The organism is Faecalibacterium sp. BIOML-A1, assembly GCF_009679715.1.
In the GTDB taxonomy this organism is placed as follows: domain Bacteria; phylum Bacillota; class Clostridia; order Oscillospirales; family Ruminococcaceae; genus Faecalibacterium; species Faecalibacterium taiwanense.
This window is the reverse complement of sequence record NZ_WKZJ01000010.1, coordinates 1-115,343: the sequence shown is the minus strand read 5'-3', so window position 1 is coordinate 115,343 and position 115,343 is coordinate 1. Positions and strand designations below refer to the sequence as shown.

General features: G+C 54.8%; 105 protein-coding genes and 4 pseudogenes (1 of these 109 running past the window's edge). 64 read left to right on the top strand and 45 right to left on the bottom strand.

All coding sequences use genetic code 11. The features are described 5' to 3' along the window. Window positions 1-955, top strand: partial view of a hemolysin family protein gene (locus GKG36_RS11240; protein ID WP_118528767.1) — the 3' portion only. Its footprint begins 350 nt before the window's first position; 955 of the gene's 1,305 nt are visible here — the last part of the coding sequence; its start codon lies off the left edge, out of view; it ends in the stop codon at window positions 953-955. A 135-nt stretch (window positions 956-1,090) separates the two neighbouring features. Here the strand turns inward: GKG36_RS11240 and GKG36_RS11235 are convergent, their stop codons facing one another. From GKG36_RS11235 to GKG36_RS11195, 9 genes are all read right to left on the bottom strand, one after another. Further along, window positions 1,091-2,011, bottom strand: coding sequence for an ROK family protein (locus GKG36_RS11235; protein ID WP_097774302.1), 921 nt, complete (start codon window positions 2,009-2,011; stop codon window positions 1,091-1,093). A gap of 100 nt (window positions 2,012-2,111) precedes the next feature. Next, window positions 2,112-3,509 (bottom strand): cysteine--tRNA ligase, encoded by a 1,398-nt coding sequence (gene cysS, locus GKG36_RS11230; RefSeq protein ID WP_097781325.1) that lies wholly within the window; start codon window positions 3,507-3,509, stop codon window positions 2,112-2,114. Between the two features lie 119 nt (window positions 3,510-3,628). Next, complete coding sequence (gene pflA, locus GKG36_RS11225) at window positions 3,629-4,384, bottom strand: pyruvate formate-lyase-activating protein (protein ID WP_005943928.1); 756 nt, start codon at window positions 4,382-4,384, stop codon at window positions 3,629-3,631. Beyond that, window positions 4,371-6,623 carry a formate C-acetyltransferase gene (pflB, locus tag GKG36_RS11220; RefSeq protein ID WP_154260756.1) on the bottom strand — a complete coding sequence of 751 codons (2,253 nt, stop codon included), beginning with the start codon at window positions 6,621-6,623 and terminating at the stop codon, window positions 4,371-4,373. Before pflB ends, pflA begins: the two co-directional genes overlap by 14 nt. Before the next feature lie 868 nt (window positions 6,624-7,491). Further along, entirely contained in the window at window positions 7,492-7,950 is a 459-nt protein-coding gene (locus GKG36_RS11215; protein WP_154260754.1) for a hypothetical protein, read from the bottom strand. A gap of 5 nt (window positions 7,951-7,955) precedes the next feature. Next, entirely contained in the window at window positions 7,956-8,999 is a 1,044-nt protein-coding gene (locus GKG36_RS11210) for a lysylphosphatidylglycerol synthase transmembrane domain-containing protein (protein WP_154260752.1), read from the bottom strand. Between the two features lie 160 nt (window positions 9,000-9,159). Beyond that, the gene (locus GKG36_RS11205; protein WP_097774307.1) at window positions 9,160-10,755 is read right to left on the bottom strand and encodes a glycosyltransferase family 4 protein; all 1,596 of its coding nucleotides are present in this window, start codon (window positions 10,753-10,755) and stop codon (window positions 9,160-9,162) included. Between the two features lie 26 nt (window positions 10,756-10,781). After that, window positions 10,782-11,573 (bottom strand): hypothetical protein, encoded by a 792-nt coding sequence (locus tag GKG36_RS11200; protein WP_154260750.1) that lies wholly within the window; start codon window positions 11,571-11,573, stop codon window positions 10,782-10,784. Window positions 11,574-11,630: 57 nt separating this feature from the next. Beyond that, window positions 11,631-12,746 carry an acyltransferase gene (locus tag GKG36_RS11195; protein WP_154260748.1) on the bottom strand — a complete coding sequence of 372 codons (1,116 nt, stop codon included), beginning with the start codon at window positions 12,744-12,746 and terminating at the stop codon, window positions 11,631-11,633. Window positions 12,747-13,146: 400 nt separating this feature from the next. On the opposite strand from GKG36_RS11195, the gene GKG36_RS11190 reads away from it, so the two are divergent. From GKG36_RS11190 to GKG36_RS11175, 4 genes are all read left to right on the top strand, one after another. Next, a complete protein-coding gene (locus tag GKG36_RS11190; protein ID WP_243139076.1) occupies window positions 13,147-14,595 on the top strand; it encodes a class I adenylate-forming enzyme family protein in 1,449 nt (482 codons plus the stop codon). A gap of 20 nt (window positions 14,596-14,615) precedes the next feature. Beyond that, window positions 14,616-16,088 carry a class I adenylate-forming enzyme family protein gene (locus tag GKG36_RS11185; protein ID WP_154260746.1) on the top strand — a complete coding sequence of 491 codons (1,473 nt, stop codon included), beginning with the start codon at window positions 14,616-14,618 and terminating at the stop codon, window positions 16,086-16,088. 187 nt (window positions 16,089-16,275) lie between these two features. Then, a complete protein-coding gene (locus GKG36_RS11180) occupies window positions 16,276-16,518 on the top strand; it encodes an acyl carrier protein (RefSeq protein ID WP_044953961.1) in 243 nt (80 codons plus the stop codon). 6 nt (window positions 16,519-16,524) lie between these two features. After that, window positions 16,525-17,736: a hypothetical protein gene (locus GKG36_RS11175; RefSeq protein ID WP_154260744.1), complete on the top strand. Its 1,212-nt coding sequence runs from the start codon at window positions 16,525-16,527 to the stop codon at window positions 17,734-17,736. A gap of 54 nt (window positions 17,737-17,790) precedes the next feature. Here the strand turns inward: GKG36_RS11175 and GKG36_RS11170 are convergent, their stop codons facing one another. Further along, the gene (locus GKG36_RS11170) at window positions 17,791-18,753 is read right to left on the bottom strand and encodes a biotin--[acetyl-CoA-carboxylase] ligase (RefSeq protein WP_154260742.1); all 963 of its coding nucleotides are present in this window, start codon (window positions 18,751-18,753) and stop codon (window positions 17,791-17,793) included. A 161-nt stretch (window positions 18,754-18,914) separates the two neighbouring features. Between GKG36_RS11170 and GKG36_RS11165 the strand changes: the two genes are divergently transcribed. Genes GKG36_RS11165 through GKG36_RS11150 form a run of 4 tightly spaced genes read left to right on the top strand, consistent with a single transcriptional unit; the run spans window position 18,915 to window position 21,537 of the window. After that, a complete protein-coding gene (locus GKG36_RS11165) occupies window positions 18,915-19,454 on the top strand; it encodes an RNA polymerase sigma factor (RefSeq protein WP_223388239.1) in 540 nt (179 codons plus the stop codon). Then, the gene (locus GKG36_RS11160; RefSeq protein ID WP_154260740.1) at window positions 19,441-20,007 is read left to right on the top strand and encodes a hypothetical protein; all 567 of its coding nucleotides are present in this window, start codon (window positions 19,441-19,443) and stop codon (window positions 20,005-20,007) included. The genes GKG36_RS11165 and GKG36_RS11160 overlap by 14 nt, the downstream gene beginning before the upstream one ends. 11 nt (window positions 20,008-20,018) lie before the next feature. Next, entirely contained in the window at window positions 20,019-20,708 is a 690-nt protein-coding gene (locus GKG36_RS11155; protein WP_154260738.1) for a hypothetical protein, read from the top strand. Beyond that, entirely contained in the window at window positions 20,689-21,537 is an 849-nt protein-coding gene (locus tag GKG36_RS11150; protein WP_154260736.1) for a hypothetical protein, read from the top strand. The genes GKG36_RS11155 and GKG36_RS11150 overlap by 20 nt, the downstream gene beginning before the upstream one ends. A 362-nt stretch (window positions 21,538-21,899) precedes the next feature. On the opposite strand, the gene GKG36_RS11145 is transcribed toward GKG36_RS11150, so the two are convergent. Then, entirely contained in the window at window positions 21,900-22,769 is an 870-nt protein-coding gene (locus tag GKG36_RS11145) for a phosphoribosylaminoimidazolesuccinocarboxamide synthase (protein ID WP_154260734.1), read from the bottom strand. A gap of 288 nt (window positions 22,770-23,057) precedes the next feature. Between GKG36_RS11145 and GKG36_RS11140 the strand changes: the two genes are divergently transcribed. Further along, complete coding sequence (locus GKG36_RS11140) at window positions 23,058-24,497, top strand: 6-phospho-beta-glucosidase (protein WP_120020722.1); 1,440 nt, start codon at window positions 23,058-23,060, stop codon at window positions 24,495-24,497. 41 nt (window positions 24,498-24,538) lie between these two features. Then, the gene (locus GKG36_RS11135) at window positions 24,539-25,513 is read left to right on the top strand and encodes a glycerophosphodiester phosphodiesterase family protein (RefSeq protein ID WP_154260732.1); all 975 of its coding nucleotides are present in this window, start codon (window positions 24,539-24,541) and stop codon (window positions 25,511-25,513) included. 108 nt (window positions 25,514-25,621) lie between these two features. Here the strand turns inward: GKG36_RS11135 and GKG36_RS11130 are convergent, their stop codons facing one another. The 10 genes from GKG36_RS11130 to GKG36_RS11085 form a co-directional block, all read right to left on the bottom strand. After that, the gene (locus GKG36_RS11130; protein ID WP_154260730.1) at window positions 25,622-26,584 is read right to left on the bottom strand and encodes an AEC family transporter; all 963 of its coding nucleotides are present in this window, start codon (window positions 26,582-26,584) and stop codon (window positions 25,622-25,624) included. Between the two features lie 3 nt (window positions 26,585-26,587). Then, window positions 26,588-28,126: an AAA family ATPase gene (locus GKG36_RS11125; protein WP_154260728.1), complete on the bottom strand. Its 1,539-nt coding sequence runs from the start codon at window positions 28,124-28,126 to the stop codon at window positions 26,588-26,590. Between the two features lie 11 nt (window positions 28,127-28,137). After that, on the bottom strand, window positions 28,138-29,580 hold the full coding sequence (locus GKG36_RS11120) for a VWA-like domain-containing protein (RefSeq protein ID WP_044953965.1): 1,443 nt from the start codon (window positions 29,578-29,580) through the stop codon (window positions 28,138-28,140). A 181-nt stretch (window positions 29,581-29,761) separates the two neighbouring features. Continuing rightward, the gene (locus GKG36_RS11115; RefSeq protein ID WP_173012961.1) at window positions 29,762-30,862 is read right to left on the bottom strand and encodes a leucine-rich repeat protein; all 1,101 of its coding nucleotides are present in this window, start codon (window positions 30,860-30,862) and stop codon (window positions 29,762-29,764) included. A gap of 466 nt (window positions 30,863-31,328) precedes the next feature. Further along, the gene (locus GKG36_RS11110) at window positions 31,329-33,248 is read right to left on the bottom strand and encodes an ABC transporter ATP-binding protein (protein ID WP_154260726.1); all 1,920 of its coding nucleotides are present in this window, start codon (window positions 33,246-33,248) and stop codon (window positions 31,329-31,331) included. After that, window positions 33,248-34,999: an ABC transporter ATP-binding protein gene (locus tag GKG36_RS11105; RefSeq protein ID WP_154260724.1), complete on the bottom strand. Its 1,752-nt coding sequence runs from the start codon at window positions 34,997-34,999 to the stop codon at window positions 33,248-33,250. The genes GKG36_RS11110 and GKG36_RS11105 overlap by 1 nt, the downstream gene beginning before the upstream one ends. Window positions 35,000-35,298: 299 nt before the next feature. After that, window positions 35,299-35,784: a MarR family transcriptional regulator gene (locus GKG36_RS11100; RefSeq protein ID WP_243139075.1), complete on the bottom strand. Its 486-nt coding sequence runs from the start codon at window positions 35,782-35,784 to the stop codon at window positions 35,299-35,301. A 417-nt stretch (window positions 35,785-36,201) separates the two neighbouring features. Then, entirely contained in the window at window positions 36,202-36,792 is a 591-nt protein-coding gene (locus GKG36_RS11095) for a VTT domain-containing protein (protein ID WP_243139073.1), read from the bottom strand. A 156-nt stretch (window positions 36,793-36,948) separates the two neighbouring features. Beyond that, window positions 36,949-37,938, bottom strand: a complete 990-nt coding sequence (locus GKG36_RS11090; RefSeq protein ID WP_154260719.1) for a 3'-5' exonuclease — start codon at window positions 37,936-37,938, stop codon at window positions 36,949-36,951. Window positions 37,939-37,956: 18 nt separating this feature from the next. Further along, on the bottom strand, window positions 37,957-38,772 hold the full coding sequence (locus GKG36_RS11085) for a Cof-type HAD-IIB family hydrolase (RefSeq protein WP_005944024.1): 816 nt from the start codon (window positions 38,770-38,772) through the stop codon (window positions 37,957-37,959). A 95-nt stretch (window positions 38,773-38,867) separates the two neighbouring features. Between GKG36_RS11085 and GKG36_RS11080 the strand changes: the two genes are divergently transcribed. Next, the gene (locus tag GKG36_RS11080) at window positions 38,868-39,005 is read left to right on the top strand and encodes a hypothetical protein (RefSeq protein ID WP_154255525.1); all 138 of its coding nucleotides are present in this window, start codon (window positions 38,868-38,870) and stop codon (window positions 39,003-39,005) included. Between the two features lie 78 nt (window positions 39,006-39,083). Beyond that, window positions 39,084-40,631, top strand: coding sequence for an alkaline phosphatase (locus tag GKG36_RS11075; RefSeq protein ID WP_243139072.1), 1,548 nt, complete (start codon window positions 39,084-39,086; stop codon window positions 40,629-40,631). A gap of 231 nt (window positions 40,632-40,862) precedes the next feature. Here the strand turns inward: GKG36_RS11075 and mscL are convergent, their stop codons facing one another. From mscL to GKG36_RS11040, 7 genes are all read right to left on the bottom strand, one after another. Beyond that, window positions 40,863-41,315, bottom strand: coding sequence for a large conductance mechanosensitive channel protein MscL (gene mscL / locus GKG36_RS11070; RefSeq protein ID WP_154260715.1), 453 nt, complete (start codon window positions 41,313-41,315; stop codon window positions 40,863-40,865). Between the two features lie 171 nt (window positions 41,316-41,486). Then, complete coding sequence (locus GKG36_RS11065) at window positions 41,487-41,978, bottom strand: cytochrome C (RefSeq protein WP_154260714.1); 492 nt, start codon at window positions 41,976-41,978, stop codon at window positions 41,487-41,489. Between the two features lie 303 nt (window positions 41,979-42,281). After that, entirely contained in the window at window positions 42,282-43,082 is an 801-nt protein-coding gene (locus GKG36_RS11060) for a gluconate 5-dehydrogenase (RefSeq protein ID WP_154260712.1), read from the bottom strand. A gap of 217 nt (window positions 43,083-43,299) precedes the next feature. After that, complete coding sequence (kduI, locus tag GKG36_RS11055; protein WP_005944042.1) at window positions 43,300-44,148, bottom strand: 5-dehydro-4-deoxy-D-glucuronate isomerase; 849 nt, start codon at window positions 44,146-44,148, stop codon at window positions 43,300-43,302. A 19-nt stretch (window positions 44,149-44,167) separates the two neighbouring features. Then, on the bottom strand, window positions 44,168-45,193 hold the full coding sequence (locus GKG36_RS11050; protein ID WP_154260710.1) for a sugar kinase: 1,026 nt from the start codon (window positions 45,191-45,193) through the stop codon (window positions 44,168-44,170). Between the two features lie 93 nt (window positions 45,194-45,286). Next, window positions 45,287-46,249 (bottom strand): bifunctional 4-hydroxy-2-oxoglutarate aldolase/2-dehydro-3-deoxy-phosphogluconate aldolase, encoded by a 963-nt coding sequence (eda, locus tag GKG36_RS11045; protein ID WP_154260708.1) that lies wholly within the window; start codon window positions 46,247-46,249, stop codon window positions 45,287-45,289. 212 nt (window positions 46,250-46,461) lie between these two features. After that, window positions 46,462-47,373: an HAD-IIB family hydrolase gene (locus GKG36_RS11040; protein ID WP_097774331.1), complete on the bottom strand. Its 912-nt coding sequence runs from the start codon at window positions 47,371-47,373 to the stop codon at window positions 46,462-46,464. A 147-nt stretch (window positions 47,374-47,520) separates the two neighbouring features. Between GKG36_RS11040 and GKG36_RS11035 the strand changes: the two genes are divergently transcribed. The 3 genes from GKG36_RS11035 (at window position 47,521) to GKG36_RS11025 (ending at window position 50,170) form a co-directional block, all read left to right on the top strand. Further along, on the top strand, window positions 47,521-48,156 hold the full coding sequence (locus GKG36_RS11035) for a phosphatase PAP2 family protein (RefSeq protein WP_005944050.1): 636 nt from the start codon (window positions 47,521-47,523) through the stop codon (window positions 48,154-48,156). Between the two features lie 199 nt (window positions 48,157-48,355). Then, window positions 48,356-49,030, top strand: a complete 675-nt coding sequence (locus GKG36_RS11030; RefSeq protein WP_154260706.1) for a GntR family transcriptional regulator — start codon at window positions 48,356-48,358, stop codon at window positions 49,028-49,030. A gap of 210 nt (window positions 49,031-49,240) precedes the next feature. Next, on the top strand, window positions 49,241-50,170 hold the full coding sequence (locus GKG36_RS11025) for a hypothetical protein (RefSeq protein WP_154255516.1): 930 nt from the start codon (window positions 49,241-49,243) through the stop codon (window positions 50,168-50,170). A gap of 72 nt (window positions 50,171-50,242) precedes the next feature. Here GKG36_RS11025 and GKG36_RS11020 read toward each other — a convergent pair whose 3' ends face one another. From GKG36_RS11020 to GKG36_RS11000, 5 genes are all read right to left on the bottom strand, one after another. Beyond that, window positions 50,243-50,989, bottom strand: coding sequence for a J domain-containing protein (locus GKG36_RS11020; protein WP_154255515.1), 747 nt, complete (start codon window positions 50,987-50,989; stop codon window positions 50,243-50,245). Between the two features lie 98 nt (window positions 50,990-51,087). Beyond that, window positions 51,088-51,927 (bottom strand): DUF5685 family protein, encoded by an 840-nt coding sequence (locus tag GKG36_RS11015; protein ID WP_154260704.1) that lies wholly within the window; start codon window positions 51,925-51,927, stop codon window positions 51,088-51,090. Window positions 51,928-51,933: 6 nt separating this feature from the next. After that, the gene (locus GKG36_RS11010) at window positions 51,934-52,329 is read right to left on the bottom strand and encodes a hypothetical protein (RefSeq protein ID WP_005944061.1); all 396 of its coding nucleotides are present in this window, start codon (window positions 52,327-52,329) and stop codon (window positions 51,934-51,936) included. A gap of 126 nt (window positions 52,330-52,455) precedes the next feature. Beyond that, window positions 52,456-54,843, bottom strand: a complete 2,388-nt coding sequence (locus GKG36_RS11005; RefSeq protein WP_154260702.1) for a glycoside hydrolase family 2 TIM barrel-domain containing protein — start codon at window positions 54,841-54,843, stop codon at window positions 52,456-52,458. A 197-nt stretch (window positions 54,844-55,040) separates the two neighbouring features. After that, window positions 55,041-55,661, bottom strand: a complete 621-nt coding sequence (locus GKG36_RS11000; protein ID WP_005944067.1) for a flavodoxin family protein — start codon at window positions 55,659-55,661, stop codon at window positions 55,041-55,043. A 188-nt stretch (window positions 55,662-55,849) separates the two neighbouring features. Between GKG36_RS11000 and rsmD the strand changes: the two genes are divergently transcribed. From rsmD to GKG36_RS10945, 11 genes are all read left to right on the top strand, one after another. Continuing rightward, window positions 55,850-56,437: a 16S rRNA (guanine(966)-N(2))-methyltransferase RsmD gene (rsmD, locus tag GKG36_RS10995; RefSeq protein WP_044953972.1), complete on the top strand. Its 588-nt coding sequence runs from the start codon at window positions 55,850-55,852 to the stop codon at window positions 56,435-56,437. After that, window positions 56,434-56,895 carry a hypothetical protein gene (locus GKG36_RS10990; protein WP_005944071.1) on the top strand — a complete coding sequence of 154 codons (462 nt, stop codon included), beginning with the start codon at window positions 56,434-56,436 and terminating at the stop codon, window positions 56,893-56,895. Before rsmD ends, GKG36_RS10990 begins: the two co-directional genes overlap by 4 nt. A 239-nt stretch (window positions 56,896-57,134) precedes the next feature. Further along, window positions 57,135-58,100, top strand: a complete 966-nt coding sequence (rsmH, locus tag GKG36_RS10985) for a 16S rRNA (cytosine(1402)-N(4))-methyltransferase RsmH (protein WP_097777433.1) — start codon at window positions 57,135-57,137, stop codon at window positions 58,098-58,100. Window positions 58,101-58,136: 36 nt separating this feature from the next. Then, the gene (locus GKG36_RS10980) at window positions 58,137-58,616 is read left to right on the top strand and encodes a hypothetical protein (protein WP_005944079.1); all 480 of its coding nucleotides are present in this window, start codon (window positions 58,137-58,139) and stop codon (window positions 58,614-58,616) included. 127 nt (window positions 58,617-58,743) lie between these two features. Further along, a complete protein-coding gene (locus GKG36_RS10975; protein WP_154260700.1) occupies window positions 58,744-61,227 on the top strand; it encodes a penicillin-binding protein 2 in 2,484 nt (827 codons plus the stop codon). Window positions 61,228-61,421: 194 nt separating this feature from the next. Further along, entirely contained in the window at window positions 61,422-62,804 is a 1,383-nt protein-coding gene (gene murF / locus GKG36_RS10970; RefSeq protein ID WP_118528655.1) for a UDP-N-acetylmuramoyl-tripeptide--D-alanyl-D-alanine ligase, read from the top strand. Between the two features lie 29 nt (window positions 62,805-62,833). Then, window positions 62,834-63,844: a glycosyl transferase family 4 gene (locus GKG36_RS10965; RefSeq protein WP_154260698.1), complete on the top strand. Its 1,011-nt coding sequence runs from the start codon at window positions 62,834-62,836 to the stop codon at window positions 63,842-63,844. A 32-nt stretch (window positions 63,845-63,876) separates the two neighbouring features. Continuing rightward, a complete protein-coding gene (locus GKG36_RS10960) occupies window positions 63,877-65,205 on the top strand; it encodes an FtsW/RodA/SpoVE family cell cycle protein (RefSeq protein ID WP_120120852.1) in 1,329 nt (442 codons plus the stop codon). Between the two features lie 80 nt (window positions 65,206-65,285). Next, window positions 65,286-66,410 carry an undecaprenyldiphospho-muramoylpentapeptide beta-N-acetylglucosaminyltransferase gene (murG, locus tag GKG36_RS10955; RefSeq protein WP_097774340.1) on the top strand — a complete coding sequence of 375 codons (1,125 nt, stop codon included), beginning with the start codon at window positions 65,286-65,288 and terminating at the stop codon, window positions 66,408-66,410. Window positions 66,411-66,443: 33 nt separating this feature from the next. Continuing rightward, window positions 66,444-67,985 carry an FtsQ-type POTRA domain-containing protein gene (locus GKG36_RS10950; protein WP_154260696.1) on the top strand — a complete coding sequence of 514 codons (1,542 nt, stop codon included), beginning with the start codon at window positions 66,444-66,446 and terminating at the stop codon, window positions 67,983-67,985. 27 nt (window positions 67,986-68,012) lie between these two features. Further along, window positions 68,013-69,491 (top strand): UDP-N-acetylmuramoyl-L-alanyl-D-glutamate--2,6-diaminopimelate ligase, encoded by a 1,479-nt coding sequence (locus GKG36_RS10945; protein ID WP_154260694.1) that lies wholly within the window; start codon window positions 68,013-68,015, stop codon window positions 69,489-69,491. Window positions 69,492-69,548: 57 nt separating this feature from the next. On the opposite strand, the gene GKG36_RS10940 is transcribed toward GKG36_RS10945, so the two are convergent. The 4 genes from GKG36_RS10940 to serC form a co-directional block, all read right to left on the bottom strand. Continuing rightward, window positions 69,549-71,651: a heavy metal translocating P-type ATPase gene (locus GKG36_RS10940; RefSeq protein WP_173012959.1), complete on the bottom strand. Its 2,103-nt coding sequence runs from the start codon at window positions 71,649-71,651 to the stop codon at window positions 69,549-69,551. A gap of 144 nt (window positions 71,652-71,795) precedes the next feature. After that, window positions 71,796-72,077, bottom strand: a complete 282-nt coding sequence (locus GKG36_RS10935; RefSeq protein ID WP_154260692.1) for a DUF6110 family protein — start codon at window positions 72,075-72,077, stop codon at window positions 71,796-71,798. A gap of 448 nt (window positions 72,078-72,525) precedes the next feature. Beyond that, window positions 72,526-73,686 carry a phosphoglycerate dehydrogenase gene (locus tag GKG36_RS10930; RefSeq protein ID WP_154260690.1) on the bottom strand — a complete coding sequence of 387 codons (1,161 nt, stop codon included), beginning with the start codon at window positions 73,684-73,686 and terminating at the stop codon, window positions 72,526-72,528. 15 nt (window positions 73,687-73,701) lie between these two features. Then, window positions 73,702-74,784 carry a 3-phosphoserine/phosphohydroxythreonine transaminase gene (gene serC / locus GKG36_RS10925; RefSeq protein ID WP_154260688.1) on the bottom strand — a complete coding sequence of 361 codons (1,083 nt, stop codon included), beginning with the start codon at window positions 74,782-74,784 and terminating at the stop codon, window positions 73,702-73,704. Window positions 74,785-75,115: 331 nt separating this feature from the next. Between serC and GKG36_RS10920 the strand changes: the two genes are divergently transcribed. The 3 genes from GKG36_RS10920 (at window position 75,116) to GKG36_RS10910 (ending at window position 77,916) form a co-directional block, all read left to right on the top strand. After that, window positions 75,116-75,538, top strand: coding sequence for a BlaI/MecI/CopY family transcriptional regulator (locus tag GKG36_RS10920; RefSeq protein ID WP_097774344.1), 423 nt, complete (start codon window positions 75,116-75,118; stop codon window positions 75,536-75,538). A gap of 15 nt (window positions 75,539-75,553) precedes the next feature. Next, window positions 75,554-77,020, top strand: coding sequence for a 23S rRNA (uracil(1939)-C(5))-methyltransferase RlmD (gene rlmD / locus GKG36_RS10915; protein WP_154260686.1), 1,467 nt, complete (start codon window positions 75,554-75,556; stop codon window positions 77,018-77,020). 119 nt (window positions 77,021-77,139) lie between these two features. Beyond that, on the top strand, window positions 77,140-77,916 hold the full coding sequence (locus GKG36_RS10910) for a ParA family protein (protein ID WP_154260684.1): 777 nt from the start codon (window positions 77,140-77,142) through the stop codon (window positions 77,914-77,916). Window positions 77,917-78,135: 219 nt separating this feature from the next. Here GKG36_RS10910 and GKG36_RS10905 read toward each other — a convergent pair whose 3' ends face one another. After that, complete coding sequence (locus GKG36_RS10905; RefSeq protein ID WP_005928045.1) at window positions 78,136-79,311, bottom strand: IS110 family transposase; 1,176 nt, start codon at window positions 79,309-79,311, stop codon at window positions 78,136-78,138. Window positions 79,312-79,567: 256 nt separating this feature from the next. Here GKG36_RS10905 and GKG36_RS10900 point away from each other — a divergent pair, with 256 nt between their 5' ends. The 27 genes and pseudogenes from GKG36_RS10900 to GKG36_RS10775 all read left to right on the top strand — a co-directional run bounded on the left by GKG36_RS10900 (window position 79,568) and on the right by GKG36_RS10775 (window position 104,269). After that, window positions 79,568-80,497: a ParB/RepB/Spo0J family partition protein gene (locus tag GKG36_RS10900; RefSeq protein WP_154260682.1), complete on the top strand. Its 930-nt coding sequence runs from the start codon at window positions 79,568-79,570 to the stop codon at window positions 80,495-80,497. A gap of 66 nt (window positions 80,498-80,563) precedes the next feature. Further along, window positions 80,564-81,034, top strand: a complete 471-nt coding sequence (locus tag GKG36_RS10895) for a hypothetical protein (RefSeq protein WP_117527646.1) — start codon at window positions 80,564-80,566, stop codon at window positions 81,032-81,034. Between the two features lie 10 nt (window positions 81,035-81,044). Then, on the top strand, window positions 81,045-81,284 hold the full coding sequence (locus GKG36_RS10890) for a hypothetical protein (protein ID WP_117553877.1): 240 nt from the start codon (window positions 81,045-81,047) through the stop codon (window positions 81,282-81,284). 41 nt (window positions 81,285-81,325) lie between these two features. Further along, window positions 81,326-81,526 carry a hypothetical protein gene (locus tag GKG36_RS14610; protein WP_173012955.1) on the top strand — a complete coding sequence of 67 codons (201 nt, stop codon included), beginning with the start codon at window positions 81,326-81,328 and terminating at the stop codon, window positions 81,524-81,526. Continuing rightward, window positions 81,450-81,896, top strand: coding sequence for a DUF3846 domain-containing protein (locus GKG36_RS10885; protein ID WP_154260680.1), 447 nt, complete (start codon window positions 81,450-81,452; stop codon window positions 81,894-81,896). Before GKG36_RS14610 ends, GKG36_RS10885 begins: the two co-directional genes overlap by 77 nt. A gap of 29 nt (window positions 81,897-81,925) precedes the next feature. Further along, window positions 81,926-82,384 carry a PcfB family protein gene (locus GKG36_RS10880; protein WP_015536851.1) on the top strand — a complete coding sequence of 153 codons (459 nt, stop codon included), beginning with the start codon at window positions 81,926-81,928 and terminating at the stop codon, window positions 82,382-82,384. Next, entirely contained in the window at window positions 82,381-85,323 is a 2,943-nt protein-coding gene (locus tag GKG36_RS10875; RefSeq protein ID WP_154260678.1) for a DUF4368 domain-containing protein, read from the top strand. Before GKG36_RS10880 ends, GKG36_RS10875 begins: the two co-directional genes overlap by 4 nt. Continuing rightward, window positions 85,320-85,664: a TnpV protein gene (locus tag GKG36_RS10870; RefSeq protein ID WP_117624609.1), complete on the top strand. Its 345-nt coding sequence runs from the start codon at window positions 85,320-85,322 to the stop codon at window positions 85,662-85,664. The genes GKG36_RS10875 and GKG36_RS10870 overlap by 4 nt, the downstream gene beginning before the upstream one ends. Window positions 85,665-85,879: 215 nt before the next feature. Beyond that, a complete protein-coding gene (locus tag GKG36_RS10860; RefSeq protein ID WP_118401293.1) occupies window positions 85,880-87,844 on the top strand; it encodes a DUF1430 domain-containing protein in 1,965 nt (654 codons plus the stop codon). Further along, window positions 87,841-88,449 carry an ATP-binding cassette domain-containing protein gene (locus GKG36_RS10855; RefSeq protein WP_002593328.1) on the top strand — a complete coding sequence of 203 codons (609 nt, stop codon included), beginning with the start codon at window positions 87,841-87,843 and terminating at the stop codon, window positions 88,447-88,449. Before GKG36_RS10860 ends, GKG36_RS10855 begins: the two co-directional genes overlap by 4 nt. 343 nt (window positions 88,450-88,792) lie before the next feature. Then, on the top strand, window positions 88,793-88,957 hold the full coding sequence (locus GKG36_RS14605) for a hypothetical protein (RefSeq protein ID WP_167535107.1): 165 nt from the start codon (window positions 88,793-88,795) through the stop codon (window positions 88,955-88,957). 36 nt (window positions 88,958-88,993) lie between these two features. After that, a complete protein-coding gene (locus GKG36_RS10850) occupies window positions 88,994-89,446 on the top strand; it encodes a VOC family protein (RefSeq protein ID WP_154260674.1) in 453 nt (150 codons plus the stop codon). Between the two features lie 36 nt (window positions 89,447-89,482). Then, the gene (locus GKG36_RS10845; RefSeq protein WP_020989788.1) at window positions 89,483-90,073 is read left to right on the top strand and encodes a hypothetical protein; all 591 of its coding nucleotides are present in this window, start codon (window positions 89,483-89,485) and stop codon (window positions 90,071-90,073) included. A gap of 127 nt (window positions 90,074-90,200) precedes the next feature. Further along, a complete protein-coding gene (locus GKG36_RS10840) occupies window positions 90,201-90,560 on the top strand; it encodes a DUF3847 domain-containing protein (RefSeq protein WP_154260671.1) in 360 nt (119 codons plus the stop codon). Next, window positions 90,526-92,022: a MobQ family relaxase gene (gene mobQ / locus GKG36_RS10835; RefSeq protein ID WP_154260669.1), complete on the top strand. Its 1,497-nt coding sequence runs from the start codon at window positions 90,526-90,528 to the stop codon at window positions 92,020-92,022. The genes GKG36_RS10840 and mobQ (GKG36_RS10835) overlap by 35 nt, the downstream gene beginning before the upstream one ends. Next, complete coding sequence (locus GKG36_RS10830) at window positions 92,019-93,890, top strand: AAA family ATPase (protein WP_154260667.1); 1,872 nt, start codon at window positions 92,019-92,021, stop codon at window positions 93,888-93,890. The genes mobQ (GKG36_RS10835) and GKG36_RS10830 overlap by 4 nt, the downstream gene beginning before the upstream one ends. Window positions 93,891-94,032: 142 nt before the next feature. Beyond that, complete coding sequence (locus GKG36_RS10825) at window positions 94,033-94,194, top strand: transposon-encoded TnpW family protein (RefSeq protein ID WP_148336321.1); 162 nt, start codon at window positions 94,033-94,035, stop codon at window positions 94,192-94,194. Window positions 94,195-94,235: 41 nt separating this feature from the next. After that, window positions 94,236-95,054, top strand: a pseudogene (locus GKG36_RS10820) (TraG/TraD/VirD4 family protein); the annotation flags it as partial. 137 nt (window positions 95,055-95,191) lie between these two features. Then, window positions 95,192-95,407 carry a Maff2 family mobile element protein gene (locus GKG36_RS10815; RefSeq protein WP_015565185.1) on the top strand — a complete coding sequence of 72 codons (216 nt, stop codon included), beginning with the start codon at window positions 95,192-95,194 and terminating at the stop codon, window positions 95,405-95,407. Between the two features lie 227 nt (window positions 95,408-95,634). Further along, window positions 95,635-96,501 (top strand): VirB6/TrbL-like conjugal transfer protein, CD1112 family, encoded by an 867-nt coding sequence (locus GKG36_RS10810; RefSeq protein WP_173012958.1) that lies wholly within the window; start codon window positions 95,635-95,637, stop codon window positions 96,499-96,501. Between the two features lie 12 nt (window positions 96,502-96,513). Continuing rightward, on the top strand, window positions 96,514-96,876 hold the full coding sequence (locus GKG36_RS10805) for a PrgI family protein (protein WP_154260663.1): 363 nt from the start codon (window positions 96,514-96,516) through the stop codon (window positions 96,874-96,876). Continuing rightward, window positions 96,851-98,290: pseudogene (locus GKG36_RS10800) on the top strand (conjugal transfer protein TraE); the annotation flags it as partial. The gene GKG36_RS10805 and the pseudogene GKG36_RS10800, both read left to right, overlap by 26 nt. Window positions 98,291-98,844: 554 nt before the next feature. Next, window positions 98,845-100,527: a group II intron reverse transcriptase/maturase gene (gene ltrA / locus GKG36_RS10795; protein WP_173012957.1), complete on the top strand. Its 1,683-nt coding sequence runs from the start codon at window positions 98,845-98,847 to the stop codon at window positions 100,525-100,527. Between the two features lie 73 nt (window positions 100,528-100,600). After that, window positions 100,601-101,536: pseudogene (locus GKG36_RS10790) on the top strand (conjugal transfer protein TraE); the annotation flags it as partial. After that, on the top strand, window positions 101,533-103,266 hold the full coding sequence (locus GKG36_RS10785; RefSeq protein ID WP_154260661.1) for a C40 family peptidase: 1,734 nt from the start codon (window positions 101,533-101,535) through the stop codon (window positions 103,264-103,266). The pseudogene GKG36_RS10790 and the gene GKG36_RS10785, both read left to right, overlap by 4 nt. 12 nt (window positions 103,267-103,278) lie before the next feature. Further along, complete coding sequence (locus GKG36_RS10780; protein ID WP_154260659.1) at window positions 103,279-103,551, top strand: DUF4315 family protein; 273 nt, start codon at window positions 103,279-103,281, stop codon at window positions 103,549-103,551. Beyond that, the gene (locus GKG36_RS10775; protein WP_154260656.1) at window positions 103,535-104,269 is read left to right on the top strand and encodes a DUF4366 domain-containing protein; all 735 of its coding nucleotides are present in this window, start codon (window positions 103,535-103,537) and stop codon (window positions 104,267-104,269) included. Before GKG36_RS10780 ends, GKG36_RS10775 begins: the two co-directional genes overlap by 17 nt. A 60-nt stretch (window positions 104,270-104,329) precedes the next feature. Here GKG36_RS10775 and GKG36_RS10770 read toward each other — a convergent pair whose 3' ends face one another. From GKG36_RS10770 to GKG36_RS10760, 3 genes are all read right to left on the bottom strand, one after another. Further along, window positions 104,330-104,662, bottom strand: a complete 333-nt coding sequence (locus GKG36_RS10770) for a hypothetical protein (protein WP_156075035.1) — start codon at window positions 104,660-104,662, stop codon at window positions 104,330-104,332. A 150-nt stretch (window positions 104,663-104,812) separates the two neighbouring features. Then, entirely contained in the window at window positions 104,813-105,526 is a 714-nt protein-coding gene (locus GKG36_RS10765) for a DUF4367 domain-containing protein (RefSeq protein WP_154260652.1), read from the bottom strand. Then, window positions 105,519-106,052, bottom strand: coding sequence for a sigma-70 family RNA polymerase sigma factor (locus GKG36_RS10760; RefSeq protein ID WP_243145086.1), 534 nt, complete (start codon window positions 106,050-106,052; stop codon window positions 105,519-105,521). Before GKG36_RS10760 ends, GKG36_RS10765 begins: the two co-directional genes overlap by 8 nt. 382 nt (window positions 106,053-106,434) lie before the next feature. Here GKG36_RS10760 and GKG36_RS10755 point away from each other — a divergent pair. Further along, window positions 106,435-106,713, top strand: a pseudogene (locus tag GKG36_RS10755) (DNA topoisomerase); the annotation flags it as partial. A 208-nt stretch (window positions 106,714-106,921) separates the two neighbouring features. Here GKG36_RS10755 and GKG36_RS10750 read toward each other — a convergent pair. The 4 genes from GKG36_RS10750 to GKG36_RS10735 form a co-directional block, all read right to left on the bottom strand. Next, complete coding sequence (locus GKG36_RS10750) at window positions 106,922-107,899, bottom strand: hypothetical protein (protein WP_015537336.1); 978 nt, start codon at window positions 107,897-107,899, stop codon at window positions 106,922-106,924. Window positions 107,900-108,018: 119 nt separating this feature from the next. Then, window positions 108,019-108,450: a hypothetical protein gene (locus tag GKG36_RS10745; protein WP_243138375.1), complete on the bottom strand. Its 432-nt coding sequence runs from the start codon at window positions 108,448-108,450 to the stop codon at window positions 108,019-108,021. 93 nt (window positions 108,451-108,543) lie between these two features. Further along, the gene (locus GKG36_RS10740; protein ID WP_097783021.1) at window positions 108,544-108,861 is read right to left on the bottom strand and encodes a zinc-ribbon domain-containing protein; all 318 of its coding nucleotides are present in this window, start codon (window positions 108,859-108,861) and stop codon (window positions 108,544-108,546) included. A gap of 43 nt (window positions 108,862-108,904) precedes the next feature. Next, on the bottom strand, window positions 108,905-109,183 hold the full coding sequence (locus GKG36_RS10735; protein WP_154244686.1) for a hypothetical protein: 279 nt from the start codon (window positions 109,181-109,183) through the stop codon (window positions 108,905-108,907). Between the two features lie 583 nt (window positions 109,184-109,766). Here GKG36_RS10735 and GKG36_RS10730 point away from each other — a divergent pair. The 6 genes from GKG36_RS10730 to mobQ (GKG36_RS10705) all read left to right on the top strand — a co-directional run. After that, window positions 109,767-110,483, top strand: coding sequence for a LytTR family DNA-binding domain-containing protein (locus GKG36_RS10730; RefSeq protein ID WP_113998237.1), 717 nt, complete (start codon window positions 109,767-109,769; stop codon window positions 110,481-110,483). Next, complete coding sequence (locus tag GKG36_RS10725; protein ID WP_154244687.1) at window positions 110,471-111,793, top strand: GHKL domain-containing protein; 1,323 nt, start codon at window positions 110,471-110,473, stop codon at window positions 111,791-111,793. Before GKG36_RS10730 ends, GKG36_RS10725 begins: the two co-directional genes overlap by 13 nt. Window positions 111,794-111,924: 131 nt before the next feature. Further along, window positions 111,925-112,398, top strand: a complete 474-nt coding sequence (locus tag GKG36_RS10720) for a hypothetical protein (protein ID WP_154244688.1) — start codon at window positions 111,925-111,927, stop codon at window positions 112,396-112,398. A gap of 321 nt (window positions 112,399-112,719) precedes the next feature. Next, window positions 112,720-113,025 carry a hypothetical protein gene (locus GKG36_RS10715; protein ID WP_015537341.1) on the top strand — a complete coding sequence of 102 codons (306 nt, stop codon included), beginning with the start codon at window positions 112,720-112,722 and terminating at the stop codon, window positions 113,023-113,025. Window positions 113,026-113,188: 163 nt separating this feature from the next. Continuing rightward, complete coding sequence (locus GKG36_RS10710; protein WP_154244689.1) at window positions 113,189-113,503, top strand: DUF3847 domain-containing protein; 315 nt, start codon at window positions 113,189-113,191, stop codon at window positions 113,501-113,503. Between the two features lie 266 nt (window positions 113,504-113,769). Continuing rightward, window positions 113,770-115,343 (top strand): MobQ family relaxase (gene mobQ, locus GKG36_RS10705; RefSeq protein WP_154260790.1); only part of this gene is annotated, 1,574 nt, incomplete at its 3' end.

The following is a 115,343-nucleotide window of genomic DNA, read 5'->3' as shown; positions in this document are numbered from 1 at the left end:
AAAGGAGATGCCGGAGACGGTTGCCACGGCGGTTTCGCCCTTTTTGAACCTGCTCATGATCCTGTTCACCCCGCTGACCTGGCTGTTCAGCCAGTGGAAGCGCCTGTTGGGGCATTTCATCCGCAGCACCGAGGAGGACACCATCACTGAGGGCGAGCTGATGACCATGGTCAGCGAGGCCGAGAACGACGGCGAGCTGACCGACCGGGAAAGCCAGCTCATCCGCAGCGCCATTGAGTTCGACGATGTGGAGGTGGAGGAGATCCTCACGCCCCGCGTGGATGTGATCGCGGTGGAGGACGATCTCTCGCTGGATGAGGTGGCCGATACCTTTGCGGAATCGGGATATTCCCGTCTGCCCGTCTACCACGGCACCATTGACAACATCATCGGTGTGGTACATGAAAAGGACTTTTACCTTGGCCGTCTGCGCAAGGATACCACGCTGGAAGACCTTGTGAAGCCCACCCTTTATACTACCGGCTCCACCCAGATCTCCCAGTTGCTGCGCACCCTGCGCGAGCAGCACCATCACATGGCGGTGGTGGTGGACGAGTACGGCGGTACCGAGGGCATCATCACGCTGGAAGACATTCTGGAAGAGCTGGTAGGCGAGATCTGGGATGAGCACGACGAAGCGACCGAGGACTTCCGCAAACAGTCGGACGGCAGCTGGATCGTACTGGGCAGTGCCGGTGTGGACGACCTGTATGAGAGGCTGGGCCTGCCGGAGGATGAAGATATCGATTCCAATACGGTGAACGGTCTGGTGCAGGAAAAAACCTGCCATCTGCCCAAGGTGGGCGACCGGTTCACGCTGGGCGAGTACGACGGTGTCGTTACCCGCACGGCCAAGCGCCGCGTGACCGAGGTGCGCCTGACCCCGGCGGAAAAGCCGGAACCGAAGAAGGAAGAAGACGAAAAGCCGCACTTCAACCGGCTGACCAATAAGTAAATCTAAGGGAGGATGCCGTTTTCCAATACGGCCCTATCCTGTGAAAAAGCAAACTCCGGCAGACCGCAGTCTGCCGGAGTTTGCTCTATAAAAATAATTGTTCCGCTGAATATGACTAGAGCGAAGCGGAAGCCATTAAATGGTTTTGCTTTCCGCCTGCAGATAGGTATACAATGCTCCCACCTGATTGGCTTCACTGCTGAAATGGCAGGGCACGATCTCGCAGCGGGGCAGACCGATCATGTAAGGTGATTCCCCACGGGAAGCAAACAGCCCGGCATATACCCGGCGCAGATCGTCCAGCAGCAGCGGCTGCTTGCTGATGCCGCCGCCGATGGCTACCTTTTCCACATCCAGCAATACGGTCAGGTTGTAGATCTGCACGGCCACCATCTTGCAGAACCGTTCCAGCACTTCCAGCGCGTCCGGCTCGGCGGCATTGGCGGCATCAAAAAAGAGTTTACCGTTCATGGGGGCATCGGCGGGCAGGCCCTTGCGGGCGCGGTACCACTTGAGCAGGTATTTGGTGCTGCACTGGCAGGCCATGGTTTTTTCGGTATTCTCCCACTCGTCGGCGTTGGTGTTCACAAAGCTGTACTCTCCGGCGGTAAAGTGCACGCCGCGCACCAGCTGGCCATTGGCAATGATGCCGCCGCCCACGCCGGTGCCGATGATAAACACTGCCGCATTGCAGCAGCCCTGCAAGGCACCGGCCCGCAGCTCTGCAATGGCTGCAGCCTTGCCGTCGTTTTCCAGCGTGACACGGCAGCCGCATCTTTCGCGCACCAGCTGCCCCACCTGCGTGCCGGTGTTGTACAGAAGTGCCCCGCCGTTGGAGACATAGCCGGTGTTGGCATCCACAAAGCCGGGCAGCGCCATGGCGATACCGTCCACTTCATCCTTATGCGGTGCATACAGAGCGTATATTGTGTCGAGAAAATGCTCCTGCGTATCCTGCGGCGTGGGCACGGAACCGGCATCGAAACGGTTCATCTGCTCGTCCATGACCGAATATTTGATCTCGGTGCCTCCTACGTCAAAAACCATGACCTTCATTGCTGTTCCCTCCGCAAAGCTGATCTTCTTCCTTATTATGGCAAATGCGTGCAAAAAAGTAAAGCCATCCGCAACATGCTGCGAATAGCTTTACTTTAATTTAGAGCTTGCTCAGCTGCGGGCCCTGTGCGGTGTCCTTGACCGCCCAGCCCAGTTCGGTCAGCTGTGCACGGATGGCATCGGCAGTGGCCCAGTCCTTGGCCTTCTTGGCGGCGGCACGCTTCTCTACCAGCTCAGTCACCTCGGCGGGCACCTCGTCCTTCTTGCGGTTGTACAGCAGGCCCAGTACGCCGGTGATCTCGTCGAACGCAGCGGCGGCGGTCTGCAGGGCATCCTTGGAGGAAACAGCCGACAGCGTGTTGATCTCCTTGACCAGATCGAACACGGCAGCCAGTGCATCCGGGGTGTTCAGGTCATCGTCCATGGCAGTACAGAACTTGGTGCGGGCCTCGGCAGCCTTTTCCTTCAGGGTCTCGTCGGTGCCAAAGGTGTCCTTGGTCAGGGCAAAATCCAGATTCTCGCGGCAGGTGTACAGGCGCTCCAGGCTGTTCTTGCAGCTTTCAATGAGGTCCACGGTGTAGTTCAGGGGCATCCGGTAGCCTGCGGTCAGCATGAAGTAGCGGATGGGCTCGTAGCCGTAGACATCCGCCACGTCCCGCACGGTGAAGAAGTTGTGCAGGCTCTTGGACATCTTCTGATTGTCCACGTTGATGAAGCCATTGTGCATCCAGTAGCGGGCAAAGGTGCAGCCGTTGGCGCACTCGCTCTGTGCGATCTCATTCTCGTGGTGGGGAAAGATCAGGTCCTGACCGCCGCAGTGCAGATCAATGGTCTTGCCCAGATGGGTGCGGCTCATGGCGCTGCACTCGATATGCCAGCCCGGACGGCCCATGCCGTAGGGGCTTTCCCATGCAGGTTCACCGGGCTTTGCGGCCTTCCACACGGCAAAGTCTGCGGGGTCCTCCTTCAGGTCGTCGTCCATCTGGCTGCGCAGCTCACGGTTGCCGCTCTCCAGATCGTCCAGCTTCAGGTGGCTCAGCTTGCCGTACTCGGGGTCGCTCTTCACCCGGAAGTACACATCGCCGTTCTTGGCAACATAAGCGTGGCCGGAGTCGATCAGATCCTTCACGATATCCAGGATCTGCTGGATGTGCTCGGTAGCCCGGGGCTGGACGGTGGGCTTTTTGCAGTTGAGGCCGGCGGCATCCTTGAGGTACTCGGCCTCAAAGCGCTGAGCGACCTCCTTCATGGAGGTGCCCTCTTCCTGTCCCTTCTTAATGAGCTTATCGTCGATATCGGTGATGTTGGAAACATAGAACACCTTGTTGCCGCGGTACTCAAGGTAGCGGCGCAGGGTATCGAACACGATCAGCGGGCGGGCGTTGCCGATGTGGATATAGTTATAAACGGTAGGGCCGCAGACATAGATGCGGTATTCACCGGGCACCTGCGGCACGAATTCTTCTTTCTGGCGGGTCAGCGTATTGAAAATCTGCATGGCTGTTTCTCCTTTTTTACTTTTTTCATTATAACGGTGTACAGAAGGGAAGTCAAGAAAAAACGACCGCTCCCGGCGCATTCTGCACACCGGAAACGGTCGTTTTTCAAATCAGGAGCTTAGCCGGGATACCTGCTCACTTCCAGCAGTTCTTCTGCACGCTTCACCTGCTCCGCGGTGGGCGGCACGGCGTCCGGCAGTGGATAAGGGATGCCCAGCTTCTGCCACTTGAACAGGCCCAGCGTGTGGTAGGGCAGTACCTCCACCCGCTGCACCGTTTTCAGGCTGCGGATAAAGTCTGCGGTCCTGCGCAGGCCCTCCTCGTCGTCGGTCAGGCCGGGCACCAGCACATGCCGGATCCACAGCGGGATGCCGAGGTCAGAAATATGCCGCGCCATCGCAAGGATGTTGGCATTGTCTTTGCCGGTGAGCTGCCGGTGGCGTTCCGGGTCGATCTCCTTCAGGTCGAGAATGACCAGACTGGTGGACTTCATCAGCCGGTCGAAACCGGCCAGATAATCCGGGTCATCGGGCCGGAAGGGCTGCCCGGCGGTATCCAGAGCCGTGTGCACGCCTTTGGAGCGGGCCAGCTCGAAGAATGCCGTCAGAAACTCCATCTGGCGCAGCGGTTCACCGCCGCTGACCGTGATGCCGCCCTTCTTGCCCCAGTAGTTGCGGTAGCGGTAGACCCGCTGGAACAGCTTTTCTGCCGTCCATTCCTCGCCGCCCTCCGCAGCCCACGTTTCCGGGTTGTGGCAGTATTTGCACCGTAGGGCACACCCCTGCAAAAACACCACAAAGCGCACACCGGGGCCGTCCACAGAGCCGAAGGATTCCAGCGAGTGGACATAGCCGATGGGGTTACAGGGCTGCATGGCAGGTGCGGGAGATAACGTCCATCTGCTGCTCACGGGTCAGGTCGATGAACTTGACGGCGTAGCCGGAGACGCGGATGGTGAAGTTGGCGTACTCCTCCTTCTCGGGGTGCTCCATGGCATCCAGCAGCTTCTCCTTGCCAAAGACGTTCACGTTCAGGTGGTGTGCGCCCTGATCGAAGTAGCCGTCCATGACCTGTACCAGATTCTCCACCCGCTCGCCTTCGCTGTGGCCCAGAGCGTCCGGGTTGATGGTCTGGGTGTTGGAAATGCCGTCCAGTGCCCAGTGGTAGGGCAGCTTTGCCACCGAGTTCAGGGAAGCCAGCAGGCCGTTCTGCTCTGCGCCGTAGCTGGGGTTTGCACCGGGAGCAAACGGGGTGAATGCGGCACGGCCATCGGGCAGAGCGCCGGTGTACTTGCCGTATACCACGTTGGAGGTGATGGTCAGGATAGAGGTGGTAGCCTCAGAGTTGCGGTAGGTGTGGCGCTTCTTGATCATTTCCAGGAAGGTGCGCAGCAGCCACACGCCGATCTCGTCGGCGCGGTCGTCGTCGTTGCCGTACTTGGGGAAGTCGCCCTCGGTCTCAAAGCCGGTGGCAAGGCCGCTCTCGTCACGCACTACCTTCACCTTGGCGTACTTGATGGCGCTCAGGGAGTCGATGACGTGGGAGAAGCCTGCAATGCCGGTGGCAAAGGTGCGGCGCACGTCGGTGTCGATGAGGGCCATCTCGGCTTCCTCGTAGTAGTATTTGTCGTGCATATACTGGATCAGGTTCAGCACATTGACGTACAGGCCAGCCAGCCAGTCCAGCATCTGGACATACTTGGGCAGCACCTCGTCGTAGTTCAGGTACTCGCTGGTGATGGGGGCATAGTTGGGGCCGCACTGCTCGTGGCTCTTCTCGTCCACGCCGCCGTTGATGGCGTACAGCAGGCACTTGGCAAGGTTGGCGCGGGCACCGAAGAACTGCATCTCCTTGCCGGTCTGGGTGGCAGACACGCAGCAGCAGATGGAGTAATCATCGCCCCATACGGGCTTCATCACGTCGTCGTTCTCGTACTGGACAGAGCTGGTATCGATGGACACCTTGGCGGCATATTTCTTGAAGCTCTCCGGCAGGGCGGAGGAGTACAGAACGGTCAGGTTCGGCTCCGGTGCGGGGCCCATGTTTTCCAGCGTGTGCAGGAAGCGGTAGCAGTTCTTGGTGACCATGCTGCGGCCATCCATGCCGATGCCGCCCACTTCCAGCGTTGCCCACACGGGGTCGCCGGAGAACAGCTGGTTGTAGCTGGGGATGCGGGCAAACTTGACCATGCGGAACTTCATGACCATGTGGTCGATCAGCTCCTGAGCCTGGGTCTCGGTCAGGATGCCGTTGTCCAGATCGCGCTGGATGTAGATATCCAGGAAGGTGGAGATGCGGCCCACGCTCATGGCAGCGCCGTTCTGGGTCTTGATGGCGGCCAGATACCCGAAATACAGCCACTGGCAGGCCTCCTTGGCGTTCTTTGCAGGCTGAGAGATATCATAGCCGTAGGCCTCGGCCATCTTCTTCATGCCCTTCAGGGCACTGATCTGGCGGGCGATCTCCTCGCGCAGGCGGATCACGTCGTCGGTCATGGTGCCGTCACCGCAGTTGGCAAAGTCCTCCTGCTTGAACTTGATCAGTGCATCGATGCCGTACAGGGCCACGCGGCGGTAGTCGCCCACGATGCGGCCGCGGCCGTAGGTGTCCGGCAGGCCGGTGATGATGTGGGTGTGGCGGGCCGCCTTCATCTCAGGGGTGTAGGCATCAAACACAGCCTGATTGTGGGTGCGGGTATAATCGGTAAAGATCTTGTGCAGCTCGGCGCTGGGCTGGTAGCCGTAGGTGGTGCAGGCCTGCTCTGCCATCTTGATGCCGCCGTAGGGCATGAAGGCGCGCTTGAGGGGCTTGTCGGTCTGCAGACCCACGATCTGCTCCAGATCCTTCAGGCTTTCGTCGATATAGCCGGGGCCGTAAGCAGTCAGGCTGCTGACCACTTCGGTCTCCATATCCAGCACGCCGCCCTTGGCGCGCTCGGCCTTCTGCAGCTTCTGCAGGGCACCCCACAGCTTGTCGGTCGCCTCGGTGGGGCCGGCCAGAAAGCTTTCGTCGCCGTCATACGGGGTGTAGTTCTTCTGGATGAAGTCGCGCACATTGACTTCTTCTTTCCAGATGCGGCCCTCAAAGCCTTCCCACTGTTCAAAATTGATCATTGGAACCTCCTTGCTCCATTACGCAGTTAGCGATTTCTAACTAATGAGCCTTTGAAAAACCGCTCTGTATTGGCGGCTTTCTGGGGGCAAAACGGTCTTGAACTGCCGACTGCGGCAGCCCCAACTACAAGGTGTAGACAAAAATGAAAACCTGCCCACAAAATCTTGCGTTATTATAATAGCAAGAACCACTTTAAAATGCAATAGAAAACAAGTGGGTTTTCTTCCAAAGCAAAGGGCTTTCTTTGGGCAGAATGTAGAAAAAGCGCCGAAATCCCGGCGGTGCACCTATTTTGCGAAAAAAATCGCAAAATAAGGGTTGACAAGACTAACCGGCTGTGGTATTCTGTTCTCGCAACGAGGTTAGACAAATCTAACCACGTTGCACCAGAAAAGCGGAAGCCTCTGCAAGGGCTTCTGCGAAAACCGGATCCGCCATGGCAGAGCTGCGGAGCTGTGTCAGGTGATCCCCAAGTTTGTCGTGGCGAGGCCACTCCATCTTGCTTACGCAAGACCGCTTTGTGGCTTAAAAGCCCCACTGGGGCTTTCATTGCTGCGCAAACGCCAATTCCTCCATTCCATTCTCTTTTTCAAGTGAGCTGTGGTTTTAGTTTGCTCCCACGGCTCGATGCGCGGCATTCGGTGTGATTGGTACCGCACCAAGTGCAAAAGAAAAACAAAAACGGGACATGCAGCTTGACCACCTGCGTGCCCCGTTTTTTGTTTTTAACTCCTTCAGTCATGGCTGACACCATGCCAGCTCCCTCAAAGAGGGAGCCCTTGGCAGTGCGGAAAACTTTACGGTTTTGCCAAAGCCTCTCTCATTGAGGGAGGTGGATGCGAGTGCAGCGAGCAGACGGAAGGAGTTTTACTTCACGATCTCCGCCAGCTCCCGGTACACCTCTTCGGCTCCGCCTTTGGGCGCTTTGATCTTTACGAACTGGCTGTTCACGATGGCGGTGCCATCGGAGTAGACGGTGAACAGGAGGTTATTGTTCTCGGCATCATCGTAGTAGCTCACAGTGACGGAATCCACCGGGTATTCGTGGCTGTAGGAGGAATACTGCTGGTTGAACCGCTTGACGCAGGTAAGGCCGGAGAGCACGTTTGCGATCTGCTGATAGGCAGGGTCGTCGGCAGAAAGCAGCTGAACATCCATCTCTGCGGAGCGGGCAAAGTTCTGAATGCGCTCCACCCGGATACTGGCCTGTGTGCTGGCCTTGATCCCGGATGCAAGATCGATCTTTGCGGAAGGAAAGATCAGCACCAGTGCAAGCAGCACTAAAATGACAATGCCGAACCGGGACAGAATGCCTTTTTCCTTCATAAGAGTCATGCCTCCTTTGGCAGCTCCGCTCCCATTTGGCCCAGATGCCGCTGGGCAAAGAAGAAGCCCACGGCGCTGGCGGCGAACACCACATAATAGCTGGCGATGCGGTAGAGCATCATCACGCTCATCACCTCGCCGCGCTTCAGAAAGCTGCCGAACACCAGCAGGAATGCCGTCTCGATGGAGCCCATGCCGGCCACATTGGGCAGGGCGTTGGACAAAAACAGCATCAGGCTGGTGAGCAGCTGCACCTGCAAAAAGCTCAGAGGGGAAAGCCCCATGAACCGGATACACAGGTAGGGCAGGCAGAACAGCCCGAACAGCTTGACCGCCTGCAATGCCAGAATTTCAGCGCAGCGGGGCTTATCTGCCAGCAGGCGGCGGCTCTCCTCGCCCAGAACATCCAGCTGCTGCTGCCAGTCGGCGCGGCGCTGCTGCCATTTTTCCGTTTTGGGCAGCAGACGCATCAGCCAGCGGGCAAGGTTCTGCACCAGCGGCGATACGCACACCAGCACCAGCACCACAATGATGGCCGCCACTACAGCGTATGCCATGGGCAGATAATTCATCACACCGGTGGTGTTGGCGGCAAGCCATCTGTGCTGAAACAGCAGCATCACCGTGGCATACAGCAGCACGGTGGTTTTGTGGAACACGTACTGCAGGGTCATCAGGCCCACGCCCGGGCCAACCGGCAGGCCGCAGCGGTGCAGATACCATGTCTGCACCGGCACTGCACCTGCGCCCAGCGTGACCACATTGCCAAAGGTGCCGCACCACGCGGTATCGATGCCCTGCCAGAGCCTGAAGCCCGGGATGCGGCTGCGCACGATGACCCACGCCACGCACCCCTCCAGCAGCGGGTAGCTGAGGCCGATGGCCAGCACCACCAGCACCTGCCATGCGGACAGCTGCGAAAGCGCTGCGGTGATCTCGGCCCAGTTGTCCTTGAACAGCAGCACGATGATGCCGGTAAGTGCGGCGAGCACCAGCAGCGAGATCACTGTCTTTTTGCGGGAAGGTGCGGCAGAGGCGGGTTGGCTCATAGAGAGAACAGGCTCCTTTCAGGCGGAATGATTTGATAAAAGTATAACACACGCGGCCTGTGTCTTTGTGAACGGAACTGGAATTTTCTTGTGCAATTTTGATGGAATGATAAAAAGGCAAGGGCAGATGCACGCATCGACCCTTGCCTTTATCTTGTTTTTAGTCTGTTGATTCGTTCACCAGCCGTGTCAGGGTGGCAACATAGGCTTCGTTGGAATAATATTTCTCGTACATTTTCCGGCAGTCAGCTTTCATGGCGGCCAGCTGTTCCGGATGCAGAATAGCATGCTCCAGCACCTTTGCCAGCTGATCCGGGTCGTCGTCTTTGTACACAAAGCCGTCCACGCCCTCGGTGATCAGCCCGGCGGTGCCGGTGTGCTCCGACACGATGGAAGGTTTGCCGAAGATCAGACCCTCGGTGACGAAGGTTGGCATGGGATCATCGCGGGAAGCGCATACCACGCAGGTGCACTGATCCATCAGGGATTTGATCTCGGGCCGTTCCAGACGCTTGCGGTAGAAAACGGTGTCCGGGTAGTCCTCCACCAGTGCATCCACGGCGTTCTTCAGGCTCTTGTCCGCCGCCTTGCCCACGAACAGGAAAGCAGCCTTCTGGCGCACCTCGGGCTTTAGCAGGCGGATGGCGTTGCAGAAAATATCCTGACCCTTGCGCGGCTCAAAGGAACCTACGGTCACGAACAGCGGCCTGCCGCCGGCATAGCTGATATCGTAGGGCGGGAAGCTTTCCTGCGCATAGTCCGGCAGACCGTAGATCAGCTGTTCAATGCTGAAGTCCGGCCGCACCGAGTGCATGGCGGCAGTGGCGTGGGAGCCTACGGCGCACACATGCACATTGGAGCCCAGTGTTTTGGGAATCTTGTGCGCAATGAATGGGTAGCCTGCAAAGGCATCGTGCAGCCACCACAGCACCGGCACGAAGGAGCCGTTCAGGGTGCTCACGGCGGCAGCCTCTACCACGGTGTTGGCCAGCACAAAATCGGCACTGGTGGCAAGGCCCCACAGCGACGAGTTCATCACGCAGTCGCTGCGGGTCACCACGGCGGCACCGGCATCCAGAAACAGCGGCAGCGAGCCGTCGTCCGCAGGGCCAAGCACCACCACTTCAAAGCCCATGCTGCGCAGCACCGGCACGGCACTTGTCAGCACGATGGGCGCACCGGTCATGGTCAGCTCGTGGCTCAGGATCAAAGCACGCTTTCCGTCTGCAGAGAACACATCGTCGGCACACAGCTCCCGCCGGAAGTGCAGCAAAGACTGCGGGATGCGGTGGCAGTTTTCCGCCATGGCGGTGGCAAGGCGCAGCAGCTCGGTCACGCTGTCCCTGCCGCGCGCAGCGGCGCGCACCCGGTCCAGAAGCTTCCGCGATACCATGGCGCAGCGGCTGCACGGGATGTGCTGGGTGCTCAGATAAAGGGCGGTGGAGCCATCGAAGCCAAAGGCGGCATCACACACCACAAAATCGGCACCGGTGCGCAGGGCGGCGGCAAAATAGGTCAGGGCGGTGGAGGTGCACTCCAGATCTTCGCTGACCAGCAGCACGCCCTCCACCGAGTCGGTCAGGGCGGGGGCCAGCTCCGTCACCAGCCGGAACTTGCGGTGCAGCTGGTTTTCCAGTGCGTGCTCCAGCGCCTGATGACGGCCCGGTGCATACACCAGCAGATAGGTGCTCTGGGTATCGGTATAAACCTGCTTCGTCAGCTGCTTACGCTGCAGGGTGCTGTAACTGCTGTACATGTTGACAACTCCTTTAGCGATCCGATTCAGCCGCGCAGCAGGCGGCGCAAAGCACGCAGCGGTGCGGTAAGCCGCCAGCTGCTGCTCTCGTACAGGTTTTCCAGCGAATCTTCATAGGCAGCACGGCTGTTCTGCAGTTCCGTCAGCTGATTGTTCAGCCGGGTGTTCTCGGCAAGGGCGGCCTGCAGCTGTTCCAGAACATCGTTCTTTTCGGCCTCAGCCTGCAGCTTGATGGTATTCAACGCACTGAGCAGGGCCTTGCCGGGCTGCTCGTGCTGGAAGCGGCCCAGCGGATAGTAATGATAGGTCACGGCAAACTTCATCCCGGCCGCAAAGGGCACGGTGCTGCGCACGGTCAGGTTGGGGTCCACATCCAAAAACAGCAGGCAGTCTTCCTGCAGCCGGATGCCGTTCATGGCGCGGCATTCCAGCCGCTCGTCCGAGATGCTCAGGTCAGTCACGCAGCAGGCCAGCTCACCGGGGTCCAGCCGCAGCGCACGGGCATCCGTGGGCAGGGTGAACACCGCAGAGACCTCGTGGGTCAGTTCGTCGTAGGCATCCTCGGCAACGGTCAGGCATTCCCGCGGGGAATAGCCGGAGCCGGAATCGTAGAACAGCTGCGGCAGGGTCAGGGCAGCAGGTTCGTTATCGCTGCCGTGCCTTGCCAGTGCGGCCTGATAGTTCAGCACCTGTTGTTCCAGCTCCAGACACCGCTGTGCCAGCCGGGATACACCTTCGTCAGAGAGCTTGAGCTGCTGTTCCAAGTCAGCAGCGCGGCTGCGGGCCGCAGCAAGGGTCTCGGGGACATCGTTGTTCATAACCGGATTCTCCTCTTACTTTTATGATGGCTGCACCGCAGCAGCCGGAAAAACATGTCAGTGCCGGGAGGTATAGCGCACGGCGGGCGTTCTGCGCTGTGCCGGGAAAAATCGGATGATGAGTGCGCGGCGTACACGCAGCAGCTCACACACCAGCCAGATAGAGCCCAGAGCGATGGCATATTGCAGCCACATGCCCAGCACCGGCTGCGCAGAGAACTTTGCTACCATCAGATACCACGGAATAGCGATGATCTCCACGGTATGTACGCAGAAAATGTTCAGCGAACGGCGGCCCACCGCTTCCAGAAAGTGCACGATGGGGCCATGGCCGCGGCTGAGCCGCATGAACAGCCGGATGAAAAGCAGGCCTGCAGCACCGTCCAGAAAGATGCTCAGCGGCCCCAGTGACCACTCGGCCAGCGAGATGCAGTCGGTGGTGCGGGTAGCAAGAGCGCCTACGGCAATGAGTGCTGTGGCGGCCAGCAGCCCGGCAAAGACTTTGGGCGGCAGGGGCTCGTCCAGCAGATGCTTCTTTTTGGCAAGGAAGCCGATATAGAGGTAGGGCACCACCACGGCACCCTGGATCAGGCAGAAGGGCAGCTCCCACACAAGGCTCGCGCCCCAGCCCAGCAGGACGCAGCCTGCCACAGCCCATGGAACATAGCGCTCCGGGAAGATGTTCAGGATCACATCCAGCAGCACCCAGCCTACCATCAGCGCCAGCAGATACCACATCGGCCCGCAGGAGAAGAACTCCTGCCCGAAATACTTGGCCGTGTGGGGCAGGCCCAGCAGAAAGCCGCCGGTGACCTTGATAGACTCGCCGATGGTGCCGGGTAGGTACTGGAACGTCTTATAATGAATGATAAAGTGCAGCACGCAGGTGAACAGCGCCGTGTAAGCATAGGGTTTGAGCAGGCTTTTGAGCTGCTGGTGGATGCACTTGTGGATAGAGCGCTTGCGGAAGCCGTAGCCGCTGGCAATAAAAAAGGCGGCCATCAGCGCTTCGCGGTAGATGAACGGGAAAAACGCGGTCAGGGACAGGCCGCTGACCGCCTGCATGGGATAAAGCTCGGCGGTATGCGCAAAAACGATGGTCAGCATACCGGCACCCTTGAGCATGTCGAACATGCCGATGGAGCTGGCGGTGCGGGGCTTGGTTCCTTCCATGGAGGTTCCTTCCTTGCGCGGGACATTCCATCAGAGCCGGATGCCGCACAATGCGTAGATTTTGAATGAAAAAGATAAAATTTTGTATGGATATGAACCCAGTATAATGCTTTTTGCACAGACTGTCAATTTTGAATTGCGGTCCGGCGGGCGGGGACACATTGCAGCCTGTAATAAAAGCATAGCACAGGCAGGGCGGCTTCGCAACGAAAGGCAGAATTTACATCTGGAAACGACATGATATGCAAGATTTTATTGTCAATGTTTGGAATTAAATGTTGCAAAACTCTTGCATTGACACGGGCCTTATTGTATACTGGGCACAGTTGGAAATGACTGGAAGGATCTGTGTTGGCCTACACAGGAGCGCCGGATCGGATGATAAAAATGGAGGAAAAAAATGATTACATCGCTGTATCAGTCACTTTGCAATATGGAAACCAACATTGCAGACCGTGTGGCTCTGCGCTGGTATGATGAAGAAAAGCAGGGCGTGGCCGAGGTGCACTACGCACAGTATGCCCAGGATCTGCGCCGGTTCGTGGCGTTCCTGCGTGCAGAGTATGGCGATGTGCGCGGCAAGCGTGTGGCGATCCTGGCCCGCAACAGCTACCAGTATGTCATCTGCATGTACGGCACGGTCATTGCCGGAGCCGTGGCTGTGCCGCTGAACCTTGGCAAGGACTGGGATGCCATCTCCTATGAGCTGGGCCTCACCGAGCCGGTGTGCATCCTGCAGGATGGCGAGTTCGCGGAGCGGGAGCCTGCCCTCGCTGAGACCTACGGCAGCATCCTGAAGCCCATGGATGTCTTTGCGGCCTATGAGCCTGCCGAGGACGTGACCGAGGTGGAGGACCTCTCTGCTCTGGCCTTTATCATGTTCACCTCCGGCACCACCGGCCGCAGCAAGGGCGTTATGCTGAGCCAGAAGAACCTGTTCAGCGCCATGCCGGCTTTTCTGGACCCCTTTGACGATGTGAAGAAGTACACGGGCTGGAATACCGACGAGTTCTCGTCCCTGTCCGCCCTGCCCATGTTCCACATCTCCGCCATGACCAGCCTTGTTTCGTGGAGCATCACCGGCCACTCCATCAACCTGTGCAACAACCTGAAGTATTTCTACCGTGATCTGGGCGCCATGCACAGCGAGGTGATGGCGGTGGTGCCGGTGCTGCTGAAGAGCATCTACAGCGATGTGATGAAGGGCCGCCGCGACCGCCTGAACGGCCTGTGCGTGCTGACCTGCGGCGCTGCCATGTTCGACCCCAAGATTCTGAGTGATATGATGGAGAAGGGCTTCTTTGTGGCCCAGATGTACGGCCTGACCGAGACCTGCGGCGACGGTGCATGGAACTCCTCACAGGAGGCAAAGTACCTGACCAGCGTGGGCCATGTGGACCTCAGCTGTGAATACAAGCTGGACGACGGCGAGCTGTGCATGCGGGGCAACCCCATCATGCTGGGCTACTACAAGGACCCGGAAGGCACTGCAGAAGTCATCGATGCAGACGGCTGGTTCCATACCGGCGACATTGCCCGGGTGGAAGAGGACGGCTACATGTACCTGACCGGCCGCAAGAAGAACGTGATCATTCTGGACAGCGGCGAGAACGTGAGCCCCGAGGAGCTGGAAAAGCTGCTGGTTCCCTGTGCGGACATTCAGGAGTGCATCGTGAAGGAAAAGGACAAAAAGATCTGTGCCCTCATCTACTGTGACCCTGCAAAGCAGGATGCGGTGAAGGAGTTCGTCACTGGGGTCAACCGCGGCCTGCCGCTGTACAAGCGCATGGTGACGGAGTTCAGCGCACAGCCGCTGCCCCGCAACGCCATGGGAAAACTGCTGCGCTGAACACAGGAGGAAACAGAACAATGCGTAAGATCAGAGTGCTGGATAATGTCTACGACCTTATCACCATCAACATGGAAGACCGCTTCAAGGATAATGTGGCCTTCCGCTTCTACGACACCGCAAACGATGCCGTGACCACCATCCTCTATAAGGATTATGTGCAGGATATCCGCAAGGCGGTGAATTACTTCCAGTCCACCATCCCGGAGATCAAGGGCAAAAAGATCTGCCTGCTCACCAAGAACAGCTACGAGTATGCCGTGAACACCTTTGGCGTGGTGGCGGCCGGTGCGGTGCTGGTGCTGCTGAACCAGCGCAAGAGCTGGGACGAGCTGAGCTACGAGCTGGGCCTTGTGGAGCCGGATGCCATCCTGACCGATGGCGACGACTACGGCTTCAACGACCAGCTCAAGGCTGCCTACGGCGATATCCTCCGCCCCATGGATGGCTTCCGGAGCTATGAGCCTGCGCAGCTGACCCGCTGCATCGACCACGAAGCCCTGATGGTCCTGATGTTCACCTCCGGTACCACGGGCCGCAGCAAGGGCGTGATGCTGAGCGAGAAGAATTTCTTCTCGGTGATGCGTGCCCACACCCAGATCGGTGAGCACATGATGGCGTATAAGCACGAACCGGACCTCGTCATGAGCCAGTACACTGTGCTGCCCATGTTCCATCTGGGCGCTTTCATCTGCCTGTTCTCCTGGGCCCACGCAGGCTGGGCGCTGAACGTCAGCAGCGACATCCGCAACTTCTATAAAGAGGTAAAGCGGATGCCCAGTCAGGCCATGGCGGTGGTGCCGGTCATTATGAACTCGCTCCACCACGATGTGATGCGCGGCCGCAAGGAACGTCTGGGAGAGCTGTGGGTGCCCATCTGCTCCTCTGCCATGTTCGACCCGCAGGTGATGCTGGATATGGCGGAACACGGCATGTTCGTGGTGCAGACCTACGGCAGCACCGAGACCTGCGGCGACGGCATCATCAACTACGCACAGGACGCAAAGCACATCGGCGCTGTGGGTCAGGGCAACGATTATCTGGACTACAAGATCGCCGAGGACGGCGAGCTGTGCATGCACGGCGACAGCATCATGCTGGGCTACTACAAGGACCCGGAGGCCACCGCCGAGGTCATTGACGCGGACGGCTGGTTCCACACTGGCGATCTGGCCCGCAAGGACGAGGACGGCTACTATTTCCTGACCGGCCGCAAGAAGAACCTCATCATTCTGGACAGCGGCGAGAACATCAGCCCCGAAGAGCTGGAAGGCATCGTGGGCAAGTGCGAAGCCGTGAAGGAATGTGTTGTAAAAGAAATGGGCAAGAAGATCGGCGTGGTGGTCTATTGCGACGAGGACAAACAGCAGCAGGTGCGGGACTTTATCACCGAGGCAAACCGCACCCTGCCGCTGTACAAGCGTATGAGCGCAGTGGAGTTCAGCACCGAGCCGCTGCCGCGCAACGGTGCAGGCAAGCTGCTGCGCCAGTGATACGGATGCGATCGAATGCCCGGATGCATAAATGGGCCGGCAGACCGGCAGACTGAAAACAGGAGTTCCGACAAAAAACAAAGCTTTGTTGCCGGAACCCTTGCGCACAGGAGAGAATCAGGGTATTATTATGGAAAGGCATAGGAGATTGTGCCTATTATCCGTCACGGAAAGGAAGAAAATTTCTATGGAACGAGCAGAGATCATTTCCCAGATCCTGGCCATCCTGGAGGATGTTGCCGAGGTTTCTCCCGAAGATGTGAATGAGAACAGCGTCCTGATGGACGATCTGGATCTGTCCTCAATGGAGATCCTGACCATTGTGGCAGACCTCGAGGAGACCTTCGGCCTGCGCATCCCTGAAAAGGAGCTGCGCAACTTTGTGACCATAGGGGATCTGGTGGATTATCTGGCGGCAAACGCGGGGTAACAGTTCATGAATGAGTCGCAGCGCTCGACGGAGTACATCTTTCAGGGAACGATGTACTTCTTCCGTCGGGAGAAGATCCTGTGTCGGTACCAGTTTGCGCTGCAGGATGCGGTGGAACCCGCTCTTTTGCAGCGCGCACTGGACGCGGCGCTTTCGGCCGCACCGTACTATCGGGTACAGCTGGTGCAGGAAAAGCGGAGCTTTTTTCTGGAGCCGAACCCGAACCCCTGCCTTGTGTATCAGGGCAGTGCACAGCGCGATATCCCGGAGGAAACGAACGGCTATCTTTTCAGCGTGAGCTGTGAGGGGGATACCGTCTATTTTGACTGGTATCATTTCCTCATGGACGGCCACGGGGTGTCGCCCTTCCTCACCCGCATTCTGGAACAGTACTGCAACCTGCGCTATGGCACGGCGTTTGCAAACACGCCCATCGTGTGCAGCCCGGCCTATGACATCGAGGCCATGATGGCAAAATACCCGCCCCCCACAGCCACCGAAAGCACGATGCAGAGGGATGTGGTGCAGACATGGGAGGGCAGGATGCGCCGCACTCGGGTGCGGCTGACCAAGCAGAGCCTTGTGGACCGGGCAGTGGAGAACGGTGTCAAGCCCTTTACAGCGCTGGCCGGTCTGCTGAGCCTTGCGCTGCGCAACTATCTGGGCAAAGACGAGATCCAGTATTCCTACTCGGCAGATACCCGCAGGGAAGCGGGCGTGCCGGATGCCCTTTACAACTGCGTGTGCTCCTTCCAGAGCGGCGTGAAGCTGAACGATGACACCCGCCTTGCGGACATCGTGCCGAAAATGGATGCCGAGGTGCTCCGCACCCTGCAGCCGGAGGCAAAGCTGCGCCAGATGGTCCAGCAAATGAGCTGGGTGTACAAGGTAGACCAGCAGAAAGCGCCCCTGCGCATCAAGCAGAGGGTGTTCCAGATGGGTGAGTACATCAGCGGTGTCCCGGCGGATTTCTGGCTCAGCTATCTGGGCAATCCGCTGCTGCCGGCCACGCAGGAGCTTCAGAAGTACACCAAAGACTTCAACGTCTGGGTCCCGCCGGATGGCGGCTCCATGGGTGTGGAAGCCTCCAGCCTGAATGGCATCATCACCCTGTGCATCGAGAACAAGGCCGAAATGCCCGGCCTTGCCGGGATGATCCGCACCGCCTTTGAAAAAGAGGACATCACGGTGCTGGAAGCCGTGGATCTGGATACATAAGTGCAGAACATAAAAAGCACTCTTTCCGGGCAGGAAAGGGTGCTTTTTTGCGTCTTATTCGGTCCGTGCAGGCCGTGTGGTCACCTCGCCGCAGCGCAGAGCTTCCTGTCGGCCGTTCTCCCGCTGGATGACCAGCCGCCCTTCCTCGTCGATGGCAAGGGCCTTTGCGGCGTAGGTCTCGGTCTCGGCACACACCGTCACCCAGTGGCCGGGCACAAAGCACCGGGCGCGGTACTCATCCAGACAGTCAAACGCCGGGCAGAGGGCCAGCAGCTCCCGGGCAATGGCCCCGGCCAGTGCGGCCCGGCTCACCGGGGCAGGCCCGCCGGGGTACAGGCTCCCGGCCTTGCGGGCCAGTTCATCCGGCCAGTCGGCGGCGGTGGAGGTAAGGTTCAGCCCGATGCCGACCACCAGCCATTCCAGCTGTCCGCTCTCGAGGTCGGTCCCCGCCTCGGTCAGGATGCCGCAGACCTTTCTGCCCTGATAGTACAGGTCGTTGACCCACTTGACGGCAAGCTCCAGCCCGCAGAGCTTTTTCACGGCACGGCAGACCGCCACCGCGGCGCTGATAGTAGCGGTCTGGGCATTGGCGGCGGGAATCTCCGGGCGCAGCAGCACCGAGCAGTAAACGCCCTTGCCTGCCGGGCTTTCAAATCTCCGGCCCAGCCTGCCGCGTCCGGCGCTCTGGTGGGCGGTGAGCACCAGCGTGCCATGGGGTGCACCATCCAGCGCCAGCAGCTTTGCCGTGCGGTTGGAGCTTTCCAGCGTGTCATATAAATAGATGGGTGCAGGGTAGTCCCCGATGGCTTCGGCGCAGAACGGGTCGCCGCCTGCCAGCCGGTAGCCCCGGCGGGGCGCAGCTTCCAGCGCATACCCTTGGGCCGTGAGGGCCGCAGCGGCCTTGTGCACGGCAGCGCGGCTCACGCCGAGGGTCTCGGCCAGCTGCTGGCCGGAAACGTAGCTGCCCCCGGCAGCGGAAAGTGCCTGCAAAAGTGCCTGACGGGTACTGACAGCCATGGCCGAATGCCTCCTTTTGTGCTATACTACTTCTATTGTATCATAAAAATAAAAGTTTTTGCAGGATTTTGAACGGCTGTTTCGTATGAATGTGCAGAAGGGCAGCGCAGGGGCTGCACTTCGTCGGACCGGGACGAAACTGAAAGGAGGTGGGCAGGCCGTTGACGACCTTGGAATTCAGCGCGATGGTGCAGAAATACCAGTCGCTCGTATATACGGTCTGCCACCAGCTGGTGCCGGATGCCGGCGATGCGCAGGACCTGACGCAGGAGACCTTTCTGGCGGCATGGCGGGCCATTGACCGCTGCCCGTCCGGGTTTGAAAAACAGTGGCTGGCACGCATTGCTGCCAACAAGGCAAAGGACTATCTGCGCAGCGCATGGGTGCGCAGGGTGAACATTCCCGGCGACGATGTGCTGGCGCTGGAAGGCGCGCCGCCCGGCACCCAGCCGGAACAGCAGGTGCTGGATGCTCTGGGCGAGGAAGAGCTCACCGCCATGATCCTGGACCTGCGGGAGCCCTACAGAACGCCTTGCCGTCTGGTGCTGCTGGAACAGCACACCATGGCCGAGGCGGCACAGCTGTGCGGCCGCCCGCCCAAGACGGTGGAAGCACAGATCTACCGGGCAAAAAAGATGCTGGCACAGCAGATACTACAGCGTGAAAACGATGGAAAGGAGTGCGTACATGGAACTGTTTGACAAAAACGGCTGCCTGACCGACGAAGGCCTACAGGCCCTGCAGGCAGGCGGGCTGGATGAGCTGGGCCGGCTGGAAACCGCCGAGCATTTATCCTACTGCGATAAATGCATGGACCGCTACACCGCTCTGCTGACGGCAGATGCGCTGGAAATGCCGCCGCACTCCGCGCACAAGGCTGTGATGACCGCCATCTGGGTGCGGCTGATGCAGAACACATGGGGTCGTGCCGCAGTGGCCGGTGTGGCGGCGGTGCTGGCCTTTACCATGTGGCGCTCCGGCACTATAGACCAGCTGCTGAATTTCCGGCAGGAGCTGCACACATGGACACCGGAGACCAGCCAGAGCCAGACCGAAGAAGCCTTGCAGCTGGGCAAGCCGGTGGAAGATGACCGCCCGTCCGCCCAGCCGGAAATACTGGGAAAGCCAATGGACGACGACAAGCCGAAGCAGCAGGCTTCGCTAGCAAAAGCACTCAATGACCTGCTGTTCGGAGCCGGCGGCCCTGCAGCAGAAAAATACAAAAATTCGCCACTTGCAGATCAAACGAAATAAGGAGATCGATTATGATGAAAAACGGAATCCTGACCTTCCTCTTCGCCTTTTGCCCGGGCGCAGGCCAGATGTATCAGGGCTACATGAAGCGCGGCCTTTCGCTCATTACGATGTTCTGCGTGGCCTTTGGTGCGGGCACTCTGCTGGAAGTTTTGTATGTGGCCATGCCCATTGTGTGGATGTACAGCTTCTTTGACACCTTCAATCTCCGGGCGCAGATCGGCGCAGGCACCGCCCCGCAGGACGATTATCTGGTGCACATCAACTGGCACGACCAGCGCATGGAACAGTTCATGCTGGACAGCCACAAGCTGCTGGGCTGGGGCCTGATCGCGCTGGGCGCGCTGGTGGCCTACCAGAACATCCTTATGAACACGCTGGGGGATATCGTGTGGCGCTGGGGCCAGAGCAGCCCTTTCTTCCGCGCACTTTACCTGATGATGGATCAGCTGCCGGAGGTGGTGGTGTGCGTGGCCCTAATCATCTGCGGTGCGTGGCTGGTGCGCGGCCCCAAGGGCAGAAAGCAGAAGCCGCAGAACGATGCCGAAGATGAAGATTTTACCGAGTATACTGCACAGGATGCGCAGGCGGAGCCGGAAGCAAAGGGCTTTGCCATGCCCAAGCTCTCGGCTCTGCTGGGCAAGCCCGTGACCCCGGACGATGAGACGGAGGATGCCGACGATGGACGAGACGAGAAATGATGCGCCGCTGACCGGTGAAGCACCGCAGACTGCAAAACCGCAGCCGCTGCGCCGGGTGGGCAGCTTTACGCTGGGCGTATGCCTGATCGCAGCGGGCATCTTCTTTCTGCTTGCCTATTTTGTGCCGGGCTTTGACTGGCAGCTGGCGCTGAAGATCGCCCCGGCGGCAGGGCTGATCCTGCTGGGCGGCGAGGTGCTCTTTTTTGCCGCCCGCCCGGGGCGCTGGAAGTACGATTTCTGGTCGGTGCTGATCTGCCTTGTGCTCATGGCCGGGTGCTTTGGCCTTTCGCTGCTGCCGGTGGTGTGGGATGAACTCGGCCCGGAGCGGAATCAGGCAAGCATGAAGTTGGGGCAGGAATATACGACAGAAGCCTATGACAAGATCAAACAAACAGCCCCGGATATCCGTGTGAAGAATATCAGCGGAAACGCCTACCTGTACAGCAGTGAGGCGAAAACGCTGCGGGATGTGAATGCCGGAAACGGCTATCTGAGCCTGACTGTGGAGCTGTTTGGCGGCTATGACAGCGTACAGGCCTTTGCGCAGGACTGCCGCAGCGTGACCGATGCCGTGCAGCAGTGCAGCGCACAGCCGGATGAGCTGCGCATTACATGGTCGCCGGAGAACGACCCGGGCCAGAGTCTTGCCTCCGGCAGCCTGCAGAATGTGGAGCAGTACACGCTGGAACTGGAAGGCATCGCACAGCTGGACTGGACGGCTGACCAGATGGCAAAGCAGACCGAGGTGCAGTACCTGCTGGACGAAGAAAACGAAAAACCGGCGGAGTCCGAAGCTTTTTCCGAGGAAAGTTCGGAGCTGAGTGAGTGAAACAAAAAATGCTTCCGTGCGGCGCACGGAAGCATTTTTTTGTTGAAATCAGCCGAAAACTATGTTATGCTATCTCTGCTGCTGAAAGGCGGCGGGGCACTGCAAACAACGGCAGGCGGTTCGGCCCTCACTTCCGAAAGGAGGTGAGTACATGCCAATTACTTTGACATTCCACTTGTTTGGATTGACATTCACCATTCGCGTGAAAAAGTAAGAACCGCCACCCGGCACGGTGACGGTTCTCAAAAACTGTAAACCTTGAACTGGGGCCAACCGCTTGTCGCAGTGCCCTTTCTATAGACATTATAGCGAATCCCGGCAGAGCTGTCAAGCATCTGCCGGGATTCGTTTTATCGTAAAATTTACAGCTTTTTGCCGGTGAGCAGCTCGTAAGCCTCCAGATACTTGGCAATGGTCTTGTCAATCACGTCCTGCGGCAGGTCGTAGTTGCTGTCGGGGTTGGCCTTGAGCCAGTCGCGAACGAACTGCTTATCAAAAGAGGGCTGGCTGTGGCCCGGCTCGTAGCCCTCCAGCGGCCAGAAGCGGGAGGAATCCGGGGTGAGCATCTCGTCGCCCAGCACCACGTTGCCGTTCTCATCCAGACCAAACTCAAACTTGGTGTCGGCAATGATGATGCCGCGGGAGAGCGCATACTCAGCACACTTCTTGTACAGGGCAATGGTGTAGTCGCGCAGCTTGGTGGCATACTCCTCGCCGTGGCCGGGGAACTGCTTTTCCAGCACCTCGATGCTCTTTTCGTAGGAGATGTTCTCGTCGTGGTCGCCGATCTCGGCCTTGGTGGAGGGAGTGTAGATAGGCTCGGGCAGCTTGTCGGACTCCTTCAGGCCTTCCGGCAGCTGGATGCCGCACACCTTGCCGGTCTTCTGGTAGCTGGCCCAGCCGCTGCCGGTGATGTAGCCGCGCACGATGCACTCAATGGGCAGCATGGTCAGCTTACGGCACATCATGCTGTTGCCGTCGAACTGGGGCTGCTGGAAGAACTCCGGCATATCCTTCACGTCCACGCTCAGCATATGGTTGGGCAGCAGATCGCGGGTGTAATCGAACCAGAACTTGCTCATCTGGGTCAGAACGGTGCCCTTTTTGGTGACCTTGTTTTTCAGGATGACATCAAACGCGGAAATGCGGTCGGTAGCAACCATGATGAGGCTGTTACCGTTATCATAGATCTCACGAACCTTGCCTTCTTTAATGGGCTTGAACTCAGTCATAATCAAACACTCCATTTTCCAATGCCGAAAAAGCGGCGGTGTATCTTACCTGATTATTGTACCATGTCTGCGGACAGTTTGAAAGAAACAGAATGAAAGGAAAATCAGGCCGTTTTTGCATTTTTCTCGTGAAAAATGTACGAAAAATAGAATCAAAATTCGGCGATTTGACGATAAAAGTCGTACTTTCACAACAATGAAGCACCTTTTTGTAAAATGTAGGCATGGACATTCCGGCGATTGTGCGGTATCTTATAATCAACAAATTAAAATAGGGAGGGTTTACTTATGGGCAGTTTTCCCAAAGATTTTCTGTGGGGCGGTGCCACCGCTGCCAACCAGTGCGAGGGCGCATGGCAGGCAGGCGGCAAGGGCCTTGCCACCGTGGATGTGACCCCGTTTGGCCCGGACCGCTTCCCGGTGGCGCTGGGTCGGCTGGAAATGCTGGAGTGCGACGACAAGCACTATTATCCCAGCCATGAAGCCATTGACCTGTATCACCATTATAAAGAGGACATCGCCCTCTTTGCCGAGATGGGTTTCAAGTGCTTCCGGCTGTCCATCGCATGGACCCGCATCCTGCCGAACGGCGACGATGCCCAGCCCAATGAAGAGGGCTTGAAGTTCTATGAGGATGTGTTTGATGAGTGCCACAAATACGGCATTGAACCGCTTGTGACCATCTGCCACTTCGATACCCCCATTGCCCTCATAAAAAAGTATGGCGGCTGGAAAGACCGCCGCATGGTGGATGCCTATGTGCACTACTGTGAAGTGCTGTTTGACCGCTACAAAGGGAAGGTGAAATACTGGCTCACCTTCAACGAGATCAACATGCTGCTGCATCTGCCCTTTACCGGCGCGGGGCTAGTGTTCTATCCGGGAGAGAATGTGCAGCAGGTGGAGTATCAGGCGGCACATCATGAACTGGTGGCCAGCGCAAAGGCGGTCAAGCTGGCCCATGAAAAGATGCCCGGTGCCATGGTGGGCTGTATGCTGGCGGCAGGCCAGTATTACCCGCGCACCTGTGCACCGGAGGATATCCGTGCCGCGCAGGAAGCGGACCGCGACAACTACTTCTTTACCGATGTGCAGGCCCGGGGAGCCTACCCGGTGTGGGCAAAAAAGCGGATGGAGAAGGCCGGCATCACCCTACACACCGAGCCGGGCGATGAGCAGGTTCTGAAAGAAGGCACCGTGGATTTTGTCTCCTTCAGCTACTATTCCAGCCGCTGCATCACCACGGATCAGGAGATCCTGGCAGAAGAAAAGGCCGACGGCAATGCGGTGCTGGATGCCGTGAAGAATCCGTACCTCAAGGCCAGCGAGTGGGGCTGGGCCATCGACCCGGTGGGCCTGCGCGTGACCCTGAACACCATCTACGACCGGTACGAAAAGCCCATGTTCATTGTGGAGAACGGCCTTGGCGCGGTGGATACCGTGGAAGCGGACGGCTCCATCCACGACAGCTACCGCATCGATTATCTGCGCGCCCACATCGAGCAGATGGAAAAGGCCGTCAACGAGGACGGCCTGCCGCTGATGGGCTACACCACATGGGGCCCTATCGACCTTGTGAGCGCATCCACCGGTGAGATGAAAAAGCGCTACGGCTTTATCTATGTGGATAAGGACAACGACGGCAACGGCACACTGGCCCGCAGCCGCAAGGACAGCTTCTACTGGTACAAAAAGGTCATTGCTTCAAACGGCACTGACCTTGCCTGAAATTTGCGAAAAAATAAATTTGTGAGAAAGAATTGGAATTTATGACACCTGAGATCATTGCACACCGCGGCGCGTCCTATCTTGCGCCGGAAAATACCCTTTCTGCGTTCCGCAAGGCGATGGAGATCGGCGCGGACGGCGTGGAAATGGACGTACAGCAGACCAGAGATAAAAAGCTGGTGATCCACCACGATTTTGTCATTGACTGGCACACCGATATGCGTGGCCAGATCTACGACATGACCGAGGGCGAGCTGAAGGCGCTGGACTTTGGCAGCTGGAAGGATGTGAACTATCAGAACGAGAGGATCGCTACCCTGCAGGAGGCACTGGCTCTATGCAGGGAAATGGAAGGTACCATCGTTCAGCTGGAAATGAAGGCCACCATCGATGACGACCCGGATTTTGTCCCCCGCGTGATCGAGGAGGTGCGTGCAGCAAACATTACTGACCGGCTGGTGGTGATCTCGTTCAACCACGACCTGCTGCGGCAGGCAAAGCAGCTGATGCCGGAGCTGAAGGTGGGCGTGCTGGTCTACGGTGCGTTGGAGACCATGGCGCTGCCCACTAGCACATGGGAAATGCTTGGCCTGCAGAACGGGCTGGAAGAGGATGATTTTCCACAGCTGCCGCCGCTGTCGGTGGAAAATGTGGATGACGAAAACTGCAGCTGGGCCCTGCGCTGGATGGGCAACCAGATCAGTATGCTGCAGGCGAACTTTCCGGGCAAGAGTCTGGTAGAGGTAGCCCAGCGCCTGCTGGAACAGCGGGACCCGGTAAAGTATGTGCAGACGCTGGACTTCAAGCCGGACTGGGTGAGCTGCGAATATCACACCGCTTACCAGCAGCCCAGCATGGTGCAGAAGCTGCATGATCTGGGCATCAAGGCGGCATACTGGACGGTGGACGGGGAACAGGCCGTGAAAGACCTTTGGCCCCTGCAGCCGGATGCCATCGTCACAAACCGCCCGGACCGCGTGCGGGAATGGATCTCTGAACTGGAAATGACAGAATAAAGGGCAGAAGCTGCATCCCTTCGATGCGGCCTGATTCCCCAAGCAACATCTGAAAAGCAAACAGCGGACAGCCTGCAGGCCGTCCGCTGTTGTGCTATGCAAAAGATGTTATAAAATATATCCGAGGCTCCGCAGCACGAACAGCCAGAAGGTCAGGCTGAATGCGCTGAACAGGGTGGTGGTAACGCACACGCTGCCGGTAAGCACACCTTCGTGGCCCATCTGCTTTGCCATAACGTAGCACGCCGGGGTGGTGATGCTGCCCAGCATCACCAGCAGGGCCACCAGCTTTTCGTCGGTAAAGCCAAAGCGCACAGCCAGCGGCAGGAACAGCGCAGGCAGCACCATCAACTTGACCACAGTAGCCACAGCAGTATGCTTGAGGTATCCCAGAGCTTTTTGGCCCTTGAAGCCTGCACCAATGGCAAGCAGGGCCAGAGGGCTGGTCAGACCGGCCACATTGGAAAGGGCCTTATCCAGCATGGCAGGCACGGAAATGTGCAGCATGCTCCACGCAAAGCCCGCTGCAATGCCCAGAAGGATGGGGTTCGTCAGGATGCCTTTCACACTCTTTTTGAGCTTTTCAGCCATATTGCCGGTCTGAGCCTGCGCAGTGGGCGCTTCCAGCATCAAAATGACCACTGCCATGATGTTATACAGCGGCACACTGCCAAGGATCATCAGGCTGGACATGCTGGCATCGCCGTAGATGCTCTGCAGAAAAGCCGAGCCGAGGATGGCAGCCGACGAGCGGTAACACACCTGAACGAACTCGCCCACAAGGCCGGTGCCCTTTAAAAACAGCTTTGCCAGCGCCCAGATCACAAGGATGCACGCCAGTGTGACCGCAAAGCAGAACAGCACATACCGGCCATCGAAGGTGGCGCGGACATCATTTTTGCCAAGGTCGCGGAACAGCTGCACCGGCAGTGCCACATAAAACACGAACTTGTTGGCCCCGGCCACGAACGCATCGCTCAGAAAACCGGTGCGGTGCAGCACATAGCCCAGCAGCATGATAAAGAACAGCGGCATGGTGCTGTTCATGCTGAACAGAAGATTTTCCAGCATGGCTCACACCCCGCCGTGGCGGCGCTGCTCTGCCGCCAGCTCCTGCTGCAGGGCAGCTTTGCGGTGGTCCAGCAGCAGGTCTTTGTTGTACTTGAAGTAGCGTTCGCAGCCGTTCTCGGTGAGGAAGGCGTGGGACACCGGGTCCACCGTCAGCTCGGTGACGAACACCACCATCTCCTGGCTTTCGGCAAAGGCCTGTTCCATAAAGTCGAAAGCGGCTTCCAGCGCGGCGCTGGCGGTCTGCTGGGCCTTTTCGCGCTCATCGGCAAGGGACTGGAACTGCCCGCGCAGCAGGTCGAAGGCTTCCTGTGTGCCGGCGGCGTTGGCACGGCGCAGTTCGCCCTCCCAGCCGCGCAGCACGGCCAGCACCTGCAGGCGGGTGGTCAGAGCATCTTTGCTCAGCAGCCCGGCGGCACGCTTTTGCTGTGTTTCGGTGTCGTAATCCATGATCTGCTGGTGGAACATTTCTGCCGAGCCGTCCGGGATATCCTCCGGAACGGTGGCAAGGGCTTTTTTGGTCTCCCGCAGAAAGGCATAGCAGCTGTCGGCCACTGCATCTGCCTGACGGGAGGCCGTGAACCGGGTGCCGAGGCCTGCAAGGATCAGGCTGACCAGCGAAAGCCGCTCGTCGAAGGGGGCCTGCAGCAGCCGTGCGAACACGGCGGGCTTTGCCTGTCCGGCCAAGATCTCCTCTACGCCGTAGTCGTCGCGGTACTTATAGTAAAGGTCGAGGTAGGCGGAGAAGTCCTCTGCGATCTTCGGGTGCTGGATGTACTCGCGGATCAGGTCTTCATCAGCCTGCAGACCCAGTGTTTCGTAGGTATCCAGCAGATTGGAAAGATCCTCCCAGCCGCGGGCGGTCACGAACTGGGTGCCGTCCACATCGGCGTTGATCTGGTAGAAGTTCTGCGGGTGCAGCTCCAGATAGCTCAAAATGGCGCTGTGGATGTGGGCAGCGCGGGCATAGTCCTTCCACACGGGCAGGTCCGGCTCAATGTCCATGCGGCGCACGCGGTCCAGCGTAACGATATCAAAGTTGCGCACAGATTTGTTATATTCCGGTGGGTTGCCTGCCGCCACGATCACCCAGCCCGCAGGCACGGCCTGATTGCCAAAGGTCTTGCATTGCAAAAATTGCAGCATGGTGGGGGCCAGCGTTTCCGACACACAGTTGATCTCGTCGATGAACAGAATGCCCTCGGAGAGGCCGGTGGCCTCCATCTTGGCATAGATGCTGGCAATGATCTCGCTCATGGTGTATTCGGTCACGGAGACATCTTTGCCGCCATAATTGCGCTGGCGGATGAAGGGCAGACCCACGGCGCTCTGGCGGGTGTGGTGGGTGATGGTGTAGGCCACCAGCGCCACGCCGCACTCCCGGGCTACCTGCTCCATCACCTGCGTCTTGCCAATGCCCGGAGGCCCCATGAGCAGAATGGGACGCTGCCGGATGGCCGGGATGGCGTATTCGCCCAGAGCATCCTTGGCAAGGTAGGCTTTTACGGTGTGTTCAATTTCTTCTTTGGCTCGTTTGATATTCATAACAAATTCCCTCACGAATTGTTCAGGTCACGGTACAGGTCGTCCTCTTCGGCCAGCGCGTCGGCAAGGGTGCTTTGCGGGCGGGCTGCTGCACCGGTAAATTCTTCTTCATCCAGAACCACCTTCATGGCCCACGGCGGCACGTTGGCGTCATCGAACCGCTCCCCCAAAAACAGAAAGGCGGTGTCGTAGGCCGGGCGCTTGGCGGGGTAGGTGCCCATGCCGTCGGTGAAGTACAAAAGGCCCCGCAGGTTCGAGAACTTCTTCTCGGCGCACAGCTGGTTCACGTATTCAAAGGCCGGGCGGAAGTCCGTTCCGCCGCCGCCCCTCAGCTCAAAATGGTTCATGGCGTGGATCAGCTCGTCCTCATTGTGGATCAGGATATCCTGCCGGATGGCGTTATCGGCCTGGATCAGGTGCAGGTTCATCCGGTGGAAAAAGTTCTCCTGTCCTTTCAGCAGAGTGTAGGTCTCCGCAAGGAACGCCCGCACCAGTTCACCGGAGGTGGAGTAGCTGGTGTCGATGACAAGGGCCAGCTCCTCGATCTTTTTGCTCTCCCGGCTTTCCAGAGGCTCGATGAGGGGCAGGTTTCCGTACACCGAAAGGCCGTAGGTGTAGAAGTTCAGGTCGAACTCGTCCGGGTCCAGCTTTACTTCCTCCCGCAGCACGCAGAACCGGCGCAGAAAATCCCGGTAGCTGCGGCGGCTGCGGTTGGCGGCTTTTACCTGCTGCTTCAGGGCATCGGCACCGTCCCCGGCTTCCTTATCCCGCAGGTCCAGCTCTGTCTGCATCCGCTCCCCGATCTTCTGCCACGTTTTCTGGGGCAGCGGCGTGGGCATCTGCTGGGGCTGGTCAGGCGCATCCTTGGGCCACAGACGGTGGTCGTCGGTCACGAACTCCCGCTCCAGCTGGCGCAGCACGCCGGGGGTCTGCCGGGTGAGCCACCGATACACCGGCGCGGCTGCCACCACGGTTTCCTCGGCGGTGATCTGCTGGTAGGCGTTCTGGCGCACATAGGTCAGCGGGCGCTTGACGCTGGTGCGGTTCAGGCTGTCGATAACGTTTTCCACTGCGATATCACAGGCAAGGCTCCACAGCTGCGGCTCCCGGCGGCCTTTCAGCCACAAATGCCGGAATACGCAGTGGAATATGGTGTGCAGATACAACCGGTTGAGATATTTTGGATTGTCCTGATAGAGCCGCAGCAGGTGGCTGGGCTGATAAAACAGGACCTGACCGTCCGTAGCCAGCACCCGGCACCGCTCGTCCGGGGCGGGGGACAAGGCACTGAGCGCCATATCCAGAAAGCGGAAGTCCAGATACAGCCCGCTGCGCACCACCGCCAGCACCTCGCCGCCCATGCGTGCCTGCCACTCCTCGTGGGTCTCCGGCCGCTGGGACTGGAACGGCTTGCGCGGGTCAAAAAATTTTTCTTTTTGGATCGTTTGGGGCAAAAGTGTCACCTCACTTAGAACCCTCTCAGCCTCGCTGCAAACTCCCCCAGTCATCGCTGCGCGATGCCAGCCCTCTCATGGATGGGGCCTCTGGCGAAACCGGAAGCTTACCCTTACTGCCAAAGGCTTCCTCTTAGAGGGAGCTGGCGCACGAAGTGCGACGGAAGGAGTTTTCTGCTGTTTAAAAATCAAAATCGTACCGCTGCTTTTTGGGCTGAGGAACATACTTTTTGTGCTCCGCATCCGCCAGCAGAGCGGCGGCAGCGGCGTTCCCGGCCTTGGCGGCAAGGGCTGAAGCTTCGGCAAAGCCGTCTTTGTCCAGCACATCCAGCGCAATGAGTGCACGCACGGCATCATTGTCCTGCGCCTTCAGCAGGCGGGCCAGCACCCGGCCTGTGTTGGCTGCCAGAAATGCCCGGTAGTGCCCGGCGGCGGCTTCGGTCAGCTGCCACGGATACCGCAGCCGGTCAAAGCAGAGCATTGCCATCACATTGGCATCGTCGGCATCGTGGCCCTGCGGGAAGATCGCGTCGTATTCTGCGGGGAGGAATTTGTTCTCTAAAAAACACTGCCGGTAATGATATCCTTGGCCGGAAAAGGTGTGCAGAAGGATGTGGGCGGGGGTCTCCTCGATATCCTCCCAGTAGGCGGGATACCAGAGCGCCGCCAGCGGGGCTGCTGTACCGGCAGGGCAAAACTCAGCCCGCACCGCTTCGGTGATGTTGTTCACAAGGGCAAACAGGCCGGTAGGTTCTTCAGGGCCTGTCTGCACCCGGATGGTCTCCAGCGCGAAGCAGTTCAAAAACACATCGCTGCCCATGGTCAGGCTGCCCGTGCCCACGGTGAGCAGACGCAGCTTGCGGCAGTTGTAGAATGCGCAGCTGCCGACGACCTGTAAGCTGTCCGGCAGGGTCAGCTCTTCGAGAAAGTTCCCACACACCGGGTGCAGGTCGTCTGCATCCGAACCGGCAGCGGGCGCGTCAAAGTCGAAGTCATACCGGCGGCAGGTGCCGCCCACCGTCTGCCCAAAGGCCCGAATCAGCCGCGCCGTGCCGTCCGGGGCCGCCTCGTAGCGGCAGGTCTTGTCTGCCGCAGGCAGGCTGCGCGGCTTTTCGGAAAAGCAGTAGTCGCCCAGTTCGGTAACAGCAAAGCTGCCGCCCTCCGGTGCTGGCAGTGTGCCGGGCAGCGCGATACACGGCTCTGTGCCGTACACCCGCACCAGCCGGGCGGTGTCTGCCGAAAGGGGCAGGATGTCCAAGGTGAGTGTGCTCTCCGAAACCACGATGCAAAACTCCTCAATTTGATAGAATCATTCAGCTTTCAGTATAAACCAACGGCAAAGCCTTGTAAAGTATAAAAAATTCTGACGTAACATAGTAGAAAAATGAATCAGAAACCTCTTGACTTTTGCATGAAAGTGCGTATAATAAGGGTAGGCAACGCGATAAGGCCGAACGTGTTTACCACGTAAAAAATCGAAGCACCCCGGTAGAACCAGTACCGGGGTGCTTCTTTTCATTAGTGCTTGCTGCCCTTGAAGAACAGGCTGTCAAGCCACTTGCATAAATAGTAGGCTACTACCTCTGCTGCGACAGTCTGAAAAAACGCGATAAAGCTAGGCATGTTTACCACCTCCTTTCCGCGACAGGGGGATCGGAGAAGGGCCGCAGAGCCAGTATAACACAAAAAGCGGCAGCGCGCAATTTGATGCACGCTGCCGCTTTTTCATTGAGAAGGTAGAAAAAAGCTTAGTCCTCGGCCAGATTGCCGGTGTACAGCTGGTAATACTTGCCTTTTTTGGCGATCAGCTCGTCGTGGCTGCCGCGCTCGATGATGCGGCCCTGCTCCAGCACCACGATGCAGTCTGCATTGCGGACGGTGGACAGGCGGTGCGCAATGACAAAGCTGGTGCGGCCGTACATCAGGCCGTCCATGCCGCGCTGCACCAGCGCTTCGGTGCGGGTATCGATGGAGGAGGTGGCCTCGTCCAGGATCAGCACCGGGGGATCTGCCACGGCGGCGCGGGCGATGGCCAGCAGCTGGCGCTGGCCCTGCGAGAGGTTGGCACCATCGCCGGTGAGCATGGTGTTGTAGCCTTCCGGCAGGCGCTTGATGAAGCCATCCGCGTTGGCAAGGCGGGCGGCGGCGATGCACTCTTCATCGGTGGCATCCAGCCGGCCGTAGCGGATGTTCTCCATCACCGTGCCGGTGAACAGATGGGTGTCCTGCAGAACGATGCCCAGAGAACGGCGCAGATCGGCCTTTTTGATCTTGTGGATGTTGATGCCGTCGTAGCGGATCTTGCCGTCCTGAATGTCGTAGAACCGGTTGATGAGGTTGGTGATGGTGGTCTTACCGGCACCGGTAGAGCCGACAAAGGCGATCTTCTGGCCCGGACGGCCATACAGGTTGATATCGTGCAGGACGGTTTTTTCCGGCACATAGCCAAAGTCTACATCGGTAAAGGTGATGTTGCCTTCCAGCTTGTGGTAGGTGGTAGTGCCGTCGTGGTGCGGGTGCTTCCATGCCCACAGGCCGGTGCGCTCGTCCGTCTCCACCAGCTGGTCGTTGCGGTCGTACTTTGCGTTGACAAGGGTCACATAGCCCTCGTCGGTCTCGCTCTCTTCGTCCATCATCTTGAAGATACGCTCGGCACCGGCCAGAGCCATGATGATGCTGTTGGCCTGCATGGACACCTGACTGATGGGCATGTTGAAGCCCTTGTTCAGGCTCAGGAAAGCCACCACCGTGCCAAGGGTCGTGCCGCCCATGCCGCTCACGGCCATGGCTGCGCCTGCCAGCGCACAGACGGCATAGCTGATGTTGCCCAGCTGGGCGTTGACCGGCATCATGATGTTGGCAAAGCTGTTGGCTTTGTTGGCGCTGTCCTTCAGCTGGTCGTTCAGCTGGCGGAAGCCGGCCAGCGCCTTCTGTTCGTGGGTGAACACCTTGACGACCTTCTGGCCTTCCATCATTTCTTCGATGTAGCCGTTCAACTTGCCCAGATCCCGCTGCTGCTGGATGAAGTATTTGCCGGACTGCTGGGTGATCTTTTTGGAGCAGAACATCATCAGCGCCACCATCAGCATGGTGACGATCGTCAGCTGCCAGCTGAGCATGCACATGCTGAAGAACACCGAAACAATGGTAATGGCGCTGGACACCAGCTGCGGGATGCTCTGGCTGAGCATCTGGCGCAGGGTATCCACGTCGTTGGTGTACACGGACATGATGTCGCCATGGGGATGCTGGTCAAAATACTTGATGGGCAGGCTCTCCATGTGGGTGAACAGCTGGGTGCGCAGGTTGCGCAGGGTGCCCTGCGTCACGTTGACCATGATGCGGGCGTTGAGCCATGCGGCCAGAATGCCGATGACGTAGATGATGCCTACCCGCAGCAGAGCTGCTGCCAGCGGGGCAAAATCCGGGTCCTGCTGCTGGGTCATGGGCACGATGTAATCGTCCATCAGGGTCTTTAAGAACAGACTTGCCTGTACGTTTGCCAGCGCGCTGACCACGATGCAGACAAGCACAAGGATGCAATGGGGCAGATAGTGCCGGAATACCTCATCCATAATGCGCTTCAGCAGCTTGCCCGGGTTTTCCACTTTGGGCCGGGGGCCGCCCATGCGGGGGCCGGGGCCGCGAACTTCTTTTGCCTGAGCCATTACTGTTCACCTCCCTGTTTGTCAAAGTCGCCGCTGCCCTGGGTCTGGCTGTTGTAAACTTCCTGATAGATGGCGTTGGTCTTGAGCAGCTCTTCGTGGGTGCCCAGACCATCGATCTTACCATTATCCAGCACAAGGATGCGGTCGGCGTCCTGCACCGAGGAAATGCGCTGTGCAATGATGATCTTGGTGGTGCCGGGGATCTCCTCCCGGAATGCCTTGCGGATCTTGGCATCGGTAGCGGTATCCACGGCGCTGGTGGAGTCGTCCAAAATCAGAACCTTGGGCTTGCGCAGCAGGGCGCGGGCGATGGTCAGGCGCTGCTTCTGGCCGCCGGACACATTGGAGCCGCCCTGCTCGATCCATGTATTGTATTTGTCCGGGAAGCGCTCGATGAACTCATCGGCGCAGGCAAGCTTTGCCACACGGATGCACTCTTCCTCGCTGGCGTTCTCGTCGCCCCAGCGCAGGTTATCGAGAATAGTGCCGCTGAACAGCACGTTCTTCTGCAGCACCATGGACACCTCGCGGCGCAGCACGTCGAGGTTGTAGTCGCGCACATCCACGCCACCCACCTTCACGGTGCCGGTCTCGGCATCATACAGGCGGGGGATCAGCTGCACAAGGCTGGATTTTGCGCTGCCAGTGCCGCCGATGATACCTAAGGTCTCACCGGGCTTGATGCTGAAGGTGATATCATTCAGCACCGGCTGGCCGCTGCCGTGCTTATACTTGAAGGTGACATGCTCGAACTCGATGCCGCCGTCCTTCACCTGCTGCACCGGCTGCTTTGCGGGGGGCAGGTCGGTGGTCTCGTCCAGCACTTCCACAATACGCTTTGCGGAAGCGGCAGACATGGAGATCATGACAAAGGCCATGCTCAGCATCATCAGGGCCATGAGGATGTTCATGATGTAGCCGAACAGAGCGTTCAGCTGGCCGGTGGTGATGGCACCATGCAGAACGTACTTGGCACCCAGCCAGCTCAGGGCGATGTTGCAGCCGTAAACGGCGGTGAGCATGGCAGGGTTATTGAAGCTCAGGCGGCTCTCAGCGTTCACAAACTGGTCGTACAGGCTCTGGCAGGCTTTGGTGTACTTCTCGTTCTCAAAGCCCTCGCGCACGAAGCTCTTCACTACGCGGATGGCGGAGACGTTTTCCTGCACGGACGCGTTCAGGGCATCGTAGTTTTTGAACACCCGGTCAAAGATGTGGAAGGTGGGCACCATGATGCCTGCCAGCACCGCCACCAGAAAGACCACAGCCACCACGAAGATCAGTGACAGCGGGCCGCCGATCATCACGCCCATGAACAGGGCGAACACCAGATGCACCGGGGCGCGCACGCACATGCGCTCGATCATCTGGAAGGCGTTCTGCACGTTGGTCACGTCGGTGGTCATACGGGTGACAAGGCCTGCGGTGGAGAACTTATCAATGTTGGAAAAAGAATAATGCTGGATGTTCTCATACATGGCATCGCGCAGATTTCCGGCAAAGCCGGTGGATGCCTCGGCGGCGTATTTGCCGGCCAGAACGCCCAGCGCCAGCGCGACCACAGCCACCAGAAAGGTGAGCAGGCCATACTTGAGGATGGCGTTCATATCGCCCTTTTCAATGCCCTGATCGATGATAAAGGCCATGATGGTGGGCAAAAGCACATCCATCACGGCTTCCAGAGCGGCAAAGAGCGGTGTCAGGACTGCGGCGCGTTTATACTCGCCCAGATGCGACACTAACTTTTTGATCATCTGAGTTACCTCCTGTTACTTTTTATTTGTTTGGTACAGAACAATTTTATACAAAACATTTTAATTGTCAAGACGTTTCAAAAAATGTTCATAATTACTAATTTAGCAAGCCGATTTTAGGCAAGTTGACAAACCCTCTCAGTCAAAGCCTGTCGGCTTTGCCAGCTCCCCCAAAGGGGGGAGCTTTTCTTGCTCTGAACGATACGACCTGCTTTGAATTGGACGCATCACCCTTTGTATTATGGTGCACATAGCTCCCCCTTCGGGGGAGCTGGCGAGCAAGGCGAGCCTGAGAGGGTTCATTTCAGTGCATCCCGCAGCTTGTTTAAAAGCCGCAGCAGCTCGGTATTTTCCTCCGCTGTCAGCAGCCCAGCCACATAGTCGTCGGTCTGGTGGAAGCAGAGCATCGTCTTTTCGTGGAAGCAGATGCCCTCTTCGGTGAGCACCAGCTGCTTGAGCCGGGCGTCTTGCGGAACACTGCGCCGCTCGATATACCCCTTGCGCTCCATCAATTGCAGGATGTTGGTCACGGTGGAGCGGGTGATAGAGAACTCCCGCTCAATGTCCCGCTGGAACACGGGGGTGTCCCGGTGGCGGTAGAGATACCCAATGATCCACCCGTGCATGGGGGTGGCCTGCTCCACGTCATTTTCGCGGGCAAACTGGTTGATCTTGCGGAAGATCAGGTTGTCCACCCGGCGGATCTGCGCCGGGATGACCTGTGGGCTTTCCCAAGGGGAATCGGCGTGATTGCAGCACTCGTTTTTGGTTTCGTCACACATCATGGTTTTGTCCTTCATGGTTGTTTTGGCATCAAACAGTTTTAAATAAAACTGTTTGATAGCATACATATTATACAGCAGTCAAAGTGAATGTCAAGGGGAAGGGAACGATTTTAAATGCCCTCCGATTTGCTCTGGGCATAAAATAATGAAATATTATTTTTCATATTGCAAACCAGCCAAGCCTGCGGGCTTGGCTGGTTTGCTTTTTCACGGAAGGGGCCGTAGTTGCAAGCGGCATATTTTCCGGTTGCGCGGTCATTTCCGAAGGAAATAAGCGCAACAGATGGAGTTTACCTTTTGGGCCATTCCTGTGAAAATGCAACAGCAGACAGCCCGCAGGCTGTCTGCTGTTGCCCTATTATAAAAATATTTTTCCGCTAAATATGCCCAGAGCGAAGCAGAGGGCATTCTAAATTATTATTCCAGATTGTGTTTTTTGCAGAACTGTTTGCTCACCCAGTACATCCCGCCCCACAGCAGAACGGCCAGCACCAGATACAACGGGTTCTTCATGGAACTGACCAGCGACTGCCCAAACACTGCCATCATGGCAATCATCACACCCTTGCCCAGCAGCATGGTAATGAGATAGCGCTTTTCGTCAAAGTCCGAGATGCCAAAGGCCAGATGCATAAAGGAGCTTGGCGCGAAGGGCAGCAGCGTGAGCATGAACAGCGACGAAGTGTCCAAGCGGTTCACCCACTGCTGAGCCTTTTCCAGCTTGGGCGAGCGGGAGGCAAACTTCCAGAAGAAGCACTTGACCACCCGCCGCCAGAACAGGAACATGATGCTGCCACCCAGCGCCACACCGGCCCAGCTGTACAGAAAACCCAGAATGCCGCCGTGAGCCGCTACATTCAGCGCCACAATGGCAATGAGCGGCAGCGGCGGAAAAAACGACTCCACCATGGCCAGCATGATGGGGGCAATGGGGCCAAGGTTGCCAAAACTGTCCAGCAGAGTTTCCCAGAACTCCAGCGTTCCCAGCTGGCGCAGACAAAAGTTCATTGTGCACATCCATCCCTTCCGCCTGCGCTTTCCCATCCGCAGGTTCCTCTATCCGTAGTATATCCATATTGTATGACACAAGCATGAACACAAAGCGACATTTTTTTTGCCCTGTGCACAGCTTCCTTGGGATACTACGAAGCTGCCGGTGCTGTTTTACTCCGCAGCCTGCTTTTCTGCGCGGGCCTTCATGCGCTCCAGCTGGGCGGTGCGCTGCTTTTCCCACCGGGCAAGAGAAGCATCGTCCGGGATCTGCAGGCAGCGGGCGTAGCTCCAGTGCAGGCCGTCGCGGCGGGCCAGCTTGTAGCGCTGGAACACACCCTTGCCTGCGGCATTGCTGCTGCCGGCGCAGTGGGGGCACTGGCTCAGGGTGTACCAGCTGTTGCTGCCCTTTTTCAGCCACACATCGTCCGGAGTCAGTGGTGCGCCGCACTCCGGGCAGTTCATGGTGTAAATTTTGGGGTCGGTGCGCCAGGTGTACTGCTCCACATAGCCGCGGAAGACCTCAAAATCCCGGTAGTCGCCGGGGGTGGGGCACAGGCTGGCCCGCAGGGATTCCTCCTCAGTGGGGTAGGCCGCAAGACCGGCCCGCAGGTCGAGCATTCGGCAGACATCGGCGGTGTACAGCGTGTCGGAAAGGGCATCGTGGAACTGCCGCTCCATGGGCAGCCCTAAGCGGGTGACGACGCTTTCCAGCGTCATGCCCTCGCCCTCTTTGCGGGGATGCTCCCGCAGGAACACCTGCTGCAGGTCGTACCAGACGGTGGGTTTTGATTCGTCGATGTTGCACAGGTACAGGTTCTGCTTGAGCACCGGTACGTCATCCATGCCCCACTCGGCAAATTCGGCATCCGGGCCGCACCACTGCATAAAGCGGCGCAGGCCCTGCACGATGGGCTCACCCTTGTCCAGATCGGCCTGCGTCAGGCCGGTGACTTTAGCAATGTGATGCTGCAGCTTACGGAAGATGCGGGGCCGCAGATGGATGGAAAAGGTGTCCAGCACGTTGGCATCCTCGTTGATCTTCACGGCACCGATCTCCACGATCTCGCCCCGGAAGGTCTGCTGCACGCCATGGTAATTAAAGGTATACGGCTGGTAGCCGATATTCCATTCCAGATCAAATAAAACCAGATTGCGCGGCATTGTTTTGTGTTCCTCTCGTTACTTTAAAATAAACTTCTCCACAGCCTCGGCCACACCGTCGTGGTCGTTGTCGGCGGCAGTCACATAGTCGGCTACGGCCTTTACCGGCTCTTCGGCGTTCTGCATGGCCACGCCCACACCGGCGTACTCGATCATGGAGCGGTCGTTCAGGCCGTCGCCGCAGGCCATCAGGTTTTCGCGGCCAAGGCCCATGTGCTCCAAAAGGGCGGCAAGGCTGCCGTCCTTGGCAACGCCCAGCGGCACGGCTTCAATAAAGAACGGGCTGGAGGGGTACAGGTCGATGCGGCCGTCAAACTGTTTTTTGCCGGCGGCCCACACCTCGTCCCGGCGGGCGGGGTCCAGCGTGATGAGCATTTTGCAGATGGGGTAATCCACATACTTTGCCAGATCGTCCACGCCGGTCATGGGCAGCTTGCAGGTAAAGCACTCGCGCAGTGCCCACTTGTCATCCGGGTGCTCGGTGACAACGCCCTCTTTATTATAGGTGATAATGGTCACGTTCTGTGCGGCGGCAAAGGCGCACAGCTCGGGTACGTACTGGGCATCCAGCTGTTTCTGGTACAAAGTCTCGCCGGTGCGGCAGTCGATGATCTTGCCGCCGTTGTAAGAAAGGATGCAGCCGCCCTTTTTATCCAGCCCCAGTTCCTTTGCCAGCGGCAGCACGCCCGCGGTGGGACGGCCGGATGCCAGCACGATGGTGACACCCTTTGCAATTGCGGCATCCAGTGCGGCGCGGGTGCGGGGTGTAACTTCCTTCTGGCTGTTGGTCAGGGTGCCATCCAGATCCAGTGCCAGAACTTTGATCTCTGCCATATAAAATCCTCTCAATTTATATAAAGGTAAAAAAGCACTTACTCTCTTATTGTACAATGAAATGCCATCATCTTTCAACCCTTGCAGAGACGTTTGTGGAAAAAGTGGTGGCACTTGAGCAGGATTTTACATCCCTTTCCGGCTTTTTACGTTGGCGCGGATGCAGCCGCACCGGTTTTACCAAAGCTTTGCGGCGGCATGGTTTTTCCCCGCAAGGCGGTGCGCTACAATAAAAGCGTTCCCACAAGAAGAAAAACGGGGCCTGAGGCAGGCCCGCAATGTTTGATTGAATGAAAAGAGAGGATCACGTCATGAAAGAAAACAAGATCTCCCGCCGCAGCTTTCTCAAGTTTGGCGCAGCTGCTTCTGCCGTCGGCATGATGGCTGCTGCACCCGTTGCCGCAAACGCAGCACAGCTGGATGCGGATGCCGCAGCCGACGAGGAGAACTGTCTGCTGGGCCTGTTCCAGAAACCCAAGTACATCTTCCTGTTCATCGGCGACGGCATGGGCACTGCCCAGATCCAGTCTGCCCGCTTCTACAAGGGCACCGTGGACAACAACGGCGCTGTGACCGAGGCCGACCTGAGCTTCACCAGCTTCCCCACCGTGGGCAGCGTGACCACCTACGACAGCACTTCTTTCTGCCCGGACTCCGCTTCCACCGCAACCTCCATCGCCACTGGCCACAAGACCGAGAGCGGTGTCATCAATATGTGCCCGTGGACCCGCGATGTGCCCTATGAGACCATTGCCGAAAAGCTGCACGCCCAGAAGGGCTACAAGGTGGGCATCATCTCCTCGGTCAATATCGACCACGCCACTCCCGCCGCCTTCTACGCTCATCAGAAGACCCGCAAGAACTACTACCAGATCGGCGTAGAGCTGGCAAACTCCGGCTTTGAATACTTTGCCGGCGGCGAGTTCCAGAAGGTGAACGGCGACGGTGCCGGCCCCAACAACCACGAGGTGGCTGCTCAGGCTGGCTACAATGTGGTCACCACGCAGGCGGGTGCTGCTGCACTGACCGCAGGCGCAGGCAAGACCCTGATCATTGCCGAAAATCTGGCCGACGGCAAGGCCATGAACTACGCCATGGACGCCGCTGCAGGCGAGTGGCAGCTGACCGACTACGTGAAAAAGGGCATCGAGCTGCTGGATAACCCCAAGGGCTTCTTCCTGATGACCGAGAGCGGTAAGATCGACTGGGCCTGCCATGCAAACGATGCCGCTGCTTCCATCCACGATGTGCTGGAGATGAGCAACGCCGTGCAGGCAGCTGTGGAGTTCCAGAACAAGCACCCCAATGATACCCTGATCCTCGTCACTGCCGACCACGAGACCGGCGGTATGGCCATCGGCTACAAGACCACCAACTACGACACCTTCCTGACGAACCTGACCCACCAGAAGATGTCCTACGCAAAGTTTGATTCTACCTATGTGCAGAACTACATCGCCAACAAGACTCCTTTTGAAGCTGCCATGCAGGATGTGAAGGCAAACTTCGGCCTGACCCTGCCCACCGACCCGGATGCCGCCAACGCCGGCAAGCTGCTGCTGACCGACTACGAGGTGCAGAACCTGCGCACCGCCTACGAGCGCACCCTGAAGGTCGGCTCTGCCAGCCAGAAGGACATGTCTCAGCAGGACTATGAGCTGTACGGTACCTATATCCCCTTCAGCATGGCAATCTGCCATACCATCAACCACAAGTCCGGCATGGATCATACCACCTACGCCCACACCGGTGCCATGGTGAACGTCTACGCCAACGGCGTGGGTGCGGAGAAGTTCGGCGGCGTGTTCGACAACACCGAGATCTTCCACAAGCTGGCAGACCTGACCAAGGTCAAGTAAAGCTTCACTAGACTGATCTTCCACATTTTTCCCGGATAAAATAAAACCTCCCTGCTCTGGAACCGCAGCGACTGCGGCCGGGCAGGGAGGTTTTGCGTTGATTATGCTGTTTGCCTTTGCGGCTCCGCGGGTGAAAAAACAAATCGGGAAAGTCCGCAGACTTTCCCGATTTGTAATTTAGAAAATGATTCCGCTGAATATGGCCAGAGCAAAGCGGAGGCCATTCAAAATTTAATTGTTGATCTCCGGGAAGCCCTCCAGCTTGCTGGTGCAGTGGGGGCAGCGCACCGCCTTGATGGAAATCTCGCTCTGGCAGTAGGGACACACCTTGGTGGTGGGCTCTGCGGGAGCTTCCGGCTCAGCAGGCTTCTTGTGCAGGGCGTTGATGGTCTTGATGACCACGAACAGCACGAATGCTACGATGAGGAAGTTAATGATGGCATTGATGAAGGAACCAATGCCGATCATCACATCGCCCACATGGATGCCGACGTCCGAGAAATCGGCGTTGAAAAACAGGCCGATGGCGGGGTTGATGATGTCGTTCACCAGTGAGTTGACGATGGCGGTAAAGGCACCGCCGATCACAACGCCGACTGCCATATCCAGCACATTGCCACGCATGGCGAAGGCCTTGAATTCTTCAAAAAACTTTTTGATGCCCTTGATCTCTTTTTCTGCCATAAGAAAATCCACTCCTTTACTCCCTTTATGCCGCAAGGGAACGTATTTGCGTCTATGATAGCGGATTTTTGGCGTGATTGCAAGGGAAAATGACAGCCTCAGCCCTCTTTTGGCAAAAAATAAAACGGGAAAGCCCGCAGACTTTCCCGTTTTGCAAGGATGAGACAGTTCTTACTTTTCCGGTGCAGTAAAAGCGATGGGGGTAGCACCTGCAGCGGCATCCACACTCAGCAGGGAGATGGGAGCGACCTCGTAGTGCAGGGTCTCAAAGCTCTGGGTCTGGCCGTCCTCGGTGGTGAACTCCAGAATGTAGGTCACGTCGGACTGCTTGTCGGCCTCCACATCGCGGGTGATAACGATGTTCTCACCGTCAGCCAGACCGTTCTCACCAGCCAGATTGTCGCCCTTCTCGTCGCTGCCTGCATCGTACAGGTACAGCTCGGTGACGGTAGAACCGGTGGTGTTGTACACGGTGTACTCAGCGGTAGTGGGCTCAGCTGCTTCGCTGGCTGCAGCCTCAGAGCTTGCAGCCTCGGAAGAAGCGGCAGCAGAAGAAGCTACAGAAGAGGAAGCGGCGGTGGAGGATGCAGAAGAACCGCAGGCGGTCATGCCAACAGCCAGTGCTGCAGCGGCAGCAACGATCGCAATGTTCTTGAGTTTCATGTGAAATATACTCCTTTGAAATTTCTTCGTATTCAGATCAACCAACAGGGTGTGATGGATGATGAAGACGATTATACGGGAATTTCGACAAAAAATCAAGACGCCTATGTGCATTTTGAACGATGAAACAGGAACTGTTACCAATTTGACATGAAATTGGAACATTTTAACATGAGTTGACATGAAGCAAAGTTTTGTAGGAAAGGCTGCTTGCCGTTTCGTAAAAAGACAGCCCCATGCAGATCTTGATCTGCACAGAGCTGTCTGGTCGGAAGGTTAAAGAAGGCGCAGCACCAAATGGTCTTACTTGGGCTGGCGGCCGATGTAAGCCAGAATGCCGCCGTCGGCGTACAGGATCTGACCGTTCACAAAGTCGGAAGCGTGGCTTGCAAGGAACACGCAGGGGCCCACCATGTCGTCCGGCTCACCCCAGCGGCCTGCGGGGGTCTTGGCGGTGATGAACTGGTCGAAGGGGTGGCGGCTGCCGTCCGGCTGCACCTCCCGCAGGGGTGCGGTCTGGGCAGTGGCAATGTAGCCGGGGCCCATGCCGTTGCACTGGATGTTGTACTCGCCGTACTCGGAAGCGATGTTCTTGGTGAGCATCTTCAGTGCACCCTTGGCGGCAGCGTAGGCGGAGACGGTCTCGCGGCCCAGCTCGCTCATCATGGAGCAGATATTGATGATCTTGCCCTCGCGCTTTTCCATCATGTCCGGCAGAACGGCCTTGGAGCAGTTGAAGGCACCGCCTACATGCACGTCGATGACCCGCATGAAGTCGGCGTGGCTCATCTCGATCATGGGCACCCGCTTCATCAGACCGGCGTTGTTTACCAGAATGTCCACAGGGCCGACCTCGGCCTTGATCTTTGCAACCATGGCGTTCACAGCGTCCTCATCGGACACGTCGGCCACATAGCCGTGTGCGTCGATGCCGATTGCCTTGTATGCTGCAAGGCCCTTTTCAAGGCTTGCTTCGGAAGAGCAGTTGAAGCAGACGGTTGCACCGCACTGGGCCATGCCTTCGGCGATGGAAAAACCGATGCCGTGGGCACCGCCGGTGATCAGAGCCACCTTGCCCTGCAGGTTGAAAGCGGAAAGATCCATGATTTTCTCCTTCTCAAGTTAAATAACCCTCTCAGTCTGCTTCGCAGCCAGCTCCCCCGAAGGGGGAGCTTTTAGATACGTTGAGGAAAGATGGATAAAAACCTCGCCCTTCGGGAGAGGTGGCATCGCGCAGCAATGACGGAGAGGGTTCAAGTTAAATTTTTAGCAAAAAGCCCCGTACCGGTGGACCCGGTACGGGGCTTGTGTATGGTGCTTTTTAGCGCAGGTCAGTGGTAGCGATGTTGTCCATGTCGTCAAACTCCATGTTCTCGCCGCCCATTGCCCAGATAAACGTATAGTTCGAGGTGCCTACGCCGCTGTGAATACTCCAGGAGGGGCTGATGACAGCATCCTCGTTGTGCATCACGATGTGGCGGGTCTGGGTAGGCTCGCCGCACATGTGGAACACCACCTGCCCCTCGGGCAGTTCAAAGTAGGTATAAATTTCCATGCGCCGCTCGTGGGTGTGGCTGGGCATCGTGTTCCAGTTGGAACCGGATTCCAGTTCGGTCATACCCATGCTGAGCTGGCAGGTCTTCAGCACATCCGGGTGGATGAACTGATTGATGGTGCGCTTATTGCAGGTCTCGACGCTGCCCAGAGGACGATGGTTTGCATCGGCCATCTTGATCAGGCGGGTCTCGTAAGAGCAATGTGCGGGAGCGGATACCATGTAGAACTTGGCGGGATGCTCCGGGTCGGCGGAAGCAAAGGTGACTTCCTTGGTGCCCTTGGTGATGTACAGGCAGTCCTTGTAGCCCAGCTCGTACTTTACGCCGTCGGCCACCACGATACCGGTGGAATCCTTGCCGATGTTGAACATGCCGATCTCGCGGCGCTCCAGAAAGTAGTGGGTGCCGAAGTTTGCCCACACATCGATGCCCTTGTCGATGGACACGGTCTCGTGCACCGGCATGCAGCCCAGCGTGACCATACGGTCCACATGGCTGTACACAGCAACGACCTCATCGGCCTTATACAGGCCGGTGATGAGCATTTCGTCCCGCATTTCCTCAGTGGTATAGCGCTTGAAATCCTTCTGGTTGCAGGAGTAGCGGATATCCATTCTGGACTCCTTCCTGCAATTAGCGCTGGATACGGCCGGAACCGTCGCCGCCAGCCAGCTTCTCGACCTCGGACACGGTCATCATGTTGTAGTCGCCCTCGATGGTGTGCTTCAGAGCAGAAGCAGCAACAGCGAACTCAACAGCATCCTGAGTGCTCTTGCCGTTCAGCAGAGCGTAGATCAGGCCGCCGCCGAAGGAGTCACCGCCGCCAACGCGGTCGATGATCTTCAGCTCGTACTTCTTGGAGAAGCAGTACTCATTGGAAGCAACATCGTACAGCATTGCGCTCCAGCCGTTCTCGGAAGCGTTGTGGCTCTCACGCAGGGTGATAGCGACCTTCTCGAAGTGGAACTTGTCAGCCAGCTGCTTTGCCACGCTCTTGTAGCCCTCGGCATTCAGCTTGCCGCCGTAGATATCGGTAGCCTCGGCCTCGATGCCGAACACGTCCTTTGCGTCCTCCTCGTTGGAGATGCACACGTCAACATACTGGCACAGATCGGTCATGGCAGCGCGGGCCTGCTCACGGGTCCACAGCTTGCCGCGGTAGTTCAGGTCGCAGCTGATCTTCACGCCGTGAGCCTTAGCAGCCTTGCAGGCCTCGCGGCAGATCTCGACGACATTCTCACCCAGAGCCGGGGTGATGCCGGTGAAGTGGAACCAGTCCACGCCCTCGAAGATCTTATCCCAATCAAAGTCGGAGGGCTGAGCCAGCTGGATGGCGCTGTTGGCACGGTCGTAGATGCAGACGGAACCACGCTGAGAAGCACCCTTCTCGTTGTAGTAGATGCCAACGCGATCGCCGCCGCGGGTGATCATGCTGGTGTCAACGCCGTAACGGCGCAGGCTGTTGACAGCGGCCTGACCGATTGCGTGTGCGGGGAGCTTAGTGACGAAAGCTGCGTCCAGACCGTAGTTGGCCAGAGAAACAGCAACGTTTGCCTCGCCGCCGCCGAAGCTGAACTCCAGGCTGTTAGCCTGAACGAAACGCTCGTAGTTGAACGGCTGCAGACGAACCATCAGTTCGCCAAAAGTAACGACTTTCATTGGTTATTCTCCTTTTATTTACAGGTGTTTATGACCTTCTGCTGCGGGGCATCCCCGGCGCAGCAGGGCTTTCACGGATAGGGGAGCCGGAGCTCAGGCCTGAACCAGGTGGAATGCGAAGCCGCCGATCTCGTCTGCAAAGTAGCAGGCGATGGTCTTGCCGTTCTTCACGACCTTGCTGTCCAGATCGAACTTGGCACCGCGCTGAGACAGGTGATAGATGGCACGATCCACGTTGTTGCAGCCGATGGCGATGTGGCCATTGGTGCCGCGGCCGACCTTCTTCATGATCTCGAACTCCTTGTTGCCGACGAAGATGCTGGAGTTGCCAGGAGCGACCTTCATGTTCAGCAGGCTGCCGATGAGGTTTGCCAACTTCATGGCCTCTTCCTCGTTCTCGGTGTTGATGCCAATGTGCATCAGCTTCAGGCCCAGCATGGTGTCAACAGCTTCCTTGCTCTGAGCGGTGATCTTTGCCCAGTCGCCAGCCTTGATCACGTCGCTCTTGCACATCCAGGTGCCGCCCACAGCGAAGATCTGGTCATAGCCCAGATAATCGTTGACGTTCTTTGCGTTGACACCGCCGGTGCACATCCAGCGTGCGCTCTTCAGGGCAGCGCCGATGTTCTTCAGCATGCCGACACCGCCGTTTGCCTCAGCGGGGAAGAACTTCAGGGCCTCGCAGCCCATGTTCATAGCCTGCTGCATCTCGCCTGCAGAGCAGGTGCCGGGCATCATGATGCCGCCCTTGTCGATAACGTGCTTGCAGACTTCGGGGTCGAAGCCGGGAGCAACGATGAAGGAAGCACCAGCTGCCATTGCACGGTCAGCCTGCTCGGTGGTCAGGACAGTGCCTGCGCCCAGCAGCATCTCGGGCATCTCCTCGTGGATCTTGCGGATGCACTCCTCAGCGCATGCGGTGCGGAAGGTGACCTCAGCTGCGGGCAGACCGCCGTCAGCCAGAGCCTTGCACAGGGGCAGGGCTTCATCAACGCTGTTAAAAGCGATAACAGGGATAATGCCGATCTGATAGACCTTTTCTACGATGGGATTCATAAATGCATTTCTCCTTTTAGTTTGAACTCTCTTGGTGCGCGTGGGCTGCCGTTTGGGCATGGTACACCCATCGTGCGCTTGTAATATTAGTATAAACGACGGAAACAAGTTTGGTAATGCTCAACAAGCACAATGTTTTGCATAAGAGCTTGTATACATTGCACAAAAATGACGAATGACCTGAAAAGCAGGGCCGTTTTGCCCCGGTTTGCTCAGATGCCGAGCCTGCCGAACAGCTCTGCAACGCCGTCGTGATCGCAGTCGGCTTCGCTCACAATGCTGCCAATGGCCTTGATCTGGGGCATTCCGTTGGCCATAACAGCGGCGATCCCTGCCTTTTCCAGCATGGCGCGGTCGTTCTCGCTGTCGCCCACGGCAAGGGTGTTCTCGTGGGGGATGCCCAGCAGGTCGGCCAGAGCCAGCAGGGCACTGCCCTTATCCACACCGGCAGCGGTCACTTCAATGTTATCCGGCGAACCCTGCACCACGGCCACGCCCGGGATAGCCTGAAACTTTGGCAGGGCAGCGGCGGTCTTTTCGGTGCTGTCGAAGAACATGCACAGTTTTTCGATCTCGTGCGCATGGCGGGACATCCAGCTCTCGATGCCGGGAATGACGGTAAAGCGGCCGTCGGTCAGGTTCTGCCGCGCCTCGGAGGAGAGAAAGTGGGCGGTGCGGGAGGTGAGCTTTGCAATGCCCTCCGGAGTCTTGATGGCAAGGCCGTCGCTGAATACGCTCAGCTCGCCATCGTACTGCTGAAACAGGTCAAAAGCTTCCCGTGCCACTTCTGTCGGCATCAGGCGGTGCAGCAGGCAGGCGGGTTCGCTGGTGTGGCGCTGGGCAGCGTTGGCATAGCGGCTGTGCACAGCACCCATGGGGTCATCGCCAAGGTCCCACACGGCGGCACCGTTGGAGGTGATGGCATACCGGATGCCGGGCAGCTTTGCCACAACAGGCGGCAGACTGGCCAGCGGGCGGCCTGTGGCGGGCACCACCACCACGCCATGCTCTACAGCGCGGGCAATGGCTTGACGGGTGGCAAGGGTGACCTCGTTGTTCCGGTTCAGCAGGGTGCCGTCCAGATCCAGCGCGGCAAGGCGGACAAGGGGAAAGCTTTGCAACATAATGACTCCTTTTATAATAGGTACGCTCAAAAACAGAGCGCAAGTTTACAACACTCTTTTTATTTTATCGCACCGGAAAGGTTTGCGCAAGATGGCGTGATGTGGTATAATCATATCTTATCACATTGAAAATATAGGAGAAATACCATGAATCCCAAACAATTGTGGAGCCGGCGCCGCCCGCACCTGTGGTTCCAGCTGTACTGGGTGGTGTATCTGATCTGGTTCTTCTGGCTGGATCTGACCATCAAAGATCCCAAATATATCATCCACGCCCCGCTTGATGACCGGATTCCCTTCAATGAGTGGTTCATCTTTCCGTATTGCAGCTGGTTTGTGCTGCTGGCTGGTGTGACGGCCCTGCTGTGGTGGTGCGACACCCAAAGCTACGATAAGCTCTGCCTGACCATGTTTTCCGGCATGACCTTCTGCCTGATCCTGTACATGCTGCTGCCCAACGGTCTGGATATCCGCCCCACAGTGGATGCGGTGGGCCGCAGCAACATTGCAATGAGCATCATGCAGCTGATCTGGAGGGCGGATGCCTCGGTCAATGTGTGCCCGTCCATCCATTGCCAAAGCTCGGCCTGCATGGCACTGGCGTTCAGCCACAGCAAGCTGGCAAAGGAGCGCCCGGCCCTGAAAATTCTGGCCTGGGTGTGGGCTGCACTGATCTGTGCGTCCACCGTGTTCACCAAGCAGCACTCCATCATTGATGTGGTGTGCGGTCTGGCCGTGGCCTTTGTGTGGGTGCCGGTGGTGTACCGTTCCGCTAAAAAGTAAACGCAGCAAAAGCCCTTCACCCGGAGGGCTTTTGTGCTGCCATGGGGCCTGTCTTGACAAAACAGAGAAAAATGTTGGCGATTTTTAGTTGCAGCCACACTTGACAGCCGCCCTGTGGTTGGGTAATATGGTCTTGATAACTTCAATACTAGTATATCAATTTTTGCTTTACACCGGAGGTTGAAGGGAGAGAGACCACATGCCATTACTGAGTGCGCGCGAAACGGCATACCAGACGATCCGCAGCCGGATCATTACGATGGAGCTGAAGCCCGGTGATCCGCTGAATGACCGGGAGCTGGCCGAAGAGCTGGGCATCAGCCGTACGCCCATGCGGGAGGCTTTGCTGATGCTCAATCTGGCCCGCATGGTGGACATCAAACCGCAGAGCGGCACCCATGTGGCACCCATCAACCTGAAGTTGATGGAGATGGAGCAGTTTGCCCGCTATACACTGGAAAAAGAGATCCTGAACCGGCTGCGCGGCCGTGTGACACCCCGGCAGGAGGAAGAATACCGCAGCAACATTGAGACATACCGTGTGCTGGAAGCGGATATGAGCCAGCCGGACCGCACTGCCCGTATGCTGGAGCTGGATAATGCATTCCACCGCAAATCCTTTGAGTTGTGCGGCATGGAAGCTCACTACGACCACATGCTGGCCAGCCTGCAGCATGTGGAGCGCATCCGCAAGTTCAGCCTGCAGACCGAGGAAAACAAGTCGGTCTGCTCCTCGCACACGGCAATTCTGGAAGCACTGCTGCACGGCAGCACGGACGACGTGAGCGAAGCGCTGGAAAGCCACCTGAGCCGGTATAAGCAGTCGGTGGCGCAGGCCCGCAGCGTCCACCCGGAATATTTTATTGATGAATAAACTTGAGGGAGAAACCGTTGGAAGAGGGCAGGTTCCTCTTTTTTGCATAAAATATAAAAAAATTGAATTACTTGAATCACGTTATTGACCAAAACAGCGTTTTGCGGTAAAATCGAGGTACAATCGGCATGGTATCATGCCGGTTCCCGACGCAGTGTGCCGTGGGGCGCGGCTGTGCGATCCCTTTACAGAATAAGGAGGTCTTAAGCAATGAAGGCCAAACGATTGATAGCTCTTGCACTGGCAGCAGTGTTCATGCTCAGCGCGGCAGCAACGCCGGTGTTTGCCGCAGCAGCTCTGCCGCAGGAAAATGCAGCGCTGGAGCAGCAGAATGATATGGTTTCCATCCGGCTCAAAGCCACGGGCGACCTTGTTTATGGCTCCAACTACAAGCTGGAGGTGCAGACCAACCCTGCCGATACCCAGTATATCGGTGTTGTGGTGGGCGTTGGCGGCGAAGCGAATGGCTATGTGACGCTGGTGCTGTCGGATAAGATCCGCACGCTGCTCAAGATGATCCCGCTGCCCAAGAAGATGTCCAAGACACCGGATCAGGCAGAGGAGTTCAATGTGTACAGCTACCTCAAGCAGCTGATCGACGGCAACGATGTCAGCGTGCTGCTGCGGGTGGCCGATGAGGCCGTCTCGGTGATGGATGTACTGCACTTCTATGTGCCTACCATCGATCAGGTGTCCAACGGCCTGCGCCTTGCGCTGAACCTAATCCGCAAGTATCTGCCGGAGGGCGCGTTCAGCCGCATTTATCTGGACGAGCAGCCGGTGGATGCCGGCAACTATGTGGCCGGTGCACTGGCGCTGGAAAGCAGCGATATGAACACCGCAGGCTTTGCCATGTTCAAGATCAAGCCCAAGACAAACGGCGTGCGCATGTACTGGGCACAGCAGGCCGAAAAGCCCATGACCGCCGAAGAGCTGCAGAGCTTCAATGAAGCGGCTGTGCTGGAAGTGGATGGTCAGGTAGTGCCCACCGATAAGATCCGCTACAGCTACAAGAAGTCCGGCTGGGGCAGTGATGCCACCAGCGAGCTGCCCACAGAGCCGGGCACCTATGTGCAGACGGCAGAGATCGGCGGCAATTACTCCTGCAGCAAGATCAGCCGCAACATCACCGTAAAGTGATGTCGTAAAGCAAAAACAAGACCCCGCACCAGAAGGTGCGGGGTCTTGCTGTATCTTATGAGAAAAACGGGATCACATGCGGAAATGGAAGCCCCAGCCGCCGCAGCAGCAGTTGCAAAGCAGGTTCAGCAGGATCATGCTCCAGCACCACTGCATCAGGCCGCCGGGGCTGGTGTAGGTGGCCTGTGTGGTGCGGTAGGTCTGGCCGGGGTTCTGCATCCGGCGCAGGTGCATCTGGTACTCGGTGTTGCCCGGGTCCAGCTGCACGGCACGGCGGGCATCCTGCAGCGCATCGATGCGGTTGCCCAAGCCCTGATTTGCGAGGGAGGACAGATAATACCACCGGGCATTGCGGCCGGTCATGCCGTCCAGCACGCGGCGGGCCTCCGCATAGCGGCCATTGGCCACAAAGTTGCGGGCGGCCTGCATCTCCGGGCTGTCGGAGCCGGAATAGCTTGCGCCCTGCTGGCCGTAACCCTGCTGGTAGCCGCCAAAGCCAAACCCGAAACCGAACGGGTCAAAGCCATCGAATCCGTCAAAACCGCCGTAACCGTTCTGATAACCCTGCTGCTGGTAGTTCTGCTGGCCGTAACCCTGTTGTTGGTAGCTGCCGTAGGGATTTCCGCCCATCTGGGGGCCGGTCTCGCCCTTGGTAATGGCATCGTAAGCCGCCTGCACTTCCTTGAAGTGCTCCTCGGCGGTAGGATCGTTGGGGTTCAGGTCCGGGTGCCAGCGCTTGCACTTGGCGCGGTATGCTTTTTTGATCTCGTCATCGCTTGCGCCGCGCGAAACGCCCAGCACCTCATAGGGGTCTCTCATGGATATACTTCCTCACGTCTCATTTCGCGCAGCCACAGTGCCGCGCAATGTTTATAGTCTACCGTATTGCCGTGGAAAAATCAAGACAAAGCCGCCATTCAGCCACGGCTGCGGGCCTGCTTGGCTGTTTTGCAGTTGTATTTGAGCCATACGCCGGAGTAAAGGATGTTGCGCAGCAGGTCTGCGTCCTCCACGCAGGGCAGGCGTTCAAAGCTCTGGGCACACTGCGCCAGCAGCAGCTCAAAGATCTCTTTCATCTCTTCCTCATAGCCGGGCTGCTGACTGAGTGCTTTCAGCGGATTGTAGACCCCCTTGCGCTGGTCGTGCTCCAGATCGTCATAGGCATCCAGCAGGTAGATGAACTTGCCCAGATGGAAGCCGATGCTGCGCAGCTCCGGTGACCAGTGATCCTGCCGGTAGTCGAACAGCTCTGCCATCAGCTCGCCAAAGCAGCCGGACACGGCATCCAGATCTTCGCTCCCGGCAGCTTCATATTCTGCCAGCCTGTCCAGACAGGTGCGGATGGCGCTGCACTGACGGGGCCAGCGGCTCTCAGCAGCCTGCTTACAGCCGGTAAGCAGCTTTTCATATCCAAGGCCCAGCAGGCTGCGGTCGTCCTTCCACTTATCCTCGGCGTTGTAGTAGTGCAAGGCTACGCTCAGATCTGCACAGTAATCGGTGGGGGAGGCCGCCCGCCATTCCACACCGCCCAAGGGGTGGATGGGGCACCGGTCGTGGCCGGAAGAAGCTTCGGTCTCGCCCTCGTACAGGCTGCACAGCAGCAGGTTCAGGAAGGTGAGGTCATAGCTCAGCGTAAAGCGGCCCCGCAGGCCGTGCAGTGCGTCGATGCGGCGGCACAGCCCGCAGTAGGCGGTGCGGTATCGCTTTTGTGCTTCGTCCGAAAGCGCGGCCTGATTGGGCACAACATAACCAAACATGGCCGCTCAGCTCTTTTTGATGAACTGGGTGCCGCAGCGCGGGCAGGAGATCTGGATGCGGCCGCGGCCACGGGGCACACGCAGCTTCTGGCGGCACTTGGGGCAGCGGTAGTAGTGGTAGAGCTTGCGGTTGGCCCACTGATCCTTCAGACCGCGGAACTTACGGTCTACGCGGTCCTTCAGGGCATAGTACTGGTAGTTCTCCTCCGTGCGCTTGGAAATGTTGCGGCTGAGCGAGCGGTAGTAGCACAACACCAGCAGCACCAGACCCAGCCATGTGAACAGGCTGAAGCGGGTGAGCAGCGAGATCAGCAGCAGCACGATGGACGCGATGCTCAAAAACTGGTTCAGGCCATCGGTACCGTAGCGGCCGATCATAAACTGACGGAATTTTTCTCTCATAACTCCTGCATCCTTTGTTTTGGAATCAAAGCGGGCGTGCCCGCCGTTATTTTACAATTCTTAGGATACCAGTCAACCATGATGAAATTTTGAACAGAGTGCAAATCTATCATGAAGGGACGAAAATTAAGCTTCCCGGCAACGGATGGTCACCACGGCATCGGTATCCAGCGCACCTTCCATGCGGCAGTGCAGCACGGCACGGCCCGCTTCGCCGGTGGTGGCAAGGTAGGTGCCCGCCATGCCGCCGCGCAGCGGCACCACGCTGGGACCAATGATCTTCAGCGGGCCGTCCACGCTCAGCTGAACGGCTTCGCCGCAGTAGGGCAGCAGGCTGCCGTTCTGGTCGATGGCGCGCAGGCTGACAGCGGCACAGTCCCAGGTGGGGCCGTCGGTGAGGATGGGGTTGTGCACGGTGCATTCCAGCCGGACGCTCTGCACCGGTTCCCGCACCACGGTGCGCACGGCGCGGCCATGCCACACGGCTTCAAAACGGTAGGCTGCGCACGGTGTGCCCAGCACGCCGATGTATTTGTAATACATGCGGGCTACCTCGTTCCAGCTCAGCCGCAGCGAAAGCATCCGCGCCTTGGAAAGCGGCGAAAGCTCCATGGCATCCCGGCGCATCTCGTTCAGGATAGCGGCTGTCATCTGGGCGGAGGCCTGGTCCATGCCCTCGTACTTTTCCAACAAAGAACCCACAAAATCGTTGATCTCAATGGGCGGATGCGTCATGGCGGCAAAACGGCCGTGCCGGTCAGGCGTGAACTCGGCAATGTAGTCGTTGCCGCGGTACAGCCGCACGCTTTCGGCGTTGGTGAACACCCAGCAGGCTGTGGGAACGCCGCCGGGCAGGTCGCCCAGTGCCATGCCGGAAGAGACTTTCAGCACGATGTCCGAGGGGGAACGCGGCGTTTTCTGGCTTGCATATACCGCCGCCGAAAGCTTCGGGTTGCGGAACATATCCATCACACCGTGGTAGCAGATGCGGTCGCCGCTGCCAAATTCCCGGTGGGTGTTGTAATCGGCCATGCACCAGCCAAAGCTGCCGGCCACACCCTGCTGCGCAATGGAATCGTTGATCCCGGCGGCATAGCGCAGAGCCTGCACCAGCCGGTGGGTCTCGTCGTCAAAGGGCTTGGTGGGCAGCTGCTGCCCGCCGAACTCGCTGATGAGGTAGCCCTTGCGGGGATCGGAAGTCACCGCGGCGCGGGCTTCACAGGCGGCACCGCGCCCACGGTAAGAGTAATCGTTGTAGGCGTAAACATCCTCCAGCAGCTGGCTCTTGCGGTGGTTCCGCGCGCCTGCCGTGGGGCGGGTGGGGTCCAGCCGGTGGATGGCCTCGTTGGTGCGCTTATAAAACGCTTCGTCGTCGGCGCTGCCGTTCACACGGGCACCCCACAAAAAGATGCTGGGGTGGTTGCGGCACTGGCATACCATTTCGCGGCAGTTCTGCAAGGCCTGCGCCTTCCAGCTCTCGTCGCCGATGTACCGCCAGCCGGGCATCTCGGTGAACACCAACAGGCCCAGCTCATCGCAGGCATCCAGAAACGCCGGGCTCTGGGGGGAATGGCTGGTGCGCACTGCGTTGCAGCCAAGGTCTTTTTTCAGGATCTGAGCATCCAGCCGCTGGATGCTGTCCGGCATGGCATAGCCCTGATAGGCGTAGCTCTGGTGGCGGTTCAGGCCCCGCAGCTCCACGCGTTGACCGTTCAGGTACAGCCCGCCTGCCACGAACTGCACGGTGCGGAAGCCGAAGCGGATGGTCTTTTCGTCCAGCACACGGTCCGGCAGACCGGCAGAGCCGGGGCGGATCAGCTGTACGGTGAGGGTGTACAGGGTGGGATGCTCGATGCTCCACGGGTGCACACCGTTCAGCACGCCGGTGATGGGCAGGGAAAGCTCGCCGCTGTAGGCGGCGCGGCTGCCGGAAGGGCTGCGGATCTCGGCCTGCAGTGTGCAGCCCACCGTCTCACCCACGGTGGAGGTATAGATGCGGAAATCGCCCTCGGCCTTTGCCTCGATGAACACATCCCGCAGGTAAGCGGGCTCCTTGATGTCCAGACTGACGGCACGGTAGATGCCGCCGTAGGTCAGGTGATCGATCTGCCCGCCAAAGGGAGGAATGTTCAGATCCTCGCGGCTGTCGCAGCGCACAGCCACCACGTTTTTCTGACCCAGATGCAAAGCGCTGGTCAGATCTACCGTGAAGGCGGTGTAGCCGCAGGCGTGGTGGAACAGCCGCCGCCCGTTGCAGAACACGGTCGCGTCATGGGCAACGGCACCAAAGGTGAGCAGAACAGTGCGGCCTGCCCACTCTCTGGGTGCAAAAAACTCCCGCCGGTAGCCGCACAGGTACTGGTATTCATTTTCGTTGCAGTAATTGTAGGGCAGCACCCGCACAGTGTGGGGGATGCGCACCGGTTCCAGTTCCAGTCCGCACTCCGGCCGCACCAGTGCCGGGTCGAACCGGGGCGTGAACAGCCAGCCTTCGTTCCAATCGTAGTGTTCCATACAAGGGTCTCCATCCTGCTAAAATCACTTTACATCTTATAGTAACACAAACTTATGAACGAAAAAAGAAGCGGAAGGCGCTTTGAAAAAGGTTTTTTGCTGTTTTTGGCACGAAATGGCGTGGACTGCAAAGAAAAAGAGGCTCAGAGCAGCTTGCGGACTGTTCTGAGCCTCTGGATCAGAAATTGATTTTCCGATCAGCGGATAAAATTGGTCATGGGGCGCTTGGGGTTCTGCGGGTGTTCAAAGCCTGCGGCCCTGCCTGCTTCGATGCAGTGCAGCAGCCATGCCATGTTGCGGCCCAGCTCCTGCATTACAGCGCAGCCCTCGGCATCCTGCAGCACCTGCTCGGCATTGGAGCCGTGCACCATGGCCCAGTAGGAGCCGTTCACCAGCGGCATGTGGAAGAACTGCGGGTACTTTACCAGCTGGTCCAGCGTGGTGGTGGTGCCGGCGCGGCGTGCCGAGCAGCAGATGGCGGCGGGCTTGTAGGCCAGATATCTGCCGCCCGCGTAGGCAAGGCGGTCCATGAAGCTGGTCATGTTGCCGGATGCGGATGCATAGTGCACCGGGCTGCCGAACACGAAGCCATCGGCAGTTTTGGCCTTCTCGATGGCCTCGTTGACCACGCCGCCAAACACGCAGCCGTTGCCTGCGGCACAGCCGCCGCAGCCGATGCAGCCGCCCACGGGTTTGCCGCCGACATGCAGGATCTCGGTGTCCACACCGGCATCGTTCAGTTCCTTTGCAATGAGCGAAAGGGCGGTATAGGTGCAGCCTTTTTCGTGCGGGCTGCCGTTGATGAGCAGAACTTTCATGGGAATACTCTCCTTTTATGCCAGAATGCGCCGCAAAAGCCCGGCGCTGCCGGTTTTATTGTAGCACAAACCGCCAGACGGCGCAACGCGCGGCCCTTGACAAGAATATGCAGTTGGGTGATAATAAAGTGATACAAAAAACGTGTTTGCAGCCACATCTTCCGGCTGCAAGGAGGAGGAAAGAGAACATGCGCGTGATCGCAGGAGAAGCCCGGGGCCGCAGTCTGGAGGCCCTGCCGGGGACCGACGTGACCCGGCCCACCCTTTCGCAGGTAAAGGAGGCGATGTTCAGCATCGTCCAGTTCGACCTGCCCGGCGCACGGGTGCTGGACCTGTATGCGGGCAGCGGCCAGCTTGGCATTGAAGCACTGAGCCGCGGCGCGGCGCGCTGCGTGTTTCTGGACGAGAACCGCGAGGCGGTGAACATCATCATGCGCAACTGCAAGGCCTGCGGCGTGTTCGACCGCAGCCGCGTCAATATCGGCGAGGCTGCGCGGTATCTTTCCGCCTGCCGCGAGCAGTTCGACATCGTACTGCTGGACCCGCCCTTCCGCAATGGTACACTGGAAAAGATCCTGCCTGCGGTGGATAAATGCACCGCGCCCGGCGGCATCGTGCTGTGCGAGAGCGAGACCGGCATCGTGCTGCCGGCCGAGGCTGGTGGCCTGACCCTGAAAAAACAGTACAAGTACGGCAGGGTGCTGCTGTGGAAATACACAAAGCCCATGCAGAACACAGACCCTGCCGAGAACGAACCGAAGGGAGAAGCACTATGAACGTGAACGAACTTTTGGATACCATTGAGGATGCTCTGGAGGAAGGGGCCAATGTGCCCCTTTCCGGCGGCAAAAAGATCGTGGATGTGGAGCAGATCCGGGATTATCTGGACGAGATCCGCGCAAACCTGCCCGGCGAGCTGCGGCAGGCCCAGCAGATCGTGAACGACCGCGCTCAGATCGTGGAGACGGCCAACGCACAGGCGCAGGCCATTGTGAAAAAGGCTGAGGAGCGGGCGCGCATTCTGGTGAGCGAAGCCGAGATCGTGAAGGCTGCACAGCAGCGCGCCGGGGAAATCACCACTGCAGCCCAGAACGAGGCCCGCACCCTGCGCCAGACCGTGACCGACTATTGCGACAACATGCTCAAGAACACCGAGGAAACAATGGTGGAAAATGCGGCACAGGTAAAGAATGTGCGCGCAAATCTGCGCCAGAACGCCAAGAAAAACGGCTGAAGACAGCCTTTTTCACACACAAATTACACATACGGCAAAAACCAAAGTTCCTGCAGGCAGAAATGACGGCCGACAGGGACTTTTTTTGTTGCATTTTGCGGCAAAAACGGGAGCACAAACCCTTGCAATCAGGGGCCTGATTTGTTAAAATAAAACTGTGTTATCGGGTAAAAGTGTGCGCTGTGTGCACAGTGCCCGGAACACGGAAAGCTTATGAACTGAGAAAGGAGGCCGCAGCGATGGAACTTGAAACACAAGCAGCCTTTGACCCGGCCTCGTTTGAGCATATCCCCGTTCTGCTGAACGAGTGTCTGGAGGGGCTTGCCATTGATCCGGCCGGCACCTACCTTGACGGCACTGCAGGCGGCGCGGGACATTCCCGCCAGATCGCCTTGCGGCTGGATGCAGAAAAGGGCGGCAGGCTGATCTCGCTGGATCAGGACCCGGACGCGGTGCAGACCGCGCGTGCCCGCCTTGCGGGCCTGCCTGCCACGGTGGTGCAGATCAACTTCCGCTATGCCGGACAAGCTCTGGAAAGCCTTGGCATCGACAAGGTCAACGGCGCGCTGCTGGATCTGGGCGTTTCCAGCCATCAGCTGGACGATGCGGCCCGCGGCTTTTCCTACCGTGCGGATGCACCGCTGGACATGCGGATGAGCCAGCAGGGCGAAACGGCAGCGGACCTTGTGAACACCGAGAGCCGCGAAGAGCTGGCACGCATTCTGCGGGATTACGGCGAAGAACCTTTCGCATGGCAGATCGCGGGCAGGATCGTGGAGGCAAGGGAGAATTCTCCCATCGAAACGACCCTGCAGCTGGCAGACATCGTGGCCAGCGCCATGCCCCCGGCGGAACGCCGCAAAAACAAGAACCCTTCCCGCCGCACCTTTCAGGCGCTGCGCATTGCAGTGAACCATGAACTGGATGCGCTGGAAGAAGGCTTGGATACCATTTTTGATCACCTTGCACCGGGCGGCCGGCTGTGCGTGATCACCTTCCACTCGCTGGAGGACCGGCTGGTGAAGAACAAATTTCGCCGCTGGTCCACCGCGTGCACCTGCCCGCCGGAGTTTCCGGTGTGCGTATGCGGCGGCAAAGCCAAAGCGAAGCTGATCACCCGCAAACCCATTGAAGCAAACAGTCAGGAATTGGAAGAGAACCGGCGCAGCCGGTCCGCCCACCTGAGAGTTTTGGAAAAATGCTGAACGGCAGAAGCCGTTGTGTGAGGAGGAGAGCAAACCATGGGTCAGGCAGCATATGATTATAACGCGGTACGCCGCAGAAAAGCCCCGCAGACACAGCGCAAGGCAGATCTGCGGGTAGCAAAGGGCGGCAAGCGTCGGCTTTCGCCGCTGCAGGCAGCGGTGCACAACGCCATGCATCTGGTAGCAGCAGCACTGCTGGTGGGGTTTGCCATCAGCCTGCTGTGGAGCGAGTCCAAGCTGGTGGAGCTGAACGACCAGATTCAGGACGCAAAGGCTCAGCTGGTCAGTGAGCAGAGCCAGTATACTTACTATAACAGCACCCTGAACAGCAAGACCAACATCACCAGCGTGGAAGAGACGGCCGGCAGGCTGGGCCTGATGAAAATTGATCAGAGCCAGATCACCTACATCCGTTTGGGCGAGAGCGACACGCTGGAGCGCACCCAGTCCGCTGTGCGGCAGTGGACCGACTTTATCTACAACGGTGCCGTGAACATTCTTGGCACTGTAAAGTGAACCAAATATGGGAAAGCGTGCGGCAGCGCACGCTTTTTCGGTTTATACACCCTGTTTGCAGGGCAGTTCCAAATTTGACAAAAGCGCGGCAGAAGGCAGCAAATGCCCGCTGCCGCAGGAGCATACCATGTCGAAATTCTTCCGAAAATTCATCAAAAAAATAAAAGGCCCCTGGCCGGAAACCAGCACCGGTGCCCGCATGAACCCCAGAACCAGTCTGATCTGCGGCGGTCTGGCCCTTGTGGTCATGGGCCTTGCTGCGGCCCGTGTGACCTACAGCCTGTATGATATCCAGATCAAAAACGGTGACACCTACCGCCAGCTGGCCGCAAAGCAGCAGCTGCTGGATACCACCATCAAGGCCACCCGCGGCGAGATCTACGATACCTCCGGTATCACGCTGGCCTCCACCAGCGTGGTGTGGACCATCTGGGCCGACCCGGACAACAGCAAAATCTTATATACCACCACCGGCAAGGATGAGGAGACGGTGCGCACGCTGGACACGGCCATGTGCGCCGAGGTCAGCCGGGAACTGACCCTGCGCCTGCTTTCCGGCGACGGTGAAAGTCTGGACGCGGTGGACACTTCCTCGGAAGCGTACCAGACCCAGTACCAGAAGGTTTACGATGCACTTTCCAAGATGGACACCAAGTATCAGGTGCTGGCCACCAAGGTGAACAACGCTGTCAAGCTGTCCATCGAATCCTACGTTTCCCAGTTCAACAAGGCACACAAGCGTGCCACTGAGACCTCCCGCAAGGGCAACATCTCGGTCGGCAGCGAGAAGAGCTTCCAGCGCAATTACCCCTACGGAGCGTTTGCAGCGGCAGTGCTGGGCTTTACCGACGCGGACGGCATTGGTACTTACGGTCTGGAAAAATCCTATCAGTCCACGCTGGCCGGTGTGGATGGCCGCACCATTACCCAGCGCAATGCCTACGGCAACGCCATTGCGGACGAAAATGCCACCACCTTTGCAGCCAAGGATGGCTCCAATCTGGTGCTTTCGCTGGATGTGAATGTGCAGGAGATCGTGGAACGGTATCTGAACGAAGCCATTGCAGCCAACACGGTGGAGAACCGCGGCTGCGCCATCGTGATGAACGTCAAGACCGGTGCCATCCTTGCCATGGCTTCCAAGCCGGATTTTGACCCCAACGACCCGCTGGACTACAGCGCAAATCTGGATTACCTCAACGAGCTGGTGCGCGCTGAGCCGGAGCTGTACGGCATCTACAAAAAGGATGAGAACGGCAACGAGCTGAAGGACGCAAACGGCAACCGCATTCTGGACGAGGAGGGCGATTACTCCGGCTACTTCCGCGATATCCAGTGGAAAAACAAGGCCATCACCGAGTTGTACTACCCCGGCAGTGTGTTCAAGGTGATCACCTCGGCCATGGGCGTGGACTCCGGACTTGCAAACATCAACACCACCTTTACCTGCGCCGGTGCTTACGGCGTGGCAAAGGAGACCTACCACTGCGCAGGCCACAAAGCCCACGGCACCATCACACTGGCCGAAGCACTGCGCCAGAGCTGCAATATCTACTATATCCAGCTGGGCCAGCGCGTTGGCTCCCAGACCTTCTATAACTACTTCGATGCCTTTGGCTTTACCAGCCGCACCGGCGTGGACCTGCCCAGTGAGACGGGCTTCATGCAGTATTATAAGGCCAACCAGCTGGGCGAAGTGCAGCTGGCTTCCTCGGCCTTTGGTCAGGCAATGGCCATCACCCCGCTGCAGATGTGCACCGCTGTGGCCGCAGCCGTCAACGGCGGCTATCTGGTCACGCCCCATGTGGTGGATAAGATCACCGATGCAAATGGCAACGTGATCGAGGAGATCGGTGCCAATGTGCGCCGTCAGGTCATCAGCGAGAGCACCAGCAATGTGATCCGCCAGATCATGGAATATGAGGTGGGCGCCGGTACCGGCGGCGGCAAGTATGCCTATGTGTCCGGCTACCGTATCGGCGGCAAGTCCGGCACTTCCGAACAGTTGAACATGAATCGCCGTGCCGACGGTGACTACAAGAAGGTGGCATCCTTTGCCGCTGTCCTGCCCGCCGACGACCCGGAGATCATCGTCTATGTGATGCTGGATGACCCCAACAACGCCAGAACGGACTACTCGTCCCTGCTGGCAGCGCCCGTTGTGGGCAACATCATCAGCGAGATCGCACCCTACCTTGGCATTGCCGCCGACGGCGAGGATCGCAGCCAGACTGTGGTCACTGTGCCGAATCTGGTGGGCACCGAGTGGAGCAGTGCGCAGGTGCAGCTGAACATCAAGGGCCTCAGGCATCAGCTGGCCGAAAGCACCACCAGTCAGGCGGCAGCAGCTGTCACCTACCAGTATCCGCACGCGGGTGCAAAGGTGGCCTACGGCACCACCGTGTACCTGTATACCGATACCTATGAGGGCAGCCATACCGATGTGCCGGATGTGACCGGCAAGAGCGCGGACTTTGCCCGCCAGATGCTGTCTGCCGCCGGATTGAACTGTGTGGTGGAGGGCAATGCGAACGGCACCGTGCAGGCCCAGAGTGCAGACCCCGGTTCCAGTGTGCAGCGCGGCACCGTCGTGACCATTACCTGTGGGTAACAAGAACCCTCTCAGGCGCTTGCGCGCCAGCTCTCCCGAAGGGCGAGCTTTATGAGTGGGCACGGTAAAGTGAATCTTCTGAAGAACGGCACTTTATCGTAAGATGCAAAAGAGCTCCCCTTTCGGGGGAGCTGGCAATGCCGCAGGCATTGACTGAGAGGGTTTTACAAGATAAAAGAGAGGGGACATGAACAATGGAAAAAATTTCTGCAAGCAAGCTTCTGGCAGGGCTGGTGCCCGCAGACTTCATCCGGGAAGAGGTGCAGGTGGAACTGGTGACCACCGACAGCCGCGAGGTGCGGCCCGGCTGCATTTTTGTAGCGTTCCCGGGTGAAAAATTTGATGGCCACGATTTTGCGGCCAAAGCACTGGAGAACGGTGCTGTTTATGTGGTGGTGAACCACCCGGTGGAGGGCGTGCCTGCGGAAAAGGCCATCCTCTGCCCGGACAGCTACCACGCCATGATGGTGATGGGTGCGAACTACCGCAGCCAGTATCACCCCAAGATGGTGGGTGTGACCGGCAGCGTGGGCAAGACCACCACCAAGCAGATGACCTACGCCGCCCTTGCAGGCTTTGGCGAGACCATCAAGACCGAGGGCAACCAGAACAATGAACTGGGCATGCCCCGCACCCTGATGCGGCTGGAAAGCAGCACTGAGTATGCCGTGATCGAGATGGGCATGAGCCATGCGGGCGAGATCGACCGTCTGGCCCGGGCCGCACGCCCGGATGTGGGCATCATTACCTGCATCGGTGTGTCCCACATCGGCAATCTGGGTAGTCAGGAGAACATCTGCAAGGCAAAGCTGGAGATCTGCAACGGCCTGCCGGAGGGTGCACCGCTGGTGCTGAACTATGATGATAAGTTCCTGCGCGCCGCAAAGCTGCCCGCCCACGTGAAGCCGGTATGGTTCAGTCTGGCAGATGAGAACGCTGATGTGTGTGCACTGTCCATCCGGCAGGAAGAGGACGGCATGAGCTTTGTGCTGGAAGATCAGGAAGAGGGCACCTTTGTGGTCAAGATCCCGGCCATGGGCAAGCACAATGTGGCAAACGCTCTGGCTGCCTACTGCGCCGCCACCCGCTTGGGCTGCGACCCGCGCGGTGTCATCAAGGGGCTTTCCAATTTTGAGCAGACCGGCCGTCGCCAGAAGGTGGTGCACAGCAAGGGCGTTACCGTCATTGAGGATTGCTACAATGCAAACCCCGACAGCATGAAGGCCGCGCTTGCCATGTTCAAGGAATTCCCCTGCAAGCGCCGCTTTGCCCTGCTGGGCGATATGCTGGAGCTGGGCGAGCTGTCCCGCGAAGCTCACGAGGAGCTGGGCCGTCTGGCTGCGGAGAGTGATCTGTACTGCCTTGTGACCTACGGCGAAAACGCAAAGCGCACGGCTGTGGTGGCTGCAGCCAAGGGGGTCAAGACCCTCCATGCCAACAACTACCGCGAGGCAGCGGATGCTCTGCTGAACCGGATAGAGCCGGGCGATGCCCTGCTGGTGAAGGCAAGCCGCGGCATGGCGCTGGAAAAAGTGCTGGAAATTTTCTACGCAGAGCAGAAAGATGCCGAAGAATAACCCTTTGGCATGAATTTGGAGATTGAAAAATGATTCGTTTCGCCTTGGTCGTCGCGTCGGTGCTGGGTTTTGTGCTGACTGCGGCGCTCGGCAATATGATGGTGCCGCTTCTGCGGGAGCTGCAGCGTGCGGCACGCGGCACACAGCCGGACAGCGATGCCCCGGACAGCCCGGTGCCTACCATGGGCGGGCTGTGCCTGATGGTGGGCACCCTTGCCGCTGTGGGCGTGGGCTGGCTGGCCGCATGTGCTGCACAGCCTTCCCTGCTTGGCAGCGACCGGCAGATGACCTCCCGCCTGCTCATTGCACTGCTGGGGTCGCTGGCCTTTGGCGCAGTGGGGCTGGCCGATGATCTGGCCCGCATCCGCAGCCGCTACCCGGACGGTTTGGGCCTTGGCCTGCGCCGCACACAGCGCCTTGCACTGGAATGCATCGCTGCAGCGCTGGTGCTGGGCCTGCTGGCACTGAACGGGTGCTTGCCCACAGGGCTGATCCTGCCGGGAGCAGGCTATGTGGAATGTGCGCTGGCACCGCTGCTGTGGGCTGTGCTGCTGGTGGCGATGGCCGAGGCGGCCCGCGTGGCCGACGGTGCCGACGGCACGGTGTGCGGCGCGGCCTTTGTAGCTATGCTGGGCCTGATGATGCTGGAAACGCAGCTGGGCTGGTTCCCGCTGGCAGTATTCCCGGCGGCACTGGCCGGTGCACTGATGGCCTTTCTGCTGTGGGATTTTCCACCGGCGAAGCTGCACCCCGGCCGGTGCGGCTGCTTGTATGCAGCGGGAGCCATTGGCTGCATTCCGCTGTGCATTGGCTACGCAGAGCTGAGCATCCCGCTGGCACTGCCCTTCTGGGTGGAGGGCGGCATGGTGTTGCTGCAGGTCCTGTTCTGCCGCTGGAAGGGCAGGCCGCTGTTTGCGGCGGCACCGCTGCACCGCTGGCTGGAAAAGCGCGGCATGAGTGCAGTGAATATTTTTTACAGCCTGTGCGCACTGAGCGTGTGCGGGCTGGCGCTGGCCGTGCGTCTGGCACGCTGGGCCTGAGCGCCTGATTCTGAAAATAAGGGGGCGTGGCAATGGCAGCCACCCGCAGACAACATAAAAACCAAAAAGAAAGCGCATGGGTGCCGCCGCTGCAGCGGGACCCGGGACCATGGAACCGGCTGCTGCTCAACTGGCTGGCAACGCTGGCCATTATCATGGTGTTTGGCCTTGTAATGCTGTACAGCGCAAGCTACACCACCGGCTACCTGCGCATGGGCGACAGCCTGCACTACATCAAGCAGCAGGCTATCTGCATGGCCATTGGCATTGGCTGTATGGTAGTCATGAGCTATGTGGATCACCGCTTCCTGCGCTGGGCGAGCAAGCCGCTGTACTGGGTGGTGCTGGCCATGCTGGCCGTCACGCTGACCTTTGCACCGCTGAACGGCTGCCGCCGCTGGATCCGTCTGGGCGGCCTGACTCTGCAAACCTCTGAGGTGGCAAAGTTTGAGATGATCCTGCTCTCGTCCCATCTGGCGGCAAGTGCGCCGCAGATCGGCCGGTTCAGCCCGTCGCTGAGAGAAAAAATCAAGCCAAAGGATTGGCTGTTCATCCGCATCGTAAGGCAGCTGATCGTGCCGGTGCTGCCGCTGGTGCCGGTGGTGTTGCTGCTGTTTTTAGAGCCGCACATGTCCGGCATCCTGCTGACCACCGCCATCGTGGGCACCATCCTCATGCTGACCGGCTGCGGCGGTGTATTGACATGGTGCGGGGCCGCAGCGGCGGCTCTGCTGCTGAAACCGGCCCTGACGCTGGTGGAATCCATTGGCTATCTGCAGGACCGCCTGAACACATGGTCCGATGATCTGGAAGCGCTGAACGACCAGACCAAGCAGAGCTTGTACGCCATCGGCTCCGGTGGACTGAAGGGCCTTGGCCTTGGCAACAGCGTGGAAAAGCAGCTCTGGCTGCCGGAAAGCACCAACGACTTCATCTTCAGTGTGGTGTGCGAAGAGTTGGGCTTCATCGGTGCGGTGCTCATCATCGTGCTGTTCATACTGCTCATAGCGCAGGGCCTGATGATCGCCTATAAGGCCGAGAACCAGTTCTGCACCATGGTGGGAATTGGCATTATGGCGCAGATCGCTTGGCAGGTGTTCTGCAACATCGCCGTGGTCACCAACACCATCCCGAATACCGGCATCAGCCTTCCGTTTTTCTCGTCCGGCGGCACCAGTCTGATCTTGCTGCTGGCAGAAATGGGCGTGATGGTGAACATTGGGCGCAACGGAGAGCGGGCGGCGCAGCAGAGGGCAGCGGCCCACGCACAGCGGCAGGCTGCAAAGGCTCAGCGTGATGCGGAGCTGAAGGACCGTACCATCAATCTGGACGATGCCCGCCGTGCGCGCAATGAACTGTAACGACTGTTTTGAGGGCGCAGGCCAGTGGGGAGCTCCCCGATGGCCTGCCCAGATGCACTAATAATAGAGGAGGAATCGTCATGCGAGTTCTGATCGCTGCCGGCGGCACTGCCGGCCATATCAACCCGGCACTTGCCATTGCAGGTGCTATCAAAAAGGCAGACCCTTCTGCCGAGATCCACTTTGCCGGCCGCAAGGAGGGCATGGAGTACCGTCTGGTAGGACAGGCGGGCTATCCCTTCCACCATATCGAGATCACCGGTTTCCAGCGCAGGCTGTCGCTGAACAACATCAAGCGCAACATCGTTACGCTGTGGAATCTGGCCCTCTCTGGCCCCAAGGCAAAGGCCATTATGAAGGAGGTCAAACCCGATCTTGTGATCGGCTGCGGCGGCTATGTGTCCGGCCCGGTGGTGCGCTGTGCCGCCAAAATGGGCATCCACACCGCCATTCATGAGCAGAACGCCTTCCCCGGCGTGACCAACAAGCTGCTGGCACCGGATGTGGATCTCGTGTTTGCCGCCGTGCCTGCTGCTGTGGAAAAGCTGGGCGCACCTGATAAGACCATCGTGGTGGGCAATCCGGTGCGCCCGGAGGTGTTCACCAAGGCAAAGGACCGCGATGCCATCCGCGCTGAGCTGGGCGCGGGCGACCGCACGGTGATCCTTTCCTTCGGCGGCAGCCTTGGCGCACGCCGCGTCAACGAGGTGGTGGCCGACCTGTGTGCATGGGAACAGCACGAGAAGAAGCCGGTGCTGCATCTCCACGCTACCGGCCAGTACGGTGTGCAGCTGTTCAAGGATCTGGAAAAGGAAAAGAACTTCGCGGAAGGCGACGGCCTTGTGGTGAAGGAATACATCAACAATATGCCGGAACTGCTGGCTGCGGCAGACCTTGTCATCAGCCGCGCCGGTGCGCTGACGCTGGCCGAGCTGGAAGCTGTTGGCCGTGCAGCCGTGCTCATCCCCAGCCCCAATGTGGCTGAGAACCACCAGTACTTCAATGCCATGGAACTGCAGAAGGCCGATGCCGCTGTGGTGATCGAGGAAAAAGACCTGACCGGCGAAAAGCTGGTGAGCACGGTGTCCGACATGCTGGCACAGCCCGGCAAGCTGGCTGAGATGGGCAAAAATGCCCGCAGCCTGTCGGTGGATGACAGCCTTGACCGTATTGCAGACGCTTTGATGAAACTGGTGCAGAAGTAAAACAAAACCTAAACCGGAAAGGAGGTGTGCGCCATGCAGCAATACCGCAATAACAGAAACAACGGCAATATCTACGACCTGCGGAAAGACCTGCAGCATACTCCGCCGCCTTCACAACAAAAAGGATCTTCCGGCAGTGCGGACGGGCGCTATGGCTTCAACGGGGAACCGCTGAGCTTTGCGCCGGACCGCACCGCCAATGGTACGGTGCGCCGCACCCGTACCGATAACAGCATCGAGTTTCCTTCGCAGCCGCGCCGCACCGAACAGAGCGGCACCCGGCGCACCAGCGGCCAGAACCGGAACCGTACCGCGCAGCGAAGCCGCACGGCCCAGCCGGAACAGCGTGCATCCGGCACGGCCCGCAAGCCGCAGCAGCGCCGTTCACAGGGGCAGAAGCCGCGCAAGACAGCAGCTCAGGCAGCGCAGCAGCGCTACAAAAACCAGCGTCTGCGCCCGGCACAACAGCAGCCACGCGACCCGGTACAGCGGGAAAAACGCAAGAAGCGCCGCCTGACCCGCGCTGCACTGAAGCGGCGGCGGATGCTGCGGCGGCTGATGGCCTTTGTGACCCTGCTGGCCGTGATCGCCGCCGGTGTCTACCTGACCATGACCATGCTGTTTAAGATCGGCACCATTCAGGTGCAGACGGCGGACGGCACCGTGGTGCAGGAGGTGGGCGGCTATTCCAGCAGCCAGATCCTGCAGCCACTGGGTGTGCAGACCGAAGAGAACATTTTCAGCTTTGACCCCGCCGCCAAGGAAGCGGAGCTGGAAAAGCAGTTCCCGCTGCTGGAATCCATCAGGGTGGTTCGGGATTACCCCAACACGGTGGTGGTGCAGGTGACCGAGGCGGTGCCTACCTATGCCATGCAGACGAAGAGCGGCTGGCTGACCCTCTCGGATCAGTTCAAGATCCTGGCCTGCGAGTCTGCCCAGCCGGAAGAACTCAAGACCCTATACGGCGGCGAGCCGGTGTCGGTGACACCCGGCGACCAGCTGACCTTTGCAGCGCAGGCAGACCCGGCGGCATCGGATGCATCCGGTTCGGCAGCAGCTTCGGCAGCGGTGCAGACGGACGACCGTCTGGATGCGCTGAATGAGCTGCAGGCAAAGCTGGAAGAGTATGGGATGCTGGACGATGTGACCCGCATGGAATTTGCGGACACCGACCAGATGGCATTTTTGTATCAGGATCGTGTCAGTGTGCTTCTGGGTACACGGAACGATCTGGATTATAAGCTGGACCGCGCACGCTATGTGCTGACCAATGCCGACGGCAAGGGTTGTGCCCCTACCGACACCGGCAGACTGGATTTCAGCCATGTCAGCGCGGGCAGCACCCGTAAAATTTACTTTGCACAGGGCCAGCCGACCCTGCCCTCCGGTTATGTTGTGCCGGAAAAGACCGTGCAGGAAGAGCCTGACACCTCTGCTGCCGAGGATACTGCGGCAGACGGTGCAGAGGATGCCGCTGCGGCTCAGCCTGCGGACGATACGGCGGCAGCTGCGGAAGAAACACCGCTGACCGACCCCGCCCGCATGACCGCAAATAACGAAGAAAACCCCATGTGACAAAATGTTTTGAGGAGCGTGTGCAGTATGAAACTGGAACAGTTACTGGAAGGCGTGCCCTTTACCCTTGCGCAGGGCAGTCTGGACACCGAGATCTCGGATATCATCTACGACAGCCGCAAGGCGGCACCGGGCCTTTTGTTCGTGTGCATCGTGGGCACCCAGCGTGACAGCCATGAGTTTGCCGCCGACTGCGCGGCAAAGGGTGTCAGCGCACTGGTCATCCAGCACGACATCGACCTTTCCGCCATGCCGGGCGTGACCGTGGTCAAGGTGGAAAGCAGCCGCTATGCCATGGCCCTGATGAGCGCGAACCTTTTTGGCAACCCGTCCCGCAAGATGACCATGATCGGTGTGACCGGCACCAAGGGCAAGACCACTACCACCCACATGATCAAGAGCGTGCTGGAAGCTGCAGGCCGCAAGGTGGGCATGATCGGCACCAACGGCATTTATTATATGGGCCGCCACAAGGAAACTGCCAACACCACCCCAGAAAGCTACGAACTGCAAAAGACCTTTCGGGAGTTTCTGGACGCAGGCTGCGACACCGCGCTGATGGAGGTTTCCAGCCAGGGCCTGATGATGGACCGCGTGGCCGGTGTGCACTACAATGTGGGCGTGTTCACCAACCTTTCGCCGGATCACATCGGCCCCGGCGAGCACAAGACCTTTGAGGAGTACCGCAGCTGGAAGGGCCAGCTGTTCAAGCGCTGCGATGTGGGCGTGGTGAACATTGACGATGAGAATACCGAAGCACTTCTGGAAGGCCACACCTGCCGCCTTGTCACCTATGGCCGTGCTGAGCAGGCGGACTACCGCGAGACCGGCTTTGAACTGCTGCGCACCCACGATTTTCTGGGCGTGAAGTTCCATGTGACCGGCAAGGACGAGATGGATGTGAAGGTGAATATGCCCGGCGAGTTCAGCGTGTACAACGCGCTGGCAGCTCTGGCGGTGGGCAAGGTGCTGGGCCTGCCGGATCAGGCCATCCACGACGGCCTTGGCAAGTGCGTGGTCAAGGGCCGCGTGGAGCTGGTGCCCATCAGCAAGAAGTTCACCATCCTGCTGGACTACGCCCACAACGAGGTGTCCACAGAGAGCCTGCTCACCACTCTGCGGGCCTACAAGCCCCACCGTCTGGTGGTGGTGTTCGGCTGCGGCGGCAACCGCTCCAAGCTGCGCCGCTACGGCATGGGCGAGATCTGCGCCAAGATGGCCGATTTCTCCATCCTTACCGAGGACAACAACCGCTTTGAAAAGGTGGAGGACATCCTTGCTGATATCCGCGTGGGCATGAACAAGGGCAACCCGGACGCAAAGTTTGTGGAGATCCCCGACCGTCTGGATGCGCTGCACTACGCAGTGGATCACGCGCAGGAGGGCGACCTGATCGCCGTCATTGGCAAGGGCCACGAGACCTACCGTGACCGCGAGGGTGTCAAGACCCCGTTCCTGGAGCGGGAGCTGCTGGAAGAGTATGCACAGCAGATCGGGCTGGAATAACAGATAAAAAATAACGCCGTGTCGAATGTTCGGACACGGCGTTATTTTTTGCGGTAATTATGCTTTCAGCTGCGGAGCCTTGTTCTCCGGCAGGAGATTGGTCATGCTCTTCAGGCTGATGCCGATGGTGGAGAGATTATGCAGCATGGCAGAGGAGGCCGGCTGCAGGATGCCCAGAGCACCCAGCGCGATGAGGGCCGAGTTGAAGGTGAGCACGAAGCGGTAGTTTGCGTGCACGCGCTTTTGCAGAGAGTTGGCGATGGCCTTGAGGGCCACCAGTTCCTCCAGACTGTCAGCTTTGATGGTCACGTCTGCGATCTCGCGGGCGATGGCAGCGCCGGAGTTGATGGCGATGCCAATGTCGGCAGCAGACAGAGCGGGGGAGTCGTTGATGCCGTCGCCGATCATCACCACGGTGTGGCCCTCGGCCTTGGCCTGCTGGACAAAGTTTGCCTTGTCCTCGGGCAGCACCTCGGCAAAGAAGCGGTCCACGCCCACCTGCTTTGCAATGGCGGCAGCGGTGCGCTCGCTGTCGCCGGTCATCATGACGGTGTTCCGGATGCCCAGCGCACGCAGTCCGTTCAGCACAGCGGCGGCTTCCGGGCGCAGCGGGTCGGAAATGCAGATCACGCCCACCAGCTGCCCGCTGGCAGCCATGTACAGGTGCGAATACGCGGGCTTGAGGGCATCGAACTTCTGCTGCTCGGCTGTGGGGATGGTACACTTTTCATCCTCAAAGACGAAGTGGTGGCTGCCGATGACCACGCGCTGGCCGCCCACGCGGCTTGCAATGCCGTGGGCTACGATGTACTCCACCTCGGAGTGCATCTCCTCATGGGAAATGCCGCGCTCCTTGGCGGCACGCACCACGGCGTTGGCCATGGAATGGGGGAAGTGCTCTTCCAGACATGCGGCCAGCTGCAGAACTTCGCGCTCGTTACAGCCGGAGAAGGGTACGACCTCCACTACCTGCGGGGTGGCACGGGTGAGGGTGCCGGTCTTGTCGAACACGATAGTGTCGGCCTGAGACAGCGCTTCCAGATACTTGCCGCCCTTGACGGTGATGTGGTAGCTGCCGCACTCGCGCATGGCGGAAAGCACGGCCAGCGGCATGGAGAGCTTGAGCGCGCAGGAGAAATCCACCATCAGGCAGGAGATGGCGCGGGTGGCGTTGCGGGTGAGCAGATAGGTGACCACCGTTGCGCCCAGACACCATGGCACCAGCTTGTCGGCCAGCACCAGCGCACGGTTCTCGGTGCTGGACTTGAGCTTTTCGGATTCCTCGATCATGGCCACGATCTTGTCGTAGCGGTTGGAACCGCCCTCGGCCTTGGCGATAAAGACGCACTCGCCCTCCTCCACAACGGTGCCGGCATAGAGGGTGGAGCCCTCTGCCTTGCGCACCGGCATGGCTTCGCCGGTCAGGGCGGCCTGATTTACCATGGCTTCGCCTTCCAGCACGGTGCCGTCCAGCGGGATCATGTTGCCGCTGCGCACGACCACCTCATCGCCGGAGCGTACTTTGGTCAGAGGCACCAGCACTTCGGTGCCTTGGCTGCGCACCCACACCTTGTCCACGTTCAGGGCCATGCTGCGGGCCAGATCGTCCAGACTCTTCTTGCGGGTCCACTCTTCCAGCAGAGAGCCCAGATTCAGCAGGAACATGACAGAACCGGCGGTGCCAAAGTCGCCGCGCAGCAGCGAGACGCCGATGGACAAAGCGTCCAGCACCTCCACTTCCAGCCTGCGGCTCAGCACGCAGCGCACACCCTTCCAGAGGAAGCGGATGGAGCGGAATGCCGTGTAGGCAGCGTCAAGGGGTGCGGGCAGGAACAGCTTGCGCAGGCAGCGGCCTGCCACCAAATCGAACATTTTATCCTGATATTCCCGGTTCAGCCTGCGGCTGTCGGCGGAGGTGACCAGAGCGTCATACTCGGCCACATCGAACTTATAGCCTGCCAGAATGGCAATGGCGGCGGTGCGCTTGCCGGTATAGGTAATGACCACATCGCCGGTGCGCTCGTAAACGGCGGCATGGACGATGGCATCATGGTGGTTCAGATAAGCTTCCAGCACATCGGCACGGTGCAAAGTCATGCGGACTTTTTCCACATGCACGCGCATCCGGCCTTTGCCTTCATGCAGAATGGTACATTTCATATATCAAATATCCTTCTCTATCTTTTTGCCGCAGCGTCAGGCTGCTATACCCTGCACGCCTGCGGCCCCACTCTCACAAAAAAGAGCCGCCCGAAGGCGGCTCGAAAGCCACGTTGGGGCTTTCAATGCTTTACGAACCGAAAATTACTCAGCGGTCTCTTCGGTGGTCTCCTCGGCGGCATCCTCGATCACAGCAGCCTCGGCTTCAACAGCACGAGCCTCGTTGATGGCCTTTGCATCGGCCAGAATGTCACCGGCCTGCTCCTGGACCTTGCTGACGGTCTCCATGGTGGAGTCCTTCATGCGCAGCACGGCAGCAGTGGTCTGGGCGTAGACCTTCTTGGCATCCTTGCTGGACAGCAGCTTGAAACCGGCAGAGCCGAACAGAGTACCGGCGGCGAACAGTGCGATCTTCTTGATATCCATAGTAACTTCCCTACCTTTTCTATTTCCTGTCAGAGGCCCTGCACCGCAGGACCTGTAAGATGAATATACCGGCCCAAAAGCCGGAGAACAGGGTGGACATTTCCCTTCTGTCGAGCCTATTGTAGCACAGAATTTACCATTTTCAAGCTTTTTCTTGAATGTTAATACGTGTAAACTTTTTACGATGTGTAGTTAGAAAAAGCTATCTTTAACGCGTTTTTTAAGACAAACTACAGTTTGTAAATGGAAACTAACCGGCAGATAAGACGAGAAAGAATTTCCAGCTTGTAAAAAATCCTGGTTTGGAAATGCAGGCTGCCGCCACGGCCCTTCTCTGTGAAAAAGCAACCCGGAAAAATCCGCAGATTTTTCCGGGTTGCTAAAATAAAAATCGTTTTCCGCTGAAGATGCCCAGAGCGAAGCGGCGGGCATTTTAAACCGTTTTGCTTTACAGGATGCGCACCCGGATCACGGCGGGGATGGCAGCCAGCTTTTCGGCCAGCTTCTTGTCCACAGCACCGGTAGCATCCAGCATGGTGTAGGCCATGTTCTTTTTGCTCTTGTTCACCATGTTCTCGATGTTCAGGCCGGCTTCGGTGGTCAGGGCGGTGATCTGGCTGATCATGCCCGGCTCGTTTTTGTGGATGATGCAGATGCGCTTGCCGCCGGCGCGGGGCTGGTTGACCTCCGGCATGTTCACCGAGTGGATGATGTTGCCGTTCTTCAGGTAGTCGCTCAGCTCTTTTGCAGCCATCACGGCGCAGTTGTCCTCGGCTTCCGGGGTGGAAGCGCCCAGATGCGGGGTGCACACGATGCCGGGCTTGCCCAGAATGGCCTCAGACGGGAAGTCGGTCATGTAGCCGGACACCTTTCCGGTCTCCATGGCTTCCAGCAGCGCTTCGGTGTTGACCAGTTCGCCGCGGGCGTAGTTCAGGATCTTCACGCCGTCCTTGCACAGGGCAAGGGTCTGGGCGTTGATGGTGTCCTTGGTGGTGGGCAGGTAGGGCACATGGATGGTGATGTAGTCGCACAGGGGCAGCATGTCGTTCAGGTTCACGCAGTGGCGTACCTGACTGCTCAGGTTCCATGCGGCATCAATGGAGATGTAGGGGTCGTAGCCGTAGACCTCCATGCCCAGCTCAATGGCGCAGTTAGCCACGCGGGAGCCGATGGCACCCAGACCGATGACACCCAGCGTCTTGCCCTTGATCTCGTTGCCCACGAACTGCTTCTTGCCCTTTTCCACGGTCTTTGCCATGGCGGGGTCGCCGGTCAGGCCCTGACACCACTGGGCAGCAGCAGCCACATTGCGGCTGCCGGCGATCAGCATACCGATCACCAGCTCGGCCACAGCGTTGGCGTTGGCACCGGGGGTGTTGAACACCACGATGCCCTGCTCACTGCAGCGGTCCAGCGGGATGTTGTTCACGCCGGCACCGGCGCGGGCGATGGCCAGAAGATTGTCGTTGAAGGCGGTATTCAGCATGTCGGCGCTGCGAACGAGGATGCCGTCCGGGGCATCGGTGTCCACAGCCACGTCAAACTGCTTGTTGTTCAGCTTTGCCAGACCCACCGGGCTGATGGCGTTCAAAGTTTTGATCGTATACATATCTGAATTCCCCTCTTATGCATTTGCCTTGCGGAACTTCTCCATGAAGTCCACCAGCTTGTCCACGCCCTTGGCGGGCATTGCGTTGTAAATGGAAGCGCGCATGCCGCCTACCAGACGGTGGCCCTTCAGGTTCACGAAGCCTGCTTCTGCAGCTTCGGCGCAGAACTTCTTGTCCAGATCTGCATTGGGGCTGGTGAAGGTGACATTCATGGTGCTGCGGTAGCGGTGCTCCACAGGATTCGTGAAGAAGCCCTGACCGTCCAGATAGTCGTACAGCACTTTGGCCTTGGCTTCGTTGATCTTCTGCATGTTGGCAAGACCGCCGATGTCGTTTTCCAGATACTTGAGTACCAGACCGGTCATGTAGATGCACCAGCACGGCGGGGTGTTGTACATGCTGTCCTTGCCCAGCAGGGTGGTGTAGTTCATCATGGTGGGCACATTGTCGGCGGCATGGCCCAGCAGATCGTCGCGGACGATGGCAATGGCCATGCCGGCGGGAGCTACATTCTTCTGCACGCCGAAGTAGATGCAGCCGTACTTGGTCACATCCACCGGCTTGGAGAGGATCATGGAGCTCATGTCGGCTACCAGAGGCACACCCTCCACCTGCGGCACCTCCACGAACTGGGTGCCGAAGATGGTGTTGTTCTGGCAGATGTGGATGTAGCTGGCATCCTTATCATAGTTGATGGCGTTCACGTCCGGGATGTAGGTGAAGTTCTTGTCCTTGCTGGAAGCAACAATGTTCACCTCGCCGAACTTGGCGGCTTCCTTGGCGGCAAGGTTCGAGAAATTGCCGGTGACAAGGTAATCTGCTTTGCCGGTGGTCATGAAATTCAGCGGGACCATGGCAAACTGCTGGGTGGCACCGCCCTGAAAGAAACCGACCTTGTAGTTGTCGGGAATGTTCATTACCCGGCGCAGGGTGGCCTCGGTGTCCTTGATGATGGCATCGAACCACTTGCTGCGGTGGCTCATCTCCATCACGCTCTGACCGCTGTTGCCATACTCGAGCAGCTCTGCCTGTGCCTGCTTGAGCACCTTCTCGGGCAGCATGCTGGGGCCTGCGCTGAAGTTGTAAACTCGTGCCATAATGAACTCTCCCTTTCCTGTATCGCACAGCACCGCGGTTTTCTGCGGTGCGTTCTGTTGATTGCTGTAGCCGTAGTATACCGGTTTTGCAGGGATGAAAACAAGAGCATCTTTGCACAAAGATACGGCGCAAAAGCCCCTGTGCGGGCACAAAGCACACAAATGTCCTTGATAGAAAAACAAAAACAAAGACAAATGTAAAATAGAGCTGAAAAAGCCTGATTTCATCGGCGTTTCCGGCTCTTGCGCTTTGGCGCAGAGATTGGTATAATAATAAAACAAAGACAAACGTAAAAGCAAAAAAGATGCCAAAAGGAGGGAGAACAGCAGGATGTATGGCATCCCGGACAGTGTAAAGCCGCTTTCGGCGGCAGAGGAGCAGGTCATGCTTGCCGTGTGGGCCTGCCGTGCGCCCGTCACCCGGCGGGACATTGACGCAAAGCTGCGCGCAAAGGGCTGGGCACCGGCGACCGTTCTGAACTTTCTTTACCGGCTGGAAGAAAAGGGCTGGGTGAAAAGCGGCAAGGATGGCAACCGCAATACCTACACTCCGGCCATCACCCAGCGCGCCTACAACGTGTGGAGTATGCGGGAACGGCTGGACACCCTCTTTGGCGGCGACCTTGCGGCGGCGGTGCACGCGTTGGTCAGCGAGAGCGGCTGCGGCCAAAGCGAGCTGGAACAGGCCATGAAGGTGCTGGAGGAAAAGCATCTGGAAGCGGAAGAATATGATCTGTATGACCCTTATGGGTAAAAAGGAGAGCGGAAGATGGATTGCAAACTGCGTGCCAAAAACTGCGGCGGCTGCCCGATGCTGGGCATGGACTACGCCGCACAGCTGAAACAGAAAGAAGAGACCGTGAAAAAGCTGCTGGGCAGATTCGGCCCGGTGGAGCACATCCGGGGCATGGAAACGCCGTACCACTATCGGAACAAGGTGATCTCCACCTTTACCACCGGCTGGGGTGGAAAACTTACCTCCGGCATCTACGCGGCAAACAGCCACAAGGTGCTGCCGGTGGAAAGCTGCCTTTTGCAGGACGAAGTGCTGGATAAGACCATGCTGGCTGTGCGTGCGGCAGCGGGCATCTGCCATTACCAGCCTTTTAATGAGGATAAGGGCACCGGCCTTCTGCGTCACTGCCTGCTGCGGCGCGGCGTTATGACCGGGCAGGTGATGGTGGTGCTGGTGACGGCTCAGCCGGTGCTGCCGGGTGCCAAGAACTTTGTCAAAGCCCTGCTGACCGAAGCCGGAAAGCAGGGCGTGGCCATCACCACCATCGTCCAGAACGTGAACGACCGCAAAACCAGCGTGGTGCTGGGCGATATGGAAAAGGTGCTGTACGGCAAGGGATTCATTCTGGACGAGCTTTGCGGCAAGACGTATGCGCTCAGCCCGCGCAGTTTTTACCAGATCAATCATACCCAGACCGAAGTGCTGTACGGCCTTGCGGTGGACGCGGCGCATCTCACCGGCAAAGAAGTGGTGCTGGATGCCTACTGCGGCATCGGAACCATCGGCCTGACCGCCGCCGACCATGCAAAGCAGGTAGTGGGCGTGGAGGTGAACCGCGAAGCGGTGCACGATGCCATAGGCAATGCAAAGCACAATGGCGTGAAGAACGCCCGCTTCTTTGCCGCAGATGCCACCCGGTGGATCGGCGAAGCCGCTGCGGCTGGTGAACGCGCAGACGTGATCTTTATGGACCCGCCGCGGGAGGGCTCTACGCCGCAGTTTATCGATAGCGTGGCCCGCATGGCCCCGAAACGTGTGGTCTACGTGAGCTGCAACCCGGTCACGCTGGCCCGGGATCTGGAGCTGCTGACCCGGAAGGGATACAAAGTGGAGAGCAGCACGCCGGTGGATATGTTCCCTCACAGTGAGCATATCGAGACGGTAGTTCTTTTATCCCACAAAAAAGCCGACAGTTATATCCACATTGATGTGGAGTTTGGAGAGGGCGAGGGCAAGATTCCGGTAGATAGTATTGCTAAAAGAGCCGAAGCGTACAAGCCCAAAGAAAAAGTGACCTACAAAATGATTAAGGAGTACATAGAAGCGAAATACGGCTTCAAAGTACATACCGCATATATCGCAGAGGTAAAGAGAGATTTAGGCTTGCCAATGTATGATGCTCCTAATGCGGTAGAAGAATTGAAACAGCCGAGGAAGCATCCGACACCAGAAAAGGTAGAAGCAATCAAAGATGCACTTCGGTATTTTGCAGTGATATAAAACTTTACTTACAATCGAATATTTCTTACATAGCCGTTTATTCATTTATTTGAGTAAGCGGCTTTTTTCATCCCTATTTTTCGGAATAGGGATATTTTTTGTAGAAGGAGGAGGTTTATTTGAATACACAAATCATTGCCATTGCCAACCAGAAAGGCGGCGTTGGCAAAACAACAACCTGTGCCAACTTGGGAATAGGTCTGGCACAGGCCGGAAAGAAAGTGCTTTTGATTGACGGGGACCCACAAGGAAGCCTGACAATCAGCTTGGGAAATCCGCAACCGGACAAACTGCCATTTACACTGTCGGATGCAATGGGCAAAATTCTGATGGATCAGCCTATACGCCCCGGAGAAGGTATTCTGCATCATGCAGAAGGCGTTGACCTGATGCCTGCGGATATTCAGCTTTCCGGTATGGAGGTTTCTCTGGTAAACGCCATGAGCCGTGAGACTATCTTGCGGCAATATCTGGACACGCTGAAGGGGCAATACTCCCATATCCTCATCGACTGTCAGCCCTCCCTGGGGATGCTCACGGTCAATGCGCTGGCCGCTGCGAACAGGATCATTATTCCCGTTCAGGCGGAGTATCTGCCCGCCAAAGGGCTGGAACAGCTGCTCTCCACGGTAAACAAGGTAAAGCGGCAGATCAACCCCAAGCTCCAGATAGACGGTATCCTGCTGACGATGGTGGACAGCCGAACCAACTTTGCCAAAGAGATCTCCGCGCTCCTGCGGGAGACCTATGGCGGCAAAATCAAAGTATTCGGCACAGAGATCCCCCATTCTGTCCGGGCTAAGGAAATCAGCGCCGAGGGAAAAAGCATTTTTGCCCATGATCCCAGCGGCAAGGTGGCTGAGGGCTACAAAAATCTGACGAAGACTAACTATTAAAAGTCAAGCCCTAAAATGAAAAAATCCGCCAACCATCCGCTGCCCATGACAAACATCATTCAAATGCTGGCCTTGGAGTAGCGAGGGTGACGGAGAGAACAGCAAAGCAAGCCCAGCCAACCCTCGCAAAAACAGAATAGCATTTGAATGCTTCGGTTTGTCAAGGGTTCGCTGCGCCAGCTAAGTTGTTCTTAGGTTTAACTCAGGCTCTGGAGAAAATCAAGTGACGGCAAGATATGCTTTACCGGACTTCTGCAAAGCGTAAATCAGTCGTACGAGTTTCTTTGTGGCATGAGATAGGGCAACATTGTAGTGCTTGCCTTCAGCTTGCTTTTTGGTAAGGTATTCAGTAAAAACGGGATTCCAGTAACAGACGTATTTGGTTGCAGTGTAAAGAGCGTATCGAAGATAACGAGAGCCACGCTTTTCCATGTGTGCATAGCAGTTTGTGAGTTTTCCTGACTGGTATGTGGAGGGAGAACATCCAGCATAAGCCAAAACTTTGTCAGGAGAGTTAAAATTCGAAAAATCCCCTACCTCTGCAAGAATCATCGCAGCAGAATGAAATCCCATTCCGGGAATCGAAAGGATCGGCGGTTTCAATTCATCCATGATTTTCCGAATGGCATCTTCAATTTCATTGATTTCGGAGGTAAGTTCTTGAATGAGCTTAATGGTGTGCTTTAATTCCAAAGACTTAGCAGGCATAACAGAACCAATGGATGTTCTGGCTGCATCTCGGATATGAGTAGCTTTATCTTTTCGGTAATGGCCTCTGGATGTTTTCACGAGAATATTAGCTAATCTGGTCAGATGAGCTTCTGAAATCTGCTTTGCACCGGGATACTCACTGAGAAGTGCGTAGATTGAAGTGCCGTGGATAGACGAAACAAGCTGTTCCAATTCCGGAAACAGGATTGTAACCAATCTGGACACCGACTGCTTTAGTTTAGCGCGTTCCTGAACTTTATCAAATCGGTATCTCGTGAGTGACTTTAGTTCTTCGTTGTGATATGCTGTATCTGTGTAGGACTTAAGGTCTACATCGGACAACAGCATAGTTGCAATCGTTTTTGCATCCACACGATCGGTTTTAGTTTTGCGAAGACTGAGGCTCTTTCGATACAGGTTGGTATGCAAGGGATTCATGACATAGACGGGCAGATCATTGTCAAGAAGAAACCCAAGGATGTTGTAGCTATAATGTCCGGTAGCCTCAAGCCCTACTTTTATTTTGTCTGATTTTTGAGAACAGTCTTGGATTGTTTGTAGCAGACTTTTGAAACCATCCATGTTGTTGGGAATGGTAAAGCAATCGACAAGGGTCGTTCCTTCCGAATCGAGAATGCAACAGTCATGCTTATCTTTGGCAACATCAATTCCGACACAGACCATTTTATACCTCCGTTATATTATTCAATGCTGCTTAGGACCACAGACTTCTTTGCTCTTGTAACCTCGTTCTAAATAAACCGTCTGGCGGTATCTAACTGATTAACATTTCAACAAAGAAGCTGTGGTTGGAGCCTTCGTCAAACCGTCTTTGCGGTAGGAGGTGTTCACCAATCCACAGCATCCCATACAGTGTAGCATACCGCTGGAGAGCGGTCTATAAATACTACTCTTTTATAATACGAGGAGGTGTTGGCGAATGTCGAAAGGCAGCTTAAACGTGTCGCTGAAAGGGGCAGATGACATTTTCTCCACCGAGGAATCACGACAGGAGCAGCAGCGAGAGCAGGTGCAGCAAATCCCCATTGGAGAGCTGTTTCCTTTCAAAAACCACCCCTTTAAGGTTTTGGACGATGAATCCATGCAGCGCACCGTAGAGAGCGTAGAGCAGTACGGTGTGCTGTCTCCACTGATTGCTCGCCCACGCCCGGAAGGTGGCTACGAGATCATCTCTGGGCACCGCCGTCAGCACGCTGCACAGCTTGCTGGGCTGGATGCCCTGCCTGTCATCGTCCGTCAGATGGATGATGATGCCGCAGTTTTGCTCATGGTGGACAGCAATCTCCAACGTGAAAACATCTTGCCCAGTGAAAGAGCTTTCGCCTACAAAATGAAGCTGGAAGCAATAAAAAAACAAGGTGCTAGGTCGGATTTAACTTCTGGACAAATTGTCCAGAAGTCGAAGTTGTCCATTGAACGGGTTGCGGAAGATGCTGGCGAGGGATATAAAACCGTCCAGCGTTTTATCCGCCTGACCAACCTTATTCCCGAATTGCTGGACATGGTAGACGAAAAGAAAATTGCCTTCAATCCCGCTGTGGAGTTGTCCTATCTGGACGAAAGCCAACAGCGGGATTTTTTAGAAGCGATGAACGACACCCAGAATGCACCGTCCCTTTCCCAAGCGCAGCGGCTTAAAAAGCTGGCGCAGGAAGGGCACTTTTCGTATGATGTTGCCTTTGCTGTCATGGGAGAAGAAAAAAAGGACGAGCTGGACAAGGTGGTTATCAAAAACGACACCCTGCGGAAATATTTCCCTCGCAGCTATACTCCAAAACAGATGGAGGACACTATCATCAAGCTGCTGGATCAGTGGCAACGTAAACAGCAGCGGCAGAATGAACGCTAACACACATTTTGAATGTAAGACCCAACCGGGTCTTTCTTTTTTGCAAAAATTAGGAGAAAAAGCACTATGAACACTACCATTGATCTCAAGACCGCAAAGACCATCGAAGCCATGAACCAGAAAATCAACCACATGGACAATGCTGTGACCGACTTCTTCAACAAGATGAGCGATGTGCTGGAGCGGCAGCTCGGCGATGATGAAGTTTACGCCGCCGTGATTGCCCCGGAGGTCGAACTGACCATCACTCCGCTGGCGAATGTTCGCAGTTACCTGCCTTGCTTTGATGAAACTGATTCCTGCTACAGCATCAGCGAAGATGTGCCGCTGGCTCTCTGTTATGATCCTCGTCAGGTCATTACGCTGGCTGGCAAGCGTTACCTGTCCGGCGCAGTCATCTTTGTACGCTACGACACCGATGGCAATTTTGTTGCACTTACCACCGCCGACCTGTACCTGATCCAGTGTTATCTGGGCGAGAACAGTGTTCCTCTGATGGCTGGCCGCGAGAAGATGGTCTGCATCTGCATTGACTGAGAGGTGCAGTATGGATACTGAAATGACCTGCTATGCGAGTTTCGCAGAAGTCACGGAGGACTTTTACTGTTCCGCCGTTGATGTTTTGAAGATTCTGGTTCTCCGTCTGCACGACTACCATGCTTGTTGCTTCCATTCTCTGCGGGATGCTCTGTACGACTATTTTTCTACCGATGCCGCACCGCATACTCATGCCAATGTTTCCACTAAGCATACCGTTATCGCATCTTGCGTTCCTCGTCCTCCCTGAGAGATTTTTTCTCACAGTTCAGTCAATGTAGGAGGGTTATTATGAATTATATTTATTCGTTTATCATTTTTGAAGCTGGTGCCCTTTGTGGTTTTTTCATCGCCGCACTGATGAATGCCGCTCGTGCCGGGCAGGAGATCACCATCAAATTCGAGGAGGAAGATAATGGAGCAGAACGAGAACACTCTGTCGGTGCTGAAAATTGCACCGGGACAGTATCCGCAGCAGGTCGAGATCGATAACGACCTGAAAGCCTTGCAGCAGACGGTGGGCGGCTCCATCGGCGCAAGCTACCCTTTTGAAGATCCGGTCGCCATCGTTTATAACGATGACGGCAAGCTCATGGGTCTGCCGCTGAACCGAGCCTTATGGGACGAGGACGGGCTGATGTACGATGTTATTGCCGGAACCTTTCTGGTGGTAGGTCTGGGCGAGGAAGATTTTGTATCGCTCTCCCCGGAGCTGGCGCAGAAGTATGAAGAAGAATTCCATCAACCCGAAGCCTTTCTCCCTCTGGGGCGTCGCCTGATGGTCATTCCGGTTCTGGACGAATCGGTTCAGAATGACGCGGAAAAGGCTGTGAGCAAGCCCCCGGTGGCACATGACCGTTAAGCTGAGTTTCTCTCAGGGAGGTGGTAACGATGCAGGAAGAAATCGAGCATAAGACGGTCAACCTTGCCATCTCGACCACGAAACTGTCTGCCCGCACCCTGCTGCGCGGGATGCAGTTTCTCCTGCGGCAGTACGACAAGCACGCTTCGCAGGGCAAGCAGTCCATGAAGCGGCTGGTACGGCAGAACCGTGGCGTGACCAATGTGGAGATCCAGAAAACCGGCATCAAGGATTTTGACCGCTATGCTAAGCGGTATCACATTGACTACTCCATCCAGAAAGACCTGTCCTGCACACCGCCCCGGTATCTGGTCTACTTCAAGGCACAGGACACGGATGCCTTGAGCGCAGCGTTCAAGGAATATTCGGCATCGGTGCTGGATAAAACCAAGCGTCCTTCCGTGCTGGCAAAGCTGCATGATCTGGCGCAGTCCGTTGCAAATCTGCCAGACAAAGTGCGGCACAAGCAGGAGGAGCGCGGCCTATGAGCAAAAAGAAGCTTTCCAAGCTGCTGGCGCTCTATCTGCCCTATGTGGTAATTGGCTTGCTAGCCACTAATCTGGGCGAGGCGTGGCGGCTGGCCGTGGGCAAGGAACTGGGCGATAAAATCGTATCGCTGATGGGAACTATCCCGGCAGCGTTTGCCAATCCGCTGCCCAGCCTGCACCCATTTGACTTGTTCATTGGTCTGTGTTGCGGCGCTGGAATGCGGCTGGCGGTGTACCTGAAAGGCAAAAACGCCAAGAAGTACCGTCACGGCATGGAGTACGGCTCTGCCCGGTGGGGCGGACCCAAAGATATCGAGCCGTTCATGGCTCCGAAATTTGAGGACAATATCATCCTGACCAAAACAGAACGCCTGATGATGTCCAACCGCCCGCCGGACCCCAAGAATGCCCGAAACAAAAATGTGCTGGTAGTCGGCGGCTCCGGCAGCGGTAAGACAAGGTTCTTTATCAAGCCGAATCTGCTGCAATGTGATTCCAAGAATTTTCCGGTATCATTCGTAGTTACAGATCCGAAAGGTAGTATCGGCGTGGAATGTGGAGAAGCCCTGTTAAAGCACGGCTACAAGCTAAAATTCTTCAACACCATCAACTTTTCCAAGAGTATGCGCTATAACCCCATGGCGTACATCCACAGTGAAAAGGATGTTCTGAAACTCGTGACCGCACTGATGACCAACACCAAAGGTGAAGGTCAGGGCGGCGACCCATTCTGGGACAAAGCGGAACGGCTTCTGCTCGTTTCGCTGATCGCATACCTCCACTACGAAGCCCCTGTCGAGGAGCAAAACTTCGCAACATTGCTGGAAATGCTAAACACTATGCAGGTTTCGGAAGATGATGAAACCTATCAGAATCCAGTTGACCTACTGTTTGAGGATCTGGGCAAGAAGAAGCCAAAATCCTTTGCCGTGCGGCAGTACAAACTTTATAAGCTGGCTGCCGGTGTTGTATGCTCTAAAAGACTTCTTAATCAAGCGGTTGGGAAGTCTCTTAGAACACACAACCTAAAACCGAAGAAAGGAGCGCAAGTTATGAGAAAAAATGAGAAAATTACAGCTCTGTACGAACGACTGAGCCGTGATGACTTTGGCAAAGATGATGACCAACAGCGTGAGAGCAATTCCATATCCAATCAAAAGGCTATGTTGGAGGAGTTCGCCGCACGGCAGGGCTTTACAAACATTGTCCATTTCACGGACGATGGCATTAGCGGCACTTGCTTTGACCGTCCCGGATTTTTGGCAATGATGAAAGAGGTTGAAGCCGGGAATGTGGAGTACCTGTGTATCAAGGACATGAGTCGCATGGGGCGTGACTATCTGAAAGTCGGTCAGATTATGGAAATCCTGCGTCAGCGTGGCGTGCGACTTATCGCCATCAATGACGGCGTGGACAGTGCCAGAGGGGACGATGATTTTACCCCTTTCCGCAACATTATGAACGAGTATTACGCCAGAGACACCAGCCGTAAAATCCGTTCCACTTTCCAGTCAAAAGGCAAGTCCGGCAAGCACCTCACAGGCACGGTCATTTACGGCTATCTCTGGAACGAAGCCAGAGACCAATGGTTGGTTGACCCCGAAGCCGCTGATGTGGTCAAGCGCATCTTTGCCATGACGATTGACGGCTACGGTCCGTATCAGATCGCCAGCAAACTGAAATCGGAAAAGGTGCTTATTCCGTCTGCTTACCTTGCCCAACACGGCGAGGGCGTGAACAAAAACAAGACTTTCAAAGATGTGTACGGCTGGGGTTCTTCCACCATCTGCAACCTTCTTGAAAAGCGTGAATATCTGGGACACACCATCAATTTCAAGACCCGAAAGCACTTCAAGGACAAGAAAAGCCATTATGTCCCGGAGGACGAATGGACGATTTTTGAGAATACGCACGAAGCCATTATTGACCAGCAGACCTTTGACCTTGTGCAGAAAATCCGTGGGAATGTCAGACGCTACCCGGACGGCTGGGGCGAAGCAGCTCCCCTCACAGGCTTGCTTTATTGTGCCGATTGCGGCGGCAAGATGTATGTCCACCGCACCAACAACGGCAAGCGCATTTCTCAATATACCTGTTCCCAATACAGCAAAGTCCCAGTTGGAAAGCTCTGCACGACACAGCACCGTATCAATGAAGATGTGGTACTGTCCCTTGTTTCCGAAATGCTCAAAGCTATTGCCGAGTATGCCAAGCATGACCGAGCCGAGTTTGTCCGTGTGGTGCAGGAAGCGCAGTCCAGCCAGCAGACGGCAGAGGTCAGAAAACAGCGCACACGCCTTGCCACAGCAAAGCAGAGAGTTTCCGAGCTGGAAGTCCTGCTCTGCAAAATCTATGAGGACAACATTTTAGGCAAGCTGTCCGACAGCAGATACGCCACTCTGGACGCTCAATACGAAAAGGAACAGTCCGAGCTTACCGCTGAAATCTCTGTTCTGGAAAAGGCTGTCAAGAGCTATGAGAAGCACGAAAAGGACGCTGACCGTTTTATCGCTCTGATTGGTAAGTATGAGAACTTCGACAAGCTGACCATTGCCATGCTCAACGAGTTTATCGAGAAAATTCTTGTGCATGAGCGTGACCGCAAAGGAAGTATACAGACCACACAGGAGGTTGAGATTTACTTCAATTTTGTTGGGCGTTTCGTTCCCCCGGCGTTTGGAAAAGTGGAGCTGACCCCGGAGGAATTAGAAGAAATCCGCAAGCGAGAGGAACGCAAGGACAGACTTCATCAGAACTACTTGAAGCGTAAAGCCAGCGGAGCGCAGAAGCGATACGAGGATAAAATCAAGGAGCGGAAAAAGGCAGAAATCGAAGCCAAGAAAGCCGCCATTCGTGCAGAGGACATTGCAAGGGGCGTGTTCGTCCCTGTCAGCAGCTTACCGCAGAGAGAGCCGATGAAAGGAGTACAAACAGCATGAATATCGCTTACACACAGAACGGAGATTATCTTATCCCGAACATCGTTATCCGCAAGACCAAGCCCCTCGGACACTACGGCAGACTTCGCAAGGCGTATCTGAAAATGCACCGTCCGATACTGTTCAATGAGCTGGTACTATCCGACAAGCTCTTTGAGCATTGCGCCGAGATTGACGAAGCGGCACGAAACCGCATGGAGCTGATCGTGCGGTCACTGGCAGAGCAAAACGGCGTGACCGAGCAACTGAAAGCTGAAAACCAAATGGAATGGGTGCGGCAGATGAACGCTTGCAAGGCGCAGGCAGAGGAAGTTGTGAAAGCAGAGTTGATTTATAATTGAGCGAGGAAGTCCGGGCAGAAAACTGTTCGGACTTTTCTCATATAGTCCAAAGTTGCGGTAGAATTGTTCACAAGTTTTATGGTATAATTTATGCGAATAAAGAAAACGGAAAATTAGAATCTAACAAGAGAATGTGGTTGTATGAAAAAATCCATATTAGTATTTTGGGCAATCGTGTGTCTGTTACCTATTCAAAGGAGGTTTAAGAATTTCAAATGAAACATATAAGAAATATATTGCTGTTGATTACGATTATTTTTGCTTTTGTTATGCAAGCTGAAGTATATCAAAATATGCTCTGGAACTTTAATGGTGCTTATTATTTATCGTCCAGATACACAACTACTAATGACGATATGGATTCATTTTTAGCCAATGCAGAAGATACAGCTGAGAAGCATGGTGTTCATATTTTTTCGACTTTTAATCAGAGAGTTTCTAATTATCAGACAAGACTTTATATTTATGGTGATGATACCGTTGTTCGGGATAGTCTTAAAAGCACAATGGATATTGAGGAAAAAACATATACGGCTTTGATAGGTGGAATCACCGTAATAGAATTTGAAGATTTTAGAGAAGCAAAAAACACAGGCAATGGACAGGAAATAATGGTCAGCTATATCGGTGATGATGATGACATTATTGCCACATATCAAGATTTGGCAAAAGAATATTCTATATCGCAGCCAGAGTTTTGGCAATCAACCGAAACTGATATGATGTTCATTGTTTGGGGCCTGGTTGCCATATTGATGATTGTACTTAATATGATTGAGGTGATACGCAGGCAAAAGGAAGTAGTTGTACGAGCTTCTCTGGGCGAAAATGCTGCTGTGATTGCTCTAAAAGCTGTAGTGGCTGATATGATTTCATATGCTGCATTATTCGTCTTAGCAAAGTTGCTTGTTTCTCAATTTATATCGGGAGCGTATGAAGATCATCTCATTTTGGCAGTGTATTGTGCCGGAGCAGTTCTTTCCGTAATTCCTTATGCTGCTTTTGTCCGCTTTGATGTAAAAAAAGCCTTTGCCAATGCTTCAGATAAAAAAGGTATGTTTTATCTTCTGAACGGTCTTAAAGTATTTGCTACTGCTATGACAATTTTTACAATAACTACAAATCTCAGTAGCATTCAAGGTAATTTACTTACAAACACTACTCTTTTAGAAAATCATTATAATGATTATTATTTTGGAGTTATGCAGATTGAACCTCCTTTTGAAGAAAATGAGGAGGAATCCAAAGAGAGCAAATTTTGGAATGACCTTTACGAAAATGAATACAACACGATAAATCCGGTGGTCTGCATAGGCAGCCGGATAAGCGATACGGATAATTATATTTTTGTAAATCATAATGCCAGAGATATGCTACAAGGGTTTTCTGATATGCTTACTGAAGATGATGAAAAAGAGGATATCGTGGTCTTCGTGCCAAAGGGAAGAAATGCGGAATCATACAAAGATATCGCAAAAGAGGAAATTGGCTCTCTTACCCAAAATGCAGAAGAACTGCGTGTTGTTTATAAAGAATATTCTGGCAGAGAACAATTTTATTATCTCAATTCGAACAGAGAAGAGGCTATTGACGGATTGTCAAGAGTAACAAATCCGATTGTGATTTATCAGGCAAATGAGGCTGTTGCTTTAAATGGAAGTTATATCGAAACAGGAACATATAATGGTGAGGTAATCTACGGATGCGATGAAAGCACAATTCGTAATGCTGCGAAAAAATATTCAGAACAGCTTGGTTCACACTATTTTATGCTGACGAATGTCGGAGAGGATTACATTTATAGTCATAGTTTCCTCGTGAAACTGATTGGCTTTATAAGCTCTCTTTGCGTATTAGTATTGCTGTTAGATATCGCTATCATCATATCTGAAGTGAAAATGGAATTTAGACTTAATGCGATGGAAATCTCCCTCAAAAAGGTTTTGGGCTATCGCTTTTATGAAAGGCACAAAAGATTTATTTCCGTTAATCTCTTAGAAAATATAGCCGTTGTGATATTGATTTGCATTGTTTCAATTTTTATATCTAACGCAAGTGTCGGGATTGCTTTACTGATTGGAGCGTTGCTCACCATTATTGAAATGGCAATCATTTTCACAAATATTATGTGGGTTGAAAAAACAAATATCTCAAAGTCATTGAAGGGAGGATGTTTATGATTATAATTCGTGGCTTAAATAAAGCATTTGGAGAGAAAATAATTTTCTCTAACTTTAATTTAGAAATTCCGGATGGAAGTTTTGTAGTAATCAGCGGCGATAGCGGCAGTGGAAAAAGCACTTTACTCAATATGATTGGTGGTATCGAAAAACCGGATAGCGGCAGTATCATAATCGAAGGGCTGAATATTACCCGGCTTAAAAATAAAAACAGTTTTTTTGCGGATACAGTGGGGTTTCTTTTTCAGAATTTTGCACTGCTTGAAAATAAGACAGTTAAAGAAAATTTAAGTTTGATTAAAAAATCAAGCCGAACTAAAGTATCACTTAAAGAAGCTCTTAATCGTGTGGGGTTATCAAAGGAAGTTAACAAAAAAGTTTATCAGCTTTCCGGTGGTGAACAACAGAGAGTTGCTTTAGCTCGTCTTATGATGAAAAAATGTTCTGTTGTTTTGGCAGATGAACCTACTGGCTCACTTGACAAGAAAAATAGAGATATTGTTATGAGGTTATTGCACGAACTCAATGAAGAAGGTAAAACGGTTATCATTGTTACCCACGATCAGGGTATTATTGAAGATGAACCTTATGTTGTGAAAATCTGAGAGTACCTCTTAGAAATGTCTTGATCTACATTTTATATAATTTGGGTCAGAAGAAAATCCCTTTAGGAACTAAAGGGCGCACTTCTATACTCTCCTATCGGGAGTATCGTGCGTCCTGCGGAGCAACATTCTCCGTCAGCAGAAGAAAACTGCTTGACCGAGAATGTTGCGTCACTTCGTTCCGTCAAGGTGGCTACACCCCCTTGCGCCGCTAAAGCGGCTATCCCTTGTGGACTTGCCGTCCGCAAACAGCATAAAATGCTGTTCGCCGCCAGCAAGTTTGAAGGCGAATAAAATGAATTTTATGGAACAAGCAAATCGGAAGTTGTGGAGGAAAAGCATTATGAAAAAAATTATGTTTGGTAACAGTTTAATGCTCTTAGGTATTGCAATAATGATTCTTGCAGGTTTAGAGCTGATATACATTGGTATTATGTGGGCGTCTTTTCTTTTAATACCTGTAGGATTTATTATGGCTGTTATAGGGTTTTTTAGCAAAGACAGTTAAATTCCAGTTTGATGAAAAAAATTATTGGAGAAAAATATGGTTGGAAGAATTTATCACGTTGGATTAACCGTTTCTGATTTGGATCGTTCGATTGCTTTCTACAGAGATATTCTTAGGCTTGAATTTCAGGGCGAAATCTTTATGGAAGGCGAAGAAACAGATAAAATGTTCCGTAAGGAAAATTGTAAAGCAAGGGTTGCATATTTGAATGGTTCAAAGGCTCTTGAAGCACCACCGGTTGAATTGATTCAGTTTGTAGACAGCAAAATCCATAAAGAACAATCAGACTTGTTTACGACATCTATCTCAGAAGTATGCTTTTACACGGATGACATTGATTCTGTCTACAAAACTCTTATCGAAAATCATGTGGAGTGCTTGTCTGAACCGCAGTATTTCGATTTCAGGGCAGATGGATTTGGGGAAAGCAGAGCGTTTTATTTCAGAGACCCGGATGGAATCATTCTTGAGATGATGCAACCGTTATAAAAGGACACCAAATCGGAATTTTGTGGAGGCACATCAATGGAAACGATTTACGAAAAGTATATGGCACTTCCCATAGATAAGGGACTTTTATGTTTAGAATATGGAGATATTGCAGAGCCGTATTTTTGCTATCCCGTCAACGCAAAGCCAATCGGATTTGAAGGATGTATTCTGTATTGCTTTTTGCCGGAATATGGAGAAATGGTATTTGCCTGCAATCCAGAAAGTTGTGTAGACCAAAATGTATATCCATTAGCGGCAAATTTTGAAGATTTTATCCGTTTAATCTTGGCTTGTGGTACTGCTAACCCATTGGAGCAAATCGTTTGGATGGATAAAAATAAATTTGAAGAACACATGGCAAACGAAGAAAAAATACTGACCGATGAGCAGAGGACAGCGGCACAACAGCTACAGCGGGCATTAAGTTTGTTACCAATAGAAAATCCGTTTGAATATGTCAAATCCATTCAAAAAGATTTTGATGGTAGTAAAATACAATACAGTGATGAATACTATGAAGTTACCGGCATAGAGAACCCTAAAGGAACTAACACCCAAGATAAGCATTTAGTTGAATTTGAACCTGTCGTTTTTGAATTTAACCGCAAACAAGATAGCGACTAACAACTTCAAGTTTGTCTAACTGAACACAAAAACCGAATACCGAAAATCAGACCGTTGACTGGTCGCACTATGCGAAAAGTTGACGGTCTTTTTTTATCCGCAAAATCAAAAAAGGAGGTCAATTACAATGACAAAACCGAAAACCCTTGAACAGCTTCGAGCCGAAAAGGAACGAGCCGAGACGCAGCTTGCACAGGAACAGCACAAGCTGGAGCGTCTTGAGAATAGAAAGAAGTATCTGGAGAAAGGCGAACGCACCAAGCGCACCCACCGCCTTTGCAATCTGGGCGGCACGGTTGAGAGTCTTGCCCCGGAGGTCAAAGATCTCACACGCACCGAAATGACAGAGCTGATGGAACACATCTTTTCTCTGTCCGAAGTCCAGCGAGCCGTCCGTCACATGGCGATTACTCACACCAACCAAGCGAACAGAGAAAAGGAGTTGAAAGCCGATGGCACTATTTCATCTGAGCGTCACGCAGACTAAGCGAAGCGCAGGACAGTCCGCTATTGCTTCTGCCGCCTACCGTGCCGGGGAGCGATTGTATAGCGAGTATTACGGCGAATACAGCGACTACACCAGAAAGGGCGGCGTGATCTGCTCCAACATTCTCCTGCCGTCCCATGCACCGCCCGAATACGCAGACCGCCAGACCCTATGGAACGCCGTGGAAAAAGCCGAGCGTGGAAAGAACGCCCAGCTTGCATACAGCTTTGACATTGCCTTGCAGAATGAATTTTCCCTTGAGGAAAACATCGCTCTTGCAAGGCAATTTTTATTGGAGAACTTTGTAAGCCGGGGCATGGTGGTTGACTTCGCCGTACACCAGCCAGACCGGGAGGACGGCGGCATACCAAACCCGCATTTTCATGTGCTTTGCCCCATCCGCCCCATCGAGCAGAACGGCAAATGGGGACTAAAGCAACGCCGGGTGTACGAACTGGACGAGGACGGCAACCGTATCCGAGACCAGAACGGAGAGTTTGTTTTCAACGCCGTTCCCACTACCGACTGGGGCAGTCCCGAAACGCTGGAACATTGGCGTGAAGCATGGGCGGAGATGTGCAATGCCAAGTTTGCGGAAAAGGGGCTTGACGTTCGTATCGACCACCGAAGCTATGAGCGTCAGGGCGTGGAGCTTCTTCCCACCGTCCACGAGGGCGCAACCGTCCGGGCAATGGAGAAGAAAGGCATACGCACCGAGAAAGGCGAGTTCAACCGCTGGATCAAGGCAACCAATGCCGTTATCCGGGACATCAAGAAGAAAATCGCTCTCCTGTTTGATTGGATTGCCGAAGCAAAAGCGGAGCTTGCCAAGCCGCAGGCACCAAACCTTGTTTCTCTGCTGAACGCCTATTACACCAGCCGCAGAGCCGGGGCTTATTCGCAGAAAGGCAAGGTCAGCAACCTAAAGGAGATGAACGAAACTTTCAATTATCTCCGGGCAAACGGCATTTATTCCCTTGAAGATTTGGAACACCGTGTCAGCGAACACAGTGCTGCCACAGAGAGCTTGAAGAAAACGCTGGACGAACAGACCGCCCGAATGAAAGCAATTAAGCAGCTCTATGACAGCTCCGCTGCTTTCCAGAGCTTGAAGCCTGTCTATGACGGCTTGCAGAAAATCAAGTTTGAGAAGCCCAGAGCCAAGTACAAGGCAGAGCATGAAGCGGAACTGAAACAGTTCTACGCCGCCAGACGAAAGCTGACCGGGGAGTTCCCGGACGGCAAGGTGGATATGAAAAAGCTGTCCGACGAGTATGACGAGCTGGAACAGGCGCACAACACCACCTATGGCGAGTTTAAGACCGTCAGAGACGATTTACACCGTCTTTGGAAGGTCAAGTCATGCGTAGATACTGCCGCCCGTTTTAACGAGCGTACAGAGGAACAAAAGCTCCAAAATCGACCCCAAACACGACAGAAAAAGGAGGAACTATCCCGATGAATTACACCCAAGCACAGATTGACCGGGCAAACGCCGTCAGTCTGGAAGATTTTCTCCGCACACAGGGAGAGACACTTATCAAAAGCGGACGGGAATACCGCTGGAAAGAACATGACAGCCTGACCGTCCGGGGAAACAAATGGTTTCGCCACAGCCAGAGCAAGGGCGGCTATCCCATTGATTTTGTCATGGAGTTTTACGGCAAGTCCTTTCCCGAAGCAGTCCAGCTCTTAACCGGCGAAAGCGCCGAGGGACAGAGCGAAGCCAGCACAGCACCGCCCACAGCGTTTCACTTGCCCTTGCACAACAGGACAGCCGACAGAGCAATTCAATATCTTTGCGAAAGCCGAGGTCTCAACAAAATGCTTGTTGAGGCTTTTCTTCTTTCCGGGGATATTTACGAGGACGCAAAGCGGCACAATGTTGTGTTTGTCGGCAGAGACCGAAGCGGTACGCCGAGATACGCCCATGTGCGAGGAACGGCAGACCCATTCAGACAGGACATTGCCGGGTCTGACAAATCCTATCCGTTCCACTATGAGGGAAACGGCAACCAGCTCTTTGTCTTTGAAGCACCGATTGACCTTTTGTCCTTTATCTGCCTTTATCCGCAGGACTGGCAGAAAAGAAATTATCTTGCCCTGGGCGGCGTTTCGGGCAAAGCCCTTGACCGTTTTCTTTCTGAACGCAAGGACACCCGAAAAGTGTTCCTCTGCCTTGACAGCGACACCGCAGGAAGTGAAGCCTGCTCCCGACTGGCGCAGGACATTCCCAGCGAGATCGCCGTCATTCGCCTTGTCCCGGCAAGGAAAGACTGGAACGATGTTCTCCGTCAGCAAGGGGACATTCCCAGCCGCAAATTCATAGCCGAGACAATCACGCTGCGAGAGCTGTCCACCGCCCAGCCTGTCCCAATGCTCCGCATGGCAGATGTGGAGCTGACGAGCGTGGATTGGCTATGGTTTCCGTATATCCCCTTTGGAAAGCTGACGATCATACAGGGCAACCCCGGCGAGGGCAAGACCTACTTTGCCATGCGTCTTGCGGCGGCTTGCACCAACCGAAAGCCCTTGCCCGGTATGGAAACCCTTGAGCCTTTCAACATCATCTACCAGACCGCAGAGGACGGTCTGGGCGATACCGTTAAGCCCCGGCTGATGGAAGCGGACGCAGACCTTGAAAGAGTGCTTGTCATTGACGATAGAGACACGCCGCTGACCCTTGCCGATGAGCGCATAGCAAGGGCAATCCGTGAGAACAACGCAAGGCTGGTTATCATTGATCCGGTGCAGGCGTTTCTGGGCGCAGATGTGGACATGAACCGGGCAAATGAAGTCCGTCCCATCTTCCGCAGTCTGGGAGACATTGCACAGGCTACCGGGTGCGCTATTGTGCTGATCGGACACCTCAACAAAGCCGCAGGAACGCAAAGCACCTACCGGGGATTAGGGTCTATCGACATTACGGCGGCAGTCCGCAGCCTGCTTTTTATCGGCAAGCTGAAGGACAGCCCCACAACGAGGGTGCTTATCCATGAGAAAAGCTCCCTTGCGCCGCCCGGACAGTCCCTTGCCTTTTCTCTGGGAGACGAGAAAGGCTTTGAATGGATAGGAGCTTATGACATTACCGCTGACGAGCTTCTTGCCGGGACAGACACCGCCAAGACCGAAAGCAAGACCGCACAGGCAGAAGCACTGATACTGGAACTGCTGGCAGACGGAAAGCGTATGCCGAGCGCAGAGCTGGAAAAGGCAGTCAATGAGCGTGGGATTTCCTCACGCACCATGAGAACGGCAAAAAGCCGTATCGGAGACAGGCTTGTGACCGAGAAAGACGGCACAGCATGGGTCTGCTATCTCCGAGACTGACAGCAGGAACACGGCAAGCGTGGCAAAGACGGCAAGGTTTTTATAGATACCTTAGTGTTGCCGCCTTGCCTTGTTCCCTCATACCGACACCGCCCGATGATGAACAGTCACCGGGCATTTTTCATTTACAGGAGGATTTTGAATGAACAACAATACCGCAACCAACACCGCCACTTGCCCGACTGTCAGAAAGCAGATTGGCAAGACCACCTATATCGTCCGTGTCCATTTCAGCGAGACCGCAAAAGAGACGATGGAGGACAAAATCAAGCGTCTGCTGCGTGAGGAAGTCCGCAAAATGTAACTTCTTTTTGAATTTGATGAAAAAGTCCTTGACTTTTCGTCTCTGGCAAAACGGCCAAGTCGATTCTTATTTCCTGCGGTGCCCGGCTCGCACCCTTCGACATTCAGGAAGTCCGGGATGCCACCATGTACGATGAGCTGGAACTGGACAAGCTGGGTGACCGGAAAACGGCGCTGTTCCTTATCATGAGCGATACGGACAGCACCTTTAACTTTCTGATTTCCATGATCTACACCCAGCTTTTCAACTTGCTGTGCGACAAAGCCGATGATGTGTACGGCGGTAAGCTGCCAGTCCATGTCCGCTGCCTGATCGACGAGTGTGCCAACATTGGTCAAATTCCGCAGCTAGAAAAGTTGGTAGCCACCATCCGCAGCCGTGAGATCTCGGCGTGTCTGGTCTTGCAGACACGCAGCCAGCTGAAAGCCATCTACAAAGATAACGCGGATACCATCGTGGGCAACATGGACAGCCAGATTTTCCTCGGCGGCAGCGAACCCACCACCCTGAAAGAGTTGTCTGAAGCACTAGGGAAAGAAACAATCGACAGCTATAACAATTCCGACACCAGAGGAAACTCACCATCTTACGGCACAAATTACCAGAAACTTGGTCATGAATTATTGAGCCGCGATGAAATAGCTGTGCTGGATGGCGACAAGTGCATCCTGCAGCTGCGTGGCGTCAGACCTTTCCTTTCGGACAAATACGACCTGACCCAGCACCCGAACTACAAGTACACCTCCGATTATGACCCCAAGAACGCCCTCGATATCGAGAAGTTCTTGAACCGAAAAGAAAAAATCCACCCGGATGATACCTTCATCATGGTGGATGCCGATTCACTCCCGCCCGCCTGATAAGACGAGCGGTTATTTTTTACCCATTGACCCAACAGGTACACCGGAAAATCAGCCTTCGCCATGGTTTTCGGCTTTTTGCAAACGGATTTCAGGTGTGTGCAGGGTCACTTTTTCAAAACAAAGGAGATTTTTCTATGGAATTCTTTAACAGCGCAGTGGACGTTCTGAAGACTCTGGTTGTGGCATTGGGTGCCGGTCTGGGCGTGTGGGGTGCCGTCAACCTGATGGAGGGTTACGGCGGCGATAACCCCTCCGCAAAGAGTCAGGGGATGAAGCAGCTCATGGCTGGCGGCGGTGTTGCCCTGATTGGCATCACCCTGATCCCCCTGCTGAGCGGTCTGTTCGGCTGATCTTTTCCGGGCGGCGATTGCCGCCCCGTACATATTTACTTGCAAGTGTTTTCAGCCCCTCCGTGGCAAACGGATTCTTATCACAAGAGGAAACGCATTGCAAATCGAATATTCACCTTTATTCTGAAAGGACGGTGCTATTATGCAGATTCTGACTCACCTTATTTTTCTGCTCAACCTGCTCAAGACCCTTATCAACCATTTTTCTTGATAGGTGGTGGCGCTGAGTGGAAACAGTTCTCAAAGCGATCTCTGATTGGATCAAGTCGCTGCTGACAGCGGCAATCATGTCCAACCTTTCCGGCTTGTTTGATGATGTGAACACCCAAGTGGGCGGCATCGCCCAGCAAGTCGGCACCAAACCATCCAGTTTTGAACCGCGCGTTTTCGCTATGATCGAAGCCCTCTCCCGGAATGTGGTGCTGCCCATTGCAGGTGTGATTTTGACCTTTATTGCCTGCTACGAGCTGATTCAGCTCATCACAGAGCACAACAACATGGCACAATTTGAACCTGCGCTGCTGATGAAATGGATCTTCAAGACTGCCATTTCGGTGTGGATGATCTCCAACACCTTCGACATCATCATGGCGGTGTTTGACGTGACTCAGCAGGTGGTGGCAAATTCCAGCGGCATCATCAGCGGCAACACAAGGGTCAACGATATCGGCTTGTCGATGCTGCAATCCAGCATGATGCAGATGGACGTAGGCCCCTTGTTCGGGCTGTTCTTACAGTCCTTCTTCATCGGCATCACCATGCGCATCCTGTCTATCGTGATTTTCGTCATTGTCTACGGACGCATGATTGAGATCTACATGATGGTCAGCCTTGCTCCGATGCCCATGGCAACATGGGGCAACCACGAGCAATCCCATGTGGGACAGAACTACCTTCGTTCTCTGTTTGCGCTGGGATTTCAGGGCTTCCTGATCCTGATCTGCGTGGCGATCTACGCTGTTCTGCTTCAAAATGTCGCCATATCCGGGGATGCCATCAACTCGATCTGGAGCATCGTGGGGTACACGGTGCTGCTGTGCTTTACGCTGTTCAAGACTGGTTCTGTTGCCCGGAGCATTCTGGGCGCACACTAAGGAGGTGGAATTTTGGCAGCTTATATTTCCGTGCCGCGCGATTTCAGCAAGGTGAAGTCCAAAGTGGCCTTCAACCTGACCGCCCGGCAGCTTATCTGCTTTGGTGCAGCGGCAGTCGTTGGTGTGCCGCTGTTCTTTGTTTTGCGGGACACCGCAGGCAATACCGGCGCTACCCTTGGCATGATGGCGGTCATGCTGCCTATGTTTTTTCTGGCGATGTATCAGAAGAACGGTCAGCCCGCTGAAAAGATCCTGCGGTACTACCTTCAGGCACGCTTTGTTCGCCCGAAGGTGCGTCCGTACCAGACCCGCAATTACTATGCACTGCTTATGAAGGGAGATGACGCCCATGATTCCGTTTCTGAAAAAGAATAAGGACGGCGGCAAAAAGCCGCCCAAGTCCATGGTACCCCGCACAGCACAGGAGAGCATTCCGTTCCAGCGGATGTTTGAGGACGGCACCTGCCGTGTCCGTCCCGGCTATTACACCCGCACCATCCAGTATCAGGATATCAACTATCAGTTGGCGCAGCAGGAGGACAAGACCGCTATTTTTGAGGAATGGTGCTCTTTTCTCAACTTCTTCGACAGCTCTATCCACTTTGAGTTGTCCTTTGTGAATACCGCTACGGACAGCGCAGACTTTGAAAAGTCCATCCGTATCCCGTACCAGCAGGATGGTTTTGATGATGTGCGCGCCGAGTATTCCCAGATGCTGCGGCAGCAGCTTTCTAAGGGCAACAACGGCTTGACAAAGACCAAGTTCCTGACCTACGGCATCGAGGGCGACAGCATGGCGCAGGTCAAACCGCGGTTGGAGCACATCCAGAACGACCTGATGAACAACTTCCACAGGCTTGGCGTTCTGGCAAAACCGCTGGACGGTACGGAGCGTCTGCGGCTGATGCACGGAATGCTGAACATGGACGGTGCCAATAAGTTTCACTTCAACTGGAAAGACCTTGTGCCCAGCGGCCTGTCCGTAAAGGATGCCATTGCCCCCACTGCACTGGCGTTTAAGAACAGCCGCACGTTTCAGATGGGCGGCATCTTCGGGGCGGTCAGCTTCCTGAATATCACGGCTTCTGACCTGAGCGACCAGTTGCTGAAGGATTTTCTGGACATGGATTCCAGCCAGATCGTTACCATGCACATCCAGTCTGTTGACCAGAACAAGGCCATCAAAACCATCAAGCACACCATCACCGAACTGGACCGCAGCAAGATCGAGGAGCAGAAAAAAGCCGTCCGCGCCGGATACGACATGGACGTGCTGCCGTCTGATTTGGCGACTTATGGGCGGGACGCAAAAGCCCTGCTGAAAGAATTGCAGAGTCAGAACGAGAGAATGTTTTTGGTGACATTCCTTGTCCTGAACACCGGCAAGACTGAGCAGGAACTGGAAACCAACGTGTTTCAGGCGGTCAGCATTGCCCAGAAGCACAACTGCGAACTGTGCCGTCTTGATTTCCAGCAGGAGCAGGGGCTGATGAGCAGCCTGCCGCTGGCAGACTGCCAGATCGAGATCCAGCGCGGCCTGACCACCAGCAGCACGGCGATCTTTGTGCCGTTTACCACACAGGAACTGTTCGATAACGGCAAAGAAAGCCTGTACTACGGTCTGAACGCCTTGTCCAGCAATCTTATCATGGTGGACCGCAAAAAACTGAAAAATCCCAACGGCCTGATTTTGGGCATTCCCGGCTCCGGCAAGTCCTTCAGTGCAAAGCGTGAAATCTGCAACGCGTTCCTCGTGACGGACGATGATATTATCATCTGCGACCCGGAATGTGAGGTGCGACACGAAGTCGCGTAATGTATTGCGTGTAAACGCTACTCTATCCATTTGGAGTAACCCTACTGTGACCTGCACTGGTCTAAAGCCGGCGTTGGGAAGCTCACAGGACAATATGGGAAATCTGCCAGCCTAAAAGCAGACATACCGTTAGGGTAAAGAATGCTATGTCGAATGTAATGTGAACCATCGTAAGGATCGTTACAGGGAATAGGTGAAATAAGGCTGATACACCTACACCAAAAGGTGCCGGAGGTGGCCAAGGGGCCTTTCGCTACCCCGAAGCAAATGGACACAAATCCTCCCGGTTCAAAGATGGCGGCTAAGGCATTCATGAATTATGCATTACGTGGAACGTGGAAAACCCTATGCACTCCTTTAATAAAGGTATCGACCTCGCAAGAGGGAGAAACGGTGCAGAGGGTATGAGATGGAATAAAAAGCGAACGGTTCACTGTAACGGTGAGCATAGGGGTTCAAAATTTGCCCTGACCTGAAAGGGTGCTGACTTATTCCGGGTATTTCATGGCAAGATTGGAGGTATCCCTGTGAACGATAAGTATTCAACGACGGAAGGTAAAACTTCTGAGAAGCTGTCGGACGAAGCTATGTTGAGTGCCCAATGGAAAAACATTGACTGGCATAAGGCAGAGCGGGAAGTCAACAGGCTACAAATCAGGATTGTCAAGGCAACTCAGCAAAAAGACTACAACGCAGTAAAACGACTTCAGTATCTTCTGACACATTCCTTTTACGCCAAAGCACTGGCTGTTAAGCGTGTCGTTACCAACGATGGGCGCAAGACTCCCGGTGTGGATGGTGTTCTCTGGAACACCCCGGCGAAGAAAATGAAAGCGGTTCTATCGCTGACAGATAAAGGGTATCGTGCGCGTCCTCTCCGTAGAGTGTATATCGAAAAGAAGGACAAGAAGAAAAAGCGTCCATTGGGCATTCCTACAATGTATGACCGCGCAATGCAGGCTCTCTATGCTTTGGCACTGGAGCCGGTGGCGGAAACAACAGCAGATGGGAAATCCTTTGGTTTCCGAAAAGGAAGATGCGCACAGGATGCCTGCGAATATCTGTTCAATGCACTGTCGCGCAAGCACATTTCTCCGAAGTGGGTTTTGGAGGGTGACATCAAAGGTTGTTTCGACCATATCAGCCATGACTGGCTTCTGGCGAACATCCCCATGGACAAGAACATTTTGAAGCAGTTCTTAAAGGCGGGATTTATCTATCAGCGCGAACTCTTTCCTACCGAGGAAGGAACTCCGCAAGGTGGTATTATCTCCCCCATTCTGGCGAACATGACGCTGGATGGTATCGAGAAGAAGCTGGTCGAACGCTTTCACACGAACGCGCTCGGTAAGGTCGATTTAAGATTTAAGAATGCCCACAAAGTAAACTTCGTCCGCTATGCAGACGATTTTGTGGTCACAGCGGCAACACCTGAACTGGCTCTTGAAGCAAAGGAGCTGATTCGAGAGTTTCTCGCTGAACGCGGATTGGAACTTTCTGATGAAAAGACCGTTGTCACCAACATTGACGATGGTTTTGACTTCCTCGGCTGGAACTTCAGAAAGTATAACGAAAAGCTGATTATCAAGCCTTCCCAAAAGGCGGTCAAGGCTATCGTTTCCAATATCTCTGACACGATTCTCCGCAGAGGAAAAGCGTGGCAGCAAGATGTTCTGATTATGAAGTTGAATGAACAAATTCGAGGTTGGACTAATTACCACCAGTCCGTATGCGCAAGTGATGCGTTCGCGCATCTGGACTACGTCCTGTACGAACTGCTGTGGCGATGGGCTAAAAGACGGCACCCAAAGAAGAACAAGTGGTGGATTTCCACGAGATACTGGCATCGTGTCGGTAACCGGAACTGGGTGTTCTCTACGGAAAACAAGGAGCTGATTCGGGTGGACAGCACAGCTATTGTGCGGCACACCAAGATAAAAGCGTCTGCAAATCCGTTCCTCGATGAGGCGTATTTCCAAAAGAGGAAATTCGACAAAGGAATGCACCGGCTGACTGGAAAATTCAAGACTATCTGGAAAAACCAGAACGGGCTGTGCTACCACTGCGGAATGCCGATGGACGTAACGGAAGAAAGAGAAATCTTCTACCTTGCACCAAAGGCAAAGACTGGCACGGAAGATGTTCGTAATATGCGCTACGTTCATTGCTCCTGCCAGCGTATTTATGCTGAGAACCGCTTGAAAAAGTGATGAAATGCTTGAGCCGTATGACGGGAAACTGTCACGTACGGTTCTTAGGCGGGAAAGCGGTGGTAACACCGCTGACCCAGCCGATTACGCGTCGCTGGTGGAGCGTCTGCATGGGCAGGTCATCCACATCAGCCCTGCCAGTACCCAGTATATCAACCCTATGGACATCAACAGCAACTACTCGGAAGAGGATAACCCGCTGGCTTTGAAAGCTGACTTTGTGCTGTCCCTGTGCGAACTGGTGGTCGGCGGCAAAGAGGGCTTGCAGCCGGTGGAAAAGACGGTCATTGACCGCTGCGTCCATGTGGTCTACCGCAAGTATTTCGAGAACCCCATCCCGGAAAATATGCCGCTGCTGGAAGACCTCTACAATGCACTGTTGACGCAAGACGAACCGGAAGCCCGCCATGTGGCGGCTGCGCTGGAAATCTACGTCAAGGGCAGTTTGAACATTTTCAATCACCACACCAACGTAGATATCAATAACCGCATCGTCTGCTTTGACATCAAGCAACTGGGCAAGCAACTCAAAAAGCTGGGTATGCTCATCGTGCAGGATGCCGTGTGGGGGCGTGTGACAGCCAACCGCAGTGCCGGAAAATCCACCCGGTACTATGCAGACGAGTTCCACCTTTTGCTGAAAGAGGAACAGACTGCGGCGTACAGCGTTGAAATTTGGAAGCGTTTTCGTAAGTGGGGCGGCATCCCGACAGCCCTAACGCAGAACGTCAAAGATCTGCTGGCAAGTCCCGAAGTATCAAATATTTTTGAGAATTCGGACTTCGTTTATATGCTCAATCAGGCGAACGGTGATCGGCAAATCCTCGCAAAGCAGCTCAATATCAGCCCGCATCAGCTTTCCTACGTTACCCACTCCGGCGAAGGTGAAGGGCTGCTGTTTTTCGGTAACGTGATCCTGCCCTTTGTTGACCACTTCCCGAAAGACCTTGAACTCTACCGCATCCTCACGACCAAGCTCAACGAGATCTCGGAGGGCGCACAGAAATGAGTGAACCGAAACTGATCATCAAAGAGGAATCGTCCGCAAAAAAGACCCGTTCTCCCCCGAAGAAACCCAAGGTGGAGCAGTCGGTGCCCAGAAAGAAAAAGCTGAAAACCGATGCAGATAAGGTTGCGGAAAGGGCGCAGCACCTGCGTTTTGGCAAAGCCGAGATCACCCCGGATGAAGCATCCCGCATGACAAAGCAGCAGAAACGTGCTATGTATGCCGCTGCTGCCGCCCGGTCTGCGGTGCATCGGGAGGTTGACCAGTACGAGGACGATAATGTGGGCACGCAGGCTTTAAGCGAGGGCGAAAAAGCTGCCGAGACTACCCACGATATTTCCAAGAGCCGTTACGCCAGAAAGCTGAAAAAGAAAGCCAAGATGCAGGGCAAGAAAGGGGCCCGAACCGCAAAATCTTCCGTGCAGAAGCCGCCTGCGGCACAAGATGCAGGCGCATCCAGCACCGGCGAGGGCAGTTCTAACTGGCTTTCACGCTGGAAACAGCGGCAAGAAATCCGTAAAAGTCACTATGCCGCCGCCCATTCGGGTACAGCGGCACAGACCGCAGGCGGCAAAGCGGTATCCAATGGCACCACTGCTGCGAAGTCTGGCATGGAACAGGTCATCGACAAAGGAAAATCGGTGGTCAGTACCGCAGTCAACGGCATTGCCAATTTTGCAAAAAGCAACGCGCACGTTCTTTTGATCGTGGGCGTTTTTCTTTTGCTCTTGCTGCTGGTCATGTCGGCATTTTCGTCCTGTTCCATTCTGTTTTCAGGCACCACGCAGGTATCCGGTCAGACCATTTACACCGCAGAGGACCGGGACATCCGGGGAGCCGAAACCGACTACAAGAAGCTGGAAAAGGAGCTGGACAAAAAGATCAAGCGCACCACCACCGACCACCCCGGCTACAACGAGTACCAGTATCACCTTGATCCCATCGAGCATGACCCATGGCAGTTGACCTCTTTTCTCACGACTCTCTATGACGATTACACCCGGTCAGAGGTGCAGGGCAAGTTGAAGGAGACCTTCAAAAAGCAGTACAAGCTGACCACATGGGTGGAGGTGCAGATACGGTATAAGACCGTCTGGGTCATCAGTCCGGCAGGAATCCCAGTCCCTACGCAGGTGCCCTATGAGTACCGCATCTTCCACACCAAATTGGTGAATAAAGGGCTGGAAGTGGTTATCCGGGAGGAACTGGACAACGACCAGTGGAAACGCTATGAGATCTTTCAGGATACGCTGGGTGGTCGGCCTTATCTGTTCAACGGCGGTCTGCCGCCCGGTGGCTCCGATGGCTCCGGCACACCCGGCATCGACTATCAGGTTCCGGCAGAAGCCCTGACGGACAGCGAGTTTGCCGCTATCTACAAGGAGGCGCAAAAGTATGTGGGCACGCCCTACGTCTGGGGCGGTTCTACCCCGGAAACCGGGTTTGATTGCTCCGGCTACGTTTGCTGGGTCTACAACCAGAACGGCTACAATGTGGGGCGCACCACCGCCAACGGTCTGTGGAACAAGAGCCAGCACATTTCCGAAGCCGAAGCAAAGCCCGGCGACCTTGTTTTCTTTGAAGGAACGTATGATACGCCGGGGAAAAGTCATGTGGGCATCTACCTTGGAAACGGCAAGATGGTGTCTGCCGGAGACCCCATAAAGTATGCTGATATTCACTCGTCCTACTGGCAGAAATACCTGTCCGGTTTTGGACGGCTTTCAAAATGATTGGAGGAAGAAATGAGCGAAAAACTCGATAAACTGCGCGCTTCTCTGGAAAAGGAAAGGGAGCGTCGCATTAAGATCAACACTCGCATTGAAAGCCTTGAGCGGCGGATTCAGGAAGCAGAAGCTGCCGAGGTCAACGAGATGGTGCGCACCGCCAAGGTCACGCCGGAACAGCTTGCCGCCCTGCTGCGGCAGTCTGCAACTTCCACCCCGACCCCGGCTGCGCTGTCCGCAGTCGGTGCTACGTTCAACAAGGAGGAACCTAATAATGAAGATGATGAATAAGTTCTGCGCCCTGATGCTGTCGGTGGCACTGTGCGCTGGCATGGCGGCTCCTGCTTTTGCCTATGGCGGTGAGCCTGTGGAGGAAGCGGAGCAGCCTGTCCTGACTTCTACCACCGATGAAGAAGATGTAGTCACCGTGACCGATGAGGAAACCGGTGCCCTGACCCCGGAGGGCAACCTGACGCTGGTGGACGACTACCACACCAACTATTCTGATGGCAGCGGTCAGCAGTTTATCACGCTGGTGTCGAAGTCGGGTGCGACTTTCTATCTGGTGATAGACCGCAACGCCAAAGGGCAGCAGACCGTCCACTTTATGAATCTGGTGGACGAAGCGGACCTTTTGACACTGATGGAAGAGGATGCCGCCGATGCCTACACCGCTGAAAAAGAAGCAGCGGCGCAGGCGGAACAGGATAAGCTGAAAGCCGAGGAAGAAGCGAAAAAAGCCGCCGAAGAAGCGGCAGCATCCGGCGAGGAACAGCCCAAGGAAAACAAGGTCACAAGTATCGCATCCGGCTTTCTGGGTGTGGTCGTGCTGATTGCGCTGGCGGCAGGCGGCGGCTTCTACGCTTTCACAAAGCAGAAGCAGAAAAAGCAGGCCGAAAAAGAAGCCCTTGACCCCGATGCAAACTACACCGAGGACAAGGGCGATTTTGAGATTCCCACCGAGGACGAGCCGGAGGACACCGGCGAGGAAGATACCGAACCCATCTGATTTTAAGGCGGCATTTGCCGCCGTACATAACTATCATTTGTGTATTTTTCGGAAGCGCAATCATTGTGGCCGAATGCTATATATCGTATCAAATTGGTATGGATCTGATTGTAAAACTTTTCCATTTGAAATCACGATAATTGTTTCGCCTTCTTTAATTTGCGATAGTTGAACTTGCCCTTTCAAATAATCTGATGCTCCATGAATTATGTATTCATCATCGGCATCATACAACTGGTTTTTTGCTATTGCATAGATACAGTTCTCTTGCAAATCCACATTTGTGACTGTGAGCTTCGATTCTTTTCTATCTAAAAAATTCACTTTGAAAAAACCAAAGGAAAAAACTACTATCATTGCAGTGCAAATGCTGAAAACCACTTTCTTTGTCATTTTATACACCTCCATTTTTTTGCTTCCAATAGGAGCTTTTGCTTAGTCAACGTAATTCGCCTTATGTTTGTGACAGCTTTTTTGAAAAAATCTCTGTTTTTCGTTATGTTTGTACGCTTATACAAAAAATCTCCATGTTATTTGTTGATTCTAACAAATAACATGGAGGCTCATATTAAAAATGTTTTCAGCGATTCTCGCAATCTCATCTTGTGAGATGTTTCCCATAATCGTGTTTGAAATGCCTCTCTGCTCCCAGCTTAAAATATATACTGTATCGCCGTTCTTTTCTACGCTCGTTCCCAAAGTTGCGTCTGCGTCTCCAACTTTTACGTTCTCATAAGTTGTATGCTCATTGTCAAACGAGGACTGTTGCCCCGGCTGTATAATGGAGCATCGAACAGTATATCCTTTGCCGCTTCCTTTTGACGAGTAAACGTGCAAAAAGTTTTCTGCGCTTTCAAATTCCTGCTCACGATCTCGTTCAAAGCCGTCCGGCACATAATGATCGCTGTATCCATCCGGCAATCGTTCCAACGGTTCGCCGTCCACTTGATACGTCAGCTGCATCTCAATCGGCAAGAACTTCTGAATCATCGTGTAGACTGCCTTGCGGAAGTCCGCACTTACTGTAAGCGCACCGAGAGTTAAAATTACCAGCGTCAGGGCCGCAATAAGCACTCGTTTCAGCACAGGGCGGCGTTTATGCAACGCCGCTTGCAGGCGGGCATCCCATCGGGAAGTGTCCGGGTAGCGTTCTTTAAGCTGCGCCGGAGTTGGTAGCTCGTTCAGTTCTTTCTGTGCATCTGCATGGATTGCCATCATCAACGCAGTGTCAAAAGAAACTTCTGTCTGCTCACTCATAGTGGTTCAACTCCTTCCACAATAGTTTTCTTCCACGGAAAAGCCGCATCCGAACCACTTCGTCCGTCAGTCCAAGCGATTTGGCAATCTCCCGGTTGGTGTAGCCCATTGCCAAAAGGCGCAGTGGGTCACGGTACATCGGTTTCATCTGTCCGATCAGTTCTGTCAGGTGTTCGATGTTGTCGGCGCTGACTGCTGCATCATCCGGCACCGGGGCACCATCTGGTGCGTCCGATACTTCTTCCAGCAGCTCTTCTCGCTGATTGCGAAGCATATCGTATGCACGGCTTCTACTACAACTAACGAGATAAGCGGCAAGTTCGTGACAGTTTTCTCGATGAATTTTAGAAAAATTTTTGGCAACGTACAAAAACACTTCTTGCAGTACGTCTTCTGCCAGATACGAATCGCCCATAATTTTGTAAGCGGTATGATAGACCAGCCGCTTGTAAGTATTATATACAGCTATAAACTGTTCTTCATTGCTTTGATCGTCAAGAACAGCTAAGTACAGAGAAAGCAACACAACCACCTCCAACTGATTCGCAACGATTGGATGTAGTGTACCACGAACCAACAAAAATGTCGAATGTCACTAATGTTGTAAAGGAGCGTGATGCCATGACCCAACCAAAAACTGACCTCGCCTATTTCCGTAGCGAAAAAGCCAAAGCAGAGCAGAAGCTGCACTACCGCAGAAGAAGCCCTTGACCCTGATGCAAACTACACCGAGGACAAGGGCGACTTCGAGATTCCCACCGAGGACGAGCCGGAGGAACCCGGTGAGGAAGATACCGAACCCATCTGATTTTAAGGCGGCATTTTGCTGCCTTACATATTGCAATCCAAAACAGATTGGAGGGATTTTTATCGCAAAATTAGTCGTGGCGGAAAAGCCATCCGTCGCTATGTCCTATGCAAAAGTCCTTGGCGCTACCAGCCGCAAAGACGGCTACCTTGAAGGGAACGGCTATTTGGTGAGCTGGTGTATTGGTCATTTAGTGGAGCTGGCACCGCCCAATGTCTACGATGCCAAGTACGTTAAGTGGAGCATCGCAGACTTGCCCATCCTGCCGCAAAAGTGGCAGTATCTGGTGTCTGCGTCCACCAAAAAGCAGTTTGGCATTTTGCAAAAGCTGATGCACCGCCCGGATGTGGAGAGCATTGTGAACAGTTGCGATGCAGGGTAGTGCGGTTAGGTGACTTAAGAGAAAGAAAAAGAGACCTCATCTCGTAAAAAAGCTAACGCGGTCGTCCGTTTCTGTATTGAAATACAGTGGACGGCCGCGTTAGCTTTTGGTGACCAAATAATGCCATGCCCCACAAGCAGGCAGATCAGCTGTTATCTTGGATTATTTGATGTTGCTATCAAGTTCTTGTGGTTCAAAACGCAATCTAAAACTCAATGGATTTTGCTATTTCTAACACTTGGCTTTCCGACACGGAATTCGATTCAAGTTCAACGGCAACAAAACATTCTTTCTCGTTGTTATAAGAGAGGATGCCCCAGTTGTTCACAGGCTCAGCGTTTGCACCATCCTGATAAACTACTGTTGTAAGTGCAGTCGTTCCATATTTGTTTGTTTTAACCACATCATACCTGCTGTCTGTATCAAATCTGTAGACCGACCCAAGCCGAAGTGCAGAATATACGACCTGCACGGAATCTTTATCTCCCTCGTATGGTTCATAATTGCTGTAACCAATTGCACCGATAAGTGTGTGATCACTATCATAAATGTCATACACGGTGTACAGCGGATTCAATCCAGCAAGCATGAGCGGCTCATGTTCGGTGTCTGACTTTTTTGTTTTCTCCTGAAATTTCCACCCCTGTGGAAGTGTAATGGAAATCGCGCAATTCGATTGTTCCGATTCTTGTGCAGAAAATTCAATTTTATGATTTGGAATTCTTTCACCTTCAAATGTCCATCCATCTAAAATTTTTGATGCCATTTCAGCATATTCTCCACCTGTAGATGCAGACTTCAAATATTTATAAAGCGCCTTCTTTTCTTCATCTGACCCAGTATAGGAAATTTCTGACCTAATTCCCGTTATGACAAGTTCTTCAAACTTCTCATCGGTCATCAGCTTACTATGCTTCAGTATCCGAAGCGTATCTTCTGGAAATTCAACAAGCCGCTTAGACAATACCGAAAAACAATCTTCGGTATATCCGCCATCTGAAATTTTAAGTTCTTCTAATATTTGACCCGTTTCCATATCCTCAAGTTCTGATAAAAAATCTTGTGGATTTGATACCGATATGGAAACAGAGGATTCGGTGGAGGATGACGGTAGCGAATTTGTTGCGCAGGCGGATAAACTGGCCAGCATGATTGTGAGAATCACTATTTGAAATCGTTTCATCAGACATAACCTCCATTTTGTGTACTCCAGCAGGAGCTTTTGTTTAGTCAACGTAGTTCACACTGTGTTTGTGACAGCTTTTTTGAAAAAAGTTCAAAATCTTGTCAGCTTTGGACGCTTCAACAAAAAAGTGCCCACACATTTGTAAATGACAACAAGCGCGTGGGCAAAAATTCAGCCAGTGTGGAAGAATCATTTTTCTCACTAAATGACCCCAAATAATGTGACGAACTCTCAACCTCTATTATTACACCATCCGGCATTCTGTATTTTTCTAAACTGAGATTCAAACCTTTAAGTGGGATTGTTCTAGCCAGTTGAGGGATAGAAACTGTATGGAGAATATCAATTTTTGATAAACCTCTATACGTTTCTGTCTTTTCGGCTTCACTTAGCAACCGTTCTGCATACTGATTTGAAATAACTTGTATGCGAAATTGTTCTTTTTCATCCTCGTTCATCTCAAGTGGAACGCCGTGCAATGTGTCCACAATATAGGACGAAATTTTAGCGAAGTGCTCGTCAAAATCAGTGGTATCTTCGTTGGTCATATTTCTGTTCTACCCTCATTATAAGCTTTCCGGTCTGCTTAAAGTTATAGCTTTCAGCGTAAAGCTTCCGTAGTTTTTAATGCTAAACGATAGTTATCGAACTTTTCCACAGTTTTTGCAAAAACGTTCAGAAGAAGCATTTAATGTTCCGCAGTCCGGGCAATACCATCTTCCGTCTGGCATCGGTTCAACAGGCGAGGGCGTTTGGTGTGCTTTTGCTGGAGTTTGAACGGGTGATGCAGTAAACAGCGGCGCAATATTCACATCTCTACGGCCAACACCAGCGAGACTTCTAAAATCCCACGATTTAACTTCTTGTGCCAATGTCCGTTTTGGTTCAATATACTGACCGCACCGTTGGCAATATCGAACACCCAACTTGTTTTCATAACCACAATTTTTACAAGCCATCAAAAATCCCCCTTTGCTTCTTGTTTAGAGACTTTACCTTCCTTTATCGAATAGCTAAAATTATCGAACCCACTAAAAATAGTGTCGAAATTCCCAACATAATCCATGCGGACTTCACTTTTGGGCTATTACTACAACTTTTGAAAGATATTGCCATCTGAATATAATACAAGGCTACAATTCCATATGAGAAAAACAAAGCAGCCCAAGCATACGGCACTGCACTTTCAGGGGTTAGTCTCACAAGATTACCAAGCCATATCGAAACGCACCCCCAAAGTGGTAAAGGCGCAGCAAGAAAGAAATCATTTTTCTTGTCCATTTTTGTCCTCCTGTGACCTGATAATACGGTTTTATGGCATATTATCTTTGCATGGATTTGCGAATCACTCAGCCTTAAATACACGAATTGAGAAATATACCAATTATCAGCATCAGCATTCCAAAAGTGATCTGTGAACCCAAAAGACCTCCACCAGCATCATTTTTATCAGTGCTTTTAATTGCTTTCACCAAAAATTTAGGGAATATCACGCCTAAAATCGCCATTAAAACTATTATTATTCCTCTCATTTGATTTTCTCCCCTCTTATGCACATATTAGGTCAACTATGATAACATCAAAGCACAAGAATCAATCAACGTCCACAATTTTGTAGCAAAACAGAGAAATTTTGTAACGAAATCGGTGTGCGTACAGATAGTATGTTCCCTAACAGTGGACATCCAGCATTAGGGGAGCACACCAAAGCTACCTTTCGCCATATTACAAGTCAATCGTCAACCAAAGGCTTTTGACTATTTGAAGTTTTGGCATAATCGTATTATACTTGTAAGGAACAGGGCTGTATGTTGTGTAATGAAAAGCGGTCCCATGTGCACATGTGCAATGGAGGGATTTCAAAATGAATGTCTTGGTTTGTGACGATGAACGGCAGATCGTTGATTCTATCATTGAAACACTTGAAAAGAAAACCGAAGAAACACAGGTATCATCAAGATTTTATGGATTTTCTCAACCAAGTCAAATAGACTTATCACTTCCGTATGATATTGCGCTTCTGGATATTGATATGGGCGAAACAAATGGAATTGAGCTTGCCAGAAAGTTACGAGCAGAAAATGAAAATATTGTGATTATCTTCATTACAAATTTCATTCAGTATGCTCCAGAGGGATTTGAAGTTCAAGCCTTTCGTTACTTACTAAAAGCAGATCTCTCTGCTAAACTTGATTCCTACTTTGATTCAGCTGTCCAAGAAGTACTTCGACGGAAACAGCTTGTCACAATTTCAATCAACTCTGAAATTATCGATGTACCTGTAAATGACATTCTGTATTTAGAATCTCATCGAAGAATCATTGTTATGCACTTGTTGGACGAAAAACGCCCAGCATACCAATTTTACGGCAACATAACGGAACTATCCGAAAAAATCGAGCCACTCGGTTTCCTTCGTATTCAAAAAAGCTATCTTGTCAATATGCACTATGTCGAAATCTTTCAATACAATAAAGTCCAATTGCGCGGTGGTCTTTGTCTGGCTCCAAGCGAAAAGAATTATAGTGAGCTAAAACAGAAATATTTACATTGGCGAGGTAAAAGTAGATGGATGCTTTGATCAGTTTGGTTTACACAATCATAGATTCAGTCTGCGTATGTCTGTTTTTAGACGCTTTTGCTTCGCACCGTTGGAGGAATCATAGATTTCTTGTCGGTGTAATAGTTCAAACTATTTTAATGTATGCATCCATTGAATTCAGTGTTATTGCCTTAAATCGAAACCAAATCGTCAAAATTCTCTTGATTCTACTATCCTGCTTTATTGTTGCCAGAACTCTATATGAGAATATCTCAGGAAAGTTTTTATTATTTCTTATCGTTGTAGAATATCTCTTGACTTATAGTTTATCTTTTGCAGTCGGAATGCTTGCAACTTCGGTTTGTGGGATGGATGCTCAGACGTTTCAAGCAAACAAGACACTATCGCTAATCTACGGAATCTCTTATTATTCAGCCGAATTATTTATTATTGCGCTATTTCGCAAAATGATGCTTCAGCGTATGGGCAATAGACCCAGAAGCGATGCTCAACATTCGCAGCTGATTCTGTACTTTCTATTTCCATGTGCATCATTTGCAATGCTTGTGATCCTACTTTACGTTACAAGTGGTCACAATATAGAAGAGTTTGTTTCTGCTGGCTGTTGTATTCTCATTTTTATTTCAAACATTGCAATTCTCTTTTTATTGGAGCGAATGGAGTATGCAGCATCGGAAAGAGAACAATTATTGATGCTTAACCAGCAGATTCAGCTACAATCGAAAAACATGACTTCGGCAAGCGAACTTTATTCTGCCCAAAGGAAAAAAGTTCACGATTTCCGGGCGCACCTGAATATCCTAAATCGATTGATGAAGAATCAAGAGTATTCTGCCGCTGAAGAATATCTTGAAAAAATCACCGAACAGCAAACTGATCGGCTATTCCTTGTCAACACACATCATCCCATCTTGGACGCACTTTTCAATACAAAAGCTGCCGAAGCAACTCAAAAGAAGATCAGCATTGATTTTGAAGTGAATGATCTATCAAATCTTCCATTTGATGTCTCCGATATGGTAGTGCTTCTATCAAACCTTTTGGATAATGCCATTGAAGCGTGTCAGCAGTATGATAAGGGCGATAAAGCGATTCATGTCATGGCCGTTGCACAGCAAGACTTTTTTATCTCTGTCCGAAACACATCGGAACCTGTTGTAATTATAAGTGGTTCCATTCCAACGACAAAACCAGAACCGCAGATGCATGGCTTTGGACTTGCGAACATCCGGCTGATTCTCGAAAAATACAGTGGAGAGTATACGATGTTCTATGAAAATGGGTGGTTCCAGTTCACTGCTGATATACCGTTCACTCCGATTTCGTGACAGATTTTATCCATGTTAGTACAAAAGCATGGACGAAATCTTCTATTGTATGTATAGTAACAATAAGATGCAGATGATTTCAATGCATCTATAAGAGTTCGCGTATAATAGTTTGTTTCTTGAAGAAGGGAGTGTGTCAGCATGAAAAAATAGAAGCCAATCCTATTTGCAATTGTGATTCTAATATTGCTTTTATTTATTATTGGTGGAATGCTGGGACTGCTTCCTCAACCGCTTTTCGTCTTGTCATCACAAACCATTCTGGTTATATTGGTCTGCGGCGTTGCATTGATAATCGGACTTCTGCTGAAATTTTTCGACAAGAAGTGAGATGCTTAGGAGTTTCTATGTTGCCATTTTTCAATCAAAAAGAGCTGGTTGTTTGCTCGAATCAATCTCAATACCAAAAATACACATCGCTTTTAGAAAAGGCAGGAATAACCTATCGAACAAAAGCACGCGATTTATCATCACCGTCTCTGTTTTCGATGGGAACCCGTGAAAGAGCCGGAACTGCATTTCAAAAGGTCAACTATCAAACGCTCTATACGATATATGTTCGCAAAGCCGATTACGAACGTGCTGTTCACGTTATTCTTGCTTGATTAAATATGAACACTCCATTCAATTAAGACTATTGTTTATGGTACAATGCCTATGTCAGATTTATTAAAAAAGATAGCGTATTGGGCTTTAGTGCTAACTCTTGTAGTCGCTGAGATTGGCTCCTTTTTCGATTTATTTAATATCAATCCTTGGTGCTATCCTGTTTATGCTGCGTTGCTGATACTATATAATAAATTTTCTTCATACAATCCGATAAGTGAGAATCTAATTTCAAAAATTATTGCAATATGTTTCATTGTTGCAGCAGTAGCTCTTACTATAATAAAAGGACTGGTTGCATAAAGGGGTGAAGAAAGTTTATGGATTGGAACATTGGTTGGGTATTTTGGATTGGCTGTTCGTATTTTCTGACAATCGTAAACTGCTATTTTGTACTTGTCAAAAAGGCAAAATATAATTACATCATCGGAGTGTCTGGGATTGCCTTTTTCTCAGTTGCCTTGCTTGAAGAATTACGAATGTTTTCGCAATGGATTGAAGATGGAGAAGTTGGAATGCTAACCCACGCTCTTCAAAATCTTCCAGTTCAATTTACCATCAGATTTTTAATAGTTGTAGGCATAACAGCACTGTTAATAATAATTGATTTACATCGCACAAAATAGTCCTAATCCAAACCACAGATAGTAACCATTATGGATACGCAATGGAACTTTTACCGTGAAAGTTCGATTGAACTGCGAAAATTAAATATGTTTCCAAAGCCAAATGATCAGCCTCCATACTGATTGTTTGGCTTTTTATTTTCTGAAAAAGGAGCGTGATGCCATGACCCAACCGAAAACCAATCTTGCCTACCTCCGCAGCGAAAAAGCCAAAGCAGAGCAGAAGCTGCGCTCTTGCCAGCACCGGGAGAAAATCCTTGAACGCCAGATGTCGGAACTGAATCGGAGAGAGCGTGTGCATCGTCTTTGCACCCGTGCCGGAATGCTGGAAAGTTTTCTGATCTGTCCGGGAGAATTGACCGACGATCAGGTGATGGAGCTTCTGAAAATCTCGTTCCGTCAACCGGAAGTCGTGCTGGCTCTTGCAAAGATGGTGCATGACGTTCACGAAAAGCAGAACGTTCCGAACCCCCTATGAAATAGGGCGCAATTATACACCGTTCCGGTGAAATTGCGGTCTTGCAGACGGCTCGATGAAATCGAAGCTGGCGTTTGTGCGCCAGCCCGATTCCATCCCAAGGAAAACTGCATTTTCCTTGCGCTGCTTTGCAGCTATCCTTTTGCGGCTCCCGCCTAAGACCGAAGCGCATGGCACTCCGTTCTAAGGCGGCGAGCAAAACCGAATACGATTCCAGACCGTTCATCAAGAGCAATCTTGCTGGGCGGTCTTTTTGTTTGGGGGTGATGCCTATTCCGTGTCCGCATTTCAAAATTACCATCGTCAAACGCAGCCAAGGGCAGTCCGCCGTTGCCGGGGCCGCTTACCAGAGCGGCGAACGGCTGTTCAGTGAGTACGACCAGAAAACGAAATTCTACAACAAGAAGAAAGAGCTTGTCCATGCCGAGATCATGCTGCCGTCCCATGCGCCACCCGGATATGCAGACCGGGCAACTCTTTGGAACGCCGTGGAAGCCGTGGAGAACCAGTGGAACTCCCAGCTTGCCCGGCGCATCGTGCTGGCGTTCCCGGTAGAGGTGCCGAAGGAACAGTATCTTCCCATGCTCAAAGAATTTTGTCTGGAGCAGTTTGTTTCCAAGGGCATGATTGCGGATTTTGCCATCCACGACAAGGGAGATGGAAACCCACACGCCCACATTCTGCTGACGCTCCGGGCAATGGACGAACACGGCAAGTGGTTGCCGAAAGCCCGAAAGGTGTACGACCTTGACGAGAACGGTGAGCGCATCCGGCTTCCCTCCGGCAACTGGAAGTGCCACAAGGAAAACACCGTGGACTGGAACGACCAGAAGTACGCCGAGGTCTGGCGGCACAGCTGGGAAACCATCACCAATCGCTATCTGGAAGCCGCTGGCAGACCAGAACGTGTTGACCTGCGCTCCTTTGAGCGGCAGGGCATCCAGCAGATACCGACCGTGCATCTCGGTCCCGCCGCACACCAGATGGAAAAGCGCGGGGTGGAAACCTTTCTCGGCAATCTGAACCGAGATATTCGAGCCGCCAACAGCCTGATGCAGTCCATCCGCAGTGCAATTCGTGGTCTGCAACACTGGATCGCAGACCTGAACGAAAAGAAGCAGCTTCTTCTGGACGCTCTGGAAAAGGCGAAAGAACCCACGCTGTCCGACCTGCTGGTGGACTACTTCAATCTCCGCAATGAGCAGCGCAGCGATTGGTCTGCCAAGGCAAAACTGAAATGCTCCGTCCGGGACTTTGAGGAAGTCAAACAGGCGGTGGACTATCTGAAAGCCCATTCCCTGAACACCATCGAGGATTTGGACACTGCAATTTCTAACCTGAACCAGACCGCCGCCCCTCTCCGCAAGCAGTTGAAGCAGAACGAAAACCGTATGCGGGCAATCGCCCAGATCAAGGACGCCGCTGCCGTCCATGCCAAGCTGAAGCCCATCCATGATGCCTTTATGAAGAAGAACTTCAAGCTGACCAAGGACGCTTACGCCGCCCAGCACAAGGACGAACTGGACGCATTCAACAAGGCTGTCCGCACCCTGATGAAGCTGAACGGCAGCACAGCGGTGGACTTTTCGGCATTGGATGCCGAATTTTCTGCGCTGCAATCTGGCAGCGCAGAACTGCGTACCAAACTGGAAACCTTGCAGCCGGACATCTCCGCCCTGAAAAATATCCGCAAGTATATCGACATGGTGCTGAATAAGCAGCAGCTTTCCGCACCGGGCGGCAAGACCCCGGAGAAGAAATCAGTGCTGAAACAGCTGGAGCAGCTTCAGCAGAAAAAGTCCAACTACAAAACGATTTCTACCACCCCAAACCGCGAAGA

Coding starts and splice junctions, on each gene's coding strand:
- GKG36_RS11235 (WP_097774302.1), bottom strand. CDS start 2,011: ATGAAGGTCATGGTTTTTGACGTAGGAGGCACCGAGATCAAATATTCG.
- GKG36_RS11180 (WP_044953961.1), top strand. CDS start 16,276: ATGGAACGAGCAGAGATCATTTCCCAGATCCTGGCCATCCTGGAGGAT.
- GKG36_RS10905 (WP_005928045.1), bottom strand. CDS start 79,311: ATGGTCTGTGTCGGAATTGATGTTGCCAAAGATAAGCATGACTGTTGC.
- GKG36_RS10770 (WP_156075035.1), bottom strand. CDS start 104,662: ATGACAAAGAAAGTGGTTTTCAGCATTTGCACTGCAATGATAGTAGTT.
- GKG36_RS10785 (WP_154260661.1), top strand. CDS start 101,533: ATGAGTGAACCGAAACTGATCATCAAAGAGGAATCGTCCGCAAAAAAG.
- mobQ (WP_154260669.1), top strand. CDS start 90,526: ATGGCACTATTTCATCTGAGCGTCACGCAGACTAAGCGAAGCGCAGGA.
- GKG36_RS10750 (WP_015537336.1), bottom strand. CDS start 107,899: ATGAAACGATTTCAAATAGTGATTCTCACAATCATGCTGGCCAGTTTA.
- murG (WP_097774340.1), top strand. CDS start 65,286: ATGCGAGTTCTGATCGCTGCCGGCGGCACTGCCGGCCATATCAACCCG.
- GKG36_RS10965 (WP_154260698.1), top strand. CDS start 62,834: ATGATTCGTTTCGCCTTGGTCGTCGCGTCGGTGCTGGGTTTTGTGCTG.
- pflA (WP_005943928.1), bottom strand. CDS start 4,384: ATGCAGCCCTGTAACCCCATCGGCTATGTCCACTCGCTGGAATCCTTC.
- GKG36_RS10845 (WP_020989788.1), top strand. CDS start 89,483: ATGGAAACGATTTACGAAAAGTATATGGCACTTCCCATAGATAAGGGA.
- GKG36_RS10960 (WP_120120852.1), top strand. CDS start 63,877: ATGGCAGCCACCCGCAGACAACATAAAAACCAAAAAGAAAGCGCATGG.
- rsmH (WP_097777433.1), top strand. CDS start 57,135: ATGGAACTTGAAACACAAGCAGCCTTTGACCCGGCCTCGTTTGAGCAT.
- GKG36_RS10830 (WP_154260667.1), top strand. CDS start 92,019: ATGAATTACACCCAAGCACAGATTGACCGGGCAAACGCCGTCAGTCTG.
- GKG36_RS11195 (WP_154260748.1), bottom strand. CDS start 12,746: ATGGAAGGAACCAAGCCCCGCACCGCCAGCTCCATCGGCATGTTCGAC.
- cysS (WP_097781325.1), bottom strand. CDS start 3,509: ATGCAGATTTTCAATACGCTGACCCGCCAGAAAGAAGAATTCGTGCCG.
- GKG36_RS11020 (WP_154255515.1), bottom strand. CDS start 50,989: ATGAGAGACCCCTATGAGGTGCTGGGCGTTTCGCGCGGCGCAAGCGAT.
- rlmD (WP_154260686.1), top strand. CDS start 75,554: ATGGATTGCAAACTGCGTGCCAAAAACTGCGGCGGCTGCCCGATGCTG.
- GKG36_RS11155 (WP_154260738.1), top strand. CDS start 20,019: ATGATGAAAAACGGAATCCTGACCTTCCTCTTCGCCTTTTGCCCGGGC.
- serC (WP_154260688.1), bottom strand. CDS start 74,784: ATGGCACGAGTTTACAACTTCAGCGCAGGCCCCAGCATGCTGCCCGAG.
- GKG36_RS11205 (WP_097774307.1), bottom strand. CDS start 10,755: ATGTACAGCAGTTACAGCACCCTGCAGCGTAAGCAGCTGACGAAGCAG.
- GKG36_RS10860 (WP_118401293.1), top strand. CDS start 85,880: ATGAAACATATAAGAAATATATTGCTGTTGATTACGATTATTTTTGCT.
- GKG36_RS10740 (WP_097783021.1), bottom strand. CDS start 108,861: ATGGCTTGTAAAAATTGTGGTTATGAAAACAAGTTGGGTGTTCGATAT.
- GKG36_RS10950 (WP_154260696.1), top strand. CDS start 66,444: ATGCAGCAATACCGCAATAACAGAAACAACGGCAATATCTACGACCTG.
- GKG36_RS10730 (WP_113998237.1), top strand. CDS start 109,767: ATGAATGTCTTGGTTTGTGACGATGAACGGCAGATCGTTGATTCTATC.
- GKG36_RS11210 (WP_154260752.1), bottom strand. CDS start 8,999: ATGAGCCAACCCGCCTCTGCCGCACCTTCCCGCAAAAAGACAGTGATC.
- GKG36_RS11215 (WP_154260754.1), bottom strand. CDS start 7,950: ATGAAGGAAAAAGGCATTCTGTCCCGGTTCGGCATTGTCATTTTAGTG.
- GKG36_RS14605 (WP_167535107.1), top strand. CDS start 88,793: ATGAAAAAAATTATGTTTGGTAACAGTTTAATGCTCTTAGGTATTGCA.
- GKG36_RS11085 (WP_005944024.1), bottom strand. CDS start 38,772: ATGGCAGAGATCAAAGTTCTGGCACTGGATCTGGATGGCACCCTGACC.
- GKG36_RS11110 (WP_154260726.1), bottom strand. CDS start 33,248: ATGGCTCAGGCAAAAGAAGTTCGCGGCCCCGGCCCCCGCATGGGCGGC.
- GKG36_RS10825 (WP_148336321.1), top strand. CDS start 94,033: ATGAACAACAATACCGCAACCAACACCGCCACTTGCCCGACTGTCAGA.
- GKG36_RS10765 (WP_154260652.1), bottom strand. CDS start 105,526: ATGAGTGAGCAGACAGAAGTTTCTTTTGACACTGCGTTGATGATGGCA.
- GKG36_RS10930 (WP_154260690.1), bottom strand. CDS start 73,686: ATGTATACGATCAAAACTTTGAACGCCATCAGCCCGGTGGGTCTGGCA.
- GKG36_RS11000 (WP_005944067.1), bottom strand. CDS start 55,661: ATGAAAGTTCTGCTCATCAACGGCAGCCCGCACGAAAAAGGCTGCACC.
- GKG36_RS11035 (WP_005944050.1), top strand. CDS start 47,521: ATGAATCCCAAACAATTGTGGAGCCGGCGCCGCCCGCACCTGTGGTTC.
- GKG36_RS11030 (WP_154260706.1), top strand. CDS start 48,356: ATGCCATTACTGAGTGCGCGCGAAACGGCATACCAGACGATCCGCAGC.
- rsmD (WP_044953972.1), top strand. CDS start 55,850: ATGCGCGTGATCGCAGGAGAAGCCCGGGGCCGCAGTCTGGAGGCCCTG.
- GKG36_RS10900 (WP_154260682.1), top strand. CDS start 79,568: ATGTCGAAAGGCAGCTTAAACGTGTCGCTGAAAGGGGCAGATGACATT.
- GKG36_RS10980 (WP_005944079.1), top strand. CDS start 58,137: ATGGGTCAGGCAGCATATGATTATAACGCGGTACGCCGCAGAAAAGCC.
- GKG36_RS10880 (WP_015536851.1), top strand. CDS start 81,926: ATGCAGGAAGAAATCGAGCATAAGACGGTCAACCTTGCCATCTCGACC.
- mscL (WP_154260715.1), bottom strand. CDS start 41,315: ATGGCAGAAAAAGAGATCAAGGGCATCAAAAAGTTTTTTGAAGAATTC.
- GKG36_RS10990 (WP_005944071.1), top strand. CDS start 56,434: ATGAACGTGAACGAACTTTTGGATACCATTGAGGATGCTCTGGAGGAA.
- GKG36_RS11040 (WP_097774331.1), bottom strand. CDS start 47,373: ATGTTGCAAAGCTTTCCCCTTGTCCGCCTTGCCGCGCTGGATCTGGAC.
- GKG36_RS11185 (WP_154260746.1), top strand. CDS start 14,616: ATGCGTAAGATCAGAGTGCTGGATAATGTCTACGACCTTATCACCATC.
- GKG36_RS11130 (WP_154260730.1), bottom strand. CDS start 26,584: ATGCTGGAAAATCTTCTGTTCAGCATGAACAGCACCATGCCGCTGTTC.
- GKG36_RS10715 (WP_015537341.1), top strand. CDS start 112,720: ATGGATTGGAACATTGGTTGGGTATTTTGGATTGGCTGTTCGTATTTT.
- GKG36_RS10710 (WP_154244689.1), top strand. CDS start 113,189: ATGACCCAACCGAAAACCAATCTTGCCTACCTCCGCAGCGAAAAAGCC.
- GKG36_RS11025 (WP_154255516.1), top strand. CDS start 49,241: ATGAAGGCCAAACGATTGATAGCTCTTGCACTGGCAGCAGTGTTCATG.
- GKG36_RS10935 (WP_154260692.1), bottom strand. CDS start 72,077: ATGGATATCAAGAAGATCGCACTGTTCGCCGCCGGTACTCTGTTCGGC.
- GKG36_RS10775 (WP_154260656.1), top strand. CDS start 103,535: ATGAAGATGATGAATAAGTTCTGCGCCCTGATGCTGTCGGTGGCACTG.
- GKG36_RS11190 (WP_243139076.1), top strand. CDS start 13,147: ATGATTACATCGCTGTATCAGTCACTTTGCAATATGGAAACCAACATT.
- GKG36_RS14610 (WP_173012955.1), top strand. CDS start 81,326: ATGAATTATATTTATTCGTTTATCATTTTTGAAGCTGGTGCCCTTTGT.
- GKG36_RS10855 (WP_002593328.1), top strand. CDS start 87,841: ATGATTATAATTCGTGGCTTAAATAAAGCATTTGGAGAGAAAATAATT.
- GKG36_RS10945 (WP_154260694.1), top strand. CDS start 68,013: ATGAAACTGGAACAGTTACTGGAAGGCGTGCCCTTTACCCTTGCGCAG.
- GKG36_RS11140 (WP_120020722.1), top strand. CDS start 23,058: ATGGGCAGTTTTCCCAAAGATTTTCTGTGGGGCGGTGCCACCGCTGCC.
- GKG36_RS11015 (WP_154260704.1), bottom strand. CDS start 51,927: ATGTTTGGTTATGTTGTGCCCAATCAGGCCGCGCTTTCGGACGAAGCA.
- GKG36_RS11100 (WP_243139075.1), bottom strand. CDS start 35,784: ATGATGTGTGACGAAACCAAAAACGAGTGCTGCAATCACGCCGATTCC.
- GKG36_RS11105 (WP_154260724.1), bottom strand. CDS start 34,999: ATGATCAAAAAGTTAGTGTCGCATCTGGGCGAGTATAAACGCGCCGCA.
- GKG36_RS10895 (WP_117527646.1), top strand. CDS start 80,564: ATGAACACTACCATTGATCTCAAGACCGCAAAGACCATCGAAGCCATG.
- GKG36_RS10975 (WP_154260700.1), top strand. CDS start 58,744: ATGTCGAAATTCTTCCGAAAATTCATCAAAAAAATAAAAGGCCCCTGG.
- GKG36_RS10735 (WP_154244686.1), bottom strand. CDS start 109,183: ATGGACAAGAAAAATGATTTCTTTCTTGCTGCGCCTTTACCACTTTGG.
- GKG36_RS11200 (WP_154260750.1), bottom strand. CDS start 11,573: ATGAACAACGATGTCCCCGAGACCCTTGCTGCGGCCCGCAGCCGCGCT.
- GKG36_RS10850 (WP_154260674.1), top strand. CDS start 88,994: ATGGTTGGAAGAATTTATCACGTTGGATTAACCGTTTCTGATTTGGAT.
- kduI (WP_005944042.1), bottom strand. CDS start 44,148: ATGGATATCCGCTACTCCTGCAACCAGAAGGATTTCAAGCGCTATACC.
- GKG36_RS11135 (WP_154260732.1), top strand. CDS start 24,539: ATGACACCTGAGATCATTGCACACCGCGGCGCGTCCTATCTTGCGCCG.
- GKG36_RS11010 (WP_005944061.1), bottom strand. CDS start 52,329: ATGAGAGAAAAATTCCGTCAGTTTATGATCGGCCGCTACGGTACCGAT.
- GKG36_RS11175 (WP_154260744.1), top strand. CDS start 16,525: ATGAATGAGTCGCAGCGCTCGACGGAGTACATCTTTCAGGGAACGATG.
- GKG36_RS10725 (WP_154244687.1), top strand. CDS start 110,471: ATGGATGCTTTGATCAGTTTGGTTTACACAATCATAGATTCAGTCTGC.
- GKG36_RS11090 (WP_154260719.1), bottom strand. CDS start 37,938: ATGCCGCGCAATCTGGTTTTATTTGATCTGGAATGGAATATCGGCTAC.
- eda (WP_154260708.1), bottom strand. CDS start 46,249: ATGAATCCCATCGTAGAAAAGGTCTATCAGATCGGCATTATCCCTGTT.
- GKG36_RS11150 (WP_154260736.1), top strand. CDS start 20,689: ATGGACGAGACGAGAAATGATGCGCCGCTGACCGGTGAAGCACCGCAG.
- GKG36_RS11075 (WP_243139072.1), top strand. CDS start 39,084: ATGAAAGAAAACAAGATCTCCCGCCGCAGCTTTCTCAAGTTTGGCGCA.
- pflB (WP_154260756.1), bottom strand. CDS start 6,623: ATGATCAATTTTGAACAGTGGGAAGGCTTTGAGGGCCGCATCTGGAAA.
- GKG36_RS10940 (WP_173012959.1), bottom strand. CDS start 71,651: ATGAAATGTACCATTCTGCATGAAGGCAAAGGCCGGATGCGCGTGCAT.
- GKG36_RS11005 (WP_154260702.1), bottom strand. CDS start 54,843: ATGGAACACTACGATTGGAACGAAGGCTGGCTGTTCACGCCCCGGTTC.
- GKG36_RS10780 (WP_154260659.1), top strand. CDS start 103,279: ATGAGCGAAAAACTCGATAAACTGCGCGCTTCTCTGGAAAAGGAAAGG.
- GKG36_RS11160 (WP_154260740.1), top strand. CDS start 19,441: ATGGAACTGTTTGACAAAAACGGCTGCCTGACCGACGAAGGCCTACAG.
- GKG36_RS10920 (WP_097774344.1), top strand. CDS start 75,116: ATGTATGGCATCCCGGACAGTGTAAAGCCGCTTTCGGCGGCAGAGGAG.
- GKG36_RS11050 (WP_154260710.1), bottom strand. CDS start 45,193: ATGAAAGTCGTTACTTTTGGCGAACTGATGGTTCGTCTGCAGCCGTTC.
- GKG36_RS10745 (WP_243138375.1), bottom strand. CDS start 108,450: ATGACCAACGAAGATACCACTGATTTTGACGAGCACTTCGCTAAAATT.
- GKG36_RS11095 (WP_243139073.1), bottom strand. CDS start 36,792: ATGAACTTTTGTCTGCGCCAGCTGGGAACGCTGGAGTTCTGGGAAACT.
- GKG36_RS11060 (WP_154260712.1), bottom strand. CDS start 43,082: ATGGATCTTTCCGCTTTCAACCTGCAGGGCAAGGTGGCTCTGATCACC.
- GKG36_RS11170 (WP_154260742.1), bottom strand. CDS start 18,753: ATGGCTGTCAGTACCCGTCAGGCACTTTTGCAGGCACTTTCCGCTGCC.
- murF (WP_118528655.1), top strand. CDS start 61,422: ATGGAAAAAATTTCTGCAAGCAAGCTTCTGGCAGGGCTGGTGCCCGCA.
- GKG36_RS11125 (WP_154260728.1), bottom strand. CDS start 28,126: ATGAATATCAAACGAGCCAAAGAAGAAATTGAACACACCGTAAAAGCC.
- GKG36_RS10840 (WP_154260671.1), top strand. CDS start 90,201: ATGACAAAACCGAAAACCCTTGAACAGCTTCGAGCCGAAAAGGAACGA.
- GKG36_RS11065 (WP_154260714.1), bottom strand. CDS start 41,978: ATGAAACTCAAGAACATTGCGATCGTTGCTGCCGCTGCAGCACTGGCT.
- GKG36_RS10885 (WP_154260680.1), top strand. CDS start 81,450: ATGGAGCAGAACGAGAACACTCTGTCGGTGCTGAAAATTGCACCGGGA.
- GKG36_RS10875 (WP_154260678.1), top strand. CDS start 82,381: ATGAGCAAAAAGAAGCTTTCCAAGCTGCTGGCGCTCTATCTGCCCTAT.
- GKG36_RS10815 (WP_015565185.1), top strand. CDS start 95,192: ATGGAATTCTTTAACAGCGCAGTGGACGTTCTGAAGACTCTGGTTGTG.
- GKG36_RS10870 (WP_117624609.1), top strand. CDS start 85,320: ATGAATATCGCTTACACACAGAACGGAGATTATCTTATCCCGAACATC.
- GKG36_RS10890 (WP_117553877.1), top strand. CDS start 81,045: ATGGATACTGAAATGACCTGCTATGCGAGTTTCGCAGAAGTCACGGAG.
- GKG36_RS11145 (WP_154260734.1), bottom strand. CDS start 22,769: ATGACTGAGTTCAAGCCCATTAAAGAAGGCAAGGTTCGTGAGATCTAT.